Source organism: Paenarthrobacter sp. CAP02, assembly GCF_040137855.1.
Lineage (GTDB): Bacteria > Actinomycetota > Actinomycetes > Actinomycetales > Micrococcaceae > Arthrobacter.
Genome location: NZ_JBEEII010000001.1, coordinates 280,271 through 391,260, shown reverse-complemented (window position 1 = coordinate 391,260; position 110,990 = coordinate 280,271). Strand labels below are relative to the sequence as shown.

Sequence of the window (110,990 nt, the reverse complement as noted above, 5' to 3'; positions counted from 1 at the left end):
GTCGCATCCCGTCAACTGCTTCCCTCCGACGCCGCCTTCCTGGCGGTGCAGGGCGGGAACCACGCCTACTTCGGGGACTACGGCGAGCAGCCCGGCGATGGTGAGCCCGCTGTGGCCCGGGACGTAGCCCAGAAGCAGATATCGTCTGCCACCACGGCCTTCCTGGCGGGACTCGGGGCCAGTTAGCGCAACCGCGGGAATACATGGAGAGCCGCCTCGGTTCATTGATGTAGATGCAAATGCATGTAAACCGAATGAACGAGCAATAGGAGAATGCCATGGAAACCCGCCGCATCACCGTACTTTCCGCCGGTCTGGGCGTCCCGTCGTCGAGCCGCCTGTTGGCTGACCAGTTGGCAGCGTCCACCGAGCGGCAGCTGCGTGCGGCCGGTTACGAGGCCAGGATCGACATCGTCGAACTGCGCGACCTTGCCGTGGACATCGCCAACAACTTCGTGACCGGTTACGCCGCGCCGCGCCTCGCTGAGGTGATTGCCGGCGTCGAGGATTCCGACGCCATCATCGCCGTCAGCCCCGTCTTCAGCGCCTCCTACAGCGGGTTGTTCAAGTCCTTCATCGACGTTCTCGATCCCAAATCCCTGGACGGCAAGGCTGTTCTGCTCGGCGCCACCGGTGGCACCGACCGCCACCAGTTGGTCCTTGACTACGCTATGCGCCCGCTCTTCAGCTACCTGCGGACCAGGATTGCTTCGACCGGCGTCTTCGCGGGGCCCCAGGACTGGGGGAACACCGACGACGGCGGCTCGCCCCTTTCGTCGCGGGTAGACCGGGCGGCGGGCGAGCTGGTGCAGTTGCTCAGCGGAGACCAGCCTCACCGCAAAAACGATGCGCTGGAATCACTCCCGTTCGAGCAGTTGCTGGCTGGAATTTCGGCTGGAAGGTAGCCCGACCAAGCGGCCGGGGCTGGCCGGGCCCGAACTATTCCGTTCCGCCGAACGTTGGGGCAGGCATGAAGTGTCCTGTGGATTCAATTGACCTGGTGATGAGCGAGCGGGGCGGCGTAGAGATCGACTATTGCCCGCAATGCAGGGGAGTGTGGCTGGACCGCGGGGAGCTGGACAAGATCATTGACCGCGTTTCGGCTGAGACCGGCCCGGCCCCGGCCCGATCGGCAGCAGCACCGCCCCAGCCCCCGATCGCCCCGCCGCCCCTGTACAACCCGTTCGAGTCCCGTCCCCAGCAGCCGCGCTACGACGATCGGGACAGGCGGGATTACGACCGCCGGGGCGACTACGACCGTCGCGACCAGCACGGCCGCAAGCGCAAGAAGAAGGAAGGCTTCCTCGGCGAGCTATTCGACTTCTAACGATTTCTAGTCGTCCAGGAGTTCGATAAACTCGCGCGCTTGCTTGATGGTGATATCAGAATGGCGCGTGAGTGCCACAGCTGCACCTTCGACGTCACCGCTCTTCGCCAGGGTCCGGATGCGGCCGTAAATCTCGTCGTTGAGCATGTTGCTGCTTACCTCGCGGGTCACGTCGCCCTTGCTGACGATTGCCCGGTACCTGTACGGGAAGCGCTCGGGCTCATCGTCGTCGTCGGCCAGCAGGTCCTTGGCGGGAACTTCAGGGGTAAACGGTTGCGGGTGGGCTGCCAGTGCGCCGACAGCATCACGTGAGGCCCGCAGTCCTTCACCAGTCGCCTGCAGGTACAGCTTGATGGCCGCCATTCCCTGTCCCCGGGCGATCAGTGAGTAGATCTGGCGATGCTGCTCCTGGTTGAGTTTGGCTGCGGACTCCTTGGCCAACTCCACCGGGTCCTTCGAAGCTGCTGCGCCACCTGCCTTCGTTTCGGCGGCGCGCTTGGTGAAGGACCGAATGAGCAGGAGTACGCCTGCGATGACCGCAATCAGGATCAGCAGCGGAATAAGGATGGAATCCATGGCGGTGTCAGAGCCGATCTACGTAGTTCTTGGCGGTAAGCAAATCTGAGTGCGTGGCCTGGCGTAGGACTTTGATGGCTTCGATCTTCTTGCCGCTGCGGACAAGGTTTTGCAATTCAAAAGCCAGTTGCGGGTTGAGTTCACCATTGGGAAGGACAGCGGGCTGCTGATTCGGACGCCCGGCCGGCTGGGACGGTCCGGTTTGGGCCTGGATGGGTGCCCGCTGCTGCGCTTGCCCATTGTGGCTGGCAGCGTTCTGGCTGGGCTTGGTGGACGCCTCTATGCGGGCGCGCAGCGCCAAGGCGGCCTGTGCCTGGGCGGCTTGGTGCGCGGCGGAGCGTGCGGCCAATTCGCGCTGATACCTTTCGGCGTCGGACACTCCTGTGTCGCGGGGTTTGAAGGCCGCAGTCAAGGCCCAGAGCAGGCCCACCGGGATCAGGAGTGGAAGGACAATCGTCAGCACGTCACCAAAGTTCATCCCCATGCCTAGAGCTTATGCCAGAAGTTGGTTATCCACAGCACATTCCGTTTCGGGCATAGGCTTCTGAGAGAGCTCTGTCAAATTCGACGAGCGACTGTAAGATGCATCACATTTTCGGCATGTTTAGCGACGCTTTGGTGCTTGATGGGCTCGATGCGGCCGATTGTCTGTGGATGATTTTGTGCCAAATCTTTCTTTAGTCCACAGCTGAATTCCGATGTTTCCGCAGGTCAGAGGCTGGTTTCCGCAGAAAGAATTTCTCTATCCACAGAGTAACCCACAGTCTGTGCACAACGTGGCGGTGCTATTCCACAGGTTATCCACAGGGGTGTTCCGGCACCTGCTGTAACGTGTCTGAAGTGTCCATTTTGGGCACGTTATTCACTGCCGGGATCCCCGGGGCCCGAAATCATGAACGATTGAAGCGCCTCTGCGGAGCTAGCTGTGGATAACTTGTGGATACGGAACGCTATTTTGTCGGACGTGCCTGACAGGGTCAGGAGCAATCGGCGGGATCCCTACCCGCATACAGCGCTTTACGGACCGCCGGGATTGCACACCTGCAGCGGTACACAAATGGAGGACGGCCTTGTCAGTTACGCACTTGGACTCAATCGAGGGCACACGCGCTTCAGACTCGAGCCGGAAACCTCCGCAGGACATCCCGGCTGAACAGTCCGTGCTGGGCGGCATGATGCTGTCCAAGGACGCGATCGCCGACGTCGTCGAAATCGTTCGCGGGCACGACTTCTACCGTCCGGCGCACGAGACCATCTACGAATCCATCATCGACCTCTACGGCCGCGGTGAACCTGCCGATGCCGTCACGGTCTCCGATGAGCTCACCAAGCGCGGCGAGATCAACAGGATCGGCGGTCCCGCCTACCTGCACGAGCTCATCCAGACTGTTCCCACCGCTGCCAATGCCGGCTACTACGCCGAGATCGTGGCAGAACGCGCCGTGCTCCGCCGCCTCGTCAATGCGGGCACCAAGATCGTCCAGATGGGTTACGGCCAGGACGGCGAGGTGGAGGACCTCGTCAACCAGGCCCAGGCCGAGGTCTATGCGGTTGCCGAAAAGCGCACCGCTGAGGATTACGTGGCGTTGAAGGACGTCATGGAATCCACCGTGGACGAGATCGAGGCCTCCGGCCATCGCGGCGAAGGCATGACCGGTGTTCCTACGGGATTCTACGAATTGGACGAACTGACCCACGGCCTGCACCCGGGCCAGATGATCGTTATCGCGGCACGCCCTGCCGTTGGTAAATCCACCTTCGCCCTTGACTTTGCCCGCTCGGCCGCCATCAAGAACAACCTGGCCACAGTAATGTTCTCGCTCGAAATGGGCCGGAACGAAATCGCCATGCGACTGCTTTCAGCGGAAGCCACCATTGGCCTGCAGGACCTCCGCAAGGGCACCATCAAGGACGAGCAGTGGTCCAAGATCGCCACCACCATGGGCCGGATGAACGACGCCCCGCTGTTCATCGATGACAGCCCCAACATGTCCCTCATGGAGATCCGGGCCAAATGCCGCCGCCTCAAGCAGCAGCACGACCTCAAGCTCGTGATCCTTGACTACCTTCAGCTCATGAGCTCGGGTAAGAAAGTGGAGTCACGCCAGCAGGAAGTTTCCGAGTTCTCCCGCGCGCTCAAGCTGCTGGCCAAGGAGCTGCAGGTTCCCGTTATTGCGCTCTCGCAGCTGAACCGTGGTTCCGAGCAGCGTCAGGACAAGCGCCCCATGGTGTCCGACCTCCGTGAATCAGGCTCCATCGAGCAGGACGCCGACATGGTCATCCTGTTGCACCGTGAAGACGTCTACGACAAAGAATCACCCAGGGCCGGCGAAGCTGACATCCTCATCGCCAAGCACCGTAACGGTCCTACCAAGGACATCGTTGTCGCTTTCCAAGGCCACTACTCACGCTTCGCCAACATGGCGGGCGACGCCGGTGGCGGCGGCGGGTTCTAGAACGGTTGCACTTCAATCGAGGACCGGCAACTGCCTGTCGGCTGGAGTCCGCCAAAGGCCAGGGCCTCACGCTTAGCGCAGGGCCCTGGCCTTCGAATCGGGTGCCTAGCAGCCTTCGAAGTCGCTCAAGACCTTTACTTTGGCGGCAGACCCGGATGACGGATCGAATGCGTAGCCGATCCACTCCTTGGCCAAGCGTCGTGCCAGCTCCACGCCCACCACTCGCTGGCCCATGGTGAGCACCTGGCAGTCGTTGGAGAGGATGGAGCGTTCCACCGAGAACGAATCGTGGGCCGCCGTGGCGCGGATCCCAGGAACCTTGTTGGCGGCAATGGCCACGCCGATACCCGTCCCGCAGAAGAGGATGGCCCGCTCTGCTTTGCCATCGCGGATCATCTCGCCTGCCGCAATGCCCACATACGGGTAGGGCCTGGTGAAGTCCTCGTCTGCCCTGTTGACACCGATATCGATCACTTCGGTGATCCGGGAGTCGGTCCGGAGGTCGGCCAGGATCCGTTCTTTGTACTCAACGCCGGCTTCGTCGGCGCCCACAATGATGCGCATGGAATTCTCCTAGTTATTTGCTGCAGCGGGTACGGGAACTGCGGTGAAATGGGGCCCGACGGCGGCAAACACCATGGCGAGCGACGTCGCCCCGGGGTCGGGTGTGCCGATGCTCTTTTCGGCAAGCGGCCGGGCGCGCCCCTTCAAAGGACGCAGTTCGGCGGTTGCCTTGGCTGCTGCGGTGGCATCGGCGGCAGCAGCGGACCAGGCCTCTTCCACTGCGGCGCCTGATCCAACGCGGTCCTCAAGCGCGGCAGCGAAGGGCAGCAGGGCGTCCATCATGGTCTTGTCGCCGATCTCAGCCTTGCCCAGGCTGGAGAGCCGCTCGGCAAAGGCGCGGACAGATTCGGCGAGGGCCGCCGGCGTCGGGGTTTCTGCGTCTCCGAGCCGCTGGCCCAAGGCCCGCAATCCGGCACCCCACAGGACGCCTGACGTGCCGCCTGCCTTATCGGCCCACGCGTCGCCGGCGGCAGCGAGCAGTGATCCGGCTCCGGCGCCGAGTTCGAAGGCTCCGCGTGCGGCGTCCAACGCTGCAGCCGACCCGCGCACCATGCCGCGACCATGGTCGCCGTCGCCGGCAATCGCATCCATGTCACCCAGCATCGATTCGGAATCGCGAAGCAGTGCCGCCGTCGTGTCCAGGGCCTGGAGGCAGTGGGCGGCGTAGGCGCGGGATTCGGCCGTGGAGGAGTAGTCAGCCTCCGCGACGTGGTCGGGATCGGCTTCGGTGTATACAGCGGAAGAGGCCTCGAAGCCAACCGCACCGCGGCGGTAGGCCGGCGTCAGTGCCGGAGCCGTCCAGTACTGCTCGAGCTCGTCATCCAACCAGGTGAGCGTCAGCGAGGCACCGGCCATGTCCAGGGACGTCACCAACTCGCCTACCTCCGGCATTACCAGGGTGTAACCGGCCTCGCGCAGCAGGGGAGCAACCGTCCGCCACAGGACGAAGAGTTCTTCGTGTTTGGTGGAGCCAAGGCCGTTGAGTATGACGGCCAGTCGCGTCGCACCGGATGCCGGAGTCTCCGCCAGCACGCGGCGGACCAGTTCCTGGCCTAGTTCGACGGCGGTCGGCAGCTCGGTATCGAACAGTCCAGGCTCGCCGTGGATGCCCAGGCCCAGGCCCATCTTCCCCTTGGGAAGGCGGAACAACGGCTGCTCGGCCCCCGGGAAGGTGCAACCGCTGAATGCCGTGCCGATGGTCCGCGTGGCATCGTTGGCCTTCCGTCCCACCCGGACAACGGAAGCAAGGTCCAAGCCGGCTTCGGCAGCGGCGCCCATGACTTTGAAGACCACGAAGTCACCGGCGATACCGCGTCGTTTTTCGATCTCGGCGGGGGAAGCGCTGGCAATATCGTCGGTGACCAGCACGTTCTCCGTCGCTATGCCCTCGGCGTTGAGCCGTTCGCTGGCCATGCCGAAGTTCATGACGTCCCCGGCGTAGTTGCCGTAGGTGAACACCACGCCGGCGCCGGAGTTTGCCGCCTTCGCCACGGAGTAAGCCTGCTGGGTGGAGGGTGAGGTGAAGATGTTGCCCACCACGGCACCGTCAGCGAATCCCGGCCCGATGATGCCTGCGAATGCCGGGTAGTGTCCTGAGCCGCCGCCGGTGACGACAGCCACTTTGGGCGTGGAAGGGCGGCTGCGGCGGACTGCGCCACCCTCCACCTGGCGGACGAGGTCCGAGTGGGCGTCACAGAAACCGGCGAGGGCTTCGTCAGCGAAGTCGGCGGGATCGTTGAAGATTCTGGTCATGGTGGGTCCTGGTTCTGGTTTCCGGCGGCCGGGGACTTAGTGGATGTGGCTGCCGCCGTTGATGTCGATGGTGGTGCCGGTGAGGTACGCAGAGTCCTCGGAGGACAGGAAAGTGATGACCGCGGCGACTTCCTCGGTGGTGGCATTCCGTCCCAGGGGGATGCCTGCATTGATGGCGGCTTCCTGTTCTTCGGTGCTGCCAACCCGGATGTTGGTGTCCACGGCACCGGGGGTGATGGCGTTGACTGTCACGCCGGTCTCGCCGATTTCCCGGGCAAGTGCCTTGGTGAAGCCGAGGATGGCGGCCTTTGCTGCAGAGTAGGGAACCTTGCCGAACACGCCTCCGCCACGCTGCGCTGAGACCGAGGACATGTTGACGATGCGGCCCCAGCCGTTGGCGATCATGTCCGGCAGGAAGGCTTTGGTGACCAGGTAGGTGCCCGTGGCGTTGACGTCCATGACCTTGTGCCACAGCTCAAGCGTGGTTTCCAGGAAGGGAACCGGTGAGGTGATGCCGGCGATGTTGGCCAGGGCCCCGACGGGCGGGAGGTTTCCGGCGGCAACCTCTGCGGCGACGGCGGCCTGGGCTGCGGTGACGGAGGCCTCGTTGGCGACGTCGATTTCGTAGCCGAACGCCGGAACGTTGAATTCGTTGGCGATCTCGGCGGCAACCTTGGCGGACTTCTCGCCGTCGAGGTCCAGGATGACGATGCCCCAGCCCTGGGTTGCGTAGCGGCGGGCAGTCGTCAGGCCGATGCCGCGATCGGAGGTTGCTCCGGTGAGGACGGCGGTGCGCTGGATGGTGGTCATGGTGCTCCTTGAATATGAGGTGACGCGGACTAGATGAGGTCTGTAATGAAGCTGGCTGCCTTGGCGGCCGCCGCCGGGCGTTCGTCATGGGTGACGTCCCGGGTTTCGAGTTCCAACGAGAAGTGGCCGGTGTAGCCAAAGTCCCGAAGCGCGGAAAGCCCCGCGGCGAAGTCTGCCTGGCCGTTGCCGATGCTGAGGTTGATGTTGCCGGGCTCGGTGTCTGTTGCCGGCACGGCGTCACGGAGGTGGACGTGTTTGATGCGCTCGCCGAAGCGGGACACAAAATCCACAGGGTTCCCGCCTGAGGCGACGATGTGGCTGAAGTCCATGACGATTCCCACGTCGGAACCGGCCAACCGGTCCGCGAGCAGTTGCGCGCGTTCGGTGTTCCAGCAGAGCCGGAAGTAGTGGAGGGACTCCGTCCAGAGTTCGACGCCGAACTCCGCCGCACGCTGCGAGGCGTGGATCAGTTCGGCGGCTACAAGCTCGATATCTTCAGTCAGGCCGCGCTTGGGCTCGTGGTCTATTGCCCCGCAGGGGAGGACCAGTGCCTTCGCCCCGGTCTTCGAGGCCAAAGCCAGCAACATCTCGAGGTGACGGTCCCGGCCTTCCCGGGCCCCGGCGTCGAGCGTTGCGTTCAGGTCCCCGACATCGCCGTTCACCGAACGGACGCTCATGCCTGATTGAAGAACGACGGCGGTAACTGCCTCGACTGCCCCGGCGTCCAGCACGTAGGGCACATGATCGCACACGCCAGGGAGGGCGCCGAGGTCGATCTCCTCGAAGCCTGCGTTGCGCATGGTGTGCAGGGCAGTGGCCAGCTCCTGGTGGCGGAAGCTGATGGACGAACAGCCCAGTCGTTGATGAAACATCGTCGTTGATCCTCTAAGTCGGGGCCTCATCGGTGAGACGCCTTAGTGATGTAAACCACGTTAAGGCCGTTGACTGTCAACAGTCAACCTTTAGAGTCGACTGTTGACATTACTGGTGTCGTGGGTCACAGTTGACGTATTATGTTGACTGTCGACAGTGGGGTAGCCGAAGAAGCGCCGCACTCTTGAAAGGGAAAGACACTATGAGCAACGAAGCTCTGACCATGCGTGGTCCGGTTCATGGAACCAAGGAAGCAAAGCGCGTCGCCGTCGGATCCGGCGTCGGCGCAGTCATCGAAACCTATGACTTCATCGGTTTCGGCACCGCGGCCGCCCTGTATTTCGGTACGGCATTCTTCCCGGGCGCCGACCCGGTGACCGGCACCCTAGCCTCCTTCGCGACCCTCGGCGTCGGCTTCGCTGCCCGTCCCCTGGGCGGTATTATCGGTGGTCATCTCGGCGACAAGCTGGGCCGCAAACCTGTGCTGGTGGCGTCCCTGGTCCTCATGGGCCTGGCTACCTTTGCCATAGGCCTGCTGCCCACCTACCAGCAGGTGGGCCTGTTGGCGCCAGCGCTGTTGGTACTGGTCCGTGTGATCCAAGGTCTGGCTTTCGGCGCTGAATGGGGTGGAGCCATCCTGATGAGCTACGAACACGCACCGTGGCGCAAGAAGGGCCAGTTCACGGGCATCGTGCAGGCTGGCTTCCCCGTGGGGCTGCTCCTGGCCAATCTGGTGTTCCTGAGCAGTGTGGGCCTCGGCTCCGAGTGGGCCTGGCGTGTTCCGTTCCTTGCCAGCATCGTCCTGGTGGCAGTCGGCCTGATCATCCGTTCCAAGGTTCCGGAGTCCCCGGTGTTCGAGGACGTCAAGTCCAAGGGTGACATCGTGAAGTCCCCCATTGTCGAGGTCATCAGGACCGATTGGCGCAACATCGTCCGGGGCATCGGCCTGCGCATCGCAGAAACCGCCGGATACGCAGTGTCTGTGACATACATGATCTCCTATCTCCACACCAACAAGCTGGCAGACAAGACCGAAACGCTGGTGGCCCTCTGCATCGCGGCAGGCATAGGCATCTTCGCAACCTACTACTGGGGCAAGCTCACCGACAAAGTAGGCCGCCGACCCGTCTACATCTGGTCCACAGCGTTCGCGGTTGTCTTTGGCATCCCCATGTTCATGCTGGTGAACACCGGATTGTTCCTCCTGATCATCGCCACCATCGTGGTGGCCTACGCAGTGTGCCAGAACTCCCTGGCCGGCGCCCAGGGCGCGTGGTTCCCGGAGCTCTTCCAGGCCAAGACCCGCTCATCCGGGGCGTCGCTGTCCTACCAGATCTCGGCCATGGTGTCCGGCTTCACGCCCTTCATCACCACCTTGCTGTTCGTCAGCATGGGGTGGATGGGGCCGGCCCTGCTCTTCAGCGCCTACGCAGCCATCGGCCTGTGGGCAGCGCTTTCCACGAGGGAAACCTGGGGCAAGCGTGAGCGGAAGCTCGCCGAAGAAGCCGCCAGCAAAACTCCCCAGACCATAAACGCCTAAAGCAGCCCTCGACGTCGGGCGTCACCCCAGCGGTACACGCCCGGCTCCGAAAGGAATTCCACGTGACACTCTCATCAGTCGAAGCGGCCACCCCGTCCGCTCCCGCCCGCGAACGCGTTGACCGCCTCCGTGCCGCCGCCTACCGAATCCGGCACCACGCCCTGAACATGGGCGAGGTCCAAGGTCAGGGGTACGTTGGCCAGGCGCTTGGAGCGGCAGACATGCTCGCCGCCGTCTACGCCGACCAGCTCAACTACCGCGCCGAGGACCCGCACTGGGCTGACCGCGACCGTTTCCTGCTCTCCACCGGGCACTACGCGATCGGGCACTACGCAGCCCTCGCCGAGGCCGGAATCGTGCCCGTGGCCGAGCTCGAAACGTACGGCTCCGATGACTCCCGCCTGCCGATGTCCGGCATGTCCACCTACACTCCGGGCATGGAAATTTCCGGCGGATCGCTCGGCCACGGCCTCACGATCGCCGTCGGCATGGCGTTGGGGCTGCGTCTTCAGGGCTCCGCATCCCGTGTCATCAACTTCCTTTCCGATGGTGAACTTGACGAGGGCTCCACGTGGGAAGCCGCTATGGGTGCGCACCACCACCAGCTTGGAAACCTGACCGCCATGGTGGATATCAACGCCCTGCAGGCCGATGGTGCAACCAACACGGTGCTGCGCACCGAACCGGTCACCGAGAAATGGGAATCGTTCGGCTGGTACACCCAGCGCGTTGACGGGAACGACGTCGGTGCGTTGCTGGCGGCGTTCGACAACATCGCCTCGGTCTCCGGTGCGGTCGGGCGACCTTCCGTGATCCTCTGCGACACCAAGGTGGGGCGGGGCGTCCCGCTCCTGGAAACCCGCGAAAAGGCGCATTTCATGCGCATCGAAGAAAACGAATGGCAGATCTGCCGCGACCAGTTGACCGCAGGATACGAAGGGACGGCTTCAGCATGAGCACAGTTACGACGGCGGCGGGCGCGGTTTCAGTGGGGAAGCCGAAGCTCAAAACCTCGGCCATGATCGCGTCCTTTGCTGACCCGGGGCAGAAGACCACATCCGCTCCTTTCGGGCACGCGCTCGTTGCCGCGGCCGAGGCCAACCCTGCGATAGTCGGGTTGACCGCGGACCTCGGCAAATATACCGATATGCACATCTTCGCCAAGGCGTTCCCGGAGCGGTTCTTCCAGATGGGCATGGCCGAGCAGCTCCTCTTTGGCGCGGCCGCGGGCATGGCCGAAACCGGACTGATCCCGTTCGCCTCCACCTACTCGGTTTTCGCCGCCCGACGCGCCTACGACTTCCTTTGCCTGGACATCGCCGAACCGAACCTGAACGTCAACATCATCGGCGGTCTGCCCGGGCTCACCACGGGCTATGGTCCCAGCCACCAGGCCACCGAGGACATGGCGATCTTCCGCGGCATGCCCAACCTGACCATCGTGGACCCCTGCGATTCCGTGGACATCGAGCAGGCCGTCCCGCAGCTTGCCGCCTCCGATGGGCCCACGTACCTCCGCTTGCTGCGTGGCAACGTGCCAACGGTCCTGGACGAGTACGACTACACCTTTGAGCTGGGCAAGGCCAAGGTCCTGCGCGGTGGCAACGATGTGGTGTTCGTGTCTTCCGGACTCATGACGATGCGGGCACTCCAGGCTGCGGATGCCTTGGCAGCCCACAACGTGGACGTCGCCGTGGTTCACACGCCAACCATCAAACCCTTCGACGCCGCCACCGTGCTGGCAGAACTGAACACGGACCGTCTTGCCGTCACGCTGGAGAACCACACGGTTGTTGGCGGTCTGTTCGAAACCGTTGCATCCGCTGTCGTCACCGCCGGTCTCGGGAAGCGTGTGGTGCCCATCGGCCTTCCGGACCAGTTCCTCGACGCCGGCGCGCTGCCTACGCTGCACGAACGGTACGGCCTGTCCTTGGACCGGATTGTGGCCAAGGTGCTGGCGGAACTCGGCTGAGTTTCTTTGGGAATGCGGGACGGCCATAACTGCCCGTCCCGCACTCCTGCCCGTAGTATCGACAGTTAACACCGGACTGTCAGCAGTCGCCCATAGAACCGAGGACACACCATGGCCACCGCATCCCTGCTGGGACTTGAGAAGAAGAGCCTGCGCGAACAGGCGCTCGCAGCACTGCGGACCGCCATCACGAGTGGTGAACTCGAACCCGGGCGGCACCTCGTCGAAACCGAGCTGTCGGAGATGCTCCAGATCAGCCGCGGCACGCTCCGGGAAGCCCTGCGCCAGCTGGAACAGGAAGGCCTGATTTCGGCCGGGGCGCGCGGCCGGATGTCCGTCCGGCACCTGGACGTCAAGGAAATCCGGGACATCTTCGCCGTCCGCGGCGTCCTGGAATCGCTGGCTGCCCGGACCTTGAGCGACATGCCGGACAAGGAGGCCGCGCTGGCAGAGTTGCGTGCCGCCGTCGACACCATGGAAAAGGCCGCCAAATCGTCCTTGGAGGAGCAGATCGAAGCCGACCTTGAATTCCACCGCACCCTCTGCCGCTTGTCCGGAAACGAGACGCTGCTGCACCAATGGGAATCGCTGGAAGGGTCGATCCGAATGTCCATCATGTTCGCCGGACTGGAACGCGCCACCCGGAACATGAGCGTCGGGCGGCATCACGACATTGTCGCCGCCATTGAGACCGGGAATGCGGCCAAGGCGCGCGAGACGATCATCGCGCACATGGATGGCGCGGCCGAGAATTTGGTCGGCTGAGCTCTAGCGCGTTCCTAACCCGCTTTGCCGTTGTTGGGCAACGACGTAGGAGCGGGGCAGCGACGGGCTTAGGCGCCGGCTGCCTTCAAAAGGTGATCCGGCAGGCGGTTTCCCGGTGCGCGGCCACGGATTTCCAGCAGTTCGCGGGCGTGCGCGTGCAACTTCTTGTCCTCGTCAGTCACCGGTTCCCAGGCCGGGATGGGCACGGCCGTCCCGGTCTCGTCCCGGGCCACCATCACCGTGAGGCAGTACGTGGTCAGGTTCATTTCGCGGGTCTTCGGATCACCGGAACGGACGTGGACGGCGACGTGCATGCCCTTGGCACCGGTGTAGACAAGTCGCGCTTCGACCTCCACGACATGACCGATCAGCAGAGGCCTGTAGAAGCGAACGCCGCCTGAGAACACGGCCACAGTATCTTTGCCGCAGTATCGGGAGGCGCACACGTAGGCGGCTTCGTCGATCCACTTCATGACGATGCCGCCGTGGACCTTGCCGCCCCAGTTCACATCAGTGGGGGACGCCATGAACCGCAGGGTGACGCGCTCGGCTGTCCCGGCGTCGGTATATTCCTGCGCGTTCATCGCGTTGACGATCTGCTCACGGACCTCGATGCGCGCCAGCGCGTGATCGCGCTGCTCAATTTCCGCAGGCGTGGACGGCTCAAACTGCGGGACCGGGATCGGCTTGCCGTCCGGACCCACGGCTACGAAGATCACCATGCATTGGCTGTGCATCGTCTCCGGGCCGCCCTTGGGGTCGCGCGAGCTGACCACGGTGTGGATGTGCATGGAGGAGCGCCCTGTGTAAACAATCGTGGAAGTCACTTCCACCATGTCGCCGCTGTTCACCGGATCCGTGAAGTGGATGTTGCCCACATAGGCCGTGACGCAGTAGGACTTGGCCCACCCAACCGCCGCGGCGTACGCCGCTTTGTCCACCCACTCGAGGACGGTGCCGGCGTCGACGGACCCGCTGTGCCCGACGTCGGTGGGTGCCGCAAGGAAGCGGAGGGTCACGGAATTGCCGGCAGCGTCGCTCATGCTGGAAGTTTACTGTTGGCAGGTTTCTGTTACGTGACTAAGTCAGCGCCGGACGTCTCGGCGGGCAGACGCTTCACTGCCCACGCTGGATGCCGCGGGTGGCAATGAGGTCTTCGTGCAATTCGAACCAGGCGCGGTGGAAGGAATCGCGATTGGTGGCGGTAATCCATGTGGGGTCCCTTGCTGCCTGTTGGAGTGCGTGTAGCAAGCGCCCCGAGTAGCCCCCAAAACGAGGCAGCACTTCAATTAGCCGGGCTTCGAGAGGGCGCCACGCTGTCACGGCCTCCGCCAGGAGGTGCATGGCATCGGCGCTGCTCGATGCCTGAAGCTGGATGGCACCGCACGCGCTGACGACTCTCGTGTTGGATTCCGCGAAATCGTCGTGCACAGCCAGCACCAGGCTTCGCGCACCCGTCCGGTCCAGCTCATCAGCGAGAAGCTGTTCATTCTCGACCCTGCCGGCACCCGACAACAACCAACCACTGAACCCAGCGAAAGTGCTGCGCGAAACGAAACCGTTCACTCCGGCGTCGATGAGCTGGGCCTCCACCAGGCCAGCGTCTTGGGCGAAGCGGGCCGCTACGGCCTCCGTATTAGCGAACCCAAGGGGGCGAACGGCGTGCAGGGTCAGCATCATCATCAGGCGTCCATCAGGGTGACGGTTCCCCGCGCTCCGTCCACGGCTATCGCGCCACCGTCAGTGAGCAATGCCAGCGCGTCACGCACGCCCAGCACGGCAGGAATGCCAAACTCCCGGGCGACGATCGCGGCGTGCGACAACATTCCGCCGGTCTCCGTGACCACCGCCGATGCCAGCCCGAAGAGCGGCGTCCACGCAGGGTCCGTGGTGCGGCAGACCAGGACCTCGCCTGCCTGGAAAAGGCCGAACTCGTCGGATCCGTGAATGAGCCGGGCACTTCCCCGGGCGGTCCCGGCGCAAGCAGCAGTTCCTGCCAGGACGGTCAACGAGCGCTCCTTGCAGTTGTGTGCGGGCGGTCTGCTAGCCGGTCCAGCCGCTGCTGCGCCGCCTGCGCGGAGCGGAGCCCGAGGCTGTCCGCGATGTGCTGCCACGTCAGGCCTTCCGCTCTGGCAAGGAACAATAGCGCGGATTCGACGGCGTCCATCTCGCCCCGCGCGGCGGACACCAACGCGAGGGCCGCGCGGAGGTCCAGGGCATCAGGTTCAGGAGCGGCGTCTGTGCGCCGGGAACGCCACAGAACGTGCTGAATGAGGTCCGTCGCGGAGGGTGGCTGGTCTTTATGAAGCCATGGACGGGCGGGGAGATCCGAACCGCCCCTGTCCAGAAGCAGCCGAGTTGCTCGCATTTGAAGGTCAGCCGCCTCGGCGTCACTGGGGTGGGTCATTGCTCCAGCCTCGAACATCAACAATCTGTTGTCAACATCATGTTGATGCCCCCGAGGCGACATGTTTCCGTCGCAAGTTGCGGTCTAAATGAGAATCAATATCATTTAAGCCATGCCAGATCACTCAACCCCCATGCCCCCCGTCCGCCCCACCCGCCGGCGCCGTGTGCACGCGCAGCCGATTGCCGCCGTCGGACTTTCAGCCCTGTTGCTGACCGCTTGCGCAGCCCCCGGCGGCTCCGCCGGCAACGCCGTGGAGGCGTCGCCTTCAGCTGCCTCGGAAACGAGCCCGAAGGAGGCGGGTGCACCGACGCCGCGGCTCGTCTATACTCACGACGCAGGCATTGGAGTCCTCGATCCCACCTCCCTTGAGCAGGTGGGAAGTGCGGAAATGTCCGGATTCAACCGGCTCAATCCTGCCGGGGACGGCCGACACGTTTTTGTCTCCACAGGCGACGCTTTCCGGCTGTTCGACGCAGGGGCCTGGACCGAGCCGCATGGCGATCACAGCCATCATTATGTGGCAGACCCCAAGCTGACCGAGCTGGCCTTTGAGGCGGATAAGGCCGGCCACGTGGTGTTGCACGCAGGCAAGACCGTGCTCTTCAATGACGGCTCGGGCAAGGTGGAAGGCTTCGAAACATCGGCCCTGGCCGCCGCGGTGGAGGATGGGAAACTGCCGACGACGGACACCTACGTGACGCCGGAGGCGCACCATGGGGTGGCTGTTGAGCTGGAGGACGGCAAGCTGCTGGTGACCCTCGGCAACGAGGAAAGCCGCTCCGGAATCGCAGTGCTCTCAGCTGGCAAGGGGCAGGAGCGGACGGAAGTCGTGCGCAACGAGGACTGCCCTGGTGTTCATGGCGAGGCCGTCGCCGCAGGTGAAGCCGTTGTGGTGGGGTGCGAAAACGGGATGCTGATCTACAAGGACGGCGCGATCACCAAGGTCGCCAGCCCCGATGCCTACGGTCGGATGGGAAATCAGGCAGGCTCGGAAAAATCCCCGGTGATCCTGGGCGATTACAAGGTGGACAAGGCCGCAAAACCTGAACGGCCCACCCGGGTCTCGCTGGTCAATACCGAAACCGCCACCATGCAGCTCGTCGACATCGGCACCAGCTACTCCTTCCGCTCACTCGGCCGCGGCCCGGCGGGCGAAGCGCTGGTACTCGGCACGGATGGCGGGCTGCGGGTCATTGACCCGCTCTCCGGCGCCGTCACATCCTCCATCCCCGTCGTGGCCGCATGGGAAGAGCCGGCAACATGGCAGGACCCGCGCCCGACGCTCTTCGTTCAAGGTTCGACGGCGTTCGTCACCGAACCTGCCTCGCAGTCACTTCACGCTGTGGACCTGAAGTCCGGCAAGGTGACCAAATCGGCGAAGCTCCACCACGTCCCGAACGAGCTAACCGGCATCACGGGCTAGGACCCTCTCTCACGACCCGCCACTTAGACACCTAACGCTCTCTCACGACCCGCCACTTAAACACCTAACGCTCTCTCACTTTCTTTGGGGAAGTGAGAGAGCGTCTGGGGGAATGGGGTGTTTCGTGAGAGAGCGTCCGGGGCTTATGCGAGGACGCGGAGCTTCGATCCCTGTCGGCCGAAGAGGGCGGCGTCGGCCGAGATCCGGCCCGCGCCCGCGAGTGCGAGTGCCAAGGCGGCGCCGGCGAAGAGCAGCACCAGTTCGTACCCGCCGTTGGCGACAAAGATGCCGGCCGGGGCGTGTACCAGGAACAGTGCACCGAGCATGTCGACGGCCAGGAGGGCGGCGAAGACGCGTGTCAGGAAGCCGATGATCAGCGCGATGCCGCCGACGAGCTCGAGGGTCGCGACGATCGGGGCGACTGCGGAAGCACCCGGAACGCCCATTTGTGCGAAGGATGCCTGAGTACCGGCGATGGTGAATTCGTTGAACTTCTGCCAACCGTGCGCGGCGAAGAGGAATCCTGCAATAACGCGCAGGATGGTCAGGGCTGTGGTGGTCAAGCTGGACTTGTTCATGTGTTCAACACTTCCGAAGATAAGTTGAAGTGTCAACTAATCGTGGCCGAATGTGACAAAGGCCGCGAACTAGGAATCCTGCCGTACCCGGCGCTTCCGTGGCGGCTTCTGCAGCCACGGTTGAAGCAAACGGGTAGTGATTGGCAGGAAAATATAGGTCATCAGCGGGGTCAGGATGACGATGTTAAGCAGTACCGCGAACACCAAAGGCCAATGTTGGGTGACCGGGTGCAGCAGGAAATTCGCCAGCAGGCTGAGCGGAAAGAACGGCAGGAAGATGCTGATGGCCTGCTTCCAGCGGGGTGGCGCAACGGTCTCGGGGACCACCACCGAAACATCGCCCGGCCGGGAAAACCAGCCCTCGATTCCCGTGTGCCGTTCCACCCGGGTTGTCTCCATCATGTCCCTGGCGCTGTCTATCCACCAGCGACGCTCCTCGGAATCCTCCCAAGCCTGCAGCGCGCCGGCATCCGCGAAGCGGTACAGCATGTGCCACTCATTCGAGTCCTCGCCGTTCCGCACCCACCCGGATCCGAGGTAGCCTGGCCATTCGCGTGCCAATTCCTGGCCGGCGTGCGCCCACGCATTCGCCTGCCGGGTATAGCCGGGAAGGATAGTGCGGGCCACGGAAACTGTGACGGGATGCTCGTTGGACACGGCCTCAAATGTACCCGCCACACGGCCCACTAGGCTGGTTTAGTGCCTGAGACCACAACCACCACACCCCGCTCCAACGCCCGCGAGATCCTGCGCCTGGCTGTTCCCGCCTTTGGCGCGCTGATCGCCGAGCCCCTGTTCCTCCTGGCCGACTCCGCGATCGTGGGACATTTGGGGGTCGACCAGCTGGCTGGCGTCGGGCTCGCGTCCACTGTTTTGCACACTGCAGTGGGTCTCATGGTCTTCCTGGCCTACTCGACGACGCCGGCAGTCGCCCGGGCGATCGGCGACGGCAAGCTGGGGAAGGCTTTGGCAGCAGGGCGCGACGGCGTTTGGCTGGCGCTGCTGCTCGGTTTGGCGCTCGCGGTGGTCGGTTTTGTTGCCGCCGAGCCCCTGGTGGGCTTCATGGGTGCCACCGGGGATGTGCGCGCATTCGCCGTCGACTACCTGCGGTGGTCCATGCCCGGCTTGGCCGCCATGCTCCTGATCTTTGCCGGGACAGGCGTTCTCCGCGGGCTCCAGGACACCCGCACGCCTTTGCTGGTAGCAACGGCGGGGTTTGCGCTGAACATCGCCCTCAACTGGTTCCTGGTCTATGGGTTGAACCTGTCCGTTGCGGGGTCGGCGATCGGCACCAGCATCGCCCAGTGGGCCATGGCCGCCGTCTATCTGGTGATGGTCGGCCGGAACGCGCGGCGACACGGCGTTTCCCTGCGACCCGACTGGCACGGAATCAGGGCCATGACCAGGGTCGGCTCCTGGCTCATGCTGCGAACGCTCAGCTTGCGGCTCGCCATCCTCGCGACAGTTCTTGTTGTCACCGCCCAGGGGGCCGTCAACCTGGCCGCGCACCAATTGGCCATGACGATCTTTTCCTTCCTTGCTTTTGCCCTCGATGCCCTGGCAATTGCCGCGCAGGCCCTGATTGGCAAGGAACTCGGCGCCGGGAACGCCGGCCGGGTCCGGGAGTTGACGCGCACCATGGTCCGCTGGGGGCTCGGATTCGGCGTGATCACGGGGGTCTTGCTCGCTGTGGCGGCCCCTTGGGCGGGTTATCTTTTCACCTCCGATGCCGGGGTGCGCTCCGCTTTGACTGTTGCGCTTTGGGTACTGGCGCTCGGGCAGCCGTTGGCCGGATATGTGTTCGTTCTCGACGGGGTCCTTATCGGTGCCGGTGACGCGCGCTATCTGGCGATTGCCGGCGTCGTAAATCTGGCCGTCTACTTGCCGCTCCTGTACGTCATCCACCAAGTAAGGCCCGACGGCGAGGCGGGGCTGCTGTGGCTGTGGGCCGCCTTTGCGCTGGGCTACATGCTGGCCCGTGGAGTGACGTTGGGATTGCGGGCGCGGACTGATCGCTGGATGGTGTTGGGTTCGCACTAAACTGGATGGGTGACTCTTCCAAAAACTCCCGCCAAGACTCCCTCTGACGCTGCGGCGGGGCTCTGGAAACCCGTGCTGATCCGTGCCACGGTTGCGCTGGTCTTCGGGGCCGTCACGATCTTCTGGGCTTCGCCTTCTGTGCAGGTCCTTGCCTGGGCCGTGGGGTTGTACCTGCTGGGTACTGCAGCGGCCCTGTGGATGTCGCGGGCCCTGCCGATTGCCGTGCCCGTGGTTGTCGCTGCTGGCGGTGCGGCTGCATTGGCCACCCAGTCGGATGCGGGCGTCGCTTTGTCGGCCATGCTGGCGTTGCTGGTTATGGGCCTGCTTGAGCTGGTCCACGGTTTCCGTAAGCGGGATGTTGTGGCCCGCGACTGGCTCTTTTCGGGCATTATTTCCGTCGGCACCGCTGCGCTGTTGCCGTTCTTCACCGCCTTGGGTGCCCACGCGTTGCTTGGTGTGGCCGGGGGCGGCGCCATCCTTTCGGGAGTGCTGTGGATGCTCTCCGGTTTGACCCTGAGGCACGACGCCCGGACGGCTAACCCTGGGGCTGCGACGGCCTCTGCGCCGGGAGCTTCGCCGGAGGCCGTAAACTAGTAGCTGGACGTTCTACTCGTTGTAGAACTTTTGCAGACCGGCGGGACACCCACCGCCACCATTGGAGGAATGACCGTGGCAGACCAGACACCAGGAGAACCGCGCAAGATGCGGACCTCGGTCAAGGGACCCCTCATGTTCTCCGCGTTCTTCGCAGTGCTGGCCTTCGTTGCCGTACTCATCTTCGCTTCGGGCGGCAGCGCACGGGCGCCCCGGTTCGATCTCGCCTTCACCGGCGCCGGCATCGCGTTCATCGTGAGCCTGGTTGTCGCGGCCATGCTGTCCATGAGCCATAAAGAGAACGCCGACTATCTCGGCAAGGGTTCCGGCGTGAACCTCAGTTCCAAACGGGGCCACGGTGCGTCCGATGTCCCCAGCTCGCCCGATGACACGGAAACGCCCGACGCCGGACGCTAAGTTTCAAACGCTTCCCCACCGAGGTGGGGGAGCGTTTTTGTTGCGCGCACGATCCCCCTGGCAGGCTGGATCTGCGCCCGCCCTGACATCCTGGTTCCGCAAGGCATTTTCTTGAAGGACCACCGGGAGTAGGGTGAGCCGCACGGCAACCGGCCGGATGACGTTTCTTGGGGGAACTGATGGCTTCATGGCGGGAAACCGCAGATCAGACAGCGCAGGATGATGTGGATTGCCTGCTCAGTGCTGCCCTTCCATTTGCCGTTCGCTGTCTCTCTGCCTACGGAGAGCTGTATCCGTTCGCGGCAGCGATAAAGGAAGACGGCGACCAGGTGTACCTTGCCACGGAAGCAATGTTGGCCGATCAGCACCTACCGGCCACGTCCGTGATCGCGGAGTGCTACGACGCTCTCGCCGCGCAGCGGGAGGACCTACGGGCCGCCGTCGTTGTTTCAGACGTCCGGCTTGCCGGGCTGGGCGGTGACGCCATGCATTTTGCCTTGGAACACTCGGCTGGCTTTGCGCTGGGCCTGGTTCAGCCATACCTCCTGGTTCCAGGCAGGGACGTTAGCCTTGGACGAATGTCTTTGGTGGCAGGGGACCGCGTCACTTGGCCGGAGAATGCAGCTTAGCCCAGCAGCGTGTCCGCGAGGTCATTCGTGGGGGGTGTCCGGCGTTTCCGATGCTTCCGATTCTTCTGACGGAGCCTTTCGTGGCTTGGTAACCACCACCATCACGATGGAGCTGCCGAGCAGGCCAAGAGCCCACCAGGGGAACCCGGGGTCCAGCGCCTGGCTGGGAACCGTTTGCGCGGAGTCACCCGAAGGGGGGTCGATGCGCTGTCCGCGGACCAGTAGGCGGTGGCTGTTGATGCCCTTGGGCGTGCACGTGACCAAGGTGATCAAGTCCTTGCCGGGGACCTTTCGGAGTGCGTCGGTGTCCTCCGGGAGCACTTTCAGGATTTGATCGACTTTGTAGTAGATGGTTTCTCCGAGCACGGTCACAGAGAAGACGTCGCCTTCCACAACTTTGTCCAAATTGTCGAAAAGCGTGGCGTTGACGAAGCCGGAGTGGGCGGTGAGGACACTATGCGTGTCAGGTCCGCCTACCGGGAGCCCGGACCCGAAGAGGTGTCCGGCGCCCTTGGACAGGGTTTCGTCATCGGTGTCGTGGAAGATGGGCAGGTCTGCGTGGATGGAGGGAATGCTGATGCGTCCCATCATGCCTTCGGGGCCGACGTCGAGCAGTTTCTTATACGCCTCGGAGCCTGCGCCAACAACTGTCTGCTCGCCGTTTTCATTCAGCGAGTAGGGATCACGGAGTGGTCCTGAAGGCAGTTCCTTGTTGAACTGTCGTGCCTCATCCAGAAGGGCTTCCTGCGCGGACGGCGACAGGCTTTCAACGGTTTTCACGTACCCGCTGATCTCCGTGGCGTGGACGCGGTCCGAGAACCAGGCGGCAGCAGTGGGATACAGAAGGATCCCGATGCCCAGGATCGCGGCCACAACGATGAGGATTCGCTGTGTGCTCCACGTGTCGCGGAGGGTCCGCCGCGCCCGCGGCTTGGAGGTTTGAGGCTTTGACATGAAGATCCTGGGGAGGGTTGTGCTCTGGGGAAGCAAAGTGGGGAAGAGCGCTTAACCGGCGTTCTTCCCCACTTTGGTGTTCAGGCTGGGGACCCACGGTCCTCAGTTGCTAGCTGTTATTGGTGCTCCGGCGTGAACGAACCAGCAGGAGAGCCGCGCCGACGACAAGGAGTGCGCCAGCGGCATACAGGACACCGGTACCGACGCCACCGGTCAGCGGCAGCTGGAAGCCGCCGTTGGACGGGATGTTCTTGACCTGCAGGTCAACGCCGACGGCGGTGGAAGCCTGGTTGATCAGGAAGGAGATCGGCTCAGCGAGCAGTTCGTAGCCTGCCGGGGCGGTGGTTTCAACCAGGTAGTAGGTCCGGTAATCGGCGGAGCCCGGAGCTACAGCAGCGCCGTTGGCCCAGTCCGAGTAACGCAGGCCGGTCAGGGTCAGGGTGCCGTCAGCGGCCACGGTGAACGTGGTCTTGCCGCCGAGGTTGATGGGGTTGGTGCCTGCCTTGGCGTCAGCCTGGTTGGCGTACACCGAGAAGGAAGCGCCGGACAGGGCTGCACCGTTCTGGTCAACCTTCTGGAGAGTCAGGGCGCCCCACTTGGTGACAACCGGGGGAGTGACGATGGGGCCGCCGGGCTGGCCCGGGGTTCCTGTGAAGCTACCCGCGTTGGGGTAGACCACAGCGACGTTTTCGATTTCACCGATGGTGTTGACGGTGGTGTTGACAACAACCTGAACGCTGGTGGTGTTGTGGGCCGCGAGGATCAGGCGGCCTGCGGGGGTGAACACAACCGAGACGGTGTTGGTGGCAGCGTCGAAAGCAACGGTGTAATCGGTCCCGTTGGTGATGACGGTTCCGTCAACCAGAGTGGCGGTAGCGCCGACGTAGGTCAGTTTGGAATCAAGCTTATCCGTGACCTTGTAACCATCGATGACGGCCTCGTTGGGGATGTCACCTGTGATGGTGAAGTTGACCTGGTCGCCGAACTTGACCGCGGGGGCATCGGTGACGGTCTTCTGTGCACCGGTCACGGAGTTTTTCGGGTAGACGTTGACGTCGTAGATCCAGTTGTTCTTGTTGTTCGGGTCCGTCAACGGCACGGAAACCAAGAACGGAGCTGACGGCGTTACGCCGGCAGGGTAGTTGGTTTCAGTGACGAGGTAGAGGCCCAGCGGCAGGGTGCCGAATGCCGCGGTTCCCGCGGCGTCGGTGGTCTTGGCCTGAGCCGTGCCCAGGGTGTACCCGGCGCTGGTGATGGAGCCCGTGGGGTTGGACGGGGTGAAGGAACTGCTCAGGTTGTTTGCTTTGTCCCAGCCAGCGTTGGTGGAGAGGTCGATGGTGTTGACCTGCTGGATGGTGAACTGGATTCCTGCCAACGGCTTGAGGCCGGTGGTGTCAACAGCCGTGCCATTGTTGGGGAGTCCGGTGGGCGTGGAAGGGCGCTCAAACTTGTGGACGGTGATTGAGCCGGTCTTGGTGTTGTCAACCAGTGGTGCCGCCGTTGCGGGAGCCACGGAGAAGGACATTGCCAACACCGCCCCGGCAATGGTGGCGGCGGCGGTCTTCCAAAGACGCCGGGAGCTGTGATTACTCACTTTTTCCTCTTTCTTGTGATGGTGCGATGCTCGGGAGCGAACATTCCGGGGTGGTGGCCACGCCTATCTGCGGCGGGCCGTGATTGAAGTCATGCTGAGTTGTGGATTCGGGTGCGGCGCAGGTTCCGGTAAGCCAGGGCGACGGCGACCAGAAGCAGGGACGCTCCGCCCGCAGTGAAGGGCCACCACCCAATCCCTCCTGATTCCGGCAGTTTCAGGGCCGGCACGTCCCGGACGGTTACCAGGTAGATGCCGTTGGCGTCGGTATCGCTCGCTGTAACGACACCGGATCCGCTGCCTTGGCCCAGCGTCACGGAACCGTTGGCAGCCACCGTGAACTGCACGGCCTCCGCCAGCAGGCTGAATCCCTTCGGGGCAGCTGTTTCTTCCAGCCAATAGACGCCTGGGTCGATGCCTTCGAGTTGGAACTGCCCGGTCTGGGCCGCGATGGGTGACACCGTGTAGCTGTTGATGACGGTGCCGGGAGCCCCGGCCGCGTCATTGAGGATGGCCCACGTGGAACCAGACATCGGCACCCACGTTCCAGCGGATGACTCGCCGACTTTCTCGATGAGGATCTTGGCTGGGGTGTGGTGCGTGGTGGAGCACTCAGGTGCCAAGGGGGTGCTGCCAGTGGCGCATCGGACCGGGGTGACGCTGCCTGACCCGGTGGCGAAGTTGACCAGCTGAGAGCTCCAGGCATCCTGCTTGACGGTCACCTTGTAGGTGAGAGTGGCGACCTGCCCGGCAGGAAGCGTGAACGGTTGTGTCGTCAGGGTGGTCGAAGGCGCTACCGGGTTTGCTACCGGCACCGGGGCGGCCGTACCGATGGTCAGGACAGCGGAGCCGGGAACAAAGGTTGCCTGGTCCAGGACATCGGCCAGGTTATCGGTGAGGACGACGTTGTTGATCTGCCCGCGGTTGCTGGTGGCGGTCACGGTGTACGTGATCGTGTCGCCGGGCTTCACGGACGGGTTGTCGGAGGTGGTTCCGTTGACGGTGGCCGTCTTCGCGATGGTCCACTGCGGATCTACCGGAGTGGTCACGGTCGCTGAACAACCCACGCCGGGTGAAGGCGGGCAGGCGGTGTCGACTGTGGGAACGTTGGTGGTGGAACCCGGAACGGGGTTGGGGCCGCCGCCTGGCATGTTCGGCACGGCTGTGGTCGCGGCCGGAACAATCGTGGCTGTGTTGGAAATGGTTCCCGTTGTGCCGGGTGCCACGGTTCCCTTGACGGTGTATGTCAGGGTTCCGCCGATGTTGATCCGAACCGTGCCGGAGACGCTGCCGGTGCCGTTGGGCGCATTGCAGGCTGTGGGACCGGCCGGCGGCAGGTTCGAGGTTCCTGCTGCCGTCACGGCACAAGTCCACGTAGCACCGGTTATGGAAGCGGGCAGGGGATCAGTGAACACGGCGTTGACCGCATCGCTGGGCCCGTTGTTGTGGACTGCAACCGTGTAGGTAATGGGCTGCCCTGGGATGTAAGCGGTGATGTTGGCGGTCTTGGTGATGGACAGGTCAACCACGGGAAGAACAGTCAGGGGCGCGGTTCCTGGGGAGTACAGCCCCGTGATGGTGGGGAAGTTGTTGGTGCAGTTGGGAACGGCGGAGCCGTTGTTGGCCACGCATCCGGAGTTGTTGTAAACGCCGGGGGTGTTGCTGGTGACCGTCACCGTAATGGTGCAGGAAGCGCTGCCCTGAGTCAGGTTTCCGGTCACATCGACGGTGCGGCCCGAGACGGTTCCGGCTGTGCGCACACAGGTGCCACCGAGCGAGCCAACAGCCGTCAGGCCGGTGGGGAGCGTGTCAACGAAGTGCCAGCCGTTCTTGGCCATCAAGTCGCTGGTGTTGGTCACCGTGTAGGTCAAGGTGGTGTTTTGACCTTGGTACATGCTCGTCGGGTTGAACGCCTTGTCCAGTTGCGGCGTGACGTCAACCAATTGCGGGAGATCGAAGCCGACGTCGTTGCCGTTGCCATTGGCGGTCAGGTTCCGCACCCGGATGCCCAGGGTGGGCGTGGTGCCGGTGACCGGTACCTGGATCGCCCCGGACTGGAGCTTCGCGATGCTGAAATCAGTTGCGTTGATGGTGATGGTCTGGCGGCTGGGGTCCAGGCACGGGTCCAAGTTGGTGCCTACCACCGTGGCCACGCCGTTGACCAGGATGGAGAACTCCTGGCGGGCGTGGTTCGAGAAGCAATTTGTTTCGCCGAAGATGCCGGAGACCGCGTAGAAATGACCGGCGATGGTAGGGATGCTGTTCTTGGTTGTTTGAAGCTGCAGACCTGCGGTTTGGATGCCAGTGGTGCTGTTCGTGTACTCGCTGAGGATCTGGTTCTGGGCAGCCTGGGCGTCGGTCATGCCCTGGTACTTGCCCATGGCGAAGGCCATGTTGCCCAAGATAGTGAAGGCGCTGTTACGCGCGCACTGGTCGTTCGTCAGGATGTTCAGGAGGCCGCCGTTGGTTGGCACGGGCGTACCTTGCCGCAGGATCCAGCCGTTACACGCCTGTGCCCCCGGAAGCCATGCCGCATCTGCCGTGTATTGCTCGTTACCCGCGGCAGTCCCGCCGGCATAGGAACCGAGGGGGATGGGGGCTGCGGCAGCGTTCTGGTTGGAAAAGTCTTCGCTGTAGATGAGGCTGCCCGGTTGGGTGACCCCGGGCGAGCCAGGAGCTGCCGACGCGGGCACGGACGGGTTGACCACTCCGTACGCTGTCATCCCTACAAGAACGAGAAGCAGGCAGGCCAGGAAGCCAAGCACCGCATGCGCAGTCTCGCCACCCCACCTGCCCCGAACGCGAGCATGTGTGTGCTCCGATTGCTTCCGCATACGATTCCTTTTCCCTGGCACCCTCGCCGGGCAAGCTTTTGGGAGCCGCCCGAATTTTCTTTCTGAGGGGTAGGTAGGGCGGGGTAGGGAATCGTGATGCTGTAATAAATGTGACCTCGGTCACAGGCGATGGGGCGGCTGAAACCCCCGCGACCTACTCGCTTTCCGCGGCCTTCCGCGCACGGTACGCCGCAACATGGGCGCGGTTGGCGCAATTGCCCGTGTCGCAGTAAAGCTTGGAGCGGTTGCGGCTGAGGTCCAGCACGGCGGCGTCGCAGTCCTCAGCCGCGCACACCCGCATCCGCTCCATTTCCCTGCTGCGGATCACGTCGATGATGGCCATGGCGGCCTCTGTCCCCATGCGGTCGGCCAGGGGGGCTTCCGGGGTGGTGGCGTGGAGGTGCCAGTCCCAATGGTCATGCTTCACCAGTTGGGGGAGTGCTTTGGCGTCGGCGAGGAGCTTGTTGACGGACTTGGCCGCAGTGTCTTCGTCGGAACTCCAGAGTGCAGCCAACTCGCTCCGGAGCCGTTTGATGCTGCTCAGCTCCGCGGGTGAGTTGGTACGGGAGCCCGTGAATTCTTCGGCGTCCAGGAACGCGTCGAGGTCCTCCAGCGTGGCCAGCGCTTCTTCTCCGTTGGCCGCGGTATTGATCAGATTGACGACGCTACGGAGGGCAACCTCGGTGTCAGGCGCAAAAAGCACTTTGACTCCTTACAAGGCTCGGGAGTACTGTCATGACCATAAGCCCACTTTACTCCTGACAGGAGGCTGCTGTGTCAGCTCCAACGACGAAGGCTGATGCAAAGGGATTCCTCGCATCAGGACTCGGCATCGCGCTCTTTTCTTCCGCTGTTTTCGGTACATCCGGCTCATTCGCCAAATCGATGCTGGAGACCGGATGGTCACCCGGGGCCGCGGTTGCCGTGCGTCTGACTGGTGCCGCCCTGATCCTGGTGATTCCCGCCGTCGTGGTTCTTCGCGGCCGTTGGCACCAACTCAAGGACAACTGGCTCACCATCCTCCTTTTCGGGCTTATCGGGGTCGCAGGCTGCCAGCTTTTCTATTTCAACGCCGTTGCCCGCTTGTCCGTGGGGGTGGCGCTGCTGCTTGAGTACCTTGCCCCGGTGATGATCGTGCTGTGGTTGTGGATCGCCAGCCGACGACGCCCGCGCGCCCTCACTGCTGCGGGCGCACTGTTGTCGTTGGGTGGGCTGGTTCTGGTGCTCGACCTGACGGGTTCGGTGAAGGTGGACTTCATTGGTGTCCTCTGGGGCATGGCCGCCGCCGTTTGCCTGGTGATCTACTTCTTCATTACCGCCAAGGAAAATGACACGCTCCCTCCGCTGGTACTCGCTTCAGGCGGGCTCCTGGTCGGGGCCATTGTGATGTGGCTGGTGGGCCTGTCCGGGATACTCCCCATGACCTTCAGTGCTGCAGACACCACCCTGGGACCGTGGACCACACCTTGGTGGGTATCCGCCGTGGGCCTGATCGTCCTGGCGACAGTGCTCGCGTACGTTTCCGGCATCATGGCTGCCCGCAGCCTTGGCTCCAAGGTGGCGTCCTTCGTGTCCCTCACGGAAGTGTTGTTCGCCGTGGTTTGGGCTTGGTTGCTCCTGGGTGAGTTGCCGGGGCCGATCCAGTTGCTGGGCGGTCTCCTCATTGTGGGCGGGGTAGTGCTTGTCCGCGTTGACGAGTTGCGTGGTGACCGCAGGGCGGCCCGCGCACAGTTGCCGTCCGTCCTGGACCATCCGAACGACGTCGAACCTGTTCCCTCCGGATCCGTCACCGAGGCGCCCCGGAACTAACGGAACCACCTCGGCTTAAGAGCAAAAGGCCCGGACGCGTATGCGTCCGGGCCTTTCTCCAACTGTCTTAGTTGGAAGCCTGCTGCTGCTGCTCAGCGTTCTTCTGAGCGCGATCGCCGGCTTCGCGAAGTGCGTCGGCAACCTTCTTCAGGTTCGAAGCGTGCTGGCTGTCCCACTCACCGCGGAACTTGTCAGCGTCCGGGCCCTTCCAGTCGGTGCCGTCAAGGGCACCCTTGAGCTGGGAACGCTGCTGCTCGATGTGCTCAGCACCGGCCTTCAGCTTATTACCGAGCTGACGAAGCTGATCAACATCTGCACCCCAAATAGCCATGAGATTCTCCTTCATTGTTCGGACCCGAGCTCTTCGGCATCCCCAGCGGCCTCCGGCTCATCCGGAAGATCCAATAGCTAAAACCTATCCCGGCAATCGCAAACCCGTCGATGGGCACCCCTCCCCATGCAGCACTGCCCATAGTTAGCATGGGGTTATGTGCCGCAACATCAGGACCCTTCATAACTTTGAACCGCATGCCACGACCGCTGAAGTGGAGGCCGCAGCGCTGCAGTATGTGCGCAAAATCAGCGGGTCCACCAAGCCGTCCAAAGACAACGAGGAAGCCTTCGCCGAGGCCGTCCACGAGATCGCGCACATTACGCAACATCTCCTGGACTCCCTGGTGAGCCACGCCCCGGCGAAGAACCGTGACGAGGAAGCAGCCAAGGCAAGGGCCAGGGCAGCGGTCCGCTTCGGCACCGCTTAGGACTTCCCGGCCGCCTGCCTTGGGCTACTTGCCGAAGGACCGGAGCCGCAGGGAGTTGGCAACGACCAGCACGGAGCTGGCGGCCATGGCCGCGCCCGCGATCATCGGGTTCAGGAAGCCCAGCGCTGCCACCGGGATGCCGATCGCGTTGTAGAAGAAGGCCCAGAACAGGTTGGTCTTGATGGTGGACAGGGTCTTGCGCGAAAGCTCGATGGCCTGAACCAGCTGGCCAAGGTCGCTTCCCATCACCGTCAGGTCAGAGGCCTCGATTGCGACGTCAGTCCCGGAGCCCATGGCGATTCCCAGGTCAGACTGCGCCAGGGCTGCAGCGTCATTGACCCCGTCCCCGGCCATGGCCACTGTTGCCCCCGACTCCTGGAGCTTACGGACGGCCTCGACCTTGCCCTGGGGCAGCACTCCTGCGTAAACATCGTCAGGTGAAATTCCGACGGCGGCTGCCACCTGCGCGGCTACGGCAGCGTTATCTCCGGTCAACAGGATGGGGCGGATGCCCAGCTCCTTCAATCTCCGGATGGCTGCGGCCGAACCCGGCTTGATGGTGTCGCTCAAGCTCACAATTCCGGCAGGCTGCCCATCCACTGCGACCCAAATTGCGGTGGCGCCGCCGTTTTCCTCGGCCAACAGGACTTCCCGCTGATTCGAATCGAGCGGGATGCCGTTCTCCTGGAGCCAGCCGGAGCGCCCAACCACCACCGTCCGGGTGGTGTCGCCGAAAGCCACGGTTCCCCGGACTCCGCCGCCGGGAGCGGAACTGAAGCCGTCAACGCGTGGAAGTGCGCCGGCGTCGGGCATTGCGTCCTTGGCTGCGGAGGCGATCGCGTGGGCGATCGGGTGCTCGGATGCTGACTCAACTGCGCCCGCCAACGTGAGGACAGTTTCAGGAGAGTAGCCATTCAGGGCCACAGTGTGGTCCACGGAGAGCTTGCCACTGGTGACGGTGCCTGTCTTATCCAGCAGGATGGTGTCCACGTGCCGGGTGTCTTCGAGTACCTGTGGGCCTTTGATCAGGATGCCGAGCTGGGCTCCGCGGCCAGTTCCGGTCAGGAGGCCAACTGGAGTGGCCAAGCCCAAAGCGCAAGGGCATGCGATCACCAGGACGGCAACAGCGGCGGTGAACGCTGCGTTGAGGTCGCCGGTGAAGAACAACCACAGAAGGAATGTCACCAGGGCGATGATCAGGACGATCGGCACGAATACCGAGCTGATCCTGTCGGCGAGCCTGGCTATGGGAGCCTTGCCCGTCTGAGCCTGGCTGACCAGGCGTCCCATCTGGGCAAGGGTCGTATCTGAGCCGACGCGCGTGGCCCGGACCAACAAGCGCCCGGATGTGTTGATCGTTGCACCGGTTACTGCGCTTCCGGGCCCTACCTCGACCGGCACGGATTCCCCGGTCACCAGTGAAGCGTCAACGGCCGATGCGCCATCTGTGACAACACCATCAGTGGCGATTTTCTCGCCGGGACGGACCACAATGACGTCACCCACAAGAAGCTGGTCCGCAGGAATCTTTTGCTCCCGGCCGTCCACCAGGATGGTTGCATCCTTGGCGCCCAGGTTCAGGAGTGCTTTCAGGGCATCGCCGGCTTTGGCTTTGGCGTTGGCCTCAAGGTACCGGCCCAGGAGCAGGAATGAGGTGACCACTGCCGCGACTTCGAAGTACAGTCCCCCGCCGGACATGCTTTCCATGCCGGGGTGTTCGGTCATCCGCGGGTCAGCGAACAGCTGCCAGGCCGAGTACAGGTATGCGGCGATGACACCGATGGAAACCAAGGTGTCCATGGTGGAAGCGAAGTGCCGGGCGTTGATGGCTGCGGCCCTGTGGAAGGGCCAAGCCGCCCAACTCACCACCGGCAGTGCCAGGGCCCCGACTACCCAACCCCAGTTGGCAAACTGGAGGGCGGGGATCATTGAGATCGCGAAGACGGGAACGGTCAGCACCGCCGCAACGATCAGGCGCGGGCGGAGCGTTGAGGCGGACGGACCATGCTCCATGTGGTTTTCGTGGGCGTCGTGATCCTCAGTGTGGGTATGCCGTACGGGAGCCTGCCTGATGGTGGCTTTGTAGCCCGTGGCGTTGACCGTGTCCACGATTTGCTGATCCGTCACCCCAGCCGGGACCGTCACGTGCGCAGATTCGAGGGGCAGGTTGACGGTGGCCTCGACGCCTTCGAGCTTGCCCAGTTTTCGTTCCACCCGGTTGACGCACGAGGCGCAGGTCATGCCCTCGATGTCCAGTTCGATAACCCGGGGTGCGGGTTGGTTGAAAGTCTCCTGGTGACTCAAAAGGGACTCCTAAGCTTCGTTGGCTACCACCAGGTAGCCGGCTTCTGCCACGGCCTCGCCTATTTCAGACGGCGAGAGCTCCTTGGTTGATGTGATGGTCACGGTGGACAATCCGCCGGGGTTGAGGTCAACGGCCACGTTTTCGACGCCGTTGAGCGACTCGAGTTCTTCGCTCACGCTTGAGACGCAGTGGCCGCAGGTCATGCCGGATACGTTGACGTTGGTCTGGATGGTCTGGCTCATGGTGCTCTCCCTGGTGACGAGTTGGATGGGATGGTGTTTGGTGCCGGAGTTAGCGCAGCAGGCGCCCGATGGCATCGGTGGCTTCCTTCACCTTGGCGTCAATCTGTTGGGTCCTGGTTTCGGGGTTTGGCTCGGAGGCGGCACCGACGACGCAGTGGCCGATGTGCTCTTCTACAAGCCCGAGGCTGACCGCATGGAGGGCCTTGGTGGCAGCGGCTACCTGGGTGAGGATGTCGATGCAGTATTTGTCCTCCTCAACCATGCGTGCGATACCGCGGACCTGCCCCTCAATCCTTTTTAAGCGTTTGAGGTACGCGTCCTTGTTGCTGGTGTAGCCGTGAGGTGCCACAGTTTCCAGATCCGCCTCGATGACGGGCGCATCCGGATGGCTCATTCTCAGATCTGGCGTGCTCATGAATTGAACCTATACCCATAGGGGGTATCTGGTCAAGTACCCCCAGGGGGTATAAGTGACGAAGCCCTACACGCTGGGCCGCAGGACAAAGGACTAGACCAACCACCTCGTTAGGTATAGACCAAAAAGCCCGAAATCTGGATTCTTGTTTTGCAATGCAAACCTTTCGGTAAATGTGCTTCCGCCCACACCCTGGCGTTCATAGTGTTTGGTCTCATAGCCGCGGAGGGGGAAGTCCCGCGGAACCCAACTTTCTCCATGGAGGACACTTGAAACTCGCACGCTCCGCCGCGGCAATCGCCATCGCAGCGCTCGCACTGACCGCCTGCGCCCCACCCACCTCGAACAACGCTGCATCAAGCTCGGACGAGCAGACCGGAACCGTCCGTGTCTGGCTGTTCTCCGAGGTCAACCAGGATCCCAAGTCCGCCGTAGTGAAGGAAGCCGTCACTGAGTTCGAAGCGGCACACAATGGTGCCAAGATCGACGTCCAGTACATCCCAGTGGACAGCCGCGCCGAACGTTTCAAGGCCGCGTTCAATGATCCTTCCAGCGCGCCGGATGTCGCCGAGTTCGGCAACACGGACCTGGCCAGCTATGTCGCCTCCGGCGGCTTGGCGGATGTCACGGAGGACATCAAGTCCTGGGATGAGGCCAAGGACCTTGACCAAAAAATCCTGGACACCACCGAAATCGACGGCAAGAACTATGGTGTCCCGTGGTTTGTCGGCGTCCGTGCCCTCTATTACCGCACGGACCTCCTGCAGCAGCTCGGTCTCCAGGTACCTAAGACCTTGGATGAGGTCGAAACCGTTGCCCGCGCAATCCGGGCAGCCAATCCGGACCTGCTGGGAATCTCCGTAGGCGGAGCCGCGCAGTTCTCCGCGATGCCGTACCTGTGGGCCAATGGCGGCGAGATCGCCACTAAGGAAGGCGACAAGTTCGTCTCCAAACTGGACTCTGCCGAATCCCGCGAAGGTGTTGCCGCTTATGCCCGCCTCCTCAAGGACGACATTTGCCCGGCCCAGACCTGCGCGGAGTTCGGCGGTAATGCCAGCGTCCAGCAGTTTATTGCCGGCAAGTCCGCAATGACCATCGGCGGAGACTTCAACTACAAGGCCGTTGCCGCCAGCGCCATCAAGGACAAGTTCGCCGTCGTTCCGGTTCCCGGCAAGACCGCCGGCTCCATCGCCCCGGCGTTCGCCGGTGGCAACAACCTGGGCGTCTTCAACAGCAGCGAACGGCGCACGCTCGCCGCCAACTTCGTGAAGCTGCTCGCCAGCAAGAAGTACCAGCAGAAGATGTTCGACTCCATGGGCAACCTCCCCACGTTCAGCGACGTCCAGAAATCAGTGGCGGAGAACAACAAGCAGGTTGAACCGTTCATCAACACCTTGGGCGCGGGCACCAAGTTTGTCCCGGTCACGGAGAACTGGTCCACGATCGATGCCCAGGGTGTCTTCACCGGCATGTACCAGAAGGTCGTGACGGGCAAGGCTGACGTCAACACCGCTACCACCGAGGCTGCATCAGCCATGAATACGGCATTCGGGTCAAAGTAATGCGCTGCACCCCATCACATCCCGGAGGCGCAGCATGACAGCGCTCACCCCGGTCCTGCCCGATGCGCCCCAGGGCGGTACACCGGAAAAAGGATCGACGACGGCGGCACGCAAGTCCCAGCGTTCCTCCAACGGAAAGCGTGGGCTGGAGCCTTGGCTCTACCTTGCCCCGGCCTTCATTGTCCTGATCGCACTGCTGGGCTATCCGATCTTCCAACTGATCAACGTCTCGCTGTACGACTACCGCCAGGCCCAGGTCAGCGGCAAAGCACCACTGAACTTCGTTGGCCTCGGGAACTACCAGAAGCTCTTCGCTGATCCGCAGTTCTGGACCGTCCTGGGCAACACCGTGGTGTTCGCTACCGCCTGCGTGGTCTTCACGTTGTTGGTGGGCAGTTCGCTGGCTGTGCTGGCAACAAGGTTGCGTCCCTGGGTCCGTTCGATGCTTTTCGTAGTGTCGCTCGGAGCCTGGGCCACCCCTGCAGTTACGGGCAGTGCCGTGTGGCTGTTCCTGTTCGATCCCACCCTCGGCTTGGTCAACAAGACGCTGGTCTCGATCGGCTTGACGCAGTTCCAGGGTTACTCCTGGACGTACGACAAATGGTCGGCTTTCGGACTCGTGGCCAGCGAAGTGGTGTGGTGCTCGTTCCCGTTCGTCCTTGTCACTGTCTACGCGGGCATCCAGGCAATCCCCACCGAGGTCATTGAGGCCGCCAGGATCGATGGCGCTTCCATGCCGCGCATCGCCCGCAGCATCATGCTCCCGATGCTGCGTCCGATCGTGATCGTGGTGACCATCCAGTCCATCATCTGGAACTTCAAGATCTTCTCGCAGATCTACATCATGACCAACGGTGGTGGCATAGCCGGCCAGAACCTGGTGCTCAACGTCTACGGCTACCAGCAGGCGTTCGCTGCGAGCCTCTATGGCCTGGGTTCTGCGCTCGGCGTGATCATGACCGCGCTGCTCATGGTCATCACGCTTGTCTACCTCCGGATCCTCAAGAGAACAGGCGAAGCCCTATGACCGCCGTCGACGTTTCATTGGCCGCCCGCAACAATACCAAGGCCGCCCCGCAGAAGCTGCGCAAGCAGGGCAAACGCCGTTTCGGCGCCGATGCGGCCGCGATCGTCATCGCGTTGATCGTTGCCTTCCCGCTGTTCTGGATGGTGCTGTCCGCGTTGAAACCCAAGACAGCGCTCGACGCCGGTGATGCAGCTCCGTACACGCTGGAGCCGTCGCTGGACTCGTTCGGGCGCGTCCTGGGTGTCAACAATTTTGGCCAGTACTTCCTGAACAGCGTGATCGTGGCACTCGTGGTGGTTGTGCTGTCAACGGTCCTTGCGTTCCTCGCTGCGGTGGCCCTGACCCGCTACAACTTCAAGATGCGGACCAAGCTCCTGGTCATCATCCTGGTTTCGCAGATGGTGCCCGTTGAAGCCCTGACGATTCCGCTGTTTTTCCTGCTCCGCAACGCCGGCGAGGCCATCCCGCTGGTGGGCCTGAACCAGTTGGGTTCGCTGGTGCTGGTGCATGTTGGCTTCAGCATTCCGTTCGCCATCTGGATGCTGCGGGGCTTCGTGGCGGCTGTTCCTTTGGAAGTGGAGGAGGCTGCCCGCCTAGACGGTGCCAGCAGCTTCCGGTTTGTCCGCTCCATCCTGTTCCCGCTGGTGGCCCCCGGTGTGGTGGCGTGTTCGGTGTTCTCGTTCATTTCCACGTGGAACGACTTCCTTTTTGCCAAGACGTTCATCATTTCCGCGCAGGAGAACCAGACGCTGCCCATGGCACTCCTGACGTTCTTCAAGCCTGACCAAAACGATTGGGGCGCCATCATGGCCGGCTCGGTCATCATGACCATTCCCGTGCTGATCTTCTTCGTGTCCGTCCAGCGCAAGCTGGTATCCGGACTGGCTGGGGCGGTGAAGGGATGAGCGCGCTCCATCAGTTGGTCCCTGCGCCGTGGTCCTTCTCCGCGGGGACTGGCGAGCTGGTGCTCGACGCCGGAACAACGGTGGGTGCCGACCCTGAACTGAGCGGGGCGAGGCGTTGGCTCTCCCGGGCTTTGGGGGCAGCCACCGGGTGGGACCTCGCACCTGTGCCGCCCCAGGAGGCGGGCATCCGACTCCTGCTTGCCCCCGCGCTCGATGCCGAGGCGTATCGCCTGGAGGTGGGGGACGCCGTCGTGATTTCCGCCGGTGGTGCCGCTGGCGCCTTCTATGCTGCTCAAACCCTCCTGCAGCTGATGGGACCGGCAGCGTTGCGCCAGGCCCCGGTTGCTCCTGCTGAGGCGTGGCCACTGCCGCGGGTACGGGTGGAGGACAAGCCGCGCTTCGGTTACCGCGGGACCATGTTGGACGTCGCACGGCACTTCATGCCCAAGGACAATGTGCTGAGGTTCATCGAGGTCATGGCCATGCACAAACTCAATGTCCTGCACCTGCACCTGACGGATGACCAAGGGTGGCGAGTTCAGATTAACCGCTATCCCAAGCTCACTGAAACGGGTGCTTGGCGGCGTGAGTCTTCGCTGGGTTCCTGGCGTGCCGGCGTTTTCGACGGCCGTCCGCATGGGGGCTTCTACACCCAGGATGACCTTCGCGAAATCGTGGCTTTCGCCGCTGAAAGGCACATCACGGTCATTCCGGAGATCGATGTTCCGGGGCACAGCCAAGCCGCGATCGCTGCGTATCCGGAGCTTGGGGCGGGCGATGGGCCGGTGGAGGTCTGGACGCGCTGGGGCATCAACGAGACAGTGCTGGAAGTTTCTGAGACCTCGCTGGAGTTCTACCGCAACGTCCTGGACGAAGTGGTGGACATCTTCCCCTCACCGTGGATAAGCCTTGGCGGAGACGAAGTGCCGCTCACCCAATGGCAAGCCAGCGCCCAGGCGCAAGCCAAGGCTGCCGCCTTGGGCCTGGACGACGTCTCGGGCCTGCACAGCTGGTTCGTCGGGCAGCTCGCATTGCATTTGCAGAGCCACGGCCGTGCAACCTCCGTCTGGGATGAAATCGGCGACGGCGGCCTCCCGGACGGCGCGCTCGTGGCGTCCTGGCGGGGATACGAGGGTGGGATTGATGCCCTCCGCAAGGGCTATGACGTGGTGATGTGCCCCGAGCACAAGCTGTACCTGGACCATCGGCAAGCCGATGGCGACGACGAGCCGGTGCCCGTGGGTTTCGTGACGACGCTTCAGGCCGTCTATGAGTTCGAGCCGCTGCCCGGAGTTGGGAACGAGGACCTCCCCGGCCGCCTGCTGGGAGCGCAAGCCAACATCTGGACCGAGCATCTGGACTCGCCGCGCCGCGTGCAGTTCGCAGCGTTTCCCCGCCTTAGCGCCATCGCCGAAGTGTTCTGGTCGAACCCGGAAAACCGGGACTACGATGAGTTCCTGAACCGGCTCTCAGGTGCACACCTGGCACGGCTTGAGGCCATGGGTGTGGAGTACCGTCCTTTGGAGGGCCCCGCGCCATGGCAGAAGCGCCCTGGTGTTGAGGGCTGGAAACGCGATTACGACGCAGAGCAGCTCGTGAGGAACTGAGTGACTACTGAAGGCAAAGAGATCCGCAACTCCTCGGCCTCGCTGCGCAAGGCTTTGGCTCTGCTGACAGTCGTGGCCGAGGAGCCCGGCAACGGCGATGGCCTGGCGCTGGTGGAGCTTGCCCGGCTATCCGGCTTGAACAAGAGCACGTTGCTGCGTTTGGCCGCGCCGCTGCTCGAGGAAAACCTGTTGGAGCGCGACCACGAGACAGGCAAGTTCCGGCTGGGCCACGGCTGCCTGCGCCTGGGGCAGTCCTACCTTGACCGGGTTGACCTGCGCAGTGTTGCCAACGGCGAACTCCGCGCCCTCATGCGTGCCACTGAAAGCACCTGCCACTTGGTGGTGCTTTCCGGGCACGACGTCGTCTACCTGGACAAAGTGGAGGATGAGGCTACGGTACGCATGGCATCGAGGGTCGGCGCCACCATGCCGGCCTACTGCACCGCCGTCGGCAAGGCCATGCTCGCCTTCAGTCCCGAGGAGGTGGTGGGTCCCATCCTCGCGGGCGATCTGGTGCCCCTCACGGATAAGACCATCACCGATCCGGCCCTGTTGCGGGCCGACTTCGAGGCGATAAGGCGCCGGGGCTACTCCATTGATGACCGTGAGAACGAGCCGGAGGTCCGCTGCGTCGCAGCCCCCATCTTCGGCCATGATGATCATGTAGTCGCCGCTTTGTCCGTGTCTTCCCTGTCGTCACGGATGACTGCCAAGCGCGTACGCGAAGTGGGACCGATGGCCGCCGAAACAAGCCTTCGCATTTCCGCGAAACTGGGTTCCCGCAGGGCAAGCGCAAAGCTGGCGAAGCTCGCATGACACTGGATCCCGCAGCGTATTTCCGGGCAAAGCTCCAGTGCGAGATCGACGTCATGGATGTCGCCGAAGCTCCACCGGGATCCCTGGTGGTAGTGGATACCCGTCGGCAGTCGTCGTGGGACCACGGACATATTCCCGGTGCCGTACATATCCCTACGGCACGGATTCCGGAGCTGGCAGCCGAGCTGATCCCGGCCGGATCACACGTGGTGGTCTATTCCTGGGGTCCAGGATGCAACGGCAGCACGTTCGCCGCGCTCGCGTTTGCCGAGTTGGGGTATCCGGTCAGGGAGATGATCGGTGGCATCGAGTACTGGATCCGGAATGGACTCCCCGTGGAAACGGACGCGGGAATCCACCCCAGTGAGCCCGACCCAAGGGTGACTGCACACCAAAGCTGAGCGCCCAGGGCGAAACTTCAGCCCTTCTTCAGTTCCTGGGCAAGCATCACCAGAATGCCGCTGGGCCCGCGGAGATAGGTGAGTTTGTACACGTCGCCGTACCTGGCCACGCCGCGCAGCGGAGTGCATCCGTGCTTGGCGGCTACTTCCAGGGCTTGGTCGATGTCGTCAACGGAGAAGGCCACCCGATGCATCCCGATCTCGTTCGGAAGGGTGGGGTGTGTCTCGATCGCATCCGGGTGGATGTATTCGAAGAGTTCCAGTTGTCCCTGACCATCAGGGGTTTGAAGCACCGCGATCTTCGCGTGGTTGCCATCAAGCCCGACGGCGGTATCGGCCCACTCGCCGCTGACGGTGTCCCGCCCCAGGACCGTCAGGCCCAGGTCGGTGAAGAACGCGATGGTTTCTTCGATGTCCCGGACTGCAATGCCGACGTTCTCAAGTTTGATGGCCATGGGTTCGAAGCTACCAAGGCATGCGGAATAGCTCTAGTGGCGAATCGGCGCAACACCCGGCCGGGAATAGGATCGGGTGTGCACCATCGCTCACAGGGGGCCACCACGAGACCAGATTAGCGGCACCGAATAGGCTTGGATCATGCTGAACCTGGTCCTTGGACTTCTCTTCGCGGGCCTCTTCCTCGCCTCCTACCAGTCGGACCGGCGGCGGTTGCGCAACGGCGTGCTGCTGCTGGTGTCCGCCTGGTTCCTCCTCCAGGCGATCCTGGACTTCCTGGTTGCCCTTAACCCTTGGTTCGAATGGCTAAACCTGGTGGTTCTGGTGGTTCCCGTCGTGAGCATCTTCGTGTTCGCGGCCTTCCTGATCGCCAACGGCCTGACGATGGTCCGCAGGGAAGGTCCAGGTATCACCAGCTTCCTCCCGATCGCCGTGGGGTTGGCGGTGTTCCTGGCCCCGGTGATCGCCTTCCTTTTTGTGCTGAGCGGGCAACCCGTCCTGGCCGGTATCGCCGCCTTGGCGTTCTTCCTCTGCGCCTACCTTGGCTGTGCATTTGTGGTGTTCCTTGGATACGCCTTGGTGTACTCGAGGATGCGTTTCAGTCCCAACCCGGCAGCTGTGATCGTCCTGGGTTCCGGTCTGATCGACGGCAAGGTCCCCCCGCTTCTCGCCGCGCGCTTGAACAAGGCCCTGGAAATCTACGACGGCGTCACTCCCGTCAGGCCTGTACTGGTGCCTTCCGGGGGCCAAGGCCCGGACGAACCCCGGCCGGAGTCTGCGGCAATGAAGGAGTACCTGGTATCGAAAGGTGCCGCGGACGACGACGTCCTGGAGGAAAACCAGGCCACCACCACCCGAGAAAACCTGGCAAATTCCGTCGCACTCCTGGCGGCAAAGGGCATCCACGGTCCACTGCTGGTGTGCACCAACAACTACCACGTGCTCCGCGCGGCGCTCCTGTCCCGTCGGCAGAAGATCGACGCGGAAGTGGTGGGTGCCCCGACGGCCAGATACTTCGTTCCCAGTGCTTTCCTCCGGGAGTTCGTGGCCGTGATGAGGGACAACCGCCTGACAAACATGGTCCTTTGCCTGCCGATGTTCGGGATTGCCCTGCTCATCACGGTGGCACTGGCAAACTCTTCCGTGGTTTAGCTACGGGTTGGGCGTCCCGTGGTGAACGTGTGGTTCCACCGGGTCACGGCGCCCTCGGTTAAGACGTAGCCCTTCACGGGAACTGCCGTGACAGTCACCGTTCCGTCGGGCTTCCTGTAGGTCCCGGCAGCGATCACCTTGCCATCAATCACGTAGTTGACCCCCACCACCGCGGGGATGGCGTACGAGTCTTGCCCGCGACCGGGCTTGTCCGTAAAGGTGACGGCCGCCGGCGTCGCGGTGTCGTAACTCAAACCGAAGCCCAGCGGCAGAAGGACGCCGCCGCCGTCGGCTGCTGGTATGTTGACCGGCAGTTTGCCGGCGGGGTTCACTGTGCCGGCGATGGCCCGCACCACCCCGTGGAAATTGACGTTCGTTGTCCCGTAGCTGTTCAGCACTGCCGCAGCACCCGGGAAAACGCTGATGTCATAGGGATTGCGGGTGGCGATGACGATGACGGGTTTACCGGTCGCGGCGAGCTCGGCCACCATCTGTTGCTGGGCCGCGTTGGACGTGGCGTTGTACGAGGTGAAGACGACTGCGTCCACCGTGTTGGCGGCCGCTACAGCCCGCGCCCTATATGCGTTGGAGGGCGAACTCCCGTTTTCGTAGTCTTCGGTGACAGCAAATCCCTGATCCTTCAGTTGGGGCCCTACCAGTTCGGGCCAACCTGAACCGGACCCCACCATCAGTACCGAAGTGCCCGGGGCCAGCGGCAACACGCGATCCTGGTTCCGCAGCAAGGTAACGGCGCGGTCCGAGATCTGCTTGGCCGTTGTCAGGTTCCCTGCCGTGCCGACCAGACTGTCCACGCTGGCGGTATCCGTAAGGGGTTGCTTGAACACTCCCCGCTTGACCTTCCATTCGAGGATCCGCCGGACGGATTCGTCGAGGCGGCTTTCGCTCAGTTCACCGGACCCGACGGCGGCGCGAACCCCTGCGAACGACGCGTCCACATCGGGGGAGTTCAGGAGGATGTCCGAGCCGGCCTGGATGGCTTTGACCGCTATTTCTTCCTGAGGCCACTCCGCTGCCATGGCTGCCATGTCCAGGGCGTCCGTGGTCACCAGGCCCTTGAACCCGAGTTCGTCGCGCAGCAATCCGGTCAGCACCTTGTGGGAAAGGGTTCCGGGCATTTCCGGATCGATGGCCTGGACGATGATGTGGGCTGTCATGACCATGTCCACGCCGGCATCGATGGCGGCTTTGAACGGCTGAAGGTGCTTGTTCAGCGTTTCGCGGTCGTAGCTGACCGTGGGAAGACCGTAGTGGGAGTCCACTGAGGTGTCGCCATGCCCGGGGAAGTGCTTGGCGGCAGCTCCGACGTCCTGCGATTGCATCCCATTGATTTGCGCGACACCCAAGGAGCTGACAAGGGCGGGGTCCTCACCCATGGAGCGGATTCCGATGACCGGGTTGTCGGGGTTGGAGTTCAGGTCAAGCACCGGGGCGAAGTCCACGTTGATGCCCATGGCACGCATCTCAGACCCGAGAATCGTTCCCTGTGCCTGGGCGAGGTCCTTGTCCGCCGTGGCGCCGAGGGCCATATTCCCGGGGAGGACTGTGGCAGGGGGTCCGATGCGTGCAACGGGGCCGCCTTCCTGGTCGATGGTTACCGCCAGGGGAATGCCGTTTCCGTCAGCTCCCATCGCCCTTTTCTGCAGGCCGTTGGAAAGTCCCGCGACTTGCCGGGGGTTGTTGGTGTTGCCGGACCACGCGAAACAGAGGACGCCGCCGAGGTTGTACTTTTCCACCACTTCGCCGGGGGTGTTAACGCCGTACCGTTCCTGGTTGCTTGCCGCCATGGACGTGTCATCCGCGGACGAGCCGTAGACGTGGGTCCAGGTCATCTGGCCGATCTTTTCGTCCAGGGACATTCCCGCAATCATTGCCTCGATGTCTGGTGTGGTGCTGGTCGCCGTCGTGGGTTCCGCCGTGCGTTCCGCCGTGGTGGGCACGGCCGCAACCGCAGTGCCTGCGGCCGTCATGAGCAGTACTGTGGTGGCCGCCGTCAAGAGGGTAGTTCCTTTTCCGGGCATCTGCATTCCGATCGGTTAGTGGAGCAGCGATGTATTTACGGGATAAGTCATGTATATGACAAGAAAGTAGATTTGTCTCCAAAGGGTGGGTCGGCGGGGGGATTGCTCTCCGTATAGAGTCGTCTGCATGTTCGAACTCGTAGCTCCCGACGTGTCCTTCCACCAGTCCTTCATTGAGTCCCACGGCGAATGGGACGGCGCCAACCAGGACGGTGCGGGACTGTTCCCGGACGACGACGTCACCACCCGGGAAGGCTTCGCGGCCTGGGTGAAACGGCTGACCGATGCCGAGCATGCGCCCGAGAAGGACGGCTTTGTTCCGTGCACTTACCGCTGGATTACGGAGGGCGAAAGATATGTGGGAGCCATTGCCTTCCGTCACTACCTGACCCCGTACCTCCTCAACTCCGGGGGCCACATAGGCTACGGCGTGCGGCCGTCCGATAGGGGGAGGGGAGCGGCGTCGTGGGCTTTGCGGGAGGTCTGTGACCGGTTGTCGGTGCAGGGGGAGCCGGAACGCGTCCTCCTGACCTGTGATGACGCCAACGAAGCTTCCGCCAGGACAATTGAGCGCTGCGGTGGAGTACTTGAGGACGTCCGGACCGGAACGGACGGACGGGACTTCCGGCGCTACTGGATCGGGATACCGGCGTCGCTTAGCTGATCCGGGGCCTGTTCACCCTCCCGTCACCCGGCGCTGTTAGGCTGCCCGGCACTACCCGGCTGACCAGGAGGACCGCATGACGGAGGCAAACCCAATGGGTGCCGACGTCGTGCCTTCCGCCTATTTTTCGGAAGTTGGTTACATTCTTCCTACTGCCGGACATTAACCGGGTATGAGCTCGCAAACGGAGCAGGGGGATCGTGTGGAGTCGGCCAGGCAAGAGCATTTCCTGGCAGCACACGCGGCCTGCCATGACCAGGTTTACCGGTACTTCCTTCGTCGAACGGAAGGGGTAGCCGCGGCGGAGGACCTATGCGCAGAGGTTTTTCGGATCGCATGGGAGAAGTCCCTTGACCAGGAACTATCCGTCCTGATGGTGTTCGGCATAGCCCGGAACGTCCTCCGCAACCACTACCGTTCAAACCTGCGCTCCCTCAACCTCAGCCATCAGTTGGAGCAACAGCGGATGCCCTTCCCGGGTTCTGAAGACGGCACCCTCTCTGAGGTGTTGGACCAGCTCAAGCCGGAGGAGCGGGAGGTGCTGCTCCTGACCTATTGGGACGGGTTCAGCTCGGCCGAGGTTTCAGCGCTCCTCGGTGTCAGTGGCACGGCCGTCCGGATGCGTCTCCACAGGGCGCGGAAGTCACTAAGCCAGCTACTTCGGACAGATCCAGTCATAGAGGACGTGCAGCAATGAACAGCAAGGAAACGCTGGCTCGCCTCTCCGCAGCCGACCCCGCCTTGGCAGTCACCGAAGAAGACCTGGCCCGAAGCCGGGAAAGAAGCCTCGCAGTCATGCGCACTGATGCGGAACAACTCGCCGTCGGCAGCTCCGGAGAGCAGTCGCCTCCCCGTCGGCTCAGGCTGGTGGCAGGGCTCGGCCTGGTAGCCGTTGCCGCTGCCGTGATCGTTGGGGTGGCGGTCACCGAGACATCCTCGGAAGTGGTCCAGCCGGCGGAGCCCGCCGTCAGCTCCCCCCTGCCTGAAGTCACGGGCGTCCGGATGCCGACTTTCGAAGCCCGGATCGTCACCGGCGCCAACGGCAACAAAGCGGCCGTGGCTACGGACCCGGAAGCGGAGAACCAGATGGATGCCCTCAACACGGGAACGCTCGGCCTGAACGGTGGCGGATGCATAGCCCGTGTGGACCCCGACGGCAGTTCCAGCGGCCTCATTTTCCCCCGCGGAACCCTCATCACAGGGACCGGGGTGGTTCTGCCCGACGGAACAGCCATCAGCCTTGGGCAGCAATTCGCATTCGGTGGAGGCAACTCACCGGAAAACACGGAGCTGGGAGAGTGCGCCCCAACCGGCACGGCTTTCCTGGTCCAGAACTGGGACGCGCTTCCCTCGAAGTAGGCTCTCGGGCCTCCTAGTCGGTGACTTCTTCCTCCACGGGGTCCTTCAGCAGCAGTGCGGTGCCTTGGAACGGGCGGAGTTCGAGGAAGAAACTGCAGAGGTCATCGACCTGGCTGATGTCCTCGCCGCTGAACAGGTCGTGGACAGTCGCGCCCGGAACAAGGTGCGAGGACTGGATGCTGCCCGCGATGTCCTGGTCCGAGAAGTTCAGGACCGTGACCTGCAGGGCTCCGTCAGCGAGCTGGTTCACCAGGACCAGCAGTCCCTTGTTCGACACGTCCGGCACGTCCAGGAGTGTGCTGGTGGCAATCCCCGACTCTTCCCGCACGGAGAGGATCTGCTGGAGCCGCCGCGCATAGGAGTTGGAGTCCTTCAGCTGCTCAGGAAGTGGCCCGTAAAGGCTCCGGGCCCGGGGCATCCCCGCCAGCGAGGTTGTAGCGTCCGGGCTGGTGCCCATCAGGTCGTGGGCGCCGCGGTTGATCCAGCGGGTATCGCCCTGCGAGGTCAGCTCGCCCACTGTTTGGCGGTCCAGCGCCGTGATGCCCGTGAGGTCCCAGCCGGACAAAGCGAAAACACCCGGCTGCAGCGCGTTGTACATGGACAGGAGCACATGCGCGTCCAAGACTTGGGATTCCTGCTCGGGAGTGATGGCATCCGGGTCCTTGACGCCCAACGCTGCCATCAGGAAGCTCACGGTGGTGCAGGCAATGCCGTTGGTGGTGAAGACCGCGTTGTAAGGTCCGTTCTCACCTGTGAGGCGTTCCCGCATGGTGTTCTGGACCTTCTCGGCAACCTCAGCGCCGGTCAGTTCCTCGCCGCCGAGCTCGAAGATGTCATCCCGGTGCCCGGCCGCGAAGTGGAGCAACTCGTAGGTGAGTTCATCGTGGTTCTGGAGTGCGTGGACCAAGGACGCCTGGTCCACTCCGATTTCCATGGCCAGCTTGAGCGTAAGGCGCAGGAACTCGGTGTCACCGGTCACCAGTGCGTAGTGGTAGGCGGGCCGGGTGATGAAGTCGTAGGAAAGGTCCGGGCCGGACTCGGACTGGGACTTGATGTCATCGATAGTGAGGTTGAGCTCCTGGAAGGAGAACCCGCCCACCTTGCGGATCATCGAGCCGATCAGCTGGTTGGCTGCCTCCGACAACGGGTGTCCTTCGGACCAGCCCGGCTCTTCCTCCGCGCTCTTCTCAACGCCGAGGAAGCCGTTGGCGTCCAGCCGCAGGGCGCCCGTGCCGAGGTCCAGCAACGAGTGCAGGGCATCGCCCACCACCAGGCGCATGCCGGCGAACGTGGGGTCCAGCCAGTTGATGGAGGGCTGGCCGGACTTGAAGTAGTGGAGGTAGACCCAGCGGCGCTTCTTGCCTGTGGTGTCAATGATCGGCTTGGTGGCACTCCAGTTGGTTTCCTTGACCCCGGGTTCGTAGAAAATCACGCGCTGGAGCCGGCCGATGATATAACCCGCCTCTTGGAGGGCCTTCTCCGCCTCGGGGCTGATGTTGACAGAGTCCTGGTTCTCCGGGACGTCCGGCAACAGGTGCCAGTCTTCTTCGGGGATATCCACCATGTGATAGATGCCGGGGTAGTCCCGGAAGTTCATCTCTGCCAGCCGGAAGTCGGCGCCCTTGCCCGTGTGGCCGGGAACGATGTCGTCAATGACCGTGCCACCGTGGTCCACGGCGACCTCACACATCTGTCGGAACTCCTCCTCGGTGCCGAAAGCGGGGTCGATTGCCATGCTGATCCGGTCAAAGTGGCCGTCAACACTGGGCGTTTGCGACCAACCGCTGATGCCGCCGGCCAACTTCACAGGCCCTGTGTGTAGCCCGCGGATGCCGATTTCCCGGAAGGCATCCCACAGTTCCGGGTCACCGAGTGCCGACAGGAAGGACTGGCCGTCCTTGGTGATGAAGGACAGCGGATACGCCGTGAACCAGACGGGCGCGCGCTCCACAGCTGCCCGGGGATTGGGCCTGGCATACGAGTTCTGCCACATGCTGGCCTGCCCGGAAAGCTGCCGTGCCATGGTGTTGGCGTCCCCCAGCATCGACTGGTTGCGCAGCCAATCCACATACGTTTTGTTAAGGCCGTCGAATTCCAGCGACGGACGGGCCGCGAAGAACTGCCGACGCCGGGCAATGGGCCTCAGCGCCTTGGGGCGGGCGGGGTAGAACTGCTCGTCGAAGGTGATCTCGGGCTCAGGTGATTCGGTAACTGCTTCCTGTACTTCTTCCTGCGTTCCGTTGTGATCAGAGCCGACTTCTGCCGCGCTCTCGTTGACTACAGGCTCCCGCACAGCATTCTCCTTTACGCGGTCGCCGCTCCAGCGCCGACCTTCCGAGGGGGTCATTCAAGAGGTCACGTACCCGGGCGTACCCGGCGTAATCATGCTAAGCATCCTTGGCAGCTGTTTGTCGACCTCGGGGAGAAGTGAGTCGCGCCGGTTGAGGCCCGACGGCGGACGGCGACCACAGGATCCAGCCCGGACTTTGGAGTTACTCCTGCAACCGTGGTTCAAATTCGAACGGCCCACGCACCCTTCAATTTCCGGGATTGCTGGCGCATACTTTCGGGCATGGCTGACCCCCGCGTTGACAGCTACATCGAGTCCCTGCCGGAATGGCAGCAGGCAATCTGCCAAGCAGTCAGGGAGTTGGTGCTCGCCGCAGATCCGGACGTCCAGGAAACCATCAAACGCACCGTCCAGCCGTATTTCGTCCTGGACGGCAATATCTGCGCCCTCCTCGCAACCAAGGACCACGTCAACGTATTCCTTTATGACGGTGGCATTGTCCCGGACCCCCAAGGCATCATCACGGCCGGACACAACAACAAAACGGCCCGCACCGTCTCCTACCGCGAGGGTGAGGCAGTGAACGTCCAGGCACTTGGTGACATGTTCAGGGCCATCATCGCCAATAACCGTGCCGGTGGCTGGCGAAAGATCAAAGCCATCCGGCCGCCCGAAGCCACGCAATAGCGTCCGACTACGAACTGGATCGTGGCACGTTCAGTTCCTTCTGGGATCCACCGACCCGAATGGTTCCAGCCGCCACCCACGTCACCCCGCTCCCGTCCCGTTGAACGTGAGGCCGAGCAACGCGTTTTCGGTAACTTCGGGCAGTGCGGGGTGGATCCAGTATTGTTTGGCGGCGAAGTCGCGCACGTCGAGGTCGAAGGCCAGGACTGTGATCATCTGTTGGATGAGGGTTGATGCCTGGGGCCCCATGTAGTGCGCGCCGAGGAGTTTGCCGGTGCCGCGGTCGGCGATGAGTTTGCATATCCCGGTGGTGTCCTCCAAGGCCCAGCCGTATGCGACGTCACCGTAGTCCTGGATTTTGATGGTCACGTCGTGGCCGTGTTCGCGGGCTTGGGCTTCGGTCATGCCCACGGTGGCGATTTGCGGGTTGGTGAACGTAGCCGCGGGAACATGGTCGTGCGGCATTTTTTGGAGGTTGTCCGGGTTCAGCAGATTGTGGCGCACGGAGCGCATCTCGGCGTTGGCGACGTGCTTGAGCATGTAGGGGGAAGAGACGTCGCCAAGGGCCCAGACACCGGGCGCGGAGGTTGACCGCCCGTACTCGTCCACCTTGACGCGACCGTGCCCGGTCATCTCGATCCCGCCGGCGGCCAGGTCCAGCAGGTCCCCGTTGGGGATGCGCCCCGTGGCTACGAGCAGTACCTCCCCTGTCGCGGAGGTGCCGTCGTCGAGCCTGAGTGTTATGCCTTGGTCTGTCTGCTCGGCTCCTATGGTGCTTCGTCCCGGCCGGATGTCGAAGCGTTTGGCGGCCAGGGCGTTGAACCGGTCGTGGAGGTCGTGGTCCAGATGCCGCAGGAGCGTCGAGCGGGGAATGATGGTGACGTCGCTGCCGAGGGCGTCGAACACGTGGCCGAACTCCATGGCGATGTAGCCCCCGCCAATGATCACCAAGGATTTGGGCAACTCCGGCAGCCGCATGATGTCCTCGTTGGTGTAGTACCGCACGCCTGAAGCTGCGATGGCATCGGGAATCATGGGCCTGGAGCCGGCGGCGATCACCACCTGGTCACCGGAGATGGTCTTTTGGTGGGCACCTTCGCCGATGCGCAAAACGCGTTCTCCGATGAAGACGGCGTGGTGGTCGTAGACGTCGATGTTGGGGCTCCGCGGGCCACGGCGGTAATCCTCGCCTGAAGCGGCAATGGGGTCGATCCGTTTTTCAAAGATTCGGTTGACTATGCCCGGCCAATCCACCGAGTTGACCTGGGCGTCGAGGCCCAGTTGCTTGGAGTCAGCAATGTCCAGTGCGGTGTCGGCAGTGTGAACGTACATCTTCGACGGGATGCAGCCGACATTCAGGCAGGTACCGCCGAACGTCCCTTCTTCGATGATCGCGATCGACCGGTCTTCGAACTCCGGTCCGGGAATCGAGTTCCCGGACCCGGTGCCGATGATGATCAGATCGTAGTGCCGGTCCACGGCGATGTCGCTGGCAGCGGTGTCCATTTGGTGATCCTCACTCTGGGCTTCTTTCCACCCTAGTGAACCGATGGCGAATGGACCGGGGGATCGCGCGCCACGATCCGGTCACGTACAGTGAACACCCACGCCCCACCCAGCGCAGGAGAACCATGAAAATCGTCGTCATCGGTGGCAGTGGCCATATCGGCTCGTTCCTTGTCCCAAGGCTGGTGCGCGCCGGCCACGAGGTCATCAACGTCAGCCGCGGAACCAGTACGCCCTACACGGATTCCCTCGAGTGGCAGCACGTCCACCAGGTCACCGCGGACCGCGCGCAGGAGGACCGGGAGGGCACTTTTGGTGACCGGGTCGCTAGCCTGGGTGCCGACGTCGTGGTTGACCTGCTGTGCTTCACGCTCGAATCCGCCACCGCCCTGGTGAACAGTCTCCGGGGCGAGGCGGGGCATCTGCTGCATTGCGGGTCCATCTGGCGTTACGGCGCGAGCCGGAAGCTGCCTATCTCCGAGGGGTCGGACTCCACCGCGGAGCCGCTGGACGAATACGGTATCCAGAAACGCGACATCGCACGGATGCTGAAGGAAGAAACGGCCGACGGCGGTTTGGTCACCACGTCCCTGCACCCCGGACATATCGTAGGGCCGGGCTGGCATCCGGTGGGCCCGTTGGGAAATTTCGATCCCGCGGTGTGGGAAAGGATCTCCGCAGGACAGCCCCTCCAGATTCCGGGTGGGGGCACGGAGCTGATGCACCATGTGCATGCAGACGACCTCGCCCAGGCGTTTGAAAAGGCCATCGACCGGCGTGAGGCGGCGGCCGGGGAGGACTTCAACATCGTTGCTCCATCCGCCCTGACTGTTCGCGGCTACCTGGAGATTGCGGCGTCGTGGTTCGGCCAGGAGCCACACTCGGACATGGTCAGTTGGGACGACTTCCGGGGGACGACGACGCCGGAACACGCGAACACCAGCTGGGCCCACCTCTCCCGCAACCACTGCGTCAGCACCGAAAAGGCCAAGGCACTGCTGGGCTATGCGCCAAGTTATGAACCGGAACAGGCTGTCCGCGAGTCCGTGCAGTGGCTCATCAAGAACAACAAGCTGCACGTTGAGAGCCCAATCATGGCCTAAACCCGCCCACCCCCATGTACAACCCGTGCCCCAACCTCGAAGCTTAAGTAGCAAAAGGGGGAGCTGCATGGCCAAGACACCACGCCTCAACGTGACCGACAGCTGGCTGGATCACGCGTTCTTCGTCCTGGGCGGCGCAGCTGCAGTGTGGCTCGCTTTCCTGTTGGTGGGCGAAAGCTTCCAGCTGGGGTGGGGCCAGATCTGGTTCTACATCCTCTTCTGGGCGTTCCTTGCGTACTTGCTCTTGCCGCGGCTGCACCGCATCCTCACCACGATCTACGTTCCCGGCTATTTTATTGGGCGCGCCAGGACCAGCGACGGACTGCTGGGCGATCCCGTGAACGTAGCGCTATTGGGCACCGAACCCCAGATCCATGCCATCATGCGGGCCGCCGGCTGGACGAAGGCGGACGACGTCACGCTGCAGAGCAGCCGCCGCATCATCAGTTCGACGATCTTCCGGCAGAGCTACCCCGAGGCCCCGGTGAGCCCCCTCTACCTGTTCGACCGCCAGCAGGACTTCGCCTACCAGCAGGAAGTGGACAACAATCCGGGCAAACGCCACCATGTCCGTTTTTGGCGCTGCCCCGAAGGGTGGCTCCTCCCGGGCGGGCACAAAGTGGACTGGCTCGCCGCCGGAACCTACGACCGCAGCGTCGGCTTCTCGCTCTTCACGCTGCAGATCACGCACAAGATCGAGCAGAACACCGACGTGGAACGGGACCATATTGTCTCGACAGTTTCGGCTGCGTCGCCGGCCGTCGAGGTGCAGGTCATCGAGGACTTTTCCACGGGTTACCACTCGCGCAACGGCGGCGGCGATTCGATTTCCACGGACGGCGACCTTCCCATTGTCGACGCCCGCAACGTCCGGGCTCCCACCGATCAGCTGCCTCGTCAGACGGACAGCCGCGACAGGCGTCCTGCGCCAACCATGGTGGGCGCAGCATTGGTTGTAGCGAGGTCATTGGCAGCCTTCGTGCTGGCCTTCATCCTGCTGGCCTCGGGCGGTGACGTTGACGGCATCACTTTTGATGACGGCTCAACAGACCCACAAACCACGACGGCGGCACTGGTCACCGTGGCGGTTGTGGTGCTGCTCTTCGGACTCGGCGAAGTATTCCTTGCGTGGCGGATCTTCCTGGGCAGCAATGGTGCCCGTGTGATTGCGATGGGTTTGAGCTCCATCTCCATCCTGGCCCAGGCCGTTGACTACTCCACGGGGAGCGCCAACCTCACGCTCGAAGCCGGCCTGTCCGGCCTGGCGACGGACATCCTGGTGCTCCTGGCGTTGTCCAGCCAACGGGCCAGGGTGTACGCCAAACGGCAGCGGGTTCCGGCGGTCCCGGCGTCGGTGGTTGGGCGTCGCGTTCCCTCATAAAGGTGAGTGCCGCCGTCGGACGTGGCTGCCCCGCAGTTCCGTTGTTGGGCAACGACGGAAAAGCGGGGCAGCGACGGAGAAGAGCTAGGCGGTGACGGCCAGGGCGTCGATTTCCACCAGCATGACCTCGTGCGGCAGGTCCACGAATACCGTGGTGCGGCTGGGCAGCTGGCCGGAGGGGACGTTCTCGCGGATGAACTCGCCGTAGACCTCGTTCATGGCAGCGAAATCGTCGCGGGTGGTGAGGTAGACGCGGAACATGAGGACGTCTTCAACGGAGGATCCGCCGGCTTCGAGGATGGCCTTGACGTTGTCCAGGGTGCGGCGGGTCTGCACGCGGACGTCGCCTTCGCCGATGTACTGGTTGGTGGCGGGATCCATGGGTCCTTGGCCGGAAACCTGGAACATGCCGCCCTTCTTGATGCCCTGGGAGAATACGTGCGCCGGGGCGGGGGCGTTTTCGGTCAGTACTACGGTCTTTTCACTCATGCTGAGTTCCTTTCGTGGCTGATCCAGCCGAGGTCGTTGGAGATGGCCTCGGTGCTGGCTTTAAGGTCGGGCAGCAGCTCAAGCAGGCCTTCATAGCTGAGCATGACTACCGGTACCGAACAAGATGCTGCGGCCACAACGGCGCCGCTCGCATCGCGGATGGGGGCCGCGATGCAATGCACGAATGCTTCGTGCTCGGCGTTGTCGTGGGCCCAGCCTTGGTCCTTGACCCGCTCAAGTTCGGCCAGCAAGGCCTCCGGCGAGGTCAAAGTGTTCTCGGTAACTTTGATGTAGTCCAGCCCCGCCGCGATCTTTTCCTGCCGGCTGCGCGGCATGTCGGCGAGGAGGACTTTGGACACGGCGGCCGAGTGCAGCGATGCAGTCAGGCCGATGCGCGAGTACATGCGGACGGGGTGGTGCGATTCGAACTTGTCGATGTACACCACCTCGCTCCCTTCGAAGGCGGCGAGGTGCACCGTGTGCCCCGTTTTTCCGTTGAGCTCGGCCAGGTGCGGGTGCGCTACCTGGCGGATGTCCCGCTGCTCCAGCGCAAGCGAGGACAGCTCGAACAGCTTGGAGCCGAGCATGAACCGCTGGTCCTCGTCCCGGACCACGAAGCGTTTCTCCTCCATGGCGTGCAGGAGCCGCATCACGGTGGTCTTGTGCACGGCGGCCTTGGACGCGAGTTCGTCCAGGGTTGCGGGTTTGGCGGCGAGTTCGCCGAGCAGGTCGATGGCCCGCATGAGGCTCTGGCTCAAGGTGTCACGCTCCGTTTGCTGAATTGTCCGTCTTCAACATGGATAGCAGCCCAGGCGTCATCCGAAGAATCGAGGATGGCTGCGAGTTCCGCGGCGTCCGGAAGCGGTCCGCGGTCGCCATGGACGGTCAAGGTGCAGGCAGCGGCGACATGGCCCCGGCGCAGGCTCTCCTTTTGGCCGAGCCCGAACAGCATGCCGCTGAGGTAACCGGCGGCGAACGAGTCGCCGGCGCCAACGGGCTCGACGACGGCAACGGACAAGGCGGGAACCTCTTCCCGGCTGCCGCCCGGGCTAGCCGAGCCACCCGGGTCGGTGTCCGAACGGGTGAGCGCGATGGCGCTGATCGCCTCGTTCTTGATGACCAGCACGTCCGGGTCCGGCATCAGGCGGCGGAGTTCGGCTTCGTCAGTGGTGCCGAAGGCGTGCTCGGCCTCGTCCTTGCCTACCAACACGACGTCGGCGAGGTTCGCCAATCGTTGCAGGACGGAGCGGTCCTGGCCGGCCCACAAGGCGGAACGCCAGTTGACGTCGAAGCTGATGGTGCGGCCGTTCCGGGGTGCGGTCAGGATGGCTTCAAGCAGGGAGAGGCATTCGGGGGAGAGGGCCGCAGTGATCCCGCTGAGGTGAATGAGTGCAGCGTCCTCCAGCAGCGAGGACACCTCCGGGTTGGCGAGCGTGTCCCGTCCCATGGCCGAGGCCGCAGAGCCTTGCCGGTAGTACAAAACGGAACTGCCGCCGTCGGAGGCTGAATCCTGCGCCGGCACTTTGACGTACAGGCCCGTGGGACGCATGGGGTCGACCTCGACGCCGGAGACCCCAACGTAGTGGTCGCGGAGTTCGTCCAGGATGCGGGTGCCGAAGCCGTCGCGGCCCACGCGGCTGACCCAATGCGTGTCCAGGCCCATGGCTGCGAGGCCCATGGCGACGTTGGATTCAGCGCCGCCAATCCCGAAGTGCAGTTCGGTTGCGAGGTGCAGAGGAACGGCGTTGACAGGGGTGAGCATGGCCATGGTTTCGCCAACGCATACAGCTGAAAGCATCGTTCTCCCGCACTTGTTTGTGCCGCCAGGCGGCCTTGACTCTCGATCCGCCACCATGTTAGACATATCACCATCAGGTTTGCAACCAGCGTTGCAAAATACGCAACGCAAGAACAAGCGGTCACCATCCCGCAGCCGCACTATCGCAGCACCGCGAAGGGAACGAAACGCGTGAACACCTCCGAAGCCATCTCGGCCTCCGCCGTGAAGGACCTTGCCGAACGCCGCCTCGACTGGCGCCACAAAGCCGTGCCGGCAAGCGAAAACGGGACCACCCACGCGGACTTCCTGGCCGCCCAGCACTCACTGGCAGACCTCCAAACCCCGCTGCTGACCCTCGACGCAGCGGCGCTGACCGCCAACGCCGACCGTCTTGCCAGCTGGTGCGCCGAAAAGGGTGTGCTCCTTGCCCCGCACGGGAAAACCACCATGGCCCCGCAGCTCTGGACCGAGCAGCTGAACCGCGGCGCATGGGGCATCACGCTGGCCAATTTCGCCCAGCTTCGCGTGGCCCGCGGATTTGGAGTCCGGAACCTGCAGCTCGCCAACAGCCTCACGGATCCGCACGCGATTAAGTGGGTGGCAGAGGCGTCCCCGGACACCCGGATCCTGTCCTGGATCGACTCCCTGGGAACTGTCGACATCATCAACCGGACCCTGGCCGGCAGCGACGCCGTCCTGGAGGTCCTGGTGGAACTCGGTGCCCACGGCGGCAGGACCGGCGCCCGCGGTGTGGACGCTGCCATGGAGGTGGCCCGCGCCATTGCTGCCTCGCCCAACCTGCGCCTGGTGGGGGTCAGCGGATACGAAGGCTCGCTCGCGCACACAGCGGACGACGCCGGACTGGCCGCCGTCCGCGGCTACCTCGCCCAGATGCGGCTGCTTCACGAGAACCTGCTCGCGGACGGGTTGTACGGCACCGATTCCGTGATCCTCACGGCGGGCGGGAGCGCGTACTTCGACGACGTGGTGGCGGTCCTGTCCCCGTGCATCAGCGAGGGCTCGCCGTCCGCAGAAAAGACCGTGGACCTCATGATCCGCAGCGGCGCCTACATCATCCACGACGACGGCTTCTACCGCGGGATCTCCCCGTTCTCCCGCGAAGGTGGTCAGCCGTTCACGGCCGGCATGCACGGTTGGGCGCGCGTCGTATCCCAGACTGAGCCCGGCCTGGCCATCCTGGATGCCGGCAAACGTGACCTCCCCTTCGATGAAGGCCTGCCAGAACCACAGCTCATCGGGCCAACCCTGGGTGGCCCCATGACGCCGCTGGTCGGAGCTGAGATCACGTCCGTCAACGATCAGCACTCCTTCATGACCTTTGATCCCACAACCACCACCGTGCGCCCCGGCGACGTGGTGCGCCTGGGCCTGTCCCACCCGTGCACCGCGTTCGACAAATGGACCATCATCCCGGTCCTCGCGGGCGCTGCATCCGCAGACAGCACAGGTGACCAAACCGTCGTCGACCTTATCCACACCTTCTTCTAGGACGCCATGAAGACCCTGATCAGCAACGCCACCCTGGTGGACGGAACCGGAGAGGACCGCCGCCCTGCGGACGTCCTCCTGGATGGTCCGGTGATTGCCACCATCGCCGACGCCGGGACCCTCACCGCTGCGGAAGCGGACCGCGTCATCGATGCCACCGGCATGGTGCTGAGTCCGGGATTCATCGACATGCACGCGCACTCGGACCTGCAACTGCTGGTCAACAGGGACCACTACGCCAAGGTCAGCCAGGGCGTCACCACGGAACTCCTCGGCCAGGACGGATTGTCCTACGCACCGGTTGATGACGCCACGCTGGCAGGTGTCCGGGAGAAGATCGCTGGCTGGAATGACAACCCGGCCGATTTCGACTGGAACTGGCGAACAGTGGGGGAGTACCTCGACCGGCTCGACGAGGAAGAACACGGCGGCCGCATCGCCACCAACGCCGCCTACCTGGTACCCCAAGGAACCGTGCGGGCCATGGTGATGGGCTTCGCCGAGGGTGACCCCACCCCGGAGCAACAGCAGCAGATGCAGGACGTCATCCGCACGGCGATGCAGGAAGGCGCCGTGGGCATGAGCTCCGGGCTGACCTACACCCCGGGCATGTACGCGCAGACCGAAGAACTCGCCGGCCTGTGCCGGACAGTGGGTGAGCTGGGCGGCTTCTACGCGCCGCACCACCGCTCCTACGGCAAGGGTGCGCTGGACGCCTACGCCGAGATGATCGCCCTCAGCCGGGACACGGGCTGCGCACTCCACCTGTCCCACGCCACCATGAACTTCGCGGAGAACAAGGGCCGCGCCAGCGAACTGCTTGACCTGATCGACTCCGCTCTCGACCAAGGTGTGGACATCACCCTGGACACCTACCCGTACCTCCCGGGTGCCACCACGCTGAGCGCCATCCTGCCCAGTTGGGCGTCGTCGGGCGGGACCGATGCCACCCTGGCCCGGCTGGCCGACCCGGAAACCCGCGCACGAATCCGTGAGGCCGTGGAAATCTACGGCTCGGACGGCTGCCACGGCGTGGTTGCCGAGTGGGACACCCTGGAAATCAGCGGCGTCCAGACCCCGGCGCTCGCAGGCTTCGTGGGCCAGACCATCAGGGACATCGCAACGGCAACGGGGCAGGAGCCTTTCGACGTCTTCGTGCACATCCTCATGGAAGACCGCCTCGGCACCGGCATCCTGCAGCATGTGGGCCACGAAGAAAACGTGCAGGCAATCATGAAGCATCGCACCCACACCGGCGGCAGCGACGGCCTCCTGGTCGGTGCCAAGCCGCATCCGCGTGCCTGGGGCACGTTCCCCCGCTACCTCGGCCATTACTCCCGCGACCTGGGGCTGCTGGGGCTAGAGGAAATGGTCCATCACCTCAGTGGCCGGCCTGCCGCGCGACTCAAGCTCCACAACAGGGGACTTGTCCGCGAAGGCTACGCGGCCGACGTCGTGCTTTTTGACCCGGAAACAATCCGGGACGAAGCCACTTTCGAGAACCCCCGCCAAGCCGCCAGCGGCATCCACTACGTCTTCGTGAACGGCGCGGCCGCGATCGACGGCGGCCAGCCTACCGGCGCCCGCGCCGGACGCGCCCTCCGCCGCCACAGCGACGGCCTCACCCGAGAAGGACAGCTATGACCCCCGAACAGTTCCTCCAGCAGCTTGAAGCAGACCGCACCCTTGCCGTGGTTCGCGCACCCTCCATCACGGACGCAGCGGACCTCTGCAGGGCACTGGCCGACGGCGGCATCCGCAGCGTTGAGCTGACGTTCACCACCCCGGATGCGCTCAAGCACGTCAAGCGTGCGGCGGAAACCGCGGCGGAGCATGGGGCCGCCGTCGGAATCGGAACGGTGATGACCGCCGACCAGGCCCGTGCAGCGATCGACGCCGGCGCGCAGTTCCTGGTGACGCCGGGCCTGCGGCCCGAGGTCGCCGCCGTCGCCGCGGCTGCGGGAATCCCCTTCAGCCTCGGCGCCATGACTCCCACCGAGGTGGCGCAGGCCCTGGACCTGGGTTCTGCCGCCGTCAAGATTTTCCCCGCCCGGCAGCTCGGACCGGCGTATTTGAAGGACTTGCAGGGCCCCTACCCCGGGATCCGCCTGCTGCCTTCGGGAGGCATCGATGCCTCCAACGCCAAGAGCTACCTCGACGCCGGTGCTGCCGCAGTCTGCTGCGGCACCAGTGTAGTCCCGCCCGCGGCAGTTGCCGCAGGCGACTGGGCAGACATCGCGGCACGTGCCGCCGCCTTCACCGGCACCCTCAAGTAGGACTCACCCAGAAAGATACGCCCATGAATGAATTCCTTGAATGGCTGCGGCACGACACCGCCGGCCTGCTGCTCCTGGCGGGCGCAGGCATCGCCCTTCTGCTGTTCCTGATCATCAAGGTCAAGCTCGAACCGTTCATCGCCCTGGTGGGAACGGGTGTGATCGTGGCCTTGGTTGGCGGGATCTCCGTGGAGGCACTGGTCGGTTCGGCCACCAAGAGCAGTGACGCCCTGATTGAAAAGGGCTTCGCGGGCATCCTTGGCCACATCACAGTGATCATTGGCCTGGGTACCGTCCTTGGTGCCATCCTGGAGCGGTCCGGTGGCGCCGAGGTGCTGCTGGCGAGGCTTGTGAAGATCTTCGGCGAGAAGGGTACTCCGCTGGCCATGGGCATCACCGGCTTCGTGCTGGGTATCCCGGTGTTCTTCGACATCGGCATCTTCGTCCTGGCGCCGCTGGTGTACGTCGCGGCTATCCGCGGCGGCAAGTCTTTGGCCCTGTACGCGCTGCCGTTGCTGGCAGGCCTGTCAGTGACGCACGCTTTCCTGCCCCCGCACCCCGGTCCTGTGGCCGCTGCCGGGTTGTTCCACGTTGACCTTGGTTGGATCATCCTCATGGGCCTGATCTGCGGTATCCCTGCCTGGTTCGCCTCCGGTATTTTGTGGGGCACCTACATCGGCAAGCGCGTCATGGTGAACGTGCCCGAGGACCGGATCGTTGCCGAATCGGACACCGCCAAGGGCGACGAACCGTCCATCGGCCTGGTCCTGCTTGCCATCGGTCTGCCCATGATCCTCATCCTCGGCGGCACGTTCGGCAACATCTTCGCTCCCGCCGGTGTTTTCCGGGACATCCTGCAGTTCTTTGGCAACCCGGCCATCGCTCTCACCGTCGCCGTGCTCCTCGCCATGTGGTTGTTGGGCATTCGCCGCGGCATGACCTCCGCCGAGCTCAGCGAAATTACGGGCTCGTCGCTGCGGCCCGTGGGCATGATCCTGCTGGTTGTAGGCGCCGGTGCGTTCTTCGGAGCGGTGCTGTCGGCCACCGGTGTGGGCAAGGCCGTGGCGGATTCGCTGTCCCAGGCCGGCCTGCCGATCATCCTCTCCGCCTTCGTGATCAGCGCAGGGATGCGTATCGCGCAGGGCTCGGCAACGGTGGCAATCGTAACCACGGGCGGCATCCTGGCGCCCAGCCTGGCTACCGGCTACTCGCAGCCGCAGCTCGCGCTGATCGTGGTGGCCATCTCCTCCGGCTCCATCATCGCCAGCCACGTGAATGACGGCGGGTTCTGGATCATTTCCAAGTACTTCAACATGTCCGTCAAGGACACTTTGAAGACGTGGACCGTACTGGAGACGGTGCTGTCCATTGTGGGCTTCGGGATGGCGGCATTGCTGTACACCTTCGTGAGGTGACCTTTCCTCACCCAAGGTGGGTGCCGGCGTCGTGCTCTTCATCCTCCGAGCCGTGCCGGCCCCACCAGCTTTGAGACCAAAACGGCCCCGACACACCTGATCATGGGTGTGTCGGGGCCGTTTCTGCGTCAAAGAAGGTGGTGGCCGCACGGGCAGAAAACCCGGGCTTAAACAAAAGAGCTCCGGAGTGCGTTATTGGGGGATACGCACTCCGGAGCAGCCTTTGAGCAGGGGCTTTCACCGGCCTGCAGTAATTACTCTACGTTGCCCGGGACCCCATTGCCACCACCTCGAATAACTACTTTCGCTTTAGTTTCAACGGCCCCCTTCCGTCCTCTTTTTCTGCGGCACGATCAGCACCGGGCGGCGCTGGTGGTGGCTGAGCCAAGCGGCCACAGAACCGTTGAGGGCCTCGGAAATGCGGTGCCCCAAACCAGGCTCCGGGGTGCCCACAATGATCATCGACGCTTTGATGTCCTCCGCGAGCCGGCCAAGGGCGCGGGCCGGATCCCCGGCGAGAAGACGCAGGGTCCAGTCAGCGGTGCCACCGTCCAGCGCGTCGCCGATGAGCTTGCCCAAATCACCGCGAACAGCCTCGACGTCGGCCTGGTCCTTCTCGGGGTGCAACGACATCCGGTGCGCGTCACGCGCCGGATCCCATTCGACGAGGTAGCTGGCCTCGTCCACGTACGCACAGACCAGCGGCACGCCGAGCTGTTCGGCCAAGGTGCGTGCGGTCTGGAGGACTTCCACATGCTGGTCCGGCAGCACGCCCACCACCAAGGGAATCGGTCCGCTGAAATCTTCCGCAGCCATACCCTCATTGTTGCGCCGCAGCGTGGCGTTGAACAGGTCATCCGGCCGCCGTTGGCTCTTGTAGACACTGTTTGCCCGGGCCTACGGTTAATTCAAGGAGGGTGGTCTGCGATGGAAATTTACATGTGGTGGCTTGATCTGCACCTGGACAGCAAGGAGTGGCTGCGCGAGAACCTGCGCGCCGACGAACTCCCCTTGCAGGTGCTGCAGCACATTGCCGAGGCGGGCGGCCCGCATCCGGACAAGGTGAGCGGAGTGCTCACCGACGCCGATTGGACGTTTATCCAGACGCAGTCGGAGTTCGTGGACTAGCCTTCCGGGCGCCATCCAAGTGCCGGGGCGAGCGTGCCCGCAATATCGGTGAGGATCTGGACATAGTCCTCGTGGTCGAAGCTGAATGGCAGGGCAAACGCGACTTCGTCGACTTCCTGGAAGCCGGCGTGCGCGTACAGCTGCTCGGCGATCTGCTCACTGGTGCCTATGAGGTCCTTCGCGAACAGCATGCCCTTGGGCCCTTGCGGCGCGCTGGTGCGGGGCGTGCGCTCATCGACGTAGCGCTGGTATTTCTCCCGCTGCGTTGCCGATGCCGAATCGGTGGGGATCACCACCAGGCCCTGCGAGACCCGCGCTGGCTTGTGCCCTTGCGCCGCGGCGGCCTCACGGTAGGCGCGGATCTGCTTTTGCTGGACGCGGGCGAAGTCCGGCTCTTCATCGGGGGAGGGAAAGACCACGCTGCTGGAGAGCAAATTGAAGCCGTTTTCGCCGGCCCACAGGGCCGATTTCAGGCTGGCCGATCCGTACCAAAGACGGTCCCGCAGCCCGGGGGAGTGCGGCTCCACCCGGTTGGAGAACTCCTCCACCACACCCTGCTTACCGGAGAACTCCCGGACCTTTTCCCCTGCGATCAGCCGGGCCAGCCGTTCGACGCGGGTATAGCTGAAGTCTTCAACGTCCGCGGAGTCAGGGTAGAGCTCATGCTTTACGGTGTCGTAGTTCATGGGCTCGCCCACGCTCAGCCCCGGATTGATGCGCCCGCCCGCCAGGATGTCCACAGTGGCCAGGTCTTCAGCGAGCCGCAAGGGGTTTTCCCATCCCAGCGGAGTGACGGCGGTGCCGAGCTCAATCCTGGAAGTGCGCTGGCTGGCCGCAGCCATCACTGCGACGGGCGACGAGATGCCGAACTGCAGGTGGCGGTGCCGCAGCCAGGCACTGTCGAAGCCCAATTTCTCGCCCAGCTCGATGATGTCCAGCGTGGACTGGTGACCTGCAGCCGGGTCCGCGGGATCGAACAGTCCGATGGTGAGGAATCCCAGCTTTTTCAACGGGCGTTCAGGGGCGGGCATGGGGCTCTCCTTAGCTGTCGGTCAGCGGTTATTGCCCACCTTATGCGGTGGACAGTACGACGACGGCGGGAGGTTACCTTGTGTGATGCCGCAAGCTAGGGGCAGTTCACCACTGCTTGGGGGACCGGAATGACCAGGTGGGTGCCAGTGTCGGTTGTCAGCGGTGATCGCTGCTCCGGAACCTCCACGCGTGCAGGCTGTTGCGCTGCCCGCAGGCGGTGCAGTGCCACCGCTGAGATGAGGAACCACGCCACGTTGGTGGCTACCGACGGCCAGGCTCCGTGCAGCGTGCCATTGATGATGAAGGCGCATGATCCGAAGAGGTTCGCAGTCTGGAAACTGATGCCCGGCTTCAACCAACCCATGGACACCGACAGGTACGAACCGAGCATCGCGGCAGCGCCAGCCCAACCGGTCATTTCCCACAGCAGTTCCATCGGATTCCTTTCAGGATGAAGCGCCCGGCTGGGGTTGCCGGTGGCGTAATTTTTAGGATTTGGGGCTGCCCTGGTTCATCCTTCGTTGGACTGAACAGCAACTCTGAGATAGATATTGCTGGAGATTCTTCTTTAGATCAATTGCATTCCGCTGAATCCCGTATTTAGGATTTCTTAACATGGAAATGGACCCGCGTCGGCTGCTTGTCCTCCTTGCTGTTGCGCGCACTGGAGGCGTTCTTGCCGCTGCCGATGAACTGCGGATCACGCCGTCCGCAGTGTCCCAGCAACTCAGCAAACTTGAGAGCGAAGCAGGGCAGGCATTGGTCATGCGAACCCCCAAAGGCTCGGTCCTGACTCCAGCTGGACTGGCGGTGGCAGAAGCCGGCGAAGAGATCGAACGCGCGCTCAATGTTGCCCGGGCACGGATGCAAGGGGAAGCCCAGGTGGCAGGCGTGGTGCGCATCGGCGGATTCACCAGTTTCATGCGCACCGTGGTGATTCCACGCCTGCCCGAGTGGCGCAGCCAGTACCCCGAATTGCAGATCAGGATCGTGGAAGACAGTTTTCCAGCCCTCATGCGCCTGTTCAGGCAACGGCAGCTCGACGCGGTGGTCATCGAGCAGGATTCGGCGGCCGCGGTCCAGCACCCGCTTGCTGCCGGAATGGTCGAGGAGCCGTTGCTCGATGAGCCGTGGAAGTTGGTGGTGCCGGCCGGATCCTTGCTGGCCACGGACAGCATCGACCTCAGCCGGCTGCATCTGCCGTGGCTTGGGGTGGAGCCGTCCGCAGCCAACGATGCCGTGCTGGGGCGTCTTCGCCACACCACCGGGGCGCGTATTGAGACGGTCCATCAGTACCAGGACACACTCACCGCATTCGCACTGGTGGCCGCCGGCGAGGGTGTCGCGATTGTTCCCACTTTGGCACTGACCGGCGTGGTCCAGGACAACGTGGACATCCTGGATGTCCCTGGTTTGGGTACGCGGCACATTGCCTTGCGCAGGTTCGACCGGCGAAGGGCAACGAGTTTGCCCCTGGACACCGTTGCTCGACTTCTCCGGGAATCAGCGGCCGCTTTCGATACCCGGGCCGGCTCATAAAAACGGGTCCCGCCGCGTGGTGATGCGGCGGGACCCGGTTGTTGTTTTTGCTGCTGCGGTTAGTTCAAGGCAGGAGTGTCGGCAGGGATGACACCCGATCCGTAGAGGTCAGTGGCCAGGTCCTGGAGAGCGCGCAACGCGACGCGTTGCGTGAACGGGCCGTAGGAGACGCGGGCAACGCCGAGCTCCTGCAATTCGTTCGCCGGAAGGGCTCCCGGTGCGCCAATCACGGAGAGCTTTCCGTGTCCCAAGCCTTCAACCAGGGGCTCGATGGTTTCACGGTTCAGTGCGCCCGGCACGAAAACCAAAGCAGCACCGGCGTCGAGGAACGCCCGGCCACGTGCGATGGCGTCGTCGAGGCTGTCCTTGATGGGGCGGTCGCCGCCGCGGACGATCGCGTCCGTCCGGGCGTTCAGCTGGAAGGCAATGCCCTCCCCCTCGGCGGCCTTGATGATCGCCTGAACCCGGGCAACGGCCTCGTCGAAGGGGCGCAACCGGTCCTCGACGTTCGCGCCGACAACACCAATGGCGATGGCCCGGCGGATGGTCTCGGCAGGGTCTTCATATCCGTCGTCCAGGTCGGCTGTGACGGGAAGGTCCACGGCTTTGACGATCCGCTCCACCCCGCTGAGCGCCACGTCCAGCGGCATGGTCCCATCGGCATAGCCGTAGGCGGCGGCAATGGAATGGCCCGCTGTCGCGATTGCCTTGGTCTCTGGAAGAGCTGCCACCGTGGAGGCACTGATGGCATCCCACACGTTGACAACGCTGAGGATTTCCGGAGCCTCGTGCAGGGCCTTCAACTGCTGCGCACGTGAGTTGGTGTTTGCTTCTGTCATGGGTTTCCTCCGTCGTGGGCTGGGAATCTTGCCACGTTCAGCCTAGGCCTATGGCGTGGCGGTTTCTCCTTGGCCGGCTTTTCCGGCGTTACGATGTGCTTGCTGGGAAACACGAGTCGAGTAAACGGCCGTCGATTTTGCATCATGGGTCTCGCATATCCATTCCATGATCAATCTTTTACGACGGCGGCTTACCCGACTTTTCTTTTGAGGGCGCAGTTGCAGGAGCGATCCGGACCATGCCGCTGCTCCGCCCTCAGCGTCAGGAGGTCCTTGATGAACAGCACACAAAACCCCTTTGTCCGTTGCACTGTCATAGCGTCCCTAAGCCTGTGTCTTGTGGCAACGGGCTGTACTGGCGGCTCCAGTCCGTCCCCGCAAGCTTCTTCACCACCACAAGCAACCAGCCAGGAAGTCCCCAGCCCTTCCCCGAGCACTCCGACCTCGAATGGAAGCTCTGCTGCCGACACGACCCCCAGTACGTCTCCTGAGCCAAGAGCTTGGCCTGACGTGGTTGCCCGGGTGCAGTCGGGCGTGGGGCAGCTGACCGTCACGACGTGCGACGCCGGTCAAACGGGTACGGGGTTCCTTGTGGGACCGGACCTGGTGGTCACAGCCGCCCACGTTGTCCATGACGCATCCGCGATCAGCATCGCCTTCGGCCGGACCTCCGTAGACGCCACGGTTCTCGGCAAGAACGACGTGGCGGACATCGCGGTTGTTAAAACCCGAAGCCCTGTGGAAGGGCATCAGTTTCAACTACGAAGCAGCGAGCCCCCGGTTGGGAGCGATGTGGCGGCACTCGGATTTCCCCTGGGTCATCCGTTCACCTTGACCAGGGGAACGGTGAGCGCGCTCGACGTCGAGCAACACATCGGTGACCGCACTCTCCCGAACCTTATCCAGACAGACGCCGCCATCAATCATGGCAACAGTGGAGGGCCGCTCATCACCCAGGACGGGGAGGTTTCCGGTGTAGTGGTCACCATTGAGCCCGAAGGCTACGGCAGGGCAGAAGGAATCGCCTATGCAGTAACAGCACCCCGTGTTTCCGCAGCGGTCAACGAATGGAAATCCCGGGCTACGCCAGTGGCCTTCGACGAATGCGGCAACGCACCGGCACCGGGTTCCGGGTTCTTCCCCTTCACGGTCTCGGCGAATCACGATCAGGCCCGCAGCGTAGGGCAGAGCTTGATTCTTCACGGGCAAGGCATTAACCAAGGTGCTTACGCCGCGGCCTTCAAGATTCTCACCCCCGAACTCCAGGCCACCTTTGGAGACTCGGTCAAGTGGAGCGAAGGGCTGGGTTCGTCCTACTGGACCAACGCCGAACTTTACAACGTCACCAATACACAGTCCCCGGATGACCTGAACGCCAACGTAGTCCTTCAGACCATCCAGGACGCGGCCCATGGCAGGAACGGCCAGACCTGCTCGAATTGGCGGATCCAGTATGCGATGCATTGGGACGGCTCCCTCTGGCGCATAGCCGGAACCTCACTGCCGTTCGGGGAACCGACTGCCTGCTAGGGCTGTGAGCGGCACGCATTCAGGGGTGCGTGCCGCTCACCAGATCCGATGCCTACGGTGTTGCCTTGTCCTCTGCCGATTCAGCGTCCAAAGGGTCCGCTCCCACAACCCGGTTCCTGCCTTGGGCTTTGGCGCTGTACAGGGCGGCGTCCGCCACGTTGATCATGAACGCCAGGTCCGGAGCCCCCGCTCCCGTGGAGGTAACGCCGTAGCTGACCGTCGGGAAGGGCAGGCCATCGGTGCCGTCCATCGCAGCCAGGCGCTCGCTGATATCCGAGGCGATGGCTTCGGCCCTTTGTTGCGAGGCTCCAGGCAGGAAAAGGATGAACTCCTCCCCGCCGTAGCGTCCAATGAGGTCCGTTGACCTGACGGCGGCTGAGCTGGCCTTGGCGAAGGCGCGGAGGGCGGCGTCCCCCGCCGAATGTCCATATTCGTCGTTGACGGCCTTGAAGTTGTCCAGGTCGGCCAGGATGAGGGCAGCGCCGCGGTCCTGTGAAGAGCGCGCAAGTTCCCGGGCAGCCAAATCCAGGAAGGCACCCCTGTTGAGCAGTCCCGTCAAATGGTCCCGTTCCGCGCGCTCGCGTAGGCGCCGGATGAGTTGCCTGTTGCTCAGGGTATTCATGGTGGATGACACCGCGACCAGCAGCATTAGGTGCACCAAGGCTGCAGGAGCGTAACCGAAATATGTCTGGAACAGCCAGCTTTCACCACCGTACAAAATGTAAGTAAGGGTGCGCAGCAGGTAATAGGCGGCCGTCAGCCCAGCCATGATGGACAGAAACCTGGTGATTCTGGACCGGGCTGATTTTGTGAACCACAGTTCAATTGCGGCAAAAGCGATTCCGGCGGTGGTCATCGCCAGATAAGCCATCCCGCCGGACCACACGCTTGAAGCTGGGTCATCCAGGATGGAGGCCGCTCCTGCCAGCAGGGGTCCCGGCAGCAGCTGCCATAATGCGGCCTTTCGGTCGCGGAGGGTGCGCGCTCCCGCCCAGACGCAGAAGGCGCCCGCCACCACCAGGAACTTACCCGCAGGACTGGCCCACCATTGGAAAGGCGTGCCGTTCCACAGGAAAGCGCCGTTTCCCACGAAAAACAGGAAGAGGGCCGCCCGCCACCAGTGGGCGTAGGGGGTGCGTTTCCGTTGCGACGTAAGGCACGAGATGACAATCAGTGCCAAAGTCACCAAACCAAGGACGATTCGGACGGCGAAGGGGTCCAGGACGATGGTTCCCTCTTGCAATGCAAGCGAATTCATAAAGGCCGTCCCGCTACCGGTCAGTAACCAAGGAGCTCCCAGTCGGAATTCTCATTGGCTGCCATCTCCGTGATTCATTTAATCCCCCAAGATTGTTGCTGCGACCGAATTCGGCCGCAAAGACATTAGTCAAGCATGTTTTTCCCCAACAGTGAATAGGCCCGGCGTGCCGCTCTGTAGTTCCGCTGCCTGGAGAGGCACCCTCCCTCGAAAAAACCATTGCCCTCCCCGTCCAGCGGATGGTTGCATGGGTTCATGGCTACCCCAGAGAGTTACCTCTTAGCGATCGGGACAAAGAAGGGCCTGTGGCTGGCAACCAGCACGGACCGTAAGGAATGGTCCCTTTCCGGCCCACATTTCCTGATGAGTGAGATACCAAGCATCGGAATAGACACCCGGGACGGCAAAACACGGATCATGGTGGGGGTGCGCTCCGAACATTGGGGTCCCACCGTTGTCCATTCCGATGACCTTGGCGCCACATGGACCGAGCCCGAACAAGGTGCCATCAAATTCCCCGAAGATACTGATGCGGCCCTGGAACGCATTTGGCAGATCCACCCCGACGCCGACTCCCGGCCAGGCGTTGTGTGGGCCGGGTGCGAGCCGATTTCGCTGTGGAAATCGACCGACGGCGGCCAGCACTTCGAACTGAACCGCGGACTGTGGGACCACCCCCACCGCAGTGAGTGGGGTGCAGGCTATGGCGGCGCGGCGGCGCACTCGATCGTGGTGGATCCGAGCGGGGAGAAAGTCCACGTCGCCATGAGCACCGGTGGCGTTTACAGATCGCTCGACGGCGGTGCGTCCTGGGAGCCCCGGAACAAGGGGATATCGGCCTACTTCATGCCGGATCCCAACCCCGAGTTCGGCCAGTGCGTCCACAAGATTGCTGCGGACGCCGCCGTCGACGGTCGTCTTTATGCGCAGAACCATCACGGCGTATACCGGACCGATGATGACGGCGAGAACTGGAATTCAATCGCGGAGGGACTGCCCGCGGACTTCGGGTTCGTGATGCTGACGCATCCCCGGCGCGAGGGTACGGCCTGGGTGATTCCCCTCAAAGCCGACGGCGAACGGATTCCACCGGACAGCAAACTGAGCGTGCACAGGACCCATGATGCAGGAAATACGTGGACGGAACTCCACGCAGGACTCCCGGACCACGAATACAACGCGGTCCTCCGTGACGCCGCATCGGTGGACACGGCCGAGCCCGTTGGCGTGTATTTCGGCACCCGTGGCGGCACCGTCTACGCCAGCGACGATGAGGGCGTGACTTTTACTGAAGTGGCAGCACACTTGCCGGACGTACTTAGCGTGCGTGCCGCCGTCGTGGTTGGAAACCCGACTGGGGCGGAAGCCCCGCTGGCTGCAGCGGAAGCGACAGTGCTGGCGGAGGCCGCGGTCATTGTGGATGCGGCTGCCGAGACGGCTGCGTCTCCCGAAGACCAACCCGACGCCCCGGTACCTGGTTAGGTCCGCTGTGGCTGACTTTACGGTCCTGTTGCCTGGCGTCCTGCAGCCGCTCGTCGGCGGACAGTCCTATCTGACTGCGTCCGCCGACGGGGCTGTGACCGTGGGACAGTTGCTGGACTCAGTCACCGGAGAATATCCGGTGCTGGCCAGGCGCTTGCGTGATGAAACCGGGGCGCTTCGCCGTTTCGTGAATATTTACGTGAACGGGGATGAAGTCCGGCGTCTGAAGGGGCTTGATACGGAGGTTGCGGCTGGCCAGGAGGTCTTGATTATCCAGTCCGTGGCCGGCGGCTGAAGAGCGTTGGGGTCCAGCCCTGTTCAGGCGACGCGCCAAACGCTGCATTCATCGGTATTGATCGCTTTTCTCATGCCTGAAGCGTGATCCATGATCCAAACGACGCCGATTCCCGGCGCCGTTTCCTGGACCCGTCCGCGGCGGATGACCACGTCATCGTAGGCGGGGCCGACCGACAGGCGGGCTTCGATCTCGTCTCCGCGGTGGAGCTGGCTGATCGCGCGTATACGTGTTGTGTGAGTTGGGACTTCCTTCAGCATGGTGTCCTCCTGGCTGGAGCTGGGCGCCTGCACTTGCCGGCTATTCCAGTGTGGCGCGGCAATGTTGCCACCGTATTTCCGCGTGGTTAGGGTCCGGTTAGCTTTCCGGGGTAGTTGCGTTTCGCGCGCTTCGAGCTCTGTGGTTTCTGGCGGGCAGCTCGTCGACGGCGAGGCGATCTGTGGGGGCGGCAGCGTAAGGGCGGCGTTAAGGCGCGAGCCCCTGTGTTCAGGCACGTGCCCCGGTGCTGCCTTGGCCGGTTCCGGGTGCGAGGGGGATCCGGATGCAGAAACACGCCCCGCTCCCCGGGATCGTTGGTTCCACGTTAAGGCGCAGTCCCATGCGTTCGGCGAGGCGGGCAGCGATCGAGAGGCCAAGTCCGCTACCGGTGGGGCGCTGCCCGCGGTAGCGGCTGGAGAGGATGCCGCGTTCGAAAGCAACGGCAGCGTCATCCGTTGTCAGGCCCGGCCCGCTGTCTTGTACCTCGATGGCAATTGTCCCCGGCCCCTTGAACGGAAGCGGCGTTGTCCCGGCCGGGCTGGTTGGCTCGATTCTTGCGCGGAGGCTGATGGGGCCGCCGGGCGGGCTGACGCGCAGCGCGTTGCCCAGGAGACCGTCGATGATTTGGCGAAGCCGTTCGGGGTCGGCGGTGGCCACGAGCGGTCCGGCGGCGTCCTTCTCGGGGAGCTCGACGGCTATTTCCACCCCGCTCTGGGCTGCCGCCGCCTGCCAGGTTCGCTGCACCTGGTGCAGGAGCGCGCCGATGTCGACAGGGTGGACGTCCATGGTGAAGTCGTCCGCTTCAAGCCTGGCCAGGGCGAGGAGGTCGCGGACGAATCGGTCCAGCCGGTCCGTCTCGGTGGTGAGCGTCCGTCCGATCCCTGAAATTTCTTCAGGCTTGATAAGTCCGTCTTCGAGGGCTTCGGCGTATCCGCGTAAAGCGGTCAGCGGAGTTCGGATCTCGTGGGAGATGGACAGCAGGAACTCACGCTGCCTGGCTTCACTGGCGAGGAGGGCCCGGTCCAGGGTGTTAATCGCTTCGCCGACGTCATGGACTTCAGTCACTCCGTCAGGGTCCAGGGGCACAGTCCGCTGACCGGCTGCTATCCGCCGTGCTGCAGCAGCGGTCTTGGCCAGCGGATTGGCGATCCGGCGGGCCAACAACGTTCCGGCGAGCACCGCGATCACCACCCCAGCGGCCAGTGCCAGGAGCGTTCGCTGGAGAAGCTGGGCTGATGCGGCGTTGATCTCATCCAGGGACCGTGACAAAACGATGCCCCCGCCTCGTGAAAGCGGACGTGCCTCGACGAGGAACTGGACACCGCCCTTGGAGACCATGCGGGATACCTTCTGCCCGGTCAGGACGGGCCGGATGTCTGTGGCATCCAGCAGCTCACTGGCTGGCCCGTTGATGGTTCCGACGCTGGTGATAGCCGATAACTCGTAGCTGTCCGGCCCCAGGAGGTGCCGCTCGCGCAAGTCCAACGCCTGGGACGCAACGGGTGCTGCGGCGAAAGCGTCGGCCTGTCGGGTCAGCTGTTGTTTGGCCTGGTCGACGGCCGCGGATCGGATCAACGGAAACGCGATGCTGGCCGTCACGAGCACCGCCAGCACGGCGACGGCGGTGGTGACGATGGTGATGCGACCTGCCAGTGACAGCAGCCACGGTGCTGCCCGGCCCGCGGGTGTCTGTACCTCCGTGGGGGTCTGGTTGCGGTTGCTCATGGGCGTTCGACGGCGGAGTATCCCACGCCGCGCAGAGTCCGGATCGGGTTCCGGTCACCGAGTTTGGAGCGCAGCTGGGCGATGTGCACGTCTACCGTGCGACCACCGGTGTAGCTTGCCTGGCCCCAGACGGAGGAGAGCAGTTGTTCACGACTGAACACCCGGCCAGGGCTGGCCATGAGGAAGGCCAGGACGTCGAATTCCTTGGCTGTCAGCTCCACTGCGGAACCGTCCACGCTGATAGTGCGATGTTCCGGGTCAAGGGTTACCGCACCTACGCGCAGGATCCTGGCGTATTGGGGGCCGGTGCTGCGTCGTAGGACTGTTTTGATGCGGGTGACCAATTCGCGGGGAGAAAAAGGCTTGGTGAGGTAGTCATCTGCGCCCAGCTCCAGCCCAAGGAGCAGGTCCACTTCTTCATCCCGGGCGGAGACGAAAATGATAGGTGTCCAGTCGTTTCGGGCTCGCAGGCGGCGGCACACCTCAATACCGTCGATTCCGGGCAGCCCTACATCGAGAACGACGGCGACAGGACGCAGGTCCCGGACGCGGTCCAGGCCGGCTTCACCAGTGGTTTCTACATGCACACCGAAACCTGCCCGACTTAGATACAGTCGCTGCACATCGGCGATGGCCCGTTCGTCTTCGACGATCAGCACCAAGCCGCGGGCAGGCCCCTGATCCGAGACCACTGGTTGTTCCATGCTTCCATTGAAACGCGCCGAAGGCCCGGTAAGGGGGTACCCCGGGCAGACTTTACCGTGCGCTTACATTCTCTGAACCCCGACCGGACATGGACCGACCAGAGTGGAGACGTCAGCAACGGACAGTGGCACCCACGGACTGTGCCCGGCACCCAAGGAGAAATACATGAACAGCATGCCAGCACCAAATGGCCGGTCACGCCGGACGAAGATGATCCGCGGAGCCGCCGCAGCCGGAGCGGTCCTTCTGGGAGGACTTGCCATAGGAACGACCACCGCGGCGGCGGCCACGCCGTCCCCGTCTCCCACGGCCAGCGCATCGGCCACCGCAGGAGCCCAGGGCACAGCACCTGGCGCCCACAAATTTGGCCGAGCGCTGAGAACCGAGCTTCGGGTCGGTATCAAGGCCGAGACCGGGTTCGGGGACAAAGCGCACGAAGTGGCGTACATCCTGATCCACCACGACAAGGCATTCAGCAAACTGCCCGAAACGCTTCAGTCCGACCTGAAGACGCTCGAGGCCGCCCCGGCTGCCGAACGTGACAGCGACGCGCAAAAGATCAAGGACACAGCGCTGAACGGCGGCTACGGCGACAAGGTCCAAAAGATCGCCAAAGCCATACAAACAAAGCTGACAGCTCCTAAGTCGTGAGACCTTCTCCTCGCCCGGGCTGGCGCTGCGCGGAATTCGGACTAGATTTTCGTCCATGAATACGCAGGTCACCCTTTTCGTGATCGTGAAGGCCGGTGCGCTGTGATGCGGTGGCGATCGTGAGCGGCGCACTGGCATGGGTCGCGGGTTCAGGCATTGTGCAGGGTCTGATCATGGGACTGACCTTGGCGTTCGTGACGACTGTCTTTGTCTTGAACGCTGTGGCGAGGAAAGAGACGGAGACCGTTAACGGCTGGAGCGCAATTCGCGCGGCCGGCCGTCCCGGCAACGGACTACTGGTTCGTGCGGCTTCGCAGAAGGCACTGCCGGTAGTCAACGTGTTTGAAGAGGCGGCTTACTGGACAGCGAGCAGGGATCTCGCGGGGGAACGCCTCAGCGGCGAGCGTGTTTATCGTCTTCATTTCCCGGCGGGCCAGCTTCCCCCGAATGATGCCTTCTGGTCGCTTACTGCGACAGACAGCGTGGGGTATCAGGTCAACACCACTACCGGGCGGGCAAGCGTAAACGGCCACTCTGGCCTGCTGGCGAACGCGGACGGCTCAATCGACATTCTGCTCCAATCAAATCCACCACCGTCAGCGGGGCTGAACTGGGTGGCGACACCTCGCGGTCTGTTTCGGCTCATGCTCCGCGCCTATTCACCCGGAGCCGCTATCGTTAGCGGTCGATACGAGCCTCCCCCGGTTTTGCGGGTGCCGTCCACGCCGGCGCCGTCATGAATCGCCTCATCCTGAAGTACGGCGCCACCATGACGATCTTGATCCTGGGAATCTTTGCGTGGGTCATCTACAGGCGAATAACCACCGAGGGGTGGGGCTCGATCACTCTGATGGTTGCTGAGGCCCTGGCCATCTGGGTAATCGGTACTTTTGTTTTGATCTACTTTTGGCCGCGGATCACAGTCAGCGGGTTCAAACGAATAATTGTCCGGCGAGGGCTGGGCGGCGGACCGATCCCGGTGAACACGCTGTACGCCGTCCCTGAGAGAGCATCTGAGTCCGCCTTGGCAGGGAGCGTCAACGCTACCGGCACAGATGAACTCCTTTACTTTGGTGGCTGGTTGGATGTCAGTGCCGGACCACAAGTGCTGCACGTGCCCGAGATGAGGCAGCACTATTACAGTGTCCAGTTCACGGACGCGGCCAGTGGCTCGAACTTTGCCTACGTGGGCAAACGCACTACCGGAACGGCCACCGGCGACTTCTTACTCTGCGCAGCCAAATGGCCCGGCGATACCCCACCAGGCATGACCCGGATCGACCTGCCCCACAACTCGGCGCTGCTCATCGGCCGGGTCTTCGCAGCCAACGACGAGGACCGCAACACAGCCTACGAACTCGCGAAACAGATCCGGCTCACACCGGCAAATAGGCCTTGAGCCGCCATACCCCATCCCGCGGGCCCCACGCGGGTCCAAGGATTGTCCCGGATCTCCCCCACCGGAGACCCTCAAAGCCCCCCACCCGAAGCTACAAAGACTCGCCGACGTTACGCGCGCATGTGCGCAGGGTACTGTCGAGCCGCCTGTAACCTGACTGTGGCTCTTGAGACTCACAGGAGCCACAGGCTCCGTTCCCCAGGAGAATCAATGGGAGTTTTGCGGCGATCCATCGCTTTGTCCACAGGTCTACTGGTTTTTGCCACTGGCCTGTTTTTCGTTCAGGCTCCGGCTACGGCCGTGCCGGTTCCAGGGCCGGATAATCCGAATGTCCGGTTCGTGGAGGGGACGCCGCACTCGGACCATACTTTCGAGGGACCCGACGCTTCGCCGTTGGACACCGCGCCGGACAACACGGTGGCGGCCACCGGGCCCAGCGGCGACATCCGTGTGCGGTTGGTGACGGCCAAGCTTGCGGACAACGGCAACCCTGTTTCCATGGCCGGCGCCGAGAAGGCCGTGGTGTCCACCAGTAATTACTGGAAGGCCATGACGGACAACAAGCTCTCCATGACCGTCAACAGCAGGGTGGAGGGCTTCCAGTCGAAGGCCCGCTCAACGGACAGCTACGGCACAATCATCTCCACCATCACCAGTGAACTTCAATGGTCGGCGAGTCCGTACACCGCGCTGGTCATCTTCATCCCCACGTCCACGCTGTCCGGCAACGCGTTGGGCGCCGGGTACAGCAGCGGAGCCTACAGTGGTCGGGTTCTCATGCCGCAGCTCAGCGACTTCTCGAACAACGTGATGAGCCACGAGTTCGGTCACGTCATCGGCCTGATGCACGCAGACGCACTGCAGTGCGGCAGTGGCGCATCCGACGTCGGCGTTAATAGCGACGGACGTTTCACGGACCCGTCCTGCTACATCCGCGAGTACGGCGACACCACCGACCTGATGGGCGCGGCGCAGTACGCCCAGCCCGTGGTCAGCTCAACGTTCTGGGATTACGCCAAGCTGGGGCGCGGCGATGAGATCAGGGACGTCGGAGTGGCAACGGGGGCCAAGACCTACACGCTGAAGCCGTGGGGCGGCACCGACGCGCAGCGTGCCATCAAGTTCACCGACCCCATCAGCAAAGAGGTCTATTACCTGGAGTTGAGGGAACCCGCCGGCTACGACAGCTATTTGGGCGACGCCGGCAGGCCGCAGGGCAACATGGGCGTAAAGGTTGTCCAGCGGGGCGGTGCCACTATTGCCTCGTCGCTGATCCTGATGCCGTCAACGGTTCCCTTTACCGAGCCTTACTACGCCAAGAACCACGCATGGCAGGCGGGCAGCACGTTCACGACGTACACCGGCACTCAGGTGACCATTAACGCGGTCAGCAAGACATCGGCGTCGGTCACTATTTTTGCTGATCCGAGACTAACGGCGAAAGTCCGCTTCTCCGCGGGCGATTTCGACGGCGACAAACTGGCCGACGTGCTGTCCAGGGAGCCGGACGGGAGCCTGATGCTTTACGCGGGCTTGCCGGGCAACCGCTTGGACAATCCCCGCCAAGTTGGCTCGGGATGGAACATTTTCGACGCCATCACCGGAATCTCGGACTTCGATGGCGACGGCCGTGGGGACATCCTGGCGCGCACCAGCGACGGCACCTTGTGGCTGTATCCCGGCGACGGCAAGGGCGGATTCCTTGCCAGCAGGCAGGTCGGATCCGGCTGGCAGGGGTTCTCAAACCTCATTGGCGTGGGGGACTTCGACGGCGATGCCCGCCCTGACCTTATGGCCACCAAGCCCGATGGCACCCTGTGGCTCTACCCAAGCGACGGCAAGGGCGGATTCCGGCCTTGGTCGCAGATCGGTTCGGGGTGGAACGGCTTCACCAGCGTCACCTCTGACGGCTCCTTTGGCGGTGCCGGGGCCGGATTGCTTGCGCGCGCAAGCGACGGCACTCTTTACCTGTATCCCGGAAACGGCTGGGGCGGCTTCGCCCCGCGCGTGGCCGTCGGAAGTGGCTGGAACAGCGTGGGTGACTTGGTCGGTGGCCAGGATTTCACCGCCGATCGCCGCTCGGATGTCCTGGCAGTGACGTCGTCGGGGAACATGCGCCTGTATCCGGGCGATGGATCCGGCTTCGCCAACCGCATGCCTATCGGCGCCGGCTGGGGCCAGTTCGCCCAGGTCTGGGAGGCCGGCGATTTCGACGGCGATGCTGTCGCTGACATCCTCGCCCGGGGAACCGACGGCACACTGTGGCTTTACCCCGGCAACGGCTCGGGCGGCTTTTTGCCGCGCGTGCAGGTGGGCTCCGGCTGGAACGTCTTCACTTCCGTGGTCAGTGCCGGAGATTTCGACGGCGATGGCCACCCCGACCTTGTAGCCCGCACCGCCGATGGGGTGCTCTGGCTGTACCCGACGGATGGCAAGGGCCAGTTCCTGGCACGGCAGCAAATCGGCACGGGCTGGCAAGGCTTCACCCAGCTGCTCGCCCCGGGTGACTTCGATGGCGACGGCAAGGCAGATCTTGTGGGACGGGCGGCCGATGGAAACCTTTGGCTCTACCCGGGCAACGGTGTGGGCGGATTCCAGCCGTGGCGCCAAATCGGCACGGGCTGGAACATCTTCAACGCCGTGCTCCAGGGCGGCGACTTCAACGGCGACGGCAATGAGGACATCATGGCACGGGGAACGGACGGGTCGCTCTGGCTCTACCCGGGCAACGGATCAGGCGGCTTCCTGCCGAGAACAGCGCTGGGATCGGGTTGGAACATGTTCAGTTCCTTCACCGCCCTCGGCAACGCATTTACCGGTACCGGCAATCCGTCCGTAGTGGGCGTCGCCGGTGATGGTGCGCTCTTCCTGTACACCGGGACCGGGCGGGGCGCATTCCAGTCAGTGGTGCTCGATCCACGGTAACTCGTTGCCGGAGCTGAGACCCGGGTTCCATTTCTGTCCGGGGCGAACGTTAGCATTGCCATATTCGCTGCGGTAACGACGGCGATCCACTCTTGAATTTGGGGGAATCCGTGTCTCTTTTGAGGATCCGGCGTCGGCGCATGCCCGTCTTGGCGATGATGGCAACACTGCTTGCTTCGTTGGTGATGGGGATGGTTCCCGCGCAGGCCGTGGGCTTGACCCCTATGGCAGTTAGTACGGAGACGGTTAGCGGAACGACGGGTGGTTCGATCAGTGGGACCGTTACTGTCCGTTCAGATGTGGCCATGGGGTCGGTCTCCGTCTTTGCGACAAATCTCTATAACCCTTCCTCCAACGCTCCGTCCGGCATCGTGAACTCCGACGGTTCCTACACGCTTCCCAGCCTGCCGGCCGCAGAATACAAGGTCTATTTCTACTCCAGCGACCCCGGCTGGTCGCGCATGGAGGTCTATGGCGGCTCGGACCTGAGCACCTACACTCCTGTGCTGGTCAAAGAGGGCCAGGACGTTACCGGTATTGACCAAAACATGGGCGGCGGCCGGATCCAAGGCCGGGTGGACATGCCCTACTATGTGGATACAACCACCGTTGTCGTCGAGGCGTTGGACTCCTCCGGGACTGTTGTCGCTTCAGAGTTTCCAAGCAGCGGTGGCCACTATGATCTCCGTGGACTCCCTGATGGCCTTTACCGAATCAGGGCCAGCGGCGGCGTCCTCACGAGTTGGCATGGAGGAGGAGCCTCCTTTGCTGAAGCAGCCACTATTTCCATCGTGGGCGAGCAGGATTTCTACAACGCAGATCTGGCGGGCGATCCTGGCTCCAGCATCAGTGGTTGGGTGTCCAATGCATGGCCGTCAACGGGTGGTGAAGGCATGCATAGGGTCTCTGTCCATGACCTAAGCGGCAAGGTAGTGAAGGATGTCCCCGTTAACAGCAGTTTTTACACCGTCAGCGGACTTCAGCCCGGACAATACAAGCTTGCGTTGGATATGGTTACCGTCGGGAGTGCCTACCAGGCCAAGAAGTCCTATGAGGGGCAGTACTACAGTGGCGTGAGCGAGGACAAGGGGCCCGGTCCTGCGCCTACCATCACGCTTACGGCGAATGAGCAGAAAACCCGCTTCGATTTCTCCGGCACGGATGGTGGGAGCATGAAGGGCTACCTTCGCGATGCCGAAGGTCATCCTTTGCCGTTCGCGGTAGTCGAGGCCTATACCCGGGATGGTTCGCTCGTGTCGAGGAAAGCAGTGACGGACGCTCAGGGAAACTTTTCCATCACCGGACTAACCACCGGGTCCTACCGTCTCCGCGGGAACACTACGAATGTTCGCTTTGCTGGCACCACCTATTCCGGAAACGTCGCAGAGCAATCCGAAGCCAAGGAAATCGCCGTCACCAGCGGCGGCCAGACCGACGTTGGAACAGTCACCTATTGGTCCCCGAAGCGGTTCGCCGACGTGTTCGAAGGACAACAGTTCGACCATGAAATCAGCTGGACAGCGTCAACCGGCATCTCCACCGGTTGGCCCGATGCCACGTTCCGGCCCTACCTCCCGGTAAACCGTGACGCCATGGCCGCTTTCCTCTATCGGCTCGCGGGACAACCTACTTTCACCCCACCGGCAGTGTCGCCGTTCGCGGACGTTCCAACAACCAGCCAGTTTTACAAGGAGATTGCTTGGCTGGCGTCCGCCAAGATCTCGGGTGGCTGGCCGGATAAAACGTTCCGGCCTCTGGAACCCGTGAACCGTGATGCGATGGCCGCTTTCCTGTACCGCTTCTCCAAGATTGCGGGCTACATTCCGCCTGCCACTTCGCCATTTGTCGATGTACCAGCCACCGGACAGTTCTACAAAGAAATCGCCTGGCTGGCATCCACGGAAATCAGCACAGGCTGGCCGGACAAGACTTTCCGCCCGGTGACACCTGTGAACCGTGATGCGATGGCGGCTTTCATGTACAGGTTCAACGTATTGGACAAGTAGCATCATGCGGGCTTTCCTGTCTGCGAAGCGTCCGGAAGGTACTTCCCCGGCTACGCGGGCTGGGCTTCCTTGTGCAGGCCAAGCTGCGAGGTGGGGATATTGGCCGATTCGCGGGCAGTCATCGCGGAGACTGCTGCGATGGCGCAAATCACGGCGGTGAAGATGGAGATCTGGACCCACCCGCCGGGCTTGGTCCCGCCGAGCGCAGTCACGATCGCCGGAGCGAACCCTGCCATGAGGAAGCCGAGCTGGGTGCCGATGGCCAGGCCCGAGAAGCGGACCTTTGTGCTGAACATTTCACCGTAGAAGGAAGGCCATACGGCGTTCGCTGCCGCGTACCCGAAGGCGAAGTAGACCACGGAGACCACGAACATGAGTGGAACGTTGCCGCCTTCGAGGGTCAGCAGGAACACCGGGGTCATGATGGCGCTGGCGATGGCTCCGTAGATGAAGACGGGCTTCCGGCCGATTTTGTCTGCGAGCTTGCCGAACAATGGTTGGGTTCCGAGGGCTACGACGTTGGCCGCAACAACCAACCACAGCGTGATGGTGCTGTTGACGTGCGCCACGTCCTGGGCGTACTTGATGGCGAGGGTGCCGAAGACGGTGCTGACGGCGGCGATGAAGGCGCAGCAAACTACCCGGAGCACGTCGCGCCAGTGCAGGCGAAGGAGGTCGGCGACGGGAAGCTTGGAGATCTGGTTGTTCTTCTTGGCCTCGGCGAATGCCGGCGGCTCGTGCAGGGTGCGTCGGATGAAGAAGGCCACGATGACCACCACGGCGCTGAGCCAGAAGGGGATGCGCCAGCCGATGCCGTACTTGATCTCGTCAGGCAATGCCACCACGGGAATGAAGACCAGGGCCGCCAGGATCTGGCCACCCTGCGTACCGGTCAGGGTCCACGAGGTGAAGAAGGACCGGCGGTTATCGGGGGCGTGCTCAAGGGTCATTGATGATGCGCCGGCCTGCTCACCTGCTGCGGAGAGGCCTTGGCAGAGACGGGCGAGGACCAGCAGCACGGGTGCCCACCAGCCGATGGTCTTGAAGTCCGGGAGGCAGCCGATGACGAACGTTGCCGCACCCATGAGCACCAAGGTGAACATGAGGACTTTTTGGCGGCCGATCCTGTCGCCGAAGTGGCCAAGGATGATGGCGCCGATGGGGCGGGCGACGTAGGCGAAGCCAAAGGTCGCGAAGGACATGATCGCTGCGTTGGCATCGGCGTCCGGGAAGAAGACGTGCGGGAAAATCAGTGCTGCCGCCGAGCCGAAGATGAAGAAGTCGTAGTATTCGACGGCGCTGCCCAGGAAGCTGGCGAGGGCGGCTTTGCGGGGTGTTCCGGTGATGGTTTCAGTGCCTGGCGTCGCTGACGGCATTGTTTGGCTCATTGGGTGTTCCTTCTGTGACGACGATGTCGCGGATCTAGCGTCTGTGGGAGACCAGAGCGAGGTGCGGCCAGATCATCCCTCAAAGTAACCACATGGTGAGAGCTACTTGTGCAATACAGCAATAGTGGCTGTGAGTGTGGTCACTTGTCAATAGATGTCCCCACCATCTAGAAATAGCTCTCACCATGTGAGAGCATCGAACCATGAGTGTGAAAGACGACACAAAGACCGACATGGTCGGCAAGGCCCTGAGCCTGTTGGTATTGCTTGGCGAAGAACCACGTGGGGCCAGTGCAGCGGACTTGGCGAGGAGTGCGGGCCTCCCGTTCAGCACTACCTACCGCCTGCTGGGGTCCCTGACCCGCGACGGTTTCGTCGATTACGAACCCGACGGAAGGCGGTATCACCTGGGCCTGCGGGTATTCCAGCTGGGCCAGCGGGTATCGAACCACCACGGCTTTGCGGCCACAGCCTTGCCGGTACTCCAGCGGGTCACCGAGCGCACCCATGAGGCCACCATCCTGTCCGTCCGGGATGGAAACCATCACCTGACGGTGAACAAGGTGGACGGACCCAAGACGTTCCGCGTCACCAGCGACCCCGGCCATCTGGGCGCACTGCACACAACCTCGGTGGGCAAGGCCATTGTGGCTTTCGAGGAGGAAGTCGAACGAAAGCGACTCCTGGAGGAACTTCCGCTCGATCCCCTCACGGAGCACTCCATCACTGATCGCGACGCCTTCCGTGCTGAGATCGAGCAGGTGCGCCGCCAGGGTTACGCGGTGATGGACGAGGAAAACGAGATCGGCATGCGCGCCGTCGCCGTTCCCGTCCTCAATTCCCAGGGCCACGCTTTCGCGTCACTGGCCACGGCCGTGCCGGTCTTCCGGCTCACCATGGAGGAACTCATCGCGCACGTCCCCACATTGCAGGAGGCCGCGGCCGAACTCGCGGCACGCCTGCCGAGGCGCTGACCCCTCGTTGTGAGGCCTGCTTTGCGCGCTAAATCCCAGGAATACCGCGCAGAGCGGGCCCAACAATGCGAGCCGCAATCAATGTTTGTTCGCGATAAGAACAAGCGTGCGGAATATGAACATCTGTAGTAACGTAAATAACACCCGGCATGCGGCGCCCAGAAAACGCCATCTGTCCGCGGTGCTGAAGTTAGAAGGAGCTTGAGGATGAGCAACCGAGCCGAATCCGTTCTGGTGGGCCTGATAGGCGAAGGCGTCATGCCCTCGCTCACTCCGCCCATGCATGAACGCGAAGCCGATGTGCAGGGCCTTCGCTTGCTGTACCGCCCCGTGGACCTGCTTGAACTCGCATTGCCGGCCACCGCCGTCGGGGATCTCCTGACCGCCGCCCAGCGCATGGGCTTCAACGGCTTGAACATCACGCACCCCTGCAAGCAGCTGGTGATGAAGCACCTCGACGAAATTTCCGACGACGCCGCGCGCCTGGGTGCCGTCAATACGGTCCTGGTTCAGGACGGCCGGTTCATCGGACACAACACGGACTTCTCCGGCTTCGGCTCGGCGCTCGCCGACGGACTTCCGGGTGCCCAACTCAACAGGGTCGTCCAGTTGGGCGCCGGCGGCGCCGGGTCCGCCGTCGCCTACGCACTGCTTACGGCAGGCGTCAAGGAACTGGACCTGGTGGACATGGATGCGGACCGGGCGGCTGAGCGCGCCGCGGAACTCGGCGAGCTCTTTCCGGAAGCGAGCGTCACGCCGCGCACGCCGGACGAACTCCCACAGCTCATGCCCAGCGCTGACGGCTTGGTTCACTGCACGCCCATTGGCATGGCCGCCCACCCGGGCCTGCCGTTGGACATCGAACTCCTGGAGCCGCGGCACTGGGTTGCGGACATCGTGTATCGCCCCATCGAAACGCAGCTGGTCCGCGAGGCCCGGGCCAAGGGCTGCGCCGTCCTCGACGGCGGTCGCATGGCGGTCGGTCAGGCCGCAGACGCCTTCCAACTCATCACCGGACGCGTTGCGGACCGTGAGCGGATGCGGGCCCACTTCCTGGAGCTGATCGCCTTGGAAGACACCGCTGCCACCCTCAACGAGGGCACCCTGGCAAAGGCTTCCCGCTGATGCGCACCGGAATCGCAACCGTCTGCCTGTCCGGCACGCTGAAAGAGAAGATGCAGGCCTGCGCCATTGCGGGCTTTGACGGCATCGAGATCTTCGAACAGGACCTGGTCACCTCATCCCTCAGCCCGGAGGAAGTCCGGAAGATGGCGGCCGATCTCGGCTTGGGCCTTGACCTCTACCAGCCGTTCCGGGATTTCGACGGCGTCACTCCGGACCTGCTGAAGGCCAACCTCAAGCGTGCAGAGGCAAAGTTCAACCTGATGGAACGCCTTGGCATGGACACCATCCTGGTGTGCTCCAACGTGGCCACGGCAACCATTGACGACGACCAGCTGCGGGCTGAGCAGCTCGCCGAACTCGCCGGACTGGCAGGGGACCACGGCGTGAAGGTTGCCTACGAAGCCTTGGCCTGGGGAAAGTACGTCAACGACTACGAGCACGCATACCGCCTGGTGGACATGGTGGACCACCCTAACCTCGGCACCTGCCTGGACTCGTTCCACATCCTCTCCCGCGACTGGGACACCGCGCCCATCGAGGACATCAACGCGGAGAAGATCTTCTTCGTCCAGGTCGCCGATGCCCCCAAGTTATCCATGGATGTCCTCTCCTGGAGCCGGCACTACCGGGTTTTCCCCGGGGAGGGACAGTTCGAGCTCGCCAAGTTCATGGGCCACGTGGTCCGCGCAGGCTACACGGGCCCGGTTTCCCTGGAAGTGTTCAACGACGTCTTCCGCCAGTCGGACACCGAGCGGACCGCAGTGGATGCCATGCGCTCGCTGATCTGGCTGGAGGAGCAGAGCGCCAAATGGCTCGCCAGCACCCCAGCAGCAGCGGCACCGGAAGACAAAGCCGCCACCCGCCGTCGTTATCCCATGGAACTTGCCACGCTGCCCAAGGTGAACGAACCCGCCGGCTTCAACTTCGCCGAGGTCAAGGCTGACGACACCGCGCAGCTCGAGAAGCTCCTGAGCCAGCTCGGCTTCGAGTTCGAGGGCCGCCACCGCACCAAGGACGTCCAGCTCTGGACCATGGGCCAGGCCCGCGTGATCATCAACGAACAAGCACCGCACCACGCGGAACCGGCTATCGCCGCTTTGGGGTTCGACGTCGACTCTCCAGTGATTGCCTCCGCTCGCGCCCAGCAACTCAAGGCCCCTGTGGTGGCCCGCAAAGTCCAGGCCGACGAAGAGGTGTTCCAGGGCATCTCAGCGCCGGACTCCACGGAGATCTTCCTCTGCCAAGGCAGTCCGGACGGGACCGCCGCGTGGACGCACGAGTTCGGCGAAGGGCTGGAGCACGCCGGCGCCGGCCAAACAGCGGTCATCGACCACGTCAATCTCGCCCAGCCGTGGCAGCACTTCGATGAAGCTGTCCTCTTCTACACCAGCGCCCTTGCCCTGGAACCGCAGCAGTTCGCGGAAGTCCCAAGCCCCAGCGGCCTGGTGCGCTCGCAGGTCATGCAGACCAGCAACGGTGCGGTGCGGCTGGTGCTGAACCTTGCGCCGGCGCAGCAGGCCGAAAAGGCACGCAAAACGTACCAGGAACACATCGCCTTCGCCGTGGACGACCTCGTGGCAACAGCCCGGTCCGCCCGCGATCGGGGGTTGGAGTTCCTGCAGATTCCGGCCAACTACTACGAGGACCTGGATGCCCGGTTCGATCTTGAACCCGGATTCCTGGCCACCCTCAAGGAACTGAACCTCCTGTATGACCGGGACGCCAGCGGCGAATTCCTCCACTTCTACACCGCCACCGTGGGCAGTGTGTTCTTCGAAATGGTGGAGCGGCGCGGCAACTACGACGGCTACGGTGCGCCCAACGCCCCGGTGCGCCACGCCGTCCAATACGACTCGCTCCACCGGGCATAGCCGCCCGGACTAAACCGAAACCACAAATGAAAGGAGCCGGCTGTGCCGCAAGACCACACCGCACAAGCTCTCGAAACCGAGGAACTCGTGCCGCCAGCTGAGCCACACGCCGCGCACGACACCAAGAAGGTGGAAACCCAGGCAGATCTCAGTGCTGAGATCCAGGCCATCGGCAACCGCTACGCCCAGGCCGTCAAGGACGGCAAGGGGCCCGAAACCATGCCCCGGCTGGACTACGCGCCGTACCGCAGCTCCATCCTGCGCCACCCCACCAAGAGCCTGCACCACGCGGACCCGGAGACCATCGAGCTCTACTCGCCGGCGTTCGGCCACCAGGACGTTCACGCGCTGGAATCGGACCTGACCATCCAGCACAACGGTGAACCCCAGGGTGAGCGCATCATCGTTGCAGGCCGTGTCCTCGATGGCGACGGACGCCCGGTTGCCGGCCAGCTCGTGGAAATCTGGCAGGCCAATGCCTCAGGCCGCTACATCCACAAGCGCGACCAGCACCCCGCCCCTCTGGACCCGAACTTCACCGGCGTCGGGCGCTGCATCACGGGTGCGGACGGTTCCTACAGCTTCACCACCATCAAGCCCGGCGCGTACCCGTGGAAGAACCACCTGAACGCCTGGCGCCCGGCCCACATCCACTTCTCCATGTTCGGCTCGGAGTTCACCCAGCGCATCGTTACCCAGATGTACTTCCCGGGTGACCAGCTCTTCCCATTGGACCCCATCTACCAGTCGATCGTGGACCAGGACGCCCGCGACCGCCTCGTGGCCCAGTACGACCACGAACTGACCAGCCCCGAGTGGGCCCTCGGCTACAAGTGGGACATCATCCTGACCGGGTCCAAGCGGACCTGGACGGAAAACGAAGCATACGGCGACGCCGGGGACGAGGAGTAAGCGCATGAGCAAGCTGGCACCCACACCGGGCCAAACCGTAGGCCCGTTCTACGGCTACGCCCTCCCCTTTAATAAGGACAACGAACTCCTGGCACCGGGCAGCCCGGGCAGCATCCGGCTCCAAGGAACTGTCTATGACGGCGCGGGGAACACCATCCCGGACGCCATCCTGGAAATCTGGCAGCCCGACTCCGAGGGCAACATTGTCCAGCGCACGGGCTCCCTGGTCCGCGACGGCTACACGTTCACCGGCTGGGGCCGCGGGGCCGTGGGCAACTCCGGCGTGTACACGTTCACCACGGTCAACCCTGGGCCGCTTAAGGCTGGAGCTGCACCGTTCATCTCCGTAGCGGTCTTTGCCCGCGGCCTCATGAACCGCCTCTTCACCCGCGTGTACCTGCCGGAAAATGAGGAAGCGCTGGCCAACGATCCGCTGCTGAGCTCCCTGGATCCCGAACGCCGCAAGACCCTGATCGCGCGCCGCGACCCCGACGGCGGCCTCACCTGGGACATCCGCCTGCAGGGCGGCGACGAAACCGTGTTCCTGGACTTCCAGCAGGACGGCTCGCTGGATCTGGCTTCCGGGGATCAGGCAACCCCATGACCGACGGCGACTTCGGCCTCCTCAGCCCCGTTTCGGCGTCGTCCGCTGTCACGGCCTTGACGGGTGACCGTGCCGTGATCGCGGCAATCCTCGACGTCGAAGCGGCTTGGACGGCTGTCCTCGAGGACGCCGGGCTGGCCCCGCAAGGGTCCGCCGCTGTGGTGGCCGAAGCCGCCGACGCCAGTCACTTCGACCTCGCCCTCATCGCCCAACGCGCGCAGGGTGGTGGAAACCCGGTCATTCCATTACTCGGAGAACTCCGTGCCCGCGTCAAAGCCCTGGACATCACGGGTGGTGGCGCCGCCAAAGCCGTCCACACCTCGCTGACCAGCCAGGACGTCCTGGACACCGCCCTCATGGTGCTCGCCAGCCGCACCGTCTCTGCGTTGCTGGCTGATGTCAGAGCAACGACGACGGTGCTCGCCACCTTGGCTGAACGGCATGCGGACACGCTGTGCGTCGGGAGGAGCCTGACGCAGCATGCCCTCCCGTACACGTTCGGGCTCAAGGCAGCACAGTGGTTCCAAGGGGTTGCCGCAGCTTCCCGGCGGTTGGAATCGCTGGAGTTGCCGGTCCAGTTCGGCGGTGCCGGCGGAACGCTTGCTTCCGGGGCAAAGCTGACAGCGGGTTCGGGCACAACGGCCTTCGCTCTCGCGGATGCGCTGGCTGCCCGGCTCGCCCTGACGTCCGCCCCGGCTCCGTGGCACACCAACCGTCTGTCGGTCACGTCGCTGGGAGACGGGCTCGCCGCCCTGATCGACTCCTTCGGCAAGATCGCCGCGGACCTGTTGTTCCTCAGCCGCCCCGAAGTAGCCGAACTCGGCGAACCTCTGGCTGCCGGGCGCGGCGTTTCCTCGGCCATGCCGCAGAAGCAGAACCCTGTGCTGTCAGTGCTGGTACGCAGTGCGGCGCTGCAGGCTCCCGGCCTTGCCTCGCAGCTGCACCTCGCAGCGGCCACCTTCAACGACGAACGCCCGGACGGCGCCTGGCACAGTGAATGGCCGGCCTTGCGGCAGCTGCTGGCACTGGCTGCCGGTGCGGCCGGCCACGTCCGCGAACTCACGGAAGGCCTGCGCGTTTTCCCTGAAGCCATGCGCCGGAACTTGGGGATTTCGGGTCCGCTGCTGCTCAGCGAAGGTGTGGCGGCCGCCGTCGCCCCTCTCCTGGGCGAGGACGGGAAGCAAAAGCTGCAGGCCGTCGTCGACGAAACCCTCACCGTACCTGCCGCAGAGCAGGCGGACACCTACCGCAAGCTGCTTCGTGAGGCCGTACCGTCGGACAAGCTCTCCGACGCTGAGCTGGAGGCGCTCCTGGACCCCGCGAGCTACCTCGGCGAGGCACGCGAGATCAGCCGCCGGATCCTCGCCGCCTACTCCCATGACACTTCCACGAAAGGAGCCACCCGTGGCTAAGCCGACAGTCAAGGCAGTGCTGCTGTCTCCGCAGCGGGAACTGGGAGCCAAACCGCTCCTGGTTGTTGGCCCGTCGCTGGGCACATCCACCGTGCTCTGGACGGAAACCGCAGCCCTTCTCGGCGATGAGTACGACGTCATCGGCTGGGATCTCCCCGGCCACGGCATCTCGCCGACCACCACCGAAGGGTTTGATGTCGCGGAACTCGCGGACGCCGTCGTCGATCTTGTCGATTCGGTGGCCCCGGGCGCGAGGTTCCATTACGCAGGGGTCTCCCTGGGCGGCGCCACTGGGCTGCAGCTCGCCATCAAGCACGGCCACCGGCTCCGCAGCCTGTCCGTTCAGTGCTCCGGACCCAAGCTCGGCACGCCCGAGGGTTGGCTGGAACGCGCGGAAACTGTCCGCAAACTTGGCACGCCGGTGATGATCCAGGGTTCTGCTGAGCGTTGGTTCGGCCCTGGATTCATGGACCGCCAGCCGGAGATCAGCAGCCGGCTCCTGCACGCCCTCCGCGATGCCGACCGCTTCAGCTACTCATTCTGCTGCGAAGCCCTGGCTGCTTTCGATGTCCGCGAGCAGCTCGGGAGCATCACGGTCCCCACGCAGGCGATCGCCGGCGTCGAGGATACTGTGGCGCCGCCGTCCATGGCGGAAGAGACCGTTGCCGGGATCCGGGCGGGTGGCGGCTTCGCCGTGACGGAAGCGCTCGACGGCGTGGGGCACCTGGCGCCGGCAGAGGCACCGGCCGTGGTGGCCGGGCTGATGCGGACCTTCATGAAGGAGAACGGACTGTGAATTCTGTAAACCCCGAGGGCGTCGGTGCGGCCCGGAACGGTGCCGTCCAACCGGATGCCACCGCCCAGGACATTTACGACGCCGGCATGGTTGTCCGGCGCGAAGTGCTGGGCGATACGCACGTGGACCGGGCGAACGCCAACAAGGACTCCTTCACCGAGGACTACCAGGACATGATCACCAGGATCGCGTGGGGTGGCATCTGGACGCGGCCCGGCCTGAGCCGGCAGATGCGCTCCGCGGTCACCCTCACGGCCTTGGTGGCGCACGGTCACTGGGAGGAGCTCGCCATGCATGTCCGGGCGGCCCTCAACAACGGACTCAGCAGGGACGAGATCAAGGAAATCCTGCTGCAGACGGCGATTTATTGCAGTGTGCCGTCGGCCAATTCAGCGTTCAAGACGGCCCAAAAGGTGTTCGCCGAGATCGACGCGTCCTCTGCCGACAGCCCCACCCCCAACTAACCCTTTAGTTGGGCAAGCAGAAAGAGAAACCCATGAACCAGGCATTTGTGTACGACGCCGTGCGCACGCCCTTCGGTAAGTTCGGTTCCGGCCTTGCCGCTGTCCGTCCCGACGACCTTGCCGCCCACGTGGTCCGCGAGTCCGTGAAGCGGGCGCCCGGGCTGGATGTTGAGCGGATCGACGAGGTGGTGTTCGGCAACGCCAACGGTGCCGGCGAGGAGAACCGCAACGTGGCCCGCATGGCCACGCTGCTCGCTGGCCTGCCGGTCTCGATTCCCGGGACCACCGTCAACCGCCTGTGTGGTTCGTCGTTGGACGCTGCAATCATCGCGTCCCGGCAGATCAACGCCGGCGACGCCGAGCTGATGCTGGTGGGCGGCGCCGAATCCATGTCCCGCGCGCCGTGGGTGCTGCCCAAGACGTCCAAGCCCTACCCCGCCGGCGACATGACCCTGGCGTCCACCACGCTGGGATGGCGGCTGGTGAACTCGGCCATGAACAAGGACTGGACCATTTCCCTGGGCGAGGCCACCGAGCGGCTCAGGGAGAAGTACGGGATCACCCGGGAACGCCAGGATGCTTTTGCGGCTGACTCGCACAACCTGGCCGATGCTGCGTGGAACGAAGGGTTCTACGACAACCTTGTGTCTGCCGTTCCGGGCACGGATCTTGTACGCGACGAAGGCATCCGCGCAGGTTCCTCCGCGGAGAAGCTGGCCGGCTTGAAGACAGTATTCCGGCCTGAGTCTGACGGGCCCGACGGCGGCACGGTCACCGCCGGGAACGCCTCACCTTTGTCCGACGGTGCTTCTGCGGCGTGGATCGGTTCCGAGGCTGCCTCCTCGATCCTCGGCCTGGAACCGTTGGCCCGCATCGCAGGCCGCGCTGCGCATGGCAACGATCCCCAGTTCTTCGGGTACGCCCCGGTGGAGGCAGCCAACAAGGCGCTCGCGAAGGCGGGCATCGGCTGGGACCAGGTTGGCGCCGTCGAACTTAATGAAGCGTTTGCCGCGCAGTCGCTGGCGTGCGTTGATGCGTGGGGGATCGACCCCTCAATCGTGAACCGGCATGGTGGTGCGATCGCCATGGGCCACCCGCTCGGTGCTTCCGGTACCCGCATCCTGGGCACGCTCGCGCGGTCCCTGCAGGCCTCCGGGCAGCGCTGGGGTGTGGCGGCGATCTGCATCGGTGTGGGTCAAGGCCTGGCCGTGGTGCTGGAAAACGTAACCTCTGGTGTTTCGGAAGGAGTCTAAGGGCGATGTTGAATTTCATTGACACTGTTGGCGAGGCTGTGGCCGGGATCAAGGACGGTTCCACGGTGATGATCGGCGGGTTCGGCAATGCCGGGCAGCCGTTCGAGCTGATCGATGCGCTCATGGATTGTGGCGCGAAGGACCTGACCGTGGTGAACAACAACGCCGGCCAGGGTGACCAAGGCCTGGCGCTGCTGATCAAGGAAGGGCGGGTCCGGAAAATGATTTGCTCGTTCCCGCGGCAGTCCGATTCCTGGCACTTCGACGCGAAATACCACGCCGGGGAGATTGAGCTGGAGCTCGTCCCGCAGGGAAACCTGGCCGAACGCATCCGTGCGGCCGGGGCCGGAATTGGCGGGTTTTTCACGCCCACCGGGTACGGCACCACCTTGGCTGAGGGCAAGGAGACCCGGTTCCTGGACGGCAAGTGGCAGGTCTTCGAGACCCCGATCCACGCAGACGTCGCACTGATCAAGGCGCTCAAGGCAGACGGCAAGGGCAACCTCGTGTACCGCAAGACCGCCCGTAACTTCGGGCCCATCATGGCCGCCGCCGCAAAGCACACGATTGTTCAGGTTTCGGAGATCGTGCCCACGGGTTCCTTGGATCCGGAGAACGTAGTGACCCCGGGGATTTACGTGAATTCGGTTGTTCGCGTTGGTGCCGTTTCTGAAGGAAAGGTGGCCTGATCGTGGGCACGCAGACAAGCATCCAGACGTCCGAGAAGCCCTTGGGACGCGATGAACTCGCCCAGCTGGTTGCCCGTGACATCGCCCCGGGTTCCTTCGTGAACCTTGGCATCGGCCAGCCGACCCTGGTGTCGAACTACCTCACCGAGGAACAGAACATCACCCTCCACACGGAGAACGGGATGCTCGGCATGGGCCCGGCTGCTGAGGGGGACGAGATCGACGGTGACCTGATCAACGCCGGAAAGATCCCCGTCACCGAACTCCCTGGCGCCTCTTACTTCCACCACGCCGACTCGTTCGCGATCATGCGTGGAGGGCACCTGGACATCTGTGTCCTCGGCGCTTTCCAGGTCTCGGCCACGGGGGATCTGGCGAACTGGCACACCGGCGCGCCGGACGCGATCCCCGCCGTCGGAGGTGCCATGGACCTGGCCACCGGCGCCAAGGACGTATTCGTGATGATGACCTTGCTGACCCGCGAAGGCGTATCCAAGCTCGTAGAACAGTGCACCTACCCCCTGACCGGCGTCGGCTGTGTCACGCGCGTGTACACCGACAAGGCAGTGTTCCTCACTGGCCCCGAGGGCGTCACCGTCCGTGAAACCTTCGGCTGCACGTTCGAGGAAATCCAGGAACTGGTTCCCCTGCCGCTGAAGGCTGCATAGTAGGCCCCGCAAGTCGCACCGCTCCCGTTGTGGGGCCCGCTCTGCAGGGTATTTCGCGCGTGAACCCCGCAGAGCAGGCCCCGCAACGCACCCTAGGATTGGTAACCATGACCGATTCCGCAGTAACCCCGCAGGCCAGCGACCAGTATGTCCAGTCACTGGCCCGCGGGCTCGCCGTGATCCGGGCCTTTGACGCGAACAACCCGGTGATGACACTGAGCGAAGTCGCTGCCCGGACGGACCTGACCCGCGCCACGGCCCGCAGGTTCCTGCACACCCTGGTTGAACTGGGCTACGTCCGCACCGACGGCAAGACCTTCGCGCTCACGGCCAAGGTGCTCCAGCTGGGCTACTCGTACCTGTCGGCCCTGTCGCTGCCGCAACTCGTCCAGCCGCACCTTGAGGAACTGAGCCTGAAGCTGGGGGAGTCCACCTCGGCCGCGGTTCTGGACGGTCCGGATATCTTCTACGTGGCCCGCGTTGCTACCCGGCGGATCATGAACGTCGGGATTACTGTGGGCACCCGCTTCCCCGCCTACGCCACCTCCATGGGTCGCGTCCTGCTCGCCGGATTGCCGCCAGCCAAGCTTGAGGCCTACCTTTCGACGGCGGAACTCACCCCGCTCACGCCGCGAACCGTCGCCAGCGTGCCCGACTTGAGGGCCGCCGTCGAGCGTGTCCGTGCGCAAGGCTGGTGCCTGCTCGACCAGGAGCTCGAACTCGGGCTGATGTCCATCGCGGCGCCCGTGTTTAACCACAACAACGGGGACAACGTCGCGGCCATCAACGTGTCATTGCAAGCCCAGGCGGTAGCAGCGCAGCCAGACCCTGAGAAGTACCTCGAATCCGTGCGGCAGGAAGTGGTGGCCGCGGCCAACGCCATCTCGCAGGACGTTTCCGCGAAGCACTGAGGCTACTTCCGGATCGCCGCCAGCCGCGTTTCCAGGATCCGCCGGATCATCGAGTCGGGCACAGGATTGTCCGCGGAAAACCGCAGCGTCCCCGGCGACCAGGAGTATCCACCCAGCTCCTCTGACATCTCCGGCAGGATCTGCCCGCTGAACGGGTACAGGGCCAGGTGCTTCCTGGTTTCCATGACACTCACAAAGCCTTTGCCGTCCACCAGCAGCGCGGGCATGCCGTAGCTGACTCCTTCTTCGGCGTCGGGGGCCAACTCGCGGGCGATCCCAACGATCCGTTCCAGGATGGCGCGGTTGTCGGCGTTAACACTCTCCAGGTATTCAGTGACGGTTCCCATAGGGACATGGTTCACCCAAGAAGACCTGGATGCCACACTTGGGGCATGAGCCCACTCGTCAGTGGTACGTGGAGTCCAGTCGACCAAGACCGCGCCAGGGGTAAAGCCGCCCGGGAGGCCTTGCCGCGGAGTGCCCAGGGAAAGTTCTCGACGCCGGACCGCAGCCCGGTATCGATTCTTGAGGAGCAGCACGCCTCCCGATTGCCGCACCTTGTTCCCGTGCGGGTTGGGCGAATGCTGCAGACACCCTTCGCCTTCTTCAGGGGAGCCGCTGCCGTGATGGCCGGTGACCTGTCCACGGAGGCGACTTCCGGGCATCAGGTGGTGGCTTGCGGCGACGCCCATTTGGCCAACTTCGGTTTGTACGCGTCTCCTGAGCGGCGCTTGGTGTTCGACCTCAACGACTTCGACGAGGTCTTCCCGGCGCCATGGGAATGGGACGTCAAGAGGCTCACCGCGAGTATCTGGCTGAGCGGACGCAACAGCGGCCACTCTGAGGAACAATGCCAAACGGCTGCTGAAGCTTCGGCGAGGGGGTACCGGGTGGCGATGCGGAGGTTGTTCGAGGGTACGGCAGCAGAGAGGTACTACTTCCACGTCGATATGGACGTGCTCATGGCAACCATGTCGTCCGGGAGGCTTTTTAGGAAAAACATCCTGGAGAAGGACGTCGAGAAGGCCAAGAGGCGGACCTCCGAACAGGTTCTGGCCAAGATGACTACGGAGACAGTCCAGGGGGAGCGGAGGATCGTCGACCAGTGGCCGTTGGTCTACCACCCTGAAACTACGACGCTGGATCGAGTGAGCGCACTCTTTGACCAGTATCGGGATTCGTTGCGCGCCGATACTGCAGTGCTGGTAAGCCAATACCGGCTGGTGGACGTAGCGTTGCGGGTGGTCGGAGTGGGTAGCGTCGGAACCCGTTGCTGGGTGATCCTGATGCTGGGCCCATCGGAGGAGCCCTTGTTCCTGCAAGCAAAAGAGGTGCAGCGCTCCGTGCTGGAGAGTCACGGAGGCTCCCGACCAACCTCAGATGTTGTCCGGTTGCTGACCAGCTTCGGCCAAGGCTACCGAACCGTGGCCGGCCAGAGGATCATGCAGGCACAATCCGATCCGTTCCTCGGATGGGTGGGCAACGCGGTGGAGGCCGATGGTCAGCCTCGGGACTACTTCGTCCGTCAATTCCGCGACATGAAGGGGTCCTTCGCCGTGGATCAGTTGGGCCCCGGGGCGCTGGCCGACTATTCCCAGCTGTGCGGGGGAGTGCTCGCCCGCGCCCACTCCCAGACTCCCGGCACCGCATTCATCGCGGGCTACCTCGGCCGCTCAGAGCTGTTCGAAAAAGCAATGGCGGGATGGGCGAGACACTACGCTGACCAGACCGAGAAGGACCATGCAGAGTTGGCGCGCGCAGTCCGCGCGGGCCGCCTCGATGCCGAAAATGGCATCTGAACCCGCGCGTCCCACAGACTTGGCCTACCGGGCTTAGCGCTCCGGGATCACCGCGATGCCCTGAATTTCGATCAAGGCCTCTTTCTGCCACAGCCGCGTGACGCCGATGCCGGCCATGGCCGGGTACTGGGATCCCGCCATCTCACGCCAGATGCGCCCGATTTCGCGGCCGTTCGCCATGTAATCATCCACGTCCGTGAGGTAGATGGTCACGTTGACCAGGTCCTCGGGTTCTCCGCCGGCCTCGCGCAGGGTAGTCAGCACGTTGGTGAATGCCTGCGTGAACTGTTCCACGATGCCGCCGGGAACGATGTTCATGTTCTTGTCCAGGGCGGTTTGCCCACCCAGGAAGACGGTGTTGCCGGCCAGAATGCCGTGCGCAAAGCCCGATGGCTTGGGCAGGGACTCCGGGTTGATCGTCTGGTGGCTCATGCTGTTCCTCCTCGTTATGGCAACTGCAAAAACTTTTGGAAAGCCTCTGTGCAGATCATTTCTGCCGTGCTACGTTGAGCATATGTGACGATCGTAAAAAAGTCGACACATCGAAAATTCTCGAAGGGAACCAGTAATGAAACTTGCCACCTTGCGCACGGCAAACGGAGGTACGACGGCGGCACTCGCCACGGGCGCCGACTCTTACCTGGCGCTTCCGGCCAGCGACGTGGGCGCACTCCTGGGCCAGGCCAACTGGCGGGCCGTGGTGGAAGCTGCGGACGGAGAGGCCATCAGCAACCCTGACTTCGCACCGCTGCTGCCCAACGCCGGCAAAGTCATCTGCTGCGGCCTCAACTACGGGGACCACATCCAGGAGATGGGCCGTGAACTCCCCGAGTTCCCCACCCTGTTCGCCAAGTACGCGGACACCCTGGTGGGTGCTACCGACGCTGTAGAAGTCCAAGGCAGCGGCCGCGTCGACTGGGAAGCCGAGCTCGCCGTCGTCGTTGGCTCTGAACTGTTCCACGCCGATGAGGACCAAGCCCGGCAGGGCATCGCCGGATATACGGTGGCGAACGACGTCTCCATGCGCGACTGGCAGAACCGGACGCTGCAGTGGTTCCAGGGCAAGGCGTGGGACCGTACGACTCCCGTCGGTCCGGTCATGGTCACCACGGACGAAGCCGGAGAGCATTTCCAGGTCCGCGGCTACGTCAACGGGGAACTGGTGCAGGACGGGAACACCAGAACGCTGGTCTTTGGCCCCGCGCAGTTGCTCTCCTACATTTCACAGTTCACCATCCTGCGTCCCGGCGACCTGGTGCTCACGGGAACGCCCGGGGGAGTGGGTATGGGGATGACCCCGCCGCGCTTCCTGGCGGACGGCGACACCCTGATGACCGAAATCGATGGAATCGGCCGGTTGGAGAACCAGTTCCGGATCCACGCACACGCTGAAGCAACCGTCTAACAACAAAGGAGAAATCCCATGAGCCAGACCACCACCGAATACCGCCTCGAAGGCGACAACTCCATCTACGCCCAGCCTGACGGCAAGGTAGTACCGGTCGTTACCCGCGCCGGTGCCGAGGACACCAACACCGCACAGTCAGGCGACTGCATCCGGGTTTCCGGCGTCAGCATCCAGCACACCCCGGCAACCAAGATCTGGTTCGGCCAGGTATCCAACACCCCCGGATACCGCTCCCTCCCGCACCACCACGGCGAGGCCGAGACCGGCGGCTACGTCCTCCGGGGCCACGGCCGCATCTACTTCGGCGAGAACTACTCCGAGTTCATCGACATGAAGGCCGGCGACTGGGTGTTCGTGCCGCCGTTCATGCCCCACGTCGAAGCCAACATGTCCATCACCGAAGAACTCGTCTGGTTGACGGCTCGCACGCCGGAAAACCTCGTGGTCAACCTCGAGGACGTCCCGGACGAGACCCTCGCTGACTACCGCCGGGCATAAGCAATGATCACTGGAACCCTGACGTCGGAAACCTTCCTTAAGGCCGTGGAGCTCACGCCCGTGGCCGCAGAGGTCTTCGACGAAGCGTATGAAGCAACCACCCAGTACGTGCCGTGGCCAAAAGCCTATGGTGGAGACATGGCGGCGCAGGCTGCGGCTGCGATGATGCGCTCGGTGGATGCTGACAGGCAACTCCACTCGATGCACAGCTACTTCATGCGCCCGGTGGATATCGGCTCCAGCGTCCGGTACGAGGTGGAGCGCTTGCGCGATGGGCGCGGGTACTCCACCAGGACAGTCCGCGGCTTCCAGAACGGCAAACCCGTCTACGCCGCCATGGGTTCCTTCCAGGTTCCCGAGGACGGTCCGGACTTCCAGCCCCAGGCTCCAGCCGCCGTCGAGCCTGAATCGCTGCGGACAGCAGCGGAGGCGCTGGACGGCGTGGACGGCAAGGCAGCTAAGTACTGGTCCACGGGCCGCAGCTTCGATATGAGGCATATTCCCGGCCCGGTATATATCGATCTGGAAGGCGGCTCCGTACCGCAGCAGGCCATTTGGGTGAAAGCCTTCGATGCCCTGCCTGACGACGCCGACCTGCACCGCACGGCTCTTGCCTACGTGTGCGATTACACCATCCTGGAGCCCCTGCTCCGGGTCAACGGGCTCAACTGGTCCAGCCCCGGACTCGCTACGGCGTCCCTGGACCACTCCATGTGGTTCCATCGGGACGGCCGCGCCGACGACTGGGTTCTCTACGCCCAGGACGCCATCTCCGGCCAGAGCAACAGGGGCCTCGCCATGGGCCGCTTCTTCGACCGGGAAGGAAGGCTCCTTGCCACGGTTGCCCAAGAAGGCATGATCCGGGCCGGCGCCTAACCAACTTCCCACTCCCCAACCATCGCTTCAACGACGCACCACTGAAAGGAACGGCCATGAGCATGACGCCATCGGCCCACGTGGACACGTTCACCCGCGACCACCTGCCGCCCGCCGACACCTGGCCGGCGCTTGAATTCACCCTCCCCGAACTTCAATACCCCGAGCGGCTCAACGCTGCGGCCGTGCTGATCGACGACGCTGTCGAACAGTACGGCCCGGACCGTCCCGCCCTGTGGACCCCGGAAGGAACAGTCTGGACCTATGGTCAGCTCCAGACCCGCTCCAACCAGGTCGCGCAGGTCCTCACGGAAGACCTTGGTGTCCTTCCCGGCAACCGTGTGCTGCTGCGTGGCCCCAACAACCCCTGGATCGTGGCGGCCTGGCTGGGTGTCCTGAAAGCCGGCGCGGTAGTGGTCACCACTATGCCCATGCTGCGCTCCACCGAGGTCTCCACGCTGATCCAGCTCACCAAGCCGGTGGTGGCTATTTCCGACTACCGGTTCGTGGACGAGCTCGCGATCGCCGCCGGGGATGACGTCACCGTCCTGACCTACGGAGCAGGCAACGGATTCGACGACGACGGCGACCTCGCCTCCCGTTGCGGGCATAAGAGTGGGAAGTTCACGGCTGTGGACACTGCTGCCGACGACGTTGCCCTGTTGGGTCCGACGTCGGGCACCACGGGTGTGCCGAAGGTGACCATGCACTTCCACCGGGACATCCTGGCCAATGCGGACACCTTCGCCCGCTACATCCTGCAGCCCACTGCCGAGGACGTGTTCGCGGGTTCGCCGCCGTTAGCCTTCACCTTTGGGCTGGGCGGACTGGTGGTGTTCCCGCTTCGGTTTGGTGCATCGTCGCTCCTGACCGAGAAGGCAGGGCCAGTGGAATTGGCTGAGCATGCCTCAAAGGCCGGTGCCACCATCCTGTTCACCGCCCCCACCGCCTATCGGGCCATCCTCAAGGAGAAGCGCGGGGACCTCCTGCGCAGCCTGCGCATTGCCGTTTCGGCCGGTGAGCACCTGTCCAAGGAAACCTGGGAAGCCGTACACCAGGCCACCGGGTTGCGTTTGGTCAATGGAATTGGTGCAACTGAAATGCTGCACGTTTTCATTTCCGCTGCCGGTGACGACATCCGCCCCGGGACCACGGGCCGTGCAGTACCGGGGTTCCGGGCGACCATCCTGGACAACGACGGCAACGAGGTTGGCCCGGGCAGCATCGGACGGCTGGCAGTGATTGGTCCCACGGGATGCCGCTACCTGGACGATCCCCGGCAGGCGAACTATGTGGTGAACGGCTGGAACGTCACAGGTGACACATTCGCCATGGACGCCGACGGGTACTTCACCTACCAGGCCCGCTCGGACAACATGATTGTGTCCTCCGGCTACAACATCGGAGCTCCGGAAGTCGAAACCGCCATCGACCAGCACCCGGACGTGGTGGAAAACGCGGTCATCGGGATTCCGGATGAGGAGCGCGGCAGCATCGTCTGCGCGTTTGTGGTCCTCCGCGACGGCGTCGAAGGAGACGCCGCCAAGCGCAAGGAAATCCAGGATTTCGTCAAGCAGACCATCGCCCCGTACAAGTACCCGCGCGATGTCCGTTTCGTCACCGAACTCCCGCGCAATCCCAGCGGAAAACTTCAGCACTTCAAGCTCCGCGACGGCTTCCTGAAGCCTGCGGCAAACGCGGACAAGAACGTACAACTTACCCCTGCCGGCCAGAGCCAGGCCTGAGAAGGAGCAACACCATGAAAATCGCAATCGTTGGAGGCGGCCCGGGCGGCCTGTACTTCGCAGCACTGATGAAGCAGCTGGATCCGTCCCACGACATCACCCTTTGGGAGCGCAACGCTGCCAGCGACACCTTCGGGTTCGGCGTCGTGTTTTCCGATGAGACACTGGGCGGCATCGGCAACGCCGATCCCGTGGTGGCTGAATACATGAGCCGTCGTTTTGCCCGCTGGTCGGACATCGACATCCACTTCGGCGGCGAGACGATCACCGTTGGCGGCCAGGGCTTCGCTGCCATGAGCCGCAAGGAACTCCTGGAGCTGCTGCAGCGCCGCTGCATCGAACTCAACGTGGACGTTCGGTTCAGCACGGTGGCTCCGCCGGTGGAAGAGCTCGAAGCCAACTACGATCTGGTCCTTGCGGCCGACGGCATCAACTCGCAGATCCGCGCCAAGTACGCCGACGCGTTCCAGCCGGATCTGGACCCCCGCAGCAACAAGTTCATGTGGCTCGGCACCAACCAGGTCTTTGAAGCCTTCAAGTTCTTCGTGAAGGAAACCGAGTGGGGCGTCATGCAGATCCATGGCTACCCGTACTCGGATGAGGGCTCCACCTTCATCGTGGAGATGCACCAGGATGTTTGGCACGCCGCCGGCTTTGACGAGACCGCCAACGAGGTCTTCCCTCCCGGTGTTTCCGACGAAAAGTCGATTGCCAAGATCCGCGAAATCTTCGCCGAAGAGCTGGACGGGTACGACGTCCTGACCAACAACTCCAAGTGGATCAACTTCACTACGGTCCGGAACCAGAGCTGGCGCAAAGACAACGTGGTGCTCCTGGGCGATGCCGCCCACACGGCACACTTCTCCATCGGCTCCGGCACCAAGCTGGCCATGGAAGATTCCCTCGCGTTGGCGGCCTGCCTGCACGAGCACGCGGATATCGAGGCCGCGCTGGAAGCCTACGAAACCGAACGCCGGCCCGTGGTGGCATCCACGCAGCGCGCAGCCCAAGCATCCCTGGAGTGGTTCGAGCGCATCGGCCAGTACAAGGACCAGGATCCCACCCAGTTCGCTTTCAACCTGCTCACCCGCAGCCGCCGCATCACCCAGGAAAACCTGCGTCTCCGCGACCCCGAATTCGCCGACGCCGTGGATCGGGACTTTGCCGAGTCCCAGGGACTCGCTGAGGTGGCTCCGGCCATGTTCCAGCCCTTCCGCATCGGGGAACTGGAGCTGAAGAACCGCATTGTGGTCTCCCCGATGGACATGTATTCAGCCACGGACGGCGTTCCCGGTGACTTCCACAAGGTCCACCTGGGCTCCAAGGCCCTGGGTGGTGCCGGGCTGGTCATGACCGAGATGGTCTGCGTCTCGGAAACCGGCCGGATCACCCCCGGCTGCACCGGCCTCTACACGGATGCCCAGCGCGATAGCTGGAAGGAGATCGTGGACTTCGTCCACGGTCGTTCCACCGCAAAGATCGGCGCGCAGTTGGGCCACTCCGGCCGCAAGGGCTCCACCAAGCTCATGTGGGAAGGCATCGACCAGCCGCTTGAGTCCGGCAACTGGACCGCCGTCGGCCCTTCTGCCTTGCCGTACAGCGCCGAAAACCAGACCCCCGTTGAACTGGATCGTACCGGGATGGACGCCATTAAGGCCGAGTTCGTCGCTTCTGCCGTCCGTGCCGAGGAAGCCGGCTTCGACCTCCTTGAAATCCACGCAGCCCACGGCTACCTGCTCTCTTCGTTCCTTTCGCCGGTGTCCAACAAGCGGACCGACGAATACGGCGGCAGCCTGGAGAACCGGCTGCGGTTCCCGCTGGAAGTGTTCGACGCCGTTCGCGCGGTGTGGCCTGCCGGCAAGCCGGTGACGGTACGCATCTCCGCGACCGACTGGATCGACGGCGGCAACACCTCCGATGATTCCGTGGCGATCGCGAAGGCCTTCGTTGAGCACGGTGCCGCCGGCCTGGATGTCTCCACCGGCCAGGTCGCCAAGGAAGAGAAGCCTGCCTTCGGGCGCAGCTACCAGACCCCGTTCGCCGACCGCATCCGTCAGGAAGTCGCCGCTCCGGCAGGCGTGGCAGTGATCGCCGTCGGCGCCATCTCCAGCTACGACGACGTCAACTCCATCCTCCTGGCCGGCCGTGCGGACCTCATCGCGCTCGGCCGTACGCATCTCTACGATCCCCAGTGGACCCTGCACGCTGCGGCTGAACAGGAATACCAGGGCCCGGGCGCCCAGTGGATCCCGCAGTTCCGCGCCGGACGCCGCAAACCGCCGAGCTCACGCACCGACGCCGTCCGTCCGCGCCTGTCGCTGCTCAAGGAAGTAGACATTGAAGAGTCCTCCACACACCTTCGTTGGACTCCCCGGTCCGACGCAGCATCGGTCCTGGTGAAGTAGTCATGGCAACCGCACCCGTCAATGACTGGAATGTACCCACCAAAACAACCGGCCTGGTGTTGTTCTGCTGCTGGATCGCGATCCTCGCCGAGGGATACGACGTCGGTGTCCTGGGCGCGGTGCTCCCGGCCCTGGCTGAGTACAAGGAATGGAACCTCTCGCCGTTGGCACTGGGTGGATTAGGGTCATATGCCTTGATCGGCATGCTTATTGGAGCGCTCTTCATCGGCACCCTGAGTGACCTGGTGGGCCGCAAGAGGATGCTGTTGGCTTCCATGGTCATCTTCACGCTCACCCAGGCGGGCGCAGCGTGGGCACCTACGCCGGAACTGTTCGGCCTGTTCCGCCTGATCGGCGGGCTGGGCATGGGCGGCGTGATCCCCGTGGCTGCGGCCCTGACCATTGAGTACTCGGCCCCGAACAAGCGCTCCTTCAACTACGGGCTCATGTACTCCGGTTATTCACTGGGGATCGTAGTGGCGGCCCTTGCTGCCTTGTTCGTGCTGCCGATCGGTGGGTGGCGTGCAGTAATCGCCATCGGGGCCGCGCCCGTGGTGCTGCTCCCGATCATCTGGAAGTTCCTCCCCGAGTCCCTCGAATACCTTGAGTCCAAGGGGCGATCGCCTGAGGCCAAGGCTTTGGCCGCCAAACTGCAGATCTCCGACTACCGGCCGGTGGTTCCTGCCGCTCCTGTGGCCGGCGCCCAGGCGGACCCGTGGTGGAAGACGATCACCACGATGTTCTCCCGGAAGTACCTGCGTTCCACCGTCTTCTTCTGGATCTCCCTGTTCCTGGGCCTGCTGCTGGTTTACGGCCTGAACACGTGGCTGCCCAGCATCATGAAGAAGGCCGGTTACGACCTCGGCTCGTCGCTGACATTCCTGCTGGTCTTCAGTCTGGCTTCCGCGATCGGTGGCCTGCTTCTGGGCCGGGCCGCGGACAAGTACGGCAAGAAGCTCATCCTGGTGGTGTTCTACATTCTGGGCGGCCTGGGCATCATGCTGTTGGTCTTCCCCAACACCATGGTGGTCAACCTGCTCTTCGTGGCCTTCGCTGGTATTGGATCAATCTCAACCTCACTGGTTCTGACCGGCTACATCGCCGATTACTACCCGGCGAAGGTCCGTGGAACGGCTACCGGCTGGGCGTTGAGCTTCGCCCGCCTTGGTGCCATCTCGGGACCGTTGATCGGTGGCTGGATTGCCGGCTCAAAGCTGCCTTTCGAGGCTAACTTCGCGATCTTCGCCGGTATCGCGGTGCTGGCGGCCGGTGCGGTGGCGTTGATTCCCAAGCCACAACCTGAGGTGCCGGTATCCGCCGTCGACGTCGATCCTGACGACGCAGCAGTAAGCGCCCGGTAGGAGCATCGTGGACAGGTTTCCGGAGGCGTGCATCGAGCGAACGGTGGAATGGGTGGACACCGACGCCTCCGGACACCAGCACAACTCGGCCATCCTGCGCTGGGTGGAAGCCGCCGAAGCTGAACTCTTCCGGTCCCTGGACCTGCCGGACTATTTCCCCAGCGCGCCCAGGGTCCAGCAAGTCATCAACTACAAAGCCAAGCTGTGGTTCGGCCAGCGCATCACCGCAACGGTGAAGATCAGCGCGCTGGGGCGCACCTCGCTCACCATGGCATTCGAGGTGACGTCCGACGGCGGTGACGTGGCGGCTTTCGGTACGGTCACCACCGTCCACGTACCCAGCGGAGCCACCTCAGCGGAGCCGTGGCCGGAGCACTTCGTCCGCAGGATCACCGCGCGAGATGGCACCTAATGACAATGCCAGGGCCTGGGATTGTCATTAAGTGCCGTCTCGGCGGGGGATTTGGGAGCCCTTAGCGGAGACCCTTCAGGATGTTCTTGGGCCGCTGCATCTCACCATGCTTGGCGCCAAGGATGATCACCCAGGCAGCGAATGCGGGGATGGCCCACTGCAGTGCCTTCAGCTGGGTCTGGGCTGACTTGAGTTCATCGGAAGCGCCTGCGCGGGGCTCGGTGGCTCCTTCTGCGCCCTCTTCGGAGAGCTCATCGACCTTCTTGCCAACAACGCCCGCGTAGAGGGTGACGGCAGCTCCGGCCAATGTCACCACGGTCTTGTAGATGGTGTTGGAGGCGACGCTGTCCTGCTTCGCGATCCTGCCCTTGTTCTCCCATGCGATTGCCAGGTCTGAGGCGAGGTGTCCGGCGAAGGCTGCTGTCTGCACAGGAGCCCACTTGCCCCAGCCCTTGCTCGACAACCGGGTACGCTCCGTGGGATCTTTGGCTTCCGCAGCGGCCCCATTCAGCCCAATGGCCCCCATCAATGAGCCGCCGAACCAGGCCGCGGCCGTAAGGTCGTGAATGGAGCGTGCTACCAGGTTTCCTGCCATGATGTGCTTCCTATCGTTTGAACGGAAAGGTCGCTCCGGGGCAGTAACAGCCCTGGAACAGCGTCCGTCCATAGTAAGCATGCTTAGTATGGCTCGGCTAGTCTCGGGCGAGGTGCGGCGCGGACCTATGATGAACTGGACTGGCGCCCAATGCGGGGCGCGGAAATGAGGATCCTTCCGATGTTCGCCGTCCCGGCACCCCCGGTGCGCCACCAACAGCTGCTCGTTACCATTTTTGGGCTCTATGGTCGGAACGCAGGTGATGCCCTGCCGGTGTCCGCTCTGATTTCCATGTTGGGCTCGCTCGGTTACGACGCTCCGGGCGTGAGGTCCTCCGTCTCCAGGCTCAAGGCAAAAGGCGTGCTGAAGAGCGTTCGCGAAGGAGGGATTGCCAAATACAAAATCTCGGAGTCGGTCAGCGACGTGTTCCGCGAAGGTGACCGCCGGATCTTTGCCCCCGAGCAGCCTGCGCCCGTGGATACCTGGGTGCTGGCCGTGTTCTCGGTGCCTGAGTCCATGCGGAACCGGCGGCATCAACTGCGTTCAGCATTGTCTGGCTTGGGCTTCGGCTCCGTAGCCAACGGCGTGTGGATTGCGCCGGCCCACAAGCTCGAGCAGGCCAAGGAGCGTCTCACTGCCAGTGGTTTGATCGAGTTTGTGGACCTGTTCCGGAGCGATTACGTCTTTGACGGACCCATGCGTCCCAAAATCTCGGAGTGGTGGGACCTCAAGGAACTCGATGAACAGTTCACCGAGTTCCTTGGACTCTATGGGGACGCGGAGCAGCAATGGATTGAGCGCGTGGGCGAGGACCCGAACGTTGCCCTGGCCCACTCCACAGAGGAGTTGCGGCGTGACGCGTTCCGCTACTACATCCCCATGCTGACCATGTGGCGCCGGTTTCCGTACCGGGACCCGAACCTGCCGACGGACTACCTGCCGCCCGAATGGCACGGCCCGGCCGTCCGCAGGACCTTCCAGGCCGTGCATCGCCTGGCCGCGCCCTTGGCTGCCGCCCACGCGCACGAGATCATCGCCGAAGCGCTGGACCCGGCAGCGGCCTGACTATTCGCTGGTTCCTATTCGCTGGTTCGCGGTGCGTCGATGAGGCCGAACACCTCTCCCTGTGGACCCCGCACCACGGCCATGCGTCCCAGCGGGCTGTCCGTGACCGGTTCCAGGAGTGTCGCACCCAGTTCCACAGCCCGGGTGGCAGAGCCCTCCACAAAGTCGCTGGCGAACCAGGTCATCCAAAGGTTGGGTGTGGTCCCGGAGAGCCCGGTGTCATGGTGGACCCCTGCTACTTCGCGGCCATCCAGCGGCCTGCGCATAGTGGAGTAGACCAAGCCATCCTCCGTGACGTCCTGGTAGCTGACGTCGAAGACTCCGGAGTAGAAAGCGCGGGCCGCTGCGTAGTCGCGGGTATGGAGCTCGTTCCAGCACAGTGCGCCGTGCTCGTTGACCCGCTCCGCGCCGATGTGGTTGCCTGCCTGCCAGACTCCGAACACTGCGCCGGCGCTGTCCACGGCCAAGGCCATGCGGCCGGAGTCCATGACGTCGAACGGCTGCGCAATCAGCTGTCCACCCGCGGCACTGATCTTCTTCGCGGTGACGTCAACATCATCCGATGCGAGGAACGTTGTCCACGTGGTGGGCATGGACGGATCCTGCTTGGGGCCCAGTCCTGCCACGGCACGCCCGCCAACACAGGCCAGGACATAGCCGCCCGCGTCCTGGCCGCCGGAGATGAAATCCCAGCCAAAAAGGCCCGAATAGAAGGACTTCGCCGCTTTGGGATCATTTGCGCCGAGGTCCACCCACATGGGGGTTGCTGCAGGCCAGCTCGAGATTCGTGTGGACATGGGACTCCTCGCGTAGGGGCTTTCAGGGCGAAGCTGCCTCCCCGTAAGCCCATGCGCCGGGCCTGACGGAGAGGCAGCCACCCATAATGTGCGCGCCGACGCCGGTTCGTGACACCGTTTCGCCGTCCTTTTTTTCGGCCTCCAGGGACGAATTTGCCGGAACCAAAAGCACCCATGACAAAGGCGGCGGGCAAGCATCAGCCGCTTGCCCGCCGTCGTGCGTAAACCGGATTTAGACGGTGCGGGTTGCCTTGGCGAGGTTCTCGCGGAGTTCGTCCGCATTCTGCCGTATGACGTAGGCGGGGCGGTCGCGCTCGACGCGCCAGCTGTCTTCCAGCCGGCCGATGTTGACGGTGTCGAAGCCGAATTCGTCGTAGAGCTTGGTGACAAGTTCTGCGGCTTCGGGGAAGTCGCTGGCGGTGGCCAGGGCGCGGCGGTTCGGCGTCCCGGCGGGGGTGCCGTCAGTGGTGATGTCCTTGGCAAAGATGTGGTTGAAGCCCTTGGCTACCTTGGAGGTGGGGAGGTGCTTCTGGAGAAGGCCTGATGTGGTTGCTTCGCCGTTGTCCAGCTCGGGGATACGGCCGTCGCGCTCCCAGTAGTAGTTGTTCGTGTCGATGACGACCTTGCCCTCAAGCGGCTCCGTGGGGATGCTCTGGTAGTTCTTCAAGGGAACGGTCACGACGGCGAAATCGCCTGCCGCTGCTGCTTCGGCTGCCGTGGCGGCCCGGGCCCTCGGCCCAAGTTCCGCGACCAGATCGCCCAGCGTCTCGGGACCCCGCGAGTTGCTGATCACGACGTCGTAGCCCAGTTCCACGGCCTTGCGTGCAACCTGGCTGCCAATGTGTCCTGCACCGATGATTCCAATTGTTGTCATGTCGGTGCCAACAAGATGTTGCAGGCGCGTATTTCCCGCGTTACGCCACATTTCTTAGGTGGCCTATACTAAGTAGTCTTACTATGCATTTCATCGATGGCGAGGAGGTTGGCGTGGCCGGGCACTTGGAGATGGTTGAAACGCCCGATGGGGGATATCGGATTCTGATGGTGGACGGCAGTGACGTCCTCATGGGCCTCTCAAAGCGGTTCTCTTCGATGGATGAGGCGGTGGAAGGCGTGGAGGCCATCCGGGAAGTGGCCGGCACTGGCCTGCTGCGGCAAGCCTCATCTGAGAGGTACGCGGTACTGATGTTGGAAGAGCCTGTCATTGATTCGGCACTCGCTGCGCAAGGTACCCACACGGCGTCGGAAGTGGTGGGTTGTGGCAGCTAAGGTGAAGTCCCAAAAGAAGCGCGCAGTCCTCTTTGATGTGGACGGTACGCTGATCGATTCCAGCTACTTCCATGCAATGGCCTGGTGGCAGGCGTTCAGGCGCGAAGGGCTGGACATCGAAGTGTCGGCCATCCACCGCCGCGTAGGCATGGGAGGCGACAAGCTGATCCAGAGCCTGGTCCCGGATTGCACCGACGAAATGCAGGAAGACTTGAAGTCGGCCCACGGTGCCGTGTTCTCGACGTTCTGGCCGACGCTCCGGCCCTTCGATTCCGCGCGTGACCTTCTGGCGGCATGCTCCGACGCCGGTCTTGCGGTCGGATTGGCATCATCGGCGCAGCAACGCGACCTCGACGTAAGCCGCCACCTCCTCGACGCAGGCTCATCCATCGACGCATGGACCAGCTCCAACGACGCCGAGGAAAGCAAGCCCGCCCCGGACATCCTGGTGGCCTGCCTGGAGAAGCTCGGCGTGGACCCGGAGGACGCCGTCTTTGTTGGCGACGCCGTGTGGGACGTGAAGGCCGGCGCTGCGATCGGGGTGCCGGTGGTTGCCCTGACCTGCGGTGGAATCAGCGAAGCGGAACTGCGGGACGCAGGAGCCGCGGAAGTCTATGACAATCCGCAGCACCTGCTGGAGCACTTGGAGACGAGCCTTATTGGCAAGTTGAGCGGCCGGGCCAGCTGATCGACGGGCCAGCTGACCGCTAGGGTCACCTGACCGTCACGGGGCGCCTGGCTCCTTGGGCGAGGCGCCCCGCCCGGTTACCGGCCGTCGTCGTGCTGGATGCCTTTGTCCCGACCGCGGCGGTTCCGCAGCGTCCAGATGATGAGCGCGATGATGATGACGGCGGCTACCCCAGCGAGGACCCACGGAACGACGTCTGTCCGGGTTTGCTGTTGCTGGCCGGTTTCGCTGGTGCCGGGGTTGGCCGGGCCTGTGCCCGCTGGGTTTGGAGCGTCGGATGTTGGCTCCGCCGTGGGGGTTGCGGTGGAAGGGCCGGAGGGGTTGCTCGGCTCGGGCGATGGGCTCTGTGTGGTTGCGGCAACGCTGCCCTGAAGGCTTGTGGCCGCGCCAGCGGCTCCGGCAGTGGAGGCGGCGGTGCCGACGAAAAGGGTCACTGCCAAGGCGGTCATAGCTACTCTACGAAGCATCTTCTTCTCCTGGGGTAGGCCTGTTCCTAAATCCTCGTAGTAGTAAGCATACTGACTAAATCGCAGACCGAGGGTACCGGGTGTCGCCCGTTCAGATCCGGGCGACACCCAACCCGCGGTCCTAGCGGTTCAATTTGTCGGTATCCGGTTCCGGGTCGCCGATGTGGCCCGGTGCGTTGGCGGCAAGGACACGCTGCACGAACGCGCTGTACTCCTCCATGTAGTGCCGCAGGAGGCCTGCGGTGCCTTCGTCCTTAACGGAACCGTCGTCGTCGTAAGCGTCTGCGACAAAACGGATGTACGCCTCCGGTGCGTTCAACTGCGGTGCATCCAGGAAGCTCAGCACGCTCCGCATGGACGACTGCATCACCGCAGTGCCGATGCCGCCCGGCGACGCTCCGATGATTCCGGTGGGCTTCCGGGCGAAGGAATTGGTGCCCCACGGGCGCGAGCCCCAGTCGATGGCGTTCTTCAGCGCGCCCGGAATGGAGCGGTTGTACTCCGGCGAGACGAACAGGATGCCGTCCGAGGCCGCGATGGCATCCTTCAACGCCTTGCCGGCGGGCGGAAAGTCGGCGTCGTAGTCGGAGCTGTAGAGGGGGAGGTCCTTGATTTCGATCTCATGGAATTCCAGCTCGGGCGGCGCCACGCTGATCAGCGCCTTGGAGAGGGTTCGGTTGATGGAGGTGCTTGAAAGACTTCCTACGAAATAGCCGATTTTGAACGTGTCCATAGCGGCGTTCCTTCCCGACGGCACGGCCGGAACCGGCTCGTCGACGGTGTGGTGGCTGGTTGCCACCAGCTTCCACCGACCCTAGTGGACTTGTGCACATAGCGCAGCCCCCTACTCCCGCCCGGACCCTTGCGGTCATAGACTCATGCCAACTGGTTTCTGGCGAGTTCCGGAGAGGGGTGGCGTTGAAAGCAGGGATTGGGCGCGAGAGGCTCGACGGTGAGCGGCGGGTGGCCGCTACGCCGGAAACGGTCAAGCAGTTGGCGGGCCTTGGACTCGACCTTGAGATCGAGTCAGGCGCCGGCGCTGCCTCCGGCCACAGCGACGACGACTACCGGGCCGCCGGAGCGGCCGTCGTCCAGGCCCTGGACCTTGGGACACTCGACATCTACTGCCACGTGCGCCCCATGGACCCGACGACGGCGGGCTCCCTCCAGCGTGGTGCGGTCACCGTGGGACTGGGGTCGCCGTCGTCGGAGTTGCCAACCGTAAGGGCCCTCGCCGCCGGCGGCATCACATCGTTCGCCCTCGAGCTGGTGCCCCGGATTTCGCGGGCCCAGTCTATGGATGCACTGACTTCCCAGGCCCTCGTGGCCGGGTACCGGTGCGTGCTCGAGGCAGCAATGCGTTTGCCCCGGTTCTTCCCGCTCTACATGACGGCGGCCGGAACCATTCCGCCGGCCCGGGTGCTGGTCCTTGGAGCTGGCGTGGCTGGACTGCAGGCAATCGGGACAGCCAAAAGGCTTGGCGCCCGCGTCTCAGCAAACGACATCCGGCCCGCGTCAGCAGACGAAGTAGCGTCCATGGGCGGAACGTTCATCAAGCTGGACCTTGAAACGGCGGAAGCCTCGGGTGGCTACGCCCGGGAACTGAGCGCCGACAGGGGAGCCCTGCAACGCGCGCTCCTTGCTCCACACGTTGCCCAGGCCGACGTCCTGATTACTACTGCAGCTGTTCCCGGAAGGCGGGCTCCACTTTTGGTGAGCCGCGAGATGGTCCAGGGCATGCGGCCCGGGTCGGTCGTGATTGACCTGGCGGCAGAGTCCGGAGGCAACGTGGAAGGGAGTATTCCGGGGCAGGATATCCCCGTCCCCACTGGCGACGGGCAGGGCACGGTAACCCTGGTGGGAATCAAGGATCCAGCCTCCGCCATGCCCGCGGACGCCTCGCGCTTGTACGCCAAGAACGTGGCCAACCTTTTGGCGCTCATGACGAGTGAGGGCGTGGTTTCACCCGACTTCTCCGACGAAGTGGTGGCGGGGGCGTGCCTGACCCACGACGGCACCATCCGGCACGGCCCCACCGCGGAAGCTCTTGCAGCACTTTCCCCCGGATCTGAAGGAGCCCTTTGATGGACGGCATGAGCCTGTTGACGATCACGGTCCTGGCTGTCTTTGTGGGCTTCGAGGTTGTTTCCAAAGTTTCCAGCACCCTTCACACGCCCCTCATGTCCGGGGCGAACGCCATTCACGGCATCATTCTGGTGGGTGCCATCATCGTCGCCGGGCAGGCTTCTGATCCGTGGATCCTGGCGGTCGGCCTGCTGGCTGTCGTCCTTGCCACGGCCAACCTGGTGGGTGGGTTCGTGGTGACCGACCGCATGCTGGAGATGTTCCGGGGAAGGCAGCGGCCGCCGTCGAGCGTTGATGCCGGGCAAGCCACGGGCAGGGAGGGGCATCGGTGACCCTCCTCAGCCCCACTTGGACTGCGCTGCTGTATCTCGCAGCGGCCGCCTGCTTCATCCTTGCCCTGAAGGGGCTGAGCTCGCCGAAGAGCGCACGAAGGGGCAACCTGATCGGTGCGTTCGGAGCCGTTGTGGCCGTGGTGGCGGTGTTCTTGTCCGTGAAGCTGGACAACATTCCCTGGATCCTGGGCGCGATAGTGGTGGGTGCCGGTGTTGCTGCCCCCGTGGCGCGCAGGGTGCAGATGACCCAAATGCCGCAACTCGTGGCCCTGTTCAACGGTGTAGGTGGTGGTGCGGCGGCCCTGGTTGCCCTGCTGGAACTGCCGCATACGGAGGATGCCTGGGTTCGCTTGGCCATCGTGTTCACCCTGTTGGTGGGTGCTGTGTCTTTCGCGGGTTCGGCGATCACCTTCGCCAAGCTGCAAGGGCTCATGACCACACGGCCCGTGACGTTTCCCGGGCTGCCGGTCCTCATGGCTGTGGTGCTCCTGGCCGCCGTCGCGGCCGGTGCGGTGGTCATCGCCAGCGGCGCGCCGGGTTGGGCCCTGGTGCTGCTGGTCCTCGGGCTCGGAGCCGGCGTCCTCCTGGTGCTGCCGGTGGGTGGCGCTGACGTGCCGATTGTCATCTCGCTCCTGAATGCCTTTACTGGCCTGGCTGTCGCGGCGTCGGGCCTGGTGCTGGGGAACGTCCTCCTGGTCGTTGCCGGAACACTGGTGGGAGCGTCCGGCACCATCCTTACCCGCGCCATGGCATCGGCCATGGGACGCAGTGTTGCCGGCATCATGTTCGGTGCCTTCAAAGGTGGCTCCACCGCCGGTTCCACCGCACTCAGCGAACGGCCGGTCCGCTCCTCCAGCGCGGAGGACATCGCAGTGCTGCTCGGCTACGCGCAGCGTGTGATCATTGTTCCCGGGTACGGACTCGCCGTCGCGCAGGGGCAGCACACCGCGGCGGAACTTGCCTTGGCTTTGGAGGCCCGGGGGATCGACGTCGACTTCGCGATCCACCCTGTTGCCGGGCGCATGCCCGGACACATGAATGTGCTCCTCGCCGAGGCCAACGTTCCCTATGAGTCGCTGAAGGAAATGTCGGACATCAACTCCGAGTTCAAAACCACGGACGTCGCGCTGGTGGTGGGTGCCAACGACGTCGTGAACCCCGCGGCTAAGACCACGTCCGGATCGCCTATTTATGGAATGCCCATCCTGGAGGTGGCCGACGCCCGGCAGGTGGTGTTCCTGAAACGCTCCATGAGGCCGGGGTTCGCAGGCGTCGAAAATGAGTTGCTCTATGAACCGCAGACCACGTTGCTGTTCGGGGACGCGAAAGACTCGCTGACCAAGGTGTTGGGCGCCGTAAAAGCACTCTGATGAATGCGGACAGCATAAACGCGTCATTTATGCGCCGTTGATGGCACACGTCATGTACAGGAACTGTGTACACCAGGCTAGGAGTCATCGAGTGAAAGACCGTGGGAACGAATCGTTGTTTGGATCACGCCTCGAAACGGCGCGGGGAAAGCGGGTGTCCAACTGGAAACTGCTGGTGGGCCAGGCCGTCCAGATCTGGCGTGGGAACGAGATCGTTGACCAGGGCCAGGTGGAGGCCGTCACGGCTGACGGCAACGTCCTGTGGCTGACCCAACGGGGAGCGATCGGACGCCGGATGGTCACGAAGGAGCGGGGCGCGGGCCTCTGGGTCCAGCTCATGAACTGACCCCAGAGGCTCGCCCCGTGCGCTCGCCGTCGGGTATTCCGGGCCGTCCGTCCTCGCCCTAAGCTGGGCGTACCAGCCCAAAGCCTTAACTGAGAGGTTGCGACATGACCGTGAAACTCAACAAGAAGGCCTTCGAGCACGCCAAGGCCCTGATCCGTGATGGCAAGGTGGCCAAGGACACCCGGGACGACTGGAGTGAGCATGCCCCCTCAACCAAGGACGAGAATGCGTTCCTGGACAAGCATGGCCATGCCGAGTACTCCAAGTGGTTCCTCGGTGTCGACGACGAACACCCGGATGACCAAAAGGGCCACTACAAGTTCCCCATCGGAGACTTCACAAAGATCCACCGCTGCGGTGTCATCGCCGCCGAAAGCCGCGCCGGCCAGAACGATTACGATGACATCCGCGATGCCCTGGGAAAGTTGCTGGACCGGATCGACAAGGACTAGCCGGCAAGCAACCTGCCCCATGCGGGGTCAAGCAGCGGCGCGCCGGCCAGCCTCAGGGCGTGCCAGAGGGTGACCGCCACGGAATCGAGAACGGGTACTCCGGTGCGGGCCTCCACCTCCGCCGTGATGTTTGCGCCGTAGAGGTTGGTGACCGTCGTTAGCGGCTGTAGCTGCGGGTGCCCTGCTCGCGTGAGTGATTCTTGAGGTGGCTGGCGAGAGCGTCGCCGTGGGTCAACTGCGGGTGGTGCCCGGCGCCCGGCACCACAATCAGCTCGACGTTGGGAAGGGACTTGAGCTGCCCGGACGCATCGGCGGCGAGCGGGTCCTCGCTTCCCGTGATGATCCGGACCTGGCCGCTGAACCGCCCCAGGGCGTCCTGGAGTTCGCTGCGCCACTGCTTGGATCCCGTCAGGGCGAGATGCTGGGCCACCCTCGTGGCACTGCTTCGCTTGAGGTCGGCCATGCTGGATCGGAGGGCATCCGAGCTCGCATCCGTGCCGGTGAGTTGCTGTGACAACCTTGCCGGTCCGACGCGTCGCAGGAAGAAGCTGACCAGCGGCCGAAGTCTGGACAACGCGGGTGTCGCCCTCTGGAGGAAGAACGGCGCGATCAACGTGAGGGACCGGACCTTCTCAGGCGCCAGGTCTGCTGCGACCACTGCTGCAGCGGCACCGATCGAATGGCCGATAAGGTCCACGGGTTCCCCTTCCAGCAGGGCGGGCAGCCACCCTTGCCAGTCCTGAACGCCCGCTCCTCCGCTGAGTCCGAGTCCGGGAAGGTCCACGACGCGTGCCCCGATGTCAGCTGCCACTCCGGCCCACGTGTCTGCGTTGACCGGCAGGCCGGGAAGGATCAGCCTGGTGGACCCGGCGACGCCCAGTTCGAATGTCCGTATGCCGCCGACGTCCACGAACCTACGGTCCTTGGCCATGATGGCCCCAAACCGATGCGCGGCCAGGTAATCGGCCCACCGTTCCACGGACAGCAGCACGTCCGGCATCCGGATTCCGTGTTTGTCGGCGAAATCGATTGCCGACTGCGTTGGATAGCGGTCGGAGGACATGAAGGTAAGCGTCTCGGGATCTGCCTTGGTGATCCGCTCGGGGAGCCGCCTGATGAC

115 protein-coding genes (2 of these 115 running past the window's edge) are annotated in these 110,990 nt (G+C 63.6%); 70 read left to right on the top strand and 45 right to left on the bottom strand.

The genetic code is table 11. The features are described 5' to 3' along the window. The 3 genes from ABHM97_RS01995 to ABHM97_RS01985 all read left to right on the top strand — a co-directional run. A protein-coding gene (locus ABHM97_RS01995; RefSeq protein WP_349469392.1) for an alpha/beta hydrolase crosses the window boundary here: on the top strand, positions 1–186 show its final stretch. It extends 768 nt beyond the left edge of the window; only the last 186 of its 954 coding nucleotides appear in the window; the start codon falls outside the window, past its left edge; it ends in the stop codon at positions 184–186. A gap of 92 nt (positions 187–278) precedes the next feature. Continuing rightward, positions 279–905: an FMN reductase gene (locus tag ABHM97_RS01990; RefSeq protein WP_349469391.1), complete on the top strand. Its 627-nt coding sequence runs from the start codon at positions 279–281 to the stop codon at positions 903–905. 77 nt (positions 906–982) lie between these two features. Continuing rightward, positions 983–1,327, top strand: a complete 345-nt coding sequence (locus ABHM97_RS01985; protein WP_235518204.1) for a TFIIB-type zinc ribbon-containing protein — start codon at positions 983–985, stop codon at positions 1,325–1,327. 6 nt (positions 1,328–1,333) lie between these two features. Here ABHM97_RS01985 and ABHM97_RS01980 read toward each other — a convergent pair whose 3' ends face one another. Together ABHM97_RS01980 and ABHM97_RS01975 are read right to left on the bottom strand one after the other, a co-directional pair. Beyond that, positions 1,334–1,903: a hypothetical protein gene (locus tag ABHM97_RS01980; RefSeq protein WP_235518205.1), complete on the bottom strand. Its 570-nt coding sequence runs from the start codon at positions 1,901–1,903 to the stop codon at positions 1,334–1,336. A 7-nt stretch (positions 1,904–1,910) separates the two neighbouring features. Further along, complete coding sequence (locus ABHM97_RS01975; protein ID WP_349469533.1) at positions 1,911–2,381, bottom strand: hypothetical protein; 471 nt, start codon at positions 2,379–2,381, stop codon at positions 1,911–1,913. Positions 2,382–2,973: 592 nt separating this feature from the next. Between ABHM97_RS01975 and dnaB the strand changes: the two genes are divergently transcribed. Then, complete coding sequence (dnaB, locus tag ABHM97_RS01970; RefSeq protein WP_235518206.1) at positions 2,974–4,359, top strand: replicative DNA helicase; 1,386 nt, start codon at positions 2,974–2,976, stop codon at positions 4,357–4,359. Positions 4,360–4,464: 105 nt separating this feature from the next. Here the strand turns inward: dnaB and ABHM97_RS01965 are convergent, their stop codons facing one another. The 4 genes from ABHM97_RS01965 to ABHM97_RS01950 are packed head-to-tail and all read right to left on the bottom strand — an operon-like array spanning position 4,465 to position 8,357. Then, positions 4,465–4,923, bottom strand: a complete 459-nt coding sequence (locus ABHM97_RS01965; protein WP_349469390.1) for a ribose-5-phosphate isomerase — start codon at positions 4,921–4,923, stop codon at positions 4,465–4,467. Between the two features lie 9 nt (positions 4,924–4,932). Next, the gene (locus ABHM97_RS01960) at positions 4,933–6,675 is read right to left on the bottom strand and encodes a dihydroxyacetone kinase family protein (RefSeq protein WP_349469389.1); all 1,743 of its coding nucleotides are present in this window, start codon (positions 6,673–6,675) and stop codon (positions 4,933–4,935) included. Positions 6,676–6,711: 36 nt separating this feature from the next. Further along, on the bottom strand, positions 6,712–7,485 hold the full coding sequence (locus tag ABHM97_RS01955; RefSeq protein ID WP_235518214.1) for an SDR family NAD(P)-dependent oxidoreductase: 774 nt from the start codon (positions 7,483–7,485) through the stop codon (positions 6,712–6,714). Between the two features lie 29 nt (positions 7,486–7,514). Next, a complete protein-coding gene (locus ABHM97_RS01950) occupies positions 7,515–8,357 on the bottom strand; it encodes a sugar phosphate isomerase/epimerase family protein (RefSeq protein ID WP_349469388.1) in 843 nt (280 codons plus the stop codon). Positions 8,358–8,560: 203 nt separating this feature from the next. On the opposite strand from ABHM97_RS01950, the gene ABHM97_RS01945 reads away from it, so the two are divergent. The 4 genes from ABHM97_RS01945 to ABHM97_RS01930 all read left to right on the top strand — a co-directional run bounded on the left by ABHM97_RS01945 (position 8,561) and on the right by ABHM97_RS01930 (position 12,635). After that, positions 8,561–9,898, top strand: coding sequence for an MFS transporter (locus ABHM97_RS01945; protein WP_349469387.1), 1,338 nt, complete (start codon positions 8,561–8,563; stop codon positions 9,896–9,898). Between the two features lie 62 nt (positions 9,899–9,960). Further along, the gene (locus ABHM97_RS01940; protein ID WP_349469386.1) at positions 9,961–10,854 is read left to right on the top strand and encodes a transketolase; all 894 of its coding nucleotides are present in this window, start codon (positions 9,961–9,963) and stop codon (positions 10,852–10,854) included. Then, entirely contained in the window at positions 10,851–11,870 is a 1,020-nt protein-coding gene (locus ABHM97_RS01935; RefSeq protein WP_349469385.1) for a transketolase family protein, read from the top strand. Before ABHM97_RS01940 ends, ABHM97_RS01935 begins: the two co-directional genes overlap by 4 nt. 111 nt (positions 11,871–11,981) lie before the next feature. Beyond that, positions 11,982–12,635: a GntR family transcriptional regulator gene (locus ABHM97_RS01930; RefSeq protein WP_349469383.1), complete on the top strand. Its 654-nt coding sequence runs from the start codon at positions 11,982–11,984 to the stop codon at positions 12,633–12,635. Positions 12,636–12,703: 68 nt separating this feature from the next. Here ABHM97_RS01930 and ABHM97_RS01925 read toward each other — a convergent pair whose 3' ends face one another. The 4 genes from ABHM97_RS01925 to ABHM97_RS01910 all read right to left on the bottom strand — a co-directional run bounded on the left by ABHM97_RS01925 (position 12,704) and on the right by ABHM97_RS01910 (position 15,042). Continuing rightward, a complete protein-coding gene (locus ABHM97_RS01925) occupies positions 12,704–13,678 on the bottom strand; it encodes an acyl-CoA thioesterase (RefSeq protein WP_349469382.1) in 975 nt (324 codons plus the stop codon). Between the two features lie 73 nt (positions 13,679–13,751). Then, complete coding sequence (locus ABHM97_RS01920) at positions 13,752–14,318, bottom strand: hypothetical protein (protein WP_349469381.1); 567 nt, start codon at positions 14,316–14,318, stop codon at positions 13,752–13,754. Next, on the bottom strand, positions 14,318–14,644 hold the full coding sequence (locus ABHM97_RS01915) for a PEP-utilizing enzyme (RefSeq protein WP_235518228.1): 327 nt from the start codon (positions 14,642–14,644) through the stop codon (positions 14,318–14,320). The genes ABHM97_RS01920 and ABHM97_RS01915 overlap by 1 nt, the downstream gene beginning before the upstream one ends. After that, positions 14,641–15,042, bottom strand: a complete 402-nt coding sequence (locus ABHM97_RS01910) for a hypothetical protein (RefSeq protein WP_235518229.1) — start codon at positions 15,040–15,042, stop codon at positions 14,641–14,643. The genes ABHM97_RS01915 and ABHM97_RS01910 overlap by 4 nt, the downstream gene beginning before the upstream one ends. Before the next feature lie 112 nt (positions 15,043–15,154). Here ABHM97_RS01910 and aztD point away from each other — a divergent pair, with 112 nt between their 5' ends. Then, a complete protein-coding gene (aztD, locus tag ABHM97_RS01905) occupies positions 15,155–16,468 on the top strand; it encodes a zinc metallochaperone AztD (RefSeq protein WP_235518230.1) in 1,314 nt (437 codons plus the stop codon). Between the two features lie 143 nt (positions 16,469–16,611). Here aztD and ABHM97_RS01900 read toward each other — a convergent pair whose 3' ends face one another. Together ABHM97_RS01900 and ABHM97_RS01895 are read right to left on the bottom strand one after the other, a co-directional pair. Beyond that, a complete protein-coding gene (locus ABHM97_RS01900) occupies positions 16,612–17,046 on the bottom strand; it encodes a DoxX family protein (protein ID WP_349469380.1) in 435 nt (144 codons plus the stop codon). Between the two features lie 69 nt (positions 17,047–17,115). Next, entirely contained in the window at positions 17,116–17,703 is a 588-nt protein-coding gene (locus tag ABHM97_RS01895; RefSeq protein ID WP_349469379.1) for an antibiotic biosynthesis monooxygenase, read from the bottom strand. Between the two features lie 42 nt (positions 17,704–17,745). On the opposite strand from ABHM97_RS01895, the gene ABHM97_RS01890 reads away from it, so the two are divergent. From ABHM97_RS01890 to ABHM97_RS01875, 4 genes are all read left to right on the top strand, one after another. Further along, positions 17,746–19,086 carry an MATE family efflux transporter gene (locus ABHM97_RS01890; protein WP_235518234.1) on the top strand — a complete coding sequence of 447 codons (1,341 nt, stop codon included), beginning with the start codon at positions 17,746–17,748 and terminating at the stop codon, positions 19,084–19,086. A 9-nt stretch (positions 19,087–19,095) separates the two neighbouring features. Further along, positions 19,096–19,680, top strand: a complete 585-nt coding sequence (locus ABHM97_RS01885; RefSeq protein ID WP_349469378.1) for a DUF308 domain-containing protein — start codon at positions 19,096–19,098, stop codon at positions 19,678–19,680. Positions 19,681–19,749: 69 nt separating this feature from the next. Beyond that, positions 19,750–20,097: a hypothetical protein gene (locus ABHM97_RS01880; protein ID WP_235518236.1), complete on the top strand. Its 348-nt coding sequence runs from the start codon at positions 19,750–19,752 to the stop codon at positions 20,095–20,097. Positions 20,098–20,276: 179 nt separating this feature from the next. Further along, positions 20,277–20,726: a hypothetical protein gene (locus ABHM97_RS01875; protein ID WP_235518238.1), complete on the top strand. Its 450-nt coding sequence runs from the start codon at positions 20,277–20,279 to the stop codon at positions 20,724–20,726. Between the two features lie 21 nt (positions 20,727–20,747). Here ABHM97_RS01875 and ABHM97_RS01870 read toward each other — a convergent pair whose 3' ends face one another. From ABHM97_RS01870 to ABHM97_RS01855, 4 genes are all read right to left on the bottom strand, one after another. Beyond that, complete coding sequence (locus ABHM97_RS01870) at positions 20,748–21,680, bottom strand: class C sortase (protein ID WP_349469377.1); 933 nt, start codon at positions 21,678–21,680, stop codon at positions 20,748–20,750. 109 nt (positions 21,681–21,789) lie between these two features. After that, positions 21,790–23,274, bottom strand: coding sequence for a SpaH/EbpB family LPXTG-anchored major pilin (locus ABHM97_RS01865; protein WP_284987371.1), 1,485 nt, complete (start codon positions 23,272–23,274; stop codon positions 21,790–21,792). Positions 23,275–23,363: 89 nt separating this feature from the next. Then, positions 23,364–25,994 carry a DUF7927 domain-containing protein gene (locus ABHM97_RS01860; protein ID WP_349469376.1) on the bottom strand — a complete coding sequence of 877 codons (2,631 nt, stop codon included), beginning with the start codon at positions 25,992–25,994 and terminating at the stop codon, positions 23,364–23,366. 265 nt (positions 25,995–26,259) lie between these two features. Further along, on the bottom strand, positions 26,260–26,808 hold the full coding sequence (locus tag ABHM97_RS01855) for a CGNR zinc finger domain-containing protein (protein WP_235518246.1): 549 nt from the start codon (positions 26,806–26,808) through the stop codon (positions 26,260–26,262). Positions 26,809–26,879: 71 nt separating this feature from the next. Here ABHM97_RS01855 and ABHM97_RS01850 point away from each other — a divergent pair, with 71 nt between their 5' ends. Next, positions 26,880–27,914, top strand: coding sequence for an EamA family transporter (locus ABHM97_RS01850; protein WP_235518248.1), 1,035 nt, complete (start codon positions 26,880–26,882; stop codon positions 27,912–27,914). Positions 27,915–27,981: 67 nt separating this feature from the next. Here ABHM97_RS01850 and ABHM97_RS01845 read toward each other — a convergent pair whose 3' ends face one another. Then, positions 27,982–28,245, bottom strand: a complete 264-nt coding sequence (locus ABHM97_RS01845; protein WP_018779397.1) for a WXG100 family type VII secretion target — start codon at positions 28,243–28,245, stop codon at positions 27,982–27,984. Positions 28,246–28,402: 157 nt separating this feature from the next. Between ABHM97_RS01845 and ABHM97_RS01840 the strand changes: the two genes are divergently transcribed. After that, positions 28,403–28,675 (top strand): DUF2277 domain-containing protein, encoded by a 273-nt coding sequence (locus ABHM97_RS01840; protein ID WP_211710125.1) that lies wholly within the window; start codon positions 28,403–28,405, stop codon positions 28,673–28,675. Positions 28,676–28,699: 24 nt separating this feature from the next. Here ABHM97_RS01840 and ABHM97_RS01835 read toward each other — a convergent pair whose 3' ends face one another. From ABHM97_RS01835 to ABHM97_RS01825, 3 genes are read right to left on the bottom strand one after another with little or no spacing between them, the layout of a single operon-like run. Further along, entirely contained in the window at positions 28,700–30,979 is a 2,280-nt protein-coding gene (locus ABHM97_RS01835) for a heavy metal translocating P-type ATPase (RefSeq protein WP_349469375.1), read from the bottom strand. Positions 30,980–30,988: 9 nt separating this feature from the next. Next, on the bottom strand, positions 30,989–31,222 hold the full coding sequence (locus ABHM97_RS01830; RefSeq protein ID WP_026541102.1) for a heavy-metal-associated domain-containing protein: 234 nt from the start codon (positions 31,220–31,222) through the stop codon (positions 30,989–30,991). A gap of 49 nt (positions 31,223–31,271) precedes the next feature. Beyond that, a complete protein-coding gene (locus ABHM97_RS01825; protein ID WP_349469374.1) occupies positions 31,272–31,637 on the bottom strand; it encodes a metal-sensitive transcriptional regulator in 366 nt (121 codons plus the stop codon). Between the two features lie 269 nt (positions 31,638–31,906). On the opposite strand from ABHM97_RS01825, the gene ABHM97_RS01820 reads away from it, so the two are divergent. The 6 genes from ABHM97_RS01820 to ABHM97_RS01795 are packed head-to-tail and all read left to right on the top strand — an operon-like array spanning position 31,907 to position 37,955. Further along, the gene (locus ABHM97_RS01820; protein WP_349469373.1) at positions 31,907–33,199 is read left to right on the top strand and encodes an extracellular solute-binding protein; all 1,293 of its coding nucleotides are present in this window, start codon (positions 31,907–31,909) and stop codon (positions 33,197–33,199) included. A gap of 34 nt (positions 33,200–33,233) precedes the next feature. After that, positions 33,234–34,226, top strand: a complete 993-nt coding sequence (locus ABHM97_RS01815) for a carbohydrate ABC transporter permease (RefSeq protein WP_349469372.1) — start codon at positions 33,234–33,236, stop codon at positions 34,224–34,226. After that, a complete protein-coding gene (locus ABHM97_RS01810) occupies positions 34,223–35,131 on the top strand; it encodes a carbohydrate ABC transporter permease (protein WP_235518255.1) in 909 nt (302 codons plus the stop codon). The genes ABHM97_RS01815 and ABHM97_RS01810 overlap by 4 nt, the downstream gene beginning before the upstream one ends. Further along, on the top strand, positions 35,128–36,738 hold the full coding sequence (locus ABHM97_RS01805) for a beta-N-acetylhexosaminidase (protein ID WP_235518256.1): 1,611 nt from the start codon (positions 35,128–35,130) through the stop codon (positions 36,736–36,738). The genes ABHM97_RS01810 and ABHM97_RS01805 overlap by 4 nt, the downstream gene beginning before the upstream one ends. Continuing rightward, positions 36,739–37,554 (top strand): IclR family transcriptional regulator, encoded by an 816-nt coding sequence (locus tag ABHM97_RS01800; RefSeq protein WP_235518257.1) that lies wholly within the window; start codon positions 36,739–36,741, stop codon positions 37,552–37,554. Further along, on the top strand, positions 37,551–37,955 hold the full coding sequence (locus ABHM97_RS01795) for a rhodanese-like domain-containing protein (RefSeq protein ID WP_349469371.1): 405 nt from the start codon (positions 37,551–37,553) through the stop codon (positions 37,953–37,955). Before ABHM97_RS01800 ends, ABHM97_RS01795 begins: the two co-directional genes overlap by 4 nt. Before the next feature lie 17 nt (positions 37,956–37,972). Here the strand turns inward: ABHM97_RS01795 and ABHM97_RS01790 are convergent, their stop codons facing one another. Beyond that, the gene (locus tag ABHM97_RS01790; protein WP_349469370.1) at positions 37,973–38,410 is read right to left on the bottom strand and encodes a VOC family protein; all 438 of its coding nucleotides are present in this window, start codon (positions 38,408–38,410) and stop codon (positions 37,973–37,975) included. A 142-nt stretch (positions 38,411–38,552) separates the two neighbouring features. On the opposite strand from ABHM97_RS01790, the gene ABHM97_RS01785 reads away from it, so the two are divergent. Next, positions 38,553–39,563: a YdcF family protein gene (locus ABHM97_RS01785; protein WP_349469369.1), complete on the top strand. Its 1,011-nt coding sequence runs from the start codon at positions 38,553–38,555 to the stop codon at positions 39,561–39,563. On the opposite strand, the gene ABHM97_RS01780 is transcribed toward ABHM97_RS01785, so the two are convergent. Further along, positions 39,560–41,578, bottom strand: coding sequence for a glycoside hydrolase family 3 protein (locus ABHM97_RS01780; RefSeq protein ID WP_349469368.1), 2,019 nt, complete (start codon positions 41,576–41,578; stop codon positions 39,560–39,562). The genes ABHM97_RS01785 and ABHM97_RS01780 overlap by 4 nt on opposite strands. A gap of 151 nt (positions 41,579–41,729) precedes the next feature. Between ABHM97_RS01780 and ABHM97_RS01775 the strand changes: the two genes are divergently transcribed. From ABHM97_RS01775 to ABHM97_RS01765, 3 genes are all read left to right on the top strand, one after another. Further along, the gene (locus tag ABHM97_RS01775; protein WP_349469367.1) at positions 41,730–42,266 is read left to right on the top strand and encodes a GNAT family N-acetyltransferase; all 537 of its coding nucleotides are present in this window, start codon (positions 41,730–41,732) and stop codon (positions 42,264–42,266) included. Positions 42,267–42,438: 172 nt separating this feature from the next. Then, a complete protein-coding gene (locus ABHM97_RS01770) occupies positions 42,439–42,963 on the top strand; it encodes an RNA polymerase sigma factor (protein ID WP_235518268.1) in 525 nt (174 codons plus the stop codon). Then, positions 42,960–43,625 carry a hypothetical protein gene (locus ABHM97_RS01765; protein WP_349469366.1) on the top strand — a complete coding sequence of 222 codons (666 nt, stop codon included), beginning with the start codon at positions 42,960–42,962 and terminating at the stop codon, positions 43,623–43,625. The genes ABHM97_RS01770 and ABHM97_RS01765 overlap by 4 nt, the downstream gene beginning before the upstream one ends. 13 nt (positions 43,626–43,638) lie before the next feature. Here ABHM97_RS01765 and treS read toward each other — a convergent pair whose 3' ends face one another. Continuing rightward, positions 43,639–45,918, bottom strand: coding sequence for a maltose alpha-D-glucosyltransferase (gene treS, locus ABHM97_RS01760; RefSeq protein WP_349469365.1), 2,280 nt, complete (start codon positions 45,916–45,918; stop codon positions 43,639–43,641). A 279-nt stretch (positions 45,919–46,197) separates the two neighbouring features. Between treS and ABHM97_RS01755 the strand changes: the two genes are divergently transcribed. After that, on the top strand, positions 46,198–46,602 hold the full coding sequence (locus tag ABHM97_RS01755; RefSeq protein WP_349469364.1) for a DUF1801 domain-containing protein: 405 nt from the start codon (positions 46,198–46,200) through the stop codon (positions 46,600–46,602). An 81-nt stretch (positions 46,603–46,683) separates the two neighbouring features. Here the strand turns inward: ABHM97_RS01755 and mtr are convergent, their stop codons facing one another. Next, a complete protein-coding gene (mtr, locus tag ABHM97_RS01750; protein ID WP_349469363.1) occupies positions 46,684–48,108 on the bottom strand; it encodes a mycothione reductase in 1,425 nt (474 codons plus the stop codon). A 125-nt stretch (positions 48,109–48,233) separates the two neighbouring features. Here mtr and ABHM97_RS01745 point away from each other — a divergent pair, with 125 nt between their 5' ends. Next, positions 48,234–49,211 (top strand): NAD-dependent epimerase/dehydratase family protein, encoded by a 978-nt coding sequence (locus ABHM97_RS01745; RefSeq protein WP_349469361.1) that lies wholly within the window; start codon positions 48,234–48,236, stop codon positions 49,209–49,211. A gap of 67 nt (positions 49,212–49,278) precedes the next feature. Continuing rightward, entirely contained in the window at positions 49,279–50,592 is a 1,314-nt protein-coding gene (locus tag ABHM97_RS01740; protein WP_349469360.1) for an LssY C-terminal domain-containing protein, read from the top strand. 84 nt (positions 50,593–50,676) lie between these two features. On the opposite strand, the gene ABHM97_RS01735 is transcribed toward ABHM97_RS01740, so the two are convergent. Genes ABHM97_RS01735 through ABHM97_RS01725 form a run of 3 tightly spaced genes read right to left on the bottom strand, consistent with a single transcriptional unit; the run spans position 50,677 to position 52,879 of the window. Then, positions 50,677–51,081: a RidA family protein gene (locus ABHM97_RS01735; protein WP_211710100.1), complete on the bottom strand. Its 405-nt coding sequence runs from the start codon at positions 51,079–51,081 to the stop codon at positions 50,677–50,679. Then, positions 51,078–51,839: an IclR family transcriptional regulator gene (locus ABHM97_RS01730; RefSeq protein ID WP_349469358.1), complete on the bottom strand. Its 762-nt coding sequence runs from the start codon at positions 51,837–51,839 to the stop codon at positions 51,078–51,080. The genes ABHM97_RS01735 and ABHM97_RS01730 overlap by 4 nt, the downstream gene beginning before the upstream one ends. Continuing rightward, positions 51,836–52,879, bottom strand: a complete 1,044-nt coding sequence (locus ABHM97_RS01725) for a sugar kinase (protein WP_235518282.1) — start codon at positions 52,877–52,879, stop codon at positions 51,836–51,838. Before ABHM97_RS01725 ends, ABHM97_RS01730 begins: the two co-directional genes overlap by 4 nt. 171 nt (positions 52,880–53,050) lie before the next feature. Between ABHM97_RS01725 and ABHM97_RS01720 the strand changes: the two genes are divergently transcribed. The 4 genes from ABHM97_RS01720 to ABHM97_RS01705 are packed head-to-tail and all read left to right on the top strand — an operon-like array spanning position 53,051 to position 58,061. Beyond that, a complete protein-coding gene (locus ABHM97_RS01720) occupies positions 53,051–54,370 on the top strand; it encodes an alanine racemase (RefSeq protein ID WP_349469356.1) in 1,320 nt (439 codons plus the stop codon). A 6-nt stretch (positions 54,371–54,376) separates the two neighbouring features. Next, positions 54,377–56,014: an N-acyl-D-amino-acid deacylase family protein gene (locus ABHM97_RS01715; protein WP_349469355.1), complete on the top strand. Its 1,638-nt coding sequence runs from the start codon at positions 54,377–54,379 to the stop codon at positions 56,012–56,014. Further along, complete coding sequence (locus ABHM97_RS01710; RefSeq protein WP_349469354.1) at positions 56,011–56,646, top strand: bifunctional 4-hydroxy-2-oxoglutarate aldolase/2-dehydro-3-deoxy-phosphogluconate aldolase; 636 nt, start codon at positions 56,011–56,013, stop codon at positions 56,644–56,646. The genes ABHM97_RS01715 and ABHM97_RS01710 overlap by 4 nt, the downstream gene beginning before the upstream one ends. A gap of 23 nt (positions 56,647–56,669) precedes the next feature. Continuing rightward, positions 56,670–58,061 (top strand): GntP family permease, encoded by a 1,392-nt coding sequence (locus ABHM97_RS01705; protein WP_284987398.1) that lies wholly within the window; start codon positions 56,670–56,672, stop codon positions 58,059–58,061. Between the two features lie 315 nt (positions 58,062–58,376). Here ABHM97_RS01705 and ABHM97_RS01700 read toward each other — a convergent pair whose 3' ends face one another. Continuing rightward, positions 58,377–58,877 (bottom strand): universal stress protein, encoded by a 501-nt coding sequence (locus ABHM97_RS01700; RefSeq protein ID WP_349469352.1) that lies wholly within the window; start codon positions 58,875–58,877, stop codon positions 58,377–58,379. A 111-nt stretch (positions 58,878–58,988) separates the two neighbouring features. Here ABHM97_RS01700 and ABHM97_RS01695 point away from each other — a divergent pair, with 111 nt between their 5' ends. After that, on the top strand, positions 58,989–59,189 hold the full coding sequence (locus tag ABHM97_RS01695; RefSeq protein ID WP_235518290.1) for a hypothetical protein: 201 nt from the start codon (positions 58,989–58,991) through the stop codon (positions 59,187–59,189). Here the strand turns inward: ABHM97_RS01695 and ABHM97_RS01690 are convergent. Continuing rightward, complete coding sequence (locus tag ABHM97_RS01690; RefSeq protein ID WP_349469351.1) at positions 59,186–60,220, bottom strand: LLM class flavin-dependent oxidoreductase; 1,035 nt, start codon at positions 60,218–60,220, stop codon at positions 59,186–59,188. The genes ABHM97_RS01695 and ABHM97_RS01690 overlap by 4 nt on opposite strands. A gap of 95 nt (positions 60,221–60,315) precedes the next feature. After that, complete coding sequence (locus ABHM97_RS01685) at positions 60,316–60,657, bottom strand: CBU_0592 family membrane protein (RefSeq protein WP_235518293.1); 342 nt, start codon at positions 60,655–60,657, stop codon at positions 60,316–60,318. Positions 60,658–60,836: 179 nt separating this feature from the next. On the opposite strand from ABHM97_RS01685, the gene ABHM97_RS01680 reads away from it, so the two are divergent. Next, entirely contained in the window at positions 60,837–61,760 is a 924-nt protein-coding gene (locus ABHM97_RS01680; protein WP_235518296.1) for a LysR family transcriptional regulator, read from the top strand. Between the two features lie 59 nt (positions 61,761–61,819). Here the strand turns inward: ABHM97_RS01680 and ABHM97_RS01675 are convergent, their stop codons facing one another. Next, positions 61,820–62,599, bottom strand: a complete 780-nt coding sequence (locus ABHM97_RS01675) for an isocitrate lyase/PEP mutase family protein (RefSeq protein ID WP_349469350.1) — start codon at positions 62,597–62,599, stop codon at positions 61,820–61,822. A gap of 534 nt (positions 62,600–63,133) precedes the next feature. On the opposite strand from ABHM97_RS01675, the gene ABHM97_RS01670 reads away from it, so the two are divergent. Further along, positions 63,134–64,129, top strand: coding sequence for a S1C family serine protease (locus ABHM97_RS01670; protein WP_349469349.1), 996 nt, complete (start codon positions 63,134–63,136; stop codon positions 64,127–64,129). 52 nt (positions 64,130–64,181) lie between these two features. On the opposite strand, the gene ABHM97_RS01665 is transcribed toward ABHM97_RS01670, so the two are convergent. Continuing rightward, positions 64,182–65,387, bottom strand: coding sequence for a GGDEF domain-containing protein (locus tag ABHM97_RS01665; RefSeq protein WP_349469348.1), 1,206 nt, complete (start codon positions 65,385–65,387; stop codon positions 64,182–64,184). Positions 65,388–65,642: 255 nt separating this feature from the next. On the opposite strand from ABHM97_RS01665, the gene ABHM97_RS01660 reads away from it, so the two are divergent. Beyond that, positions 65,643–66,869 carry a WD40/YVTN/BNR-like repeat-containing protein gene (locus ABHM97_RS01660; protein WP_349469347.1) on the top strand — a complete coding sequence of 409 codons (1,227 nt, stop codon included), beginning with the start codon at positions 65,643–65,645 and terminating at the stop codon, positions 66,867–66,869. A 7-nt stretch (positions 66,870–66,876) separates the two neighbouring features. Continuing rightward, on the top strand, positions 66,877–67,164 hold the full coding sequence (locus ABHM97_RS01655; RefSeq protein ID WP_211710084.1) for a MoaD/ThiS family protein: 288 nt from the start codon (positions 66,877–66,879) through the stop codon (positions 67,162–67,164). A 23-nt stretch (positions 67,165–67,187) separates the two neighbouring features. On the opposite strand, the gene ABHM97_RS01650 is transcribed toward ABHM97_RS01655, so the two are convergent. The 3 genes from ABHM97_RS01650 to ABHM97_RS01640 form a co-directional block, all read right to left on the bottom strand. After that, entirely contained in the window at positions 67,188–67,424 is a 237-nt protein-coding gene (locus ABHM97_RS01650; protein WP_235518305.1) for a hypothetical protein, read from the bottom strand. A 226-nt stretch (positions 67,425–67,650) separates the two neighbouring features. Further along, entirely contained in the window at positions 67,651–69,147 is a 1,497-nt protein-coding gene (locus ABHM97_RS01645; protein ID WP_349469346.1) for a sensor histidine kinase, read from the bottom strand. Continuing rightward, the gene (locus ABHM97_RS01640; RefSeq protein WP_349469345.1) at positions 69,144–69,851 is read right to left on the bottom strand and encodes a response regulator transcription factor; all 708 of its coding nucleotides are present in this window, start codon (positions 69,849–69,851) and stop codon (positions 69,144–69,146) included. Before ABHM97_RS01640 ends, ABHM97_RS01645 begins: the two co-directional genes overlap by 4 nt. A 166-nt stretch (positions 69,852–70,017) precedes the next feature. Here ABHM97_RS01640 and ABHM97_RS01635 point away from each other — a divergent pair, with 166 nt between their 5' ends. From ABHM97_RS01635 to ABHM97_RS01620, 4 genes are all read left to right on the top strand, one after another. Further along, positions 70,018–70,503, top strand: coding sequence for a hypothetical protein (locus ABHM97_RS01635; RefSeq protein ID WP_349469344.1), 486 nt, complete (start codon positions 70,018–70,020; stop codon positions 70,501–70,503). Between the two features lie 119 nt (positions 70,504–70,622). Next, on the top strand, positions 70,623–71,243 hold the full coding sequence (locus tag ABHM97_RS01630; protein ID WP_349469343.1) for a DUF1214 domain-containing protein: 621 nt from the start codon (positions 70,623–70,625) through the stop codon (positions 71,241–71,243). After that, positions 71,240–71,902 carry a DUF1254 domain-containing protein gene (locus ABHM97_RS01625; RefSeq protein ID WP_349469342.1) on the top strand — a complete coding sequence of 221 codons (663 nt, stop codon included), beginning with the start codon at positions 71,240–71,242 and terminating at the stop codon, positions 71,900–71,902. Before ABHM97_RS01630 ends, ABHM97_RS01625 begins: the two co-directional genes overlap by 4 nt. A gap of 210 nt (positions 71,903–72,112) precedes the next feature. Next, complete coding sequence (locus ABHM97_RS01620) at positions 72,113–74,827, top strand: FG-GAP-like repeat-containing protein (protein WP_349469340.1); 2,715 nt, start codon at positions 72,113–72,115, stop codon at positions 74,825–74,827. A 49-nt stretch (positions 74,828–74,876) separates the two neighbouring features. Here the strand turns inward: ABHM97_RS01620 and ABHM97_RS01615 are convergent, their stop codons facing one another. Further along, positions 74,877–75,134, bottom strand: coding sequence for a hypothetical protein (locus tag ABHM97_RS01615; RefSeq protein ID WP_349469339.1), 258 nt, complete (start codon positions 75,132–75,134; stop codon positions 74,877–74,879). On the opposite strand from ABHM97_RS01615, the gene ABHM97_RS01610 reads away from it, so the two are divergent. Continuing rightward, positions 75,133–76,833: an S-layer homology domain-containing protein gene (locus ABHM97_RS01610; RefSeq protein ID WP_349469338.1), complete on the top strand. Its 1,701-nt coding sequence runs from the start codon at positions 75,133–75,135 to the stop codon at positions 76,831–76,833. The genes ABHM97_RS01615 and ABHM97_RS01610 overlap by 2 nt on opposite strands. A 50-nt stretch (positions 76,834–76,883) precedes the next feature. On the opposite strand, the gene ABHM97_RS01605 is transcribed toward ABHM97_RS01610, so the two are convergent. After that, a complete protein-coding gene (locus ABHM97_RS01605) occupies positions 76,884–78,221 on the bottom strand; it encodes an MFS transporter (protein ID WP_349469337.1) in 1,338 nt (445 codons plus the stop codon). A 203-nt stretch (positions 78,222–78,424) separates the two neighbouring features. Between ABHM97_RS01605 and ABHM97_RS01600 the strand changes: the two genes are divergently transcribed. From ABHM97_RS01600 to ABHM97_RS01545, 12 genes are all read left to right on the top strand, one after another. Beyond that, entirely contained in the window at positions 78,425–79,195 is a 771-nt protein-coding gene (locus tag ABHM97_RS01600) for an IclR family transcriptional regulator (protein WP_349469335.1), read from the top strand. A 207-nt stretch (positions 79,196–79,402) separates the two neighbouring features. After that, a complete protein-coding gene (locus ABHM97_RS01595) occupies positions 79,403–80,320 on the top strand; it encodes a shikimate dehydrogenase (RefSeq protein WP_349469334.1) in 918 nt (305 codons plus the stop codon). Then, positions 80,320–82,191 carry a bifunctional sugar phosphate isomerase/epimerase/4-hydroxyphenylpyruvate dioxygenase family protein gene (locus ABHM97_RS01590; protein WP_349469333.1) on the top strand — a complete coding sequence of 624 codons (1,872 nt, stop codon included), beginning with the start codon at positions 80,320–80,322 and terminating at the stop codon, positions 82,189–82,191. Before ABHM97_RS01595 ends, ABHM97_RS01590 begins: the two co-directional genes overlap by 1 nt. A 42-nt stretch (positions 82,192–82,233) precedes the next feature. Then, positions 82,234–83,103, top strand: a complete 870-nt coding sequence (pcaH, locus tag ABHM97_RS01585; protein ID WP_235518331.1) for a protocatechuate 3,4-dioxygenase subunit beta — start codon at positions 82,234–82,236, stop codon at positions 83,101–83,103. A gap of 4 nt (positions 83,104–83,107) precedes the next feature. Next, complete coding sequence (gene pcaG, locus ABHM97_RS01580; protein WP_284987418.1) at positions 83,108–83,707, top strand: protocatechuate 3,4-dioxygenase subunit alpha; 600 nt, start codon at positions 83,108–83,110, stop codon at positions 83,705–83,707. Then, positions 83,704–85,119 (top strand): lyase family protein, encoded by a 1,416-nt coding sequence (locus ABHM97_RS01575; RefSeq protein WP_349469332.1) that lies wholly within the window; start codon positions 83,704–83,706, stop codon positions 85,117–85,119. Before pcaG ends, ABHM97_RS01575 begins: the two co-directional genes overlap by 4 nt. Next, positions 85,112–85,915 carry an alpha/beta fold hydrolase gene (locus ABHM97_RS01570; RefSeq protein ID WP_349469331.1) on the top strand — a complete coding sequence of 268 codons (804 nt, stop codon included), beginning with the start codon at positions 85,112–85,114 and terminating at the stop codon, positions 85,913–85,915. Before ABHM97_RS01575 ends, ABHM97_RS01570 begins: the two co-directional genes overlap by 8 nt. Beyond that, a complete protein-coding gene (pcaC, locus tag ABHM97_RS01565) occupies positions 85,912–86,379 on the top strand; it encodes a 4-carboxymuconolactone decarboxylase (RefSeq protein WP_349469330.1) in 468 nt (155 codons plus the stop codon). The genes ABHM97_RS01570 and pcaC overlap by 4 nt, the downstream gene beginning before the upstream one ends. A 32-nt stretch (positions 86,380–86,411) precedes the next feature. Continuing rightward, on the top strand, positions 86,412–87,632 hold the full coding sequence (locus ABHM97_RS01560; protein ID WP_349469329.1) for a thiolase family protein: 1,221 nt from the start codon (positions 86,412–86,414) through the stop codon (positions 87,630–87,632). A 5-nt stretch (positions 87,633–87,637) separates the two neighbouring features. Beyond that, complete coding sequence (locus tag ABHM97_RS01555) at positions 87,638–88,321, top strand: 3-oxoacid CoA-transferase subunit A (protein WP_257369786.1); 684 nt, start codon at positions 87,638–87,640, stop codon at positions 88,319–88,321. Positions 88,322–88,323: 2 nt separating this feature from the next. Beyond that, on the top strand, positions 88,324–88,989 hold the full coding sequence (locus ABHM97_RS01550) for a 3-oxoacid CoA-transferase subunit B (RefSeq protein WP_235518359.1): 666 nt from the start codon (positions 88,324–88,326) through the stop codon (positions 88,987–88,989). A gap of 107 nt (positions 88,990–89,096) precedes the next feature. Beyond that, entirely contained in the window at positions 89,097–89,900 is an 804-nt protein-coding gene (locus ABHM97_RS01545) for an IclR family transcriptional regulator domain-containing protein (protein ID WP_349469328.1), read from the top strand. A 2-nt stretch (positions 89,901–89,902) separates the two neighbouring features. On the opposite strand, the gene ABHM97_RS01540 is transcribed toward ABHM97_RS01545, so the two are convergent. After that, positions 89,903–90,247, bottom strand: a complete 345-nt coding sequence (locus tag ABHM97_RS01540; protein WP_257369782.1) for an iron chaperone — start codon at positions 90,245–90,247, stop codon at positions 89,903–89,905. A gap of 45 nt (positions 90,248–90,292) precedes the next feature. Here ABHM97_RS01540 and ABHM97_RS01535 point away from each other — a divergent pair, with 45 nt between their 5' ends. Next, positions 90,293–91,699, top strand: a complete 1,407-nt coding sequence (locus ABHM97_RS01535) for a DUF2252 domain-containing protein (protein ID WP_349469327.1) — start codon at positions 90,293–90,295, stop codon at positions 91,697–91,699. 33 nt (positions 91,700–91,732) lie between these two features. Here the strand turns inward: ABHM97_RS01535 and ABHM97_RS01530 are convergent, their stop codons facing one another. Beyond that, positions 91,733–92,131, bottom strand: coding sequence for a RidA family protein (locus tag ABHM97_RS01530; RefSeq protein WP_235518376.1), 399 nt, complete (start codon positions 92,129–92,131; stop codon positions 91,733–91,735). Between the two features lie 136 nt (positions 92,132–92,267). Here ABHM97_RS01530 and ABHM97_RS01525 point away from each other — a divergent pair, with 136 nt between their 5' ends. The 7 genes from ABHM97_RS01525 to ABHM97_RS01495 are packed head-to-tail and all read left to right on the top strand — an operon-like array spanning position 92,268 to position 100,404. Next, a complete protein-coding gene (locus ABHM97_RS01525) occupies positions 92,268–93,104 on the top strand; it encodes a fumarylacetoacetate hydrolase family protein (RefSeq protein ID WP_235518378.1) in 837 nt (278 codons plus the stop codon). Positions 93,105–93,122: 18 nt separating this feature from the next. After that, a complete protein-coding gene (locus ABHM97_RS01520; RefSeq protein WP_235518381.1) occupies positions 93,123–93,605 on the top strand; it encodes a cupin domain-containing protein in 483 nt (160 codons plus the stop codon). A gap of 3 nt (positions 93,606–93,608) precedes the next feature. Next, the gene (locus tag ABHM97_RS01515) at positions 93,609–94,481 is read left to right on the top strand and encodes an acyl-CoA thioesterase (protein ID WP_349469326.1); all 873 of its coding nucleotides are present in this window, start codon (positions 93,609–93,611) and stop codon (positions 94,479–94,481) included. Positions 94,482–94,537: 56 nt separating this feature from the next. Beyond that, a complete protein-coding gene (locus ABHM97_RS01510) occupies positions 94,538–96,226 on the top strand; it encodes an AMP-binding protein (protein WP_349469325.1) in 1,689 nt (562 codons plus the stop codon). 14 nt (positions 96,227–96,240) lie between these two features. Continuing rightward, positions 96,241–98,631 (top strand): bifunctional salicylyl-CoA 5-hydroxylase/oxidoreductase, encoded by a 2,391-nt coding sequence (locus tag ABHM97_RS01505; RefSeq protein WP_349469324.1) that lies wholly within the window; start codon positions 96,241–96,243, stop codon positions 98,629–98,631. Between the two features lie 2 nt (positions 98,632–98,633). Continuing rightward, on the top strand, positions 98,634–99,992 hold the full coding sequence (locus ABHM97_RS01500) for an MFS transporter (protein WP_349469323.1): 1,359 nt from the start codon (positions 98,634–98,636) through the stop codon (positions 99,990–99,992). Positions 99,993–99,999: 7 nt separating this feature from the next. Continuing rightward, entirely contained in the window at positions 100,000–100,404 is a 405-nt protein-coding gene (locus tag ABHM97_RS01495; RefSeq protein WP_349469322.1) for an acyl-CoA thioesterase, read from the top strand. A gap of 61 nt (positions 100,405–100,465) precedes the next feature. Here ABHM97_RS01495 and ABHM97_RS01490 read toward each other — a convergent pair whose 3' ends face one another. Beyond that, the gene (locus ABHM97_RS01490) at positions 100,466–100,999 is read right to left on the bottom strand and encodes an ABC transporter permease family protein (protein WP_235518411.1); all 534 of its coding nucleotides are present in this window, start codon (positions 100,997–100,999) and stop codon (positions 100,466–100,468) included. 165 nt (positions 101,000–101,164) lie between these two features. Between ABHM97_RS01490 and ABHM97_RS01485 the strand changes: the two genes are divergently transcribed. After that, positions 101,165–102,064 carry a PaaX family transcriptional regulator gene (locus ABHM97_RS01485; protein ID WP_349469321.1) on the top strand — a complete coding sequence of 300 codons (900 nt, stop codon included), beginning with the start codon at positions 101,165–101,167 and terminating at the stop codon, positions 102,062–102,064. Between the two features lie 14 nt (positions 102,065–102,078). Here the strand turns inward: ABHM97_RS01485 and ABHM97_RS01480 are convergent, their stop codons facing one another. After that, positions 102,079–102,861: a VOC family protein gene (locus ABHM97_RS01480; protein WP_349469320.1), complete on the bottom strand. Its 783-nt coding sequence runs from the start codon at positions 102,859–102,861 to the stop codon at positions 102,079–102,081. Positions 102,862–103,093: 232 nt separating this feature from the next. Beyond that, entirely contained in the window at positions 103,094–103,735 is a 642-nt protein-coding gene (locus tag ABHM97_RS01475; RefSeq protein WP_349469319.1) for an NADPH-dependent F420 reductase, read from the bottom strand. Positions 103,736–103,818: 83 nt separating this feature from the next. On the opposite strand from ABHM97_RS01475, the gene ABHM97_RS01470 reads away from it, so the two are divergent. Both ABHM97_RS01470 and ABHM97_RS01465 read left to right on the top strand, forming a co-directional pair. Continuing rightward, positions 103,819–104,130 (top strand): hypothetical protein, encoded by a 312-nt coding sequence (locus tag ABHM97_RS01470; protein ID WP_349469318.1) that lies wholly within the window; start codon positions 103,819–103,821, stop codon positions 104,128–104,130. 1 nt (position 104,131) lies between these two features. Beyond that, positions 104,132–104,818 carry an HAD family hydrolase gene (locus tag ABHM97_RS01465; RefSeq protein ID WP_349469317.1) on the top strand — a complete coding sequence of 229 codons (687 nt, stop codon included), beginning with the start codon at positions 104,132–104,134 and terminating at the stop codon, positions 104,816–104,818. A gap of 77 nt (positions 104,819–104,895) precedes the next feature. Here ABHM97_RS01465 and ABHM97_RS01460 read toward each other — a convergent pair whose 3' ends face one another. Together ABHM97_RS01460 and ABHM97_RS01455 are read right to left on the bottom strand one after the other, a co-directional pair. Next, positions 104,896–105,285, bottom strand: a complete 390-nt coding sequence (locus ABHM97_RS01460; protein ID WP_235518435.1) for a hypothetical protein — start codon at positions 105,283–105,285, stop codon at positions 104,896–104,898. A 121-nt stretch (positions 105,286–105,406) separates the two neighbouring features. Next, complete coding sequence (locus ABHM97_RS01455) at positions 105,407–106,018, bottom strand: NADPH-dependent FMN reductase (protein ID WP_235518437.1); 612 nt, start codon at positions 106,016–106,018, stop codon at positions 105,407–105,409. 185 nt (positions 106,019–106,203) lie between these two features. Between ABHM97_RS01455 and ABHM97_RS01450 the strand changes: the two genes are divergently transcribed. The 5 genes from ABHM97_RS01450 to ABHM97_RS01430 all read left to right on the top strand — a co-directional run bounded on the left by ABHM97_RS01450 (position 106,204) and on the right by ABHM97_RS01430 (position 109,870). Next, entirely contained in the window at positions 106,204–107,370 is a 1,167-nt protein-coding gene (locus tag ABHM97_RS01450; protein WP_349469316.1) for a Re/Si-specific NAD(P)(+) transhydrogenase subunit alpha, read from the top strand. Continuing rightward, positions 107,370–107,702 carry an NAD(P) transhydrogenase subunit alpha part 2 gene (locus ABHM97_RS01445; protein WP_349469315.1) on the top strand — a complete coding sequence of 111 codons (333 nt, stop codon included), beginning with the start codon at positions 107,370–107,372 and terminating at the stop codon, positions 107,700–107,702. Before ABHM97_RS01450 ends, ABHM97_RS01445 begins: the two co-directional genes overlap by 1 nt. Beyond that, complete coding sequence (locus ABHM97_RS01440; protein WP_349469313.1) at positions 107,699–109,072, top strand: NAD(P)(+) transhydrogenase (Re/Si-specific) subunit beta; 1,374 nt, start codon at positions 107,699–107,701, stop codon at positions 109,070–109,072. The genes ABHM97_RS01445 and ABHM97_RS01440 overlap by 4 nt, the downstream gene beginning before the upstream one ends. A 91-nt stretch (positions 109,073–109,163) precedes the next feature. After that, positions 109,164–109,418, top strand: coding sequence for a hypothetical protein (locus ABHM97_RS01435; RefSeq protein ID WP_349469311.1), 255 nt, complete (start codon positions 109,164–109,166; stop codon positions 109,416–109,418). Between the two features lie 104 nt (positions 109,419–109,522). Then, complete coding sequence (locus tag ABHM97_RS01430; protein ID WP_235518452.1) at positions 109,523–109,870, top strand: hypothetical protein; 348 nt, start codon at positions 109,523–109,525, stop codon at positions 109,868–109,870. A gap of 157 nt (positions 109,871–110,027) precedes the next feature. On the opposite strand, the gene ABHM97_RS01425 is transcribed toward ABHM97_RS01430, so the two are convergent. Continuing rightward, on the bottom strand, positions 110,028–110,990 hold the 3' portion of the coding sequence (locus ABHM97_RS01425; RefSeq protein ID WP_349469310.1) for an alpha/beta fold hydrolase. It continues 858 nt past the right edge of the window; only the last 963 of its 1,821 coding nucleotides appear in the window; its start codon lies off the right edge, out of view — the gene reads right to left on this strand; its stop codon occupies positions 110,028–110,030.

Excerpts from the sequence above, each read along its gene's own strand:
- ABHM97_RS01990 (WP_349469391.1), top strand. The coding sequence starts at position 279 with ATGGAAACCCGCCGCATCACCGTACTTTCCGCCGGTCTGGGCGTCCCG.
- ABHM97_RS01980 (WP_235518205.1), bottom strand. The coding sequence starts at position 1,903 with ATGGATTCCATCCTTATTCCGCTGCTGATCCTGATTGCGGTCATCGCA.
- ABHM97_RS01975 (WP_349469533.1), bottom strand. The coding sequence starts at position 2,381 with ATGAACTTTGGTGACGTGCTGACGATTGTCCTTCCACTCCTGATCCCG.
- ABHM97_RS01965 (WP_349469390.1), bottom strand. The coding sequence starts at position 4,923 with ATGCGCATCATTGTGGGCGCCGACGAAGCCGGCGTTGAGTACAAAGAA.
- ABHM97_RS01960 (WP_349469389.1), bottom strand. The coding sequence starts at position 6,675 with ATGACCAGAATCTTCAACGATCCCGCCGACTTCGCTGACGAAGCCCTC.
- ABHM97_RS01955 (WP_235518214.1), bottom strand. The coding sequence starts at position 7,485 with ATGACCACCATCCAGCGCACCGCCGTCCTCACCGGAGCAACCTCCGAT.
- ABHM97_RS01950 (WP_349469388.1), bottom strand. The coding sequence starts at position 8,357 with ATGTTTCATCAACGACTGGGCTGTTCGTCCATCAGCTTCCGCCACCAG.
- ABHM97_RS01945 (WP_349469387.1), top strand. The coding sequence starts at position 8,561 with ATGAGCAACGAAGCTCTGACCATGCGTGGTCCGGTTCATGGAACCAAG.
- ABHM97_RS01935 (WP_349469385.1), top strand. The coding sequence starts at position 10,851 with ATGAGCACAGTTACGACGGCGGCGGGCGCGGTTTCAGTGGGGAAGCCG.
- ABHM97_RS01930 (WP_349469383.1), top strand. The coding sequence starts at position 11,982 with ATGGCCACCGCATCCCTGCTGGGACTTGAGAAGAAGAGCCTGCGCGAA.
- ABHM97_RS01925 (WP_349469382.1), bottom strand. The coding sequence starts at position 13,678 with ATGAGCGACGCTGCCGGCAATTCCGTGACCCTCCGCTTCCTTGCGGCA.
- ABHM97_RS01920 (WP_349469381.1), bottom strand. The coding sequence starts at position 14,318 with ATGATGATGCTGACCCTGCACGCCGTTCGCCCCCTTGGGTTCGCTAAT.
- ABHM97_RS01910 (WP_235518229.1), bottom strand. The coding sequence starts at position 15,042 with ATGACCCACCCCAGTGACGCCGAGGCGGCTGACCTTCAAATGCGAGCA.
- aztD (WP_235518230.1), top strand. The coding sequence starts at position 15,155 with ATGCCAGATCACTCAACCCCCATGCCCCCCGTCCGCCCCACCCGCCGG.
- ABHM97_RS01900 (WP_349469380.1), bottom strand. The coding sequence starts at position 17,046 with ATGAACAAGTCCAGCTTGACCACCACAGCCCTGACCATCCTGCGCGTT.
- ABHM97_RS01880 (WP_235518236.1), top strand. The coding sequence starts at position 19,750 with ATGACCGTGGCAGACCAGACACCAGGAGAACCGCGCAAGATGCGGACC.
- ABHM97_RS01875 (WP_235518238.1), top strand. The coding sequence starts at position 20,277 with ATGGCTTCATGGCGGGAAACCGCAGATCAGACAGCGCAGGATGATGTG.
- ABHM97_RS01870 (WP_349469377.1), bottom strand. The coding sequence starts at position 21,680 with ATGTCAAAGCCTCAAACCTCCAAGCCGCGGGCGCGGCGGACCCTCCGC.
- ABHM97_RS01860 (WP_349469376.1), bottom strand. The coding sequence starts at position 25,994 with ATGACAGCGTACGGAGTGGTCAACCCGTCCGTGCCCGCGTCGGCAGCT.
- ABHM97_RS01845 (WP_018779397.1), bottom strand. The coding sequence starts at position 28,245 with ATGGCTATTTGGGGTGCAGATGTTGATCAGCTTCGTCAGCTCGGTAAT.
- ABHM97_RS01840 (WP_211710125.1), top strand. The coding sequence starts at position 28,403 with ATGTGCCGCAACATCAGGACCCTTCATAACTTTGAACCGCATGCCACG.
- ABHM97_RS01830 (WP_026541102.1), bottom strand. The coding sequence starts at position 31,222 with ATGAGCCAGACCATCCAGACCAACGTCAACGTATCCGGCATGACCTGC.
- ABHM97_RS01825 (WP_349469374.1), bottom strand. The coding sequence starts at position 31,637 with ATGAGCACGCCAGATCTGAGAATGAGCCATCCGGATGCGCCCGTCATC.
- ABHM97_RS01815 (WP_349469372.1), top strand. The coding sequence starts at position 33,234 with ATGACAGCGCTCACCCCGGTCCTGCCCGATGCGCCCCAGGGCGGTACA.
- ABHM97_RS01810 (WP_235518255.1), top strand. The coding sequence starts at position 34,223 with ATGACCGCCGTCGACGTTTCATTGGCCGCCCGCAACAATACCAAGGCC.
- ABHM97_RS01805 (WP_235518256.1), top strand. The coding sequence starts at position 35,128 with ATGAGCGCGCTCCATCAGTTGGTCCCTGCGCCGTGGTCCTTCTCCGCG.
- ABHM97_RS01795 (WP_349469371.1), top strand. The coding sequence starts at position 37,551 with ATGACACTGGATCCCGCAGCGTATTTCCGGGCAAAGCTCCAGTGCGAG.
- ABHM97_RS01790 (WP_349469370.1), bottom strand. The coding sequence starts at position 38,410 with ATGGCCATCAAACTTGAGAACGTCGGCATTGCAGTCCGGGACATCGAA.
- ABHM97_RS01785 (WP_349469369.1), top strand. The coding sequence starts at position 38,553 with ATGCTGAACCTGGTCCTTGGACTTCTCTTCGCGGGCCTCTTCCTCGCC.
- ABHM97_RS01775 (WP_349469367.1), top strand. The coding sequence starts at position 41,730 with ATGTTCGAACTCGTAGCTCCCGACGTGTCCTTCCACCAGTCCTTCATT.
- ABHM97_RS01770 (WP_235518268.1), top strand. The coding sequence starts at position 42,439 with ATGAGCTCGCAAACGGAGCAGGGGGATCGTGTGGAGTCGGCCAGGCAA.
- ABHM97_RS01765 (WP_349469366.1), top strand. The coding sequence starts at position 42,960 with ATGAACAGCAAGGAAACGCTGGCTCGCCTCTCCGCAGCCGACCCCGCC.
- ABHM97_RS01755 (WP_349469364.1), top strand. The coding sequence starts at position 46,198 with ATGGCTGACCCCCGCGTTGACAGCTACATCGAGTCCCTGCCGGAATGG.
- mtr (WP_349469363.1), bottom strand. The coding sequence starts at position 48,108 with ATGGACACCGCTGCCAGCGACATCGCCGTGGACCGGCACTACGATCTG.
- ABHM97_RS01745 (WP_349469361.1), top strand. The coding sequence starts at position 48,234 with ATGAAAATCGTCGTCATCGGTGGCAGTGGCCATATCGGCTCGTTCCTT.
- ABHM97_RS01740 (WP_349469360.1), top strand. The coding sequence starts at position 49,279 with ATGGCCAAGACACCACGCCTCAACGTGACCGACAGCTGGCTGGATCAC.
- ABHM97_RS01735 (WP_211710100.1), bottom strand. The coding sequence starts at position 51,081 with ATGAGTGAAAAGACCGTAGTACTGACCGAAAACGCCCCCGCCCCGGCG.
- ABHM97_RS01725 (WP_235518282.1), bottom strand. The coding sequence starts at position 52,879 with ATGCTTTCAGCTGTATGCGTTGGCGAAACCATGGCCATGCTCACCCCT.
- ABHM97_RS01715 (WP_349469355.1), top strand. The coding sequence starts at position 54,377 with ATGAAGACCCTGATCAGCAACGCCACCCTGGTGGACGGAACCGGAGAG.
- ABHM97_RS01710 (WP_349469354.1), top strand. The coding sequence starts at position 56,011 with ATGACCCCCGAACAGTTCCTCCAGCAGCTTGAAGCAGACCGCACCCTT.
- ABHM97_RS01705 (WP_284987398.1), top strand. The coding sequence starts at position 56,670 with ATGAATGAATTCCTTGAATGGCTGCGGCACGACACCGCCGGCCTGCTG.
- ABHM97_RS01700 (WP_349469352.1), bottom strand. The coding sequence starts at position 58,877 with ATGGCTGCGGAAGATTTCAGCGGACCGATTCCCTTGGTGGTGGGCGTG.
- ABHM97_RS01695 (WP_235518290.1), top strand. The coding sequence starts at position 58,989 with ATGGAAATTTACATGTGGTGGCTTGATCTGCACCTGGACAGCAAGGAG.
- ABHM97_RS01690 (WP_349469351.1), bottom strand. The coding sequence starts at position 60,220 with ATGCCCGCCCCTGAACGCCCGTTGAAAAAGCTGGGATTCCTCACCATC.
- ABHM97_RS01685 (WP_235518293.1), bottom strand. The coding sequence starts at position 60,657 with ATGGAACTGCTGTGGGAAATGACCGGTTGGGCTGGCGCTGCCGCGATG.
- ABHM97_RS01680 (WP_235518296.1), top strand. The coding sequence starts at position 60,837 with ATGGAAATGGACCCGCGTCGGCTGCTTGTCCTCCTTGCTGTTGCGCGC.
- ABHM97_RS01675 (WP_349469350.1), bottom strand. The coding sequence starts at position 62,599 with ATGACAGAAGCAAACACCAACTCACGTGCGCAGCAGTTGAAGGCCCTG.
- ABHM97_RS01665 (WP_349469348.1), bottom strand. The coding sequence starts at position 65,387 with ATGAATTCGCTTGCATTGCAAGAGGGAACCATCGTCCTGGACCCCTTC.
- ABHM97_RS01660 (WP_349469347.1), top strand. The coding sequence starts at position 65,643 with ATGGCTACCCCAGAGAGTTACCTCTTAGCGATCGGGACAAAGAAGGGC.
- ABHM97_RS01650 (WP_235518305.1), bottom strand. The coding sequence starts at position 67,424 with ATGCTGAAGGAAGTCCCAACTCACACAACACGTATACGCGCGATCAGC.
- ABHM97_RS01645 (WP_349469346.1), bottom strand. The coding sequence starts at position 69,147 with ATGAGCAACCGCAACCAGACCCCCACGGAGGTACAGACACCCGCGGGC.
- ABHM97_RS01640 (WP_349469345.1), bottom strand. The coding sequence starts at position 69,851 with ATGGAACAACCAGTGGTCTCGGATCAGGGGCCTGCCCGCGGCTTGGTG.
- ABHM97_RS01635 (WP_349469344.1), top strand. The coding sequence starts at position 70,018 with ATGAACAGCATGCCAGCACCAAATGGCCGGTCACGCCGGACGAAGATG.
- ABHM97_RS01625 (WP_349469342.1), top strand. The coding sequence starts at position 71,240 with ATGAATCGCCTCATCCTGAAGTACGGCGCCACCATGACGATCTTGATC.
- ABHM97_RS01620 (WP_349469340.1), top strand. The coding sequence starts at position 72,113 with ATGGGAGTTTTGCGGCGATCCATCGCTTTGTCCACAGGTCTACTGGTT.
- ABHM97_RS01610 (WP_349469338.1), top strand. The coding sequence starts at position 75,133 with ATGGGGTCGGTCTCCGTCTTTGCGACAAATCTCTATAACCCTTCCTCC.
- ABHM97_RS01615 (WP_349469339.1), bottom strand. The coding sequence starts at position 75,134 with ATGGCCACATCTGAACGGACAGTAACGGTCCCACTGATCGAACCACCC.
- ABHM97_RS01605 (WP_349469337.1), bottom strand. The coding sequence starts at position 78,221 with ATGAGCCAAACAATGCCGTCAGCGACGCCAGGCACTGAAACCATCACC.
- ABHM97_RS01600 (WP_349469335.1), top strand. The coding sequence starts at position 78,425 with ATGAGTGTGAAAGACGACACAAAGACCGACATGGTCGGCAAGGCCCTG.
- ABHM97_RS01595 (WP_349469334.1), top strand. The coding sequence starts at position 79,403 with ATGAGCAACCGAGCCGAATCCGTTCTGGTGGGCCTGATAGGCGAAGGC.
- ABHM97_RS01590 (WP_349469333.1), top strand. The coding sequence starts at position 80,320 with ATGCGCACCGGAATCGCAACCGTCTGCCTGTCCGGCACGCTGAAAGAG.
- pcaG (WP_284987418.1), top strand. The coding sequence starts at position 83,108 with ATGAGCAAGCTGGCACCCACACCGGGCCAAACCGTAGGCCCGTTCTAC.
- ABHM97_RS01575 (WP_349469332.1), top strand. The coding sequence starts at position 83,704 with ATGACCGACGGCGACTTCGGCCTCCTCAGCCCCGTTTCGGCGTCGTCC.
- ABHM97_RS01560 (WP_349469329.1), top strand. The coding sequence starts at position 86,412 with ATGAACCAGGCATTTGTGTACGACGCCGTGCGCACGCCCTTCGGTAAG.
- ABHM97_RS01555 (WP_257369786.1), top strand. The coding sequence starts at position 87,638 with ATGTTGAATTTCATTGACACTGTTGGCGAGGCTGTGGCCGGGATCAAG.
- ABHM97_RS01545 (WP_349469328.1), top strand. The coding sequence starts at position 89,097 with ATGACCGATTCCGCAGTAACCCCGCAGGCCAGCGACCAGTATGTCCAG.
- ABHM97_RS01540 (WP_257369782.1), bottom strand. The coding sequence starts at position 90,247 with ATGGGAACCGTCACTGAATACCTGGAGAGTGTTAACGCCGACAACCGC.
- ABHM97_RS01535 (WP_349469327.1), top strand. The coding sequence starts at position 90,293 with ATGAGCCCACTCGTCAGTGGTACGTGGAGTCCAGTCGACCAAGACCGC.
- ABHM97_RS01530 (WP_235518376.1), bottom strand. The coding sequence starts at position 92,131 with ATGAGCCACCAGACGATCAACCCGGAGTCCCTGCCCAAGCCATCGGGC.
- ABHM97_RS01525 (WP_235518378.1), top strand. The coding sequence starts at position 92,268 with ATGAAACTTGCCACCTTGCGCACGGCAAACGGAGGTACGACGGCGGCA.
- ABHM97_RS01520 (WP_235518381.1), top strand. The coding sequence starts at position 93,123 with ATGAGCCAGACCACCACCGAATACCGCCTCGAAGGCGACAACTCCATC.
- ABHM97_RS01515 (WP_349469326.1), top strand. The coding sequence starts at position 93,609 with ATGATCACTGGAACCCTGACGTCGGAAACCTTCCTTAAGGCCGTGGAG.
- ABHM97_RS01510 (WP_349469325.1), top strand. The coding sequence starts at position 94,538 with ATGAGCATGACGCCATCGGCCCACGTGGACACGTTCACCCGCGACCAC.
- ABHM97_RS01505 (WP_349469324.1), top strand. The coding sequence starts at position 96,241 with ATGAAAATCGCAATCGTTGGAGGCGGCCCGGGCGGCCTGTACTTCGCA.
- ABHM97_RS01500 (WP_349469323.1), top strand. The coding sequence starts at position 98,634 with ATGGCAACCGCACCCGTCAATGACTGGAATGTACCCACCAAAACAACC.
- ABHM97_RS01490 (WP_235518411.1), bottom strand. The coding sequence starts at position 100,999 with ATGGCAGGAAACCTGGTAGCACGCTCCATTCACGACCTTACGGCCGCG.
- ABHM97_RS01485 (WP_349469321.1), top strand. The coding sequence starts at position 101,165 with ATGAGGATCCTTCCGATGTTCGCCGTCCCGGCACCCCCGGTGCGCCAC.
- ABHM97_RS01480 (WP_349469320.1), bottom strand. The coding sequence starts at position 102,861 with ATGTCCACACGAATCTCGAGCTGGCCTGCAGCAACCCCCATGTGGGTG.
- ABHM97_RS01475 (WP_349469319.1), bottom strand. The coding sequence starts at position 103,735 with ATGACAACAATTGGAATCATCGGTGCAGGACACATTGGCAGCCAGGTT.
- ABHM97_RS01470 (WP_349469318.1), top strand. The coding sequence starts at position 103,819 with ATGCATTTCATCGATGGCGAGGAGGTTGGCGTGGCCGGGCACTTGGAG.
- ABHM97_RS01460 (WP_235518435.1), bottom strand. The coding sequence starts at position 105,285 with ATGCTTCGTAGAGTAGCTATGACCGCCTTGGCAGTGACCCTTTTCGTC.
- ABHM97_RS01455 (WP_235518437.1), bottom strand. The coding sequence starts at position 106,018 with ATGGACACGTTCAAAATCGGCTATTTCGTAGGAAGTCTTTCAAGCACC.
- ABHM97_RS01445 (WP_349469315.1), top strand. The coding sequence starts at position 107,370 with ATGGACGGCATGAGCCTGTTGACGATCACGGTCCTGGCTGTCTTTGTG.
- ABHM97_RS01430 (WP_235518452.1), top strand. The coding sequence starts at position 109,523 with ATGACCGTGAAACTCAACAAGAAGGCCTTCGAGCACGCCAAGGCCCTG.